General features: G+C 44.3%; 83 protein-coding genes and 3 pseudogenes (1 of these 86 running past the window's edge). 36 read left to right on the top strand and 50 right to left on the bottom strand.

Features of this window, described 5'->3' with window-relative positions; translation table 11 throughout:
* Positions 1–110, top strand: partial view of an energy transducer TonB family protein gene (locus tag LU351_RS09520; protein ID WP_232593838.1) — the final stretch only. The gene continues 940 nt to the left of window position 1, outside the view; 110 of the gene's 1050 nt are visible here — the last part of the coding sequence; its start codon lies beyond the left edge, outside the window; the stop codon is at positions 108–110.
* Positions 111–183: 73 nt separating this feature from the next.
* Here LU351_RS09520 and LU351_RS09515 read toward each other — a convergent pair whose 3' ends face one another.
* From LU351_RS09515 to rlmKL, 4 genes are all read right to left on the bottom strand, one after another.
* A complete protein-coding gene (locus LU351_RS09515; protein WP_232593837.1) occupies positions 184–2949 on the bottom strand; it encodes a di-heme oxidoredictase family protein in 2766 nt (921 codons plus the stop codon).
* A 577-nt stretch (positions 2950–3526) separates the two neighbouring features.
* Positions 3527–4420: a cobalamin-binding protein gene (locus LU351_RS09510; RefSeq protein WP_232593836.1), complete on the bottom strand. Its 894-nt coding sequence runs from the start codon at positions 4418–4420 to the stop codon at positions 3527–3529.
* Positions 4420–6417 (bottom strand): excinuclease ABC subunit UvrB, encoded by a 1998-nt coding sequence (gene uvrB, locus LU351_RS09505; protein WP_232593835.1) that lies wholly within the window; start codon positions 6415–6417, stop codon positions 4420–4422. The genes LU351_RS09510 and uvrB overlap by 1 nt, the downstream gene beginning before the upstream one ends.
* Positions 6418–6431: 14 nt before the next feature.
* Positions 6432–8579 carry a bifunctional 23S rRNA (guanine(2069)-N(7))-methyltransferase RlmK/23S rRNA (guanine(2445)-N(2))-methyltransferase RlmL gene (rlmKL, locus tag LU351_RS09500; protein WP_232593834.1) on the bottom strand — a complete coding sequence of 716 codons (2148 nt, stop codon included), beginning with the start codon at positions 8577–8579 and terminating at the stop codon, positions 6432–6434.
* A gap of 799 nt (positions 8580–9378) precedes the next feature.
* Here rlmKL and rmf point away from each other — a divergent pair.
* Positions 9379–9582: a ribosome modulation factor gene (rmf, locus tag LU351_RS09495; RefSeq protein ID WP_232593833.1), complete on the top strand. Its 204-nt coding sequence runs from the start codon at positions 9379–9381 to the stop codon at positions 9580–9582.
* A gap of 283 nt (positions 9583–9865) precedes the next feature.
* Here rmf and LU351_RS09490 read toward each other — a convergent pair.
* A pseudogene (locus LU351_RS09490) lies at positions 9866–10879 on the bottom strand (quinone-dependent dihydroorotate dehydrogenase); the annotation flags it as partial.
* 270 nt (positions 10880–11149) lie between these two features.
* Here LU351_RS09490 and LU351_RS09485 point away from each other — a divergent pair.
* From LU351_RS09485 to LU351_RS09475, 3 genes are all read left to right on the top strand, one after another.
* A complete protein-coding gene (locus tag LU351_RS09485; protein ID WP_232593832.1) occupies positions 11150–11434 on the top strand; it encodes a hypothetical protein in 285 nt (94 codons plus the stop codon).
* Positions 11435–11513: 79 nt separating this feature from the next.
* The gene (locus tag LU351_RS09480; RefSeq protein ID WP_232593831.1) at positions 11514–12497 is read left to right on the top strand and encodes a D-cysteine desulfhydrase family protein; all 984 of its coding nucleotides are present in this window, start codon (positions 11514–11516) and stop codon (positions 12495–12497) included.
* A 270-nt stretch (positions 12498–12767) separates the two neighbouring features.
* Positions 12768–13238 carry a hypothetical protein gene (locus tag LU351_RS09475; RefSeq protein ID WP_232593830.1) on the top strand — a complete coding sequence of 157 codons (471 nt, stop codon included), beginning with the start codon at positions 12768–12770 and terminating at the stop codon, positions 13236–13238.
* Between the two features lie 91 nt (positions 13239–13329).
* On the opposite strand, the gene LU351_RS09470 is transcribed toward LU351_RS09475, so the two are convergent.
* Complete coding sequence (locus LU351_RS09470) at positions 13330–15612, bottom strand: M12 family metallo-peptidase (RefSeq protein WP_232593829.1); 2283 nt, start codon at positions 15610–15612, stop codon at positions 13330–13332.
* Positions 15613–16134: 522 nt separating this feature from the next.
* On the opposite strand from LU351_RS09470, the gene LU351_RS09465 reads away from it, so the two are divergent.
* Positions 16135–17244, top strand: coding sequence for a hypothetical protein (locus LU351_RS09465; RefSeq protein ID WP_232593828.1), 1110 nt, complete (start codon positions 16135–16137; stop codon positions 17242–17244).
* A gap of 65 nt (positions 17245–17309) precedes the next feature.
* A complete protein-coding gene (locus LU351_RS09460; RefSeq protein ID WP_232593827.1) occupies positions 17310–18653 on the top strand; it encodes a hypothetical protein in 1344 nt (447 codons plus the stop codon).
* Positions 18654–18906: 253 nt separating this feature from the next.
* Here the strand turns inward: LU351_RS09460 and LU351_RS09455 are convergent, their stop codons facing one another.
* The 7 genes from LU351_RS09455 to LU351_RS09425 all read right to left on the bottom strand — a co-directional run bounded on the left by LU351_RS09455 (position 18907) and on the right by LU351_RS09425 (position 27438).
* Positions 18907–19548 (bottom strand): nucleotidyl transferase AbiEii/AbiGii toxin family protein, encoded by a 642-nt coding sequence (locus tag LU351_RS09455; protein WP_232593826.1) that lies wholly within the window; start codon positions 19546–19548, stop codon positions 18907–18909.
* Positions 19545–19994, bottom strand: a complete 450-nt coding sequence (locus LU351_RS09450; RefSeq protein ID WP_232593825.1) for an AbrB/MazE/SpoVT family DNA-binding domain-containing protein — start codon at positions 19992–19994, stop codon at positions 19545–19547. The genes LU351_RS09455 and LU351_RS09450 overlap by 4 nt, the downstream gene beginning before the upstream one ends.
* 237 nt (positions 19995–20231) lie before the next feature.
* The gene (locus LU351_RS09445) at positions 20232–22658 is read right to left on the bottom strand and encodes a TonB-dependent receptor (protein WP_232593824.1); all 2427 of its coding nucleotides are present in this window, start codon (positions 22656–22658) and stop codon (positions 20232–20234) included.
* A gap of 392 nt (positions 22659–23050) precedes the next feature.
* Positions 23051–23461 carry a hypothetical protein gene (locus LU351_RS09440; RefSeq protein ID WP_232593823.1) on the bottom strand — a complete coding sequence of 137 codons (411 nt, stop codon included), beginning with the start codon at positions 23459–23461 and terminating at the stop codon, positions 23051–23053.
* Between the two features lie 296 nt (positions 23462–23757).
* Entirely contained in the window at positions 23758–23958 is a 201-nt protein-coding gene (locus LU351_RS09435) for a PA3496 family putative envelope integrity protein (protein ID WP_232593822.1), read from the bottom strand.
* A gap of 295 nt (positions 23959–24253) precedes the next feature.
* Positions 24254–25975: a sigma-54-dependent transcriptional regulator gene (locus LU351_RS09430; protein WP_269783404.1), complete on the bottom strand. Its 1722-nt coding sequence runs from the start codon at positions 25973–25975 to the stop codon at positions 24254–24256.
* Positions 25972–27438 carry a sensor histidine kinase gene (locus LU351_RS09425; RefSeq protein ID WP_232593821.1) on the bottom strand — a complete coding sequence of 489 codons (1467 nt, stop codon included), beginning with the start codon at positions 27436–27438 and terminating at the stop codon, positions 25972–25974. The genes LU351_RS09430 and LU351_RS09425 overlap by 4 nt, the downstream gene beginning before the upstream one ends.
* A 623-nt stretch (positions 27439–28061) precedes the next feature.
* Between LU351_RS09425 and LU351_RS09420 the strand changes: the two genes are divergently transcribed.
* Both LU351_RS09420 and LU351_RS09415 read left to right on the top strand, forming a co-directional pair.
* A complete protein-coding gene (locus LU351_RS09420; protein WP_232593820.1) occupies positions 28062–29579 on the top strand; it encodes a peptide MFS transporter in 1518 nt (505 codons plus the stop codon).
* Positions 29580–30134: 555 nt separating this feature from the next.
* Positions 30135–33056 (top strand): bifunctional diguanylate cyclase/phosphodiesterase, encoded by a 2922-nt coding sequence (locus LU351_RS09415; RefSeq protein WP_232593819.1) that lies wholly within the window; start codon positions 30135–30137, stop codon positions 33054–33056.
* A 138-nt stretch (positions 33057–33194) separates the two neighbouring features.
* Here the strand turns inward: LU351_RS09415 and LU351_RS09410 are convergent, their stop codons facing one another.
* The 10 genes and pseudogenes from LU351_RS09410 to LU351_RS09365 form a co-directional block, all read right to left on the bottom strand.
* Entirely contained in the window at positions 33195–35930 is a 2736-nt protein-coding gene (locus LU351_RS09410) for a TonB-dependent receptor (protein WP_232593818.1), read from the bottom strand.
* A 76-nt stretch (positions 35931–36006) separates the two neighbouring features.
* Positions 36007–37077: a type 1 periplasmic-binding domain-containing protein gene (locus LU351_RS09405; RefSeq protein WP_232593817.1), complete on the bottom strand. Its 1071-nt coding sequence runs from the start codon at positions 37075–37077 to the stop codon at positions 36007–36009.
* Positions 37062–37763, bottom strand: a complete 702-nt coding sequence (locus LU351_RS09400) for a hypothetical protein (protein ID WP_232593816.1) — start codon at positions 37761–37763, stop codon at positions 37062–37064. Before LU351_RS09400 ends, LU351_RS09405 begins: the two co-directional genes overlap by 16 nt.
* A 77-nt stretch (positions 37764–37840) precedes the next feature.
* A complete protein-coding gene (locus tag LU351_RS09395) occupies positions 37841–40729 on the bottom strand; it encodes a HAMP domain-containing protein (RefSeq protein WP_232593815.1) in 2889 nt (962 codons plus the stop codon).
* Positions 40730–40751: 22 nt separating this feature from the next.
* Entirely contained in the window at positions 40752–41117 is a 366-nt protein-coding gene (locus LU351_RS09390) for a response regulator (RefSeq protein WP_232593814.1), read from the bottom strand.
* A gap of 45 nt (positions 41118–41162) precedes the next feature.
* Positions 41163–42143, bottom strand: coding sequence for a chemotaxis protein CheX (locus LU351_RS20915; RefSeq protein ID WP_232593813.1), 981 nt, complete (start codon positions 42141–42143; stop codon positions 41163–41165).
* Positions 42144–42207: 64 nt separating this feature from the next.
* Positions 42208–42786 (bottom strand): hypothetical protein, encoded by a 579-nt coding sequence (locus LU351_RS09380; RefSeq protein ID WP_232593812.1) that lies wholly within the window; start codon positions 42784–42786, stop codon positions 42208–42210.
* Between the two features lie 195 nt (positions 42787–42981).
* Positions 42982–43239, bottom strand: a pseudogene (locus LU351_RS09375) (methyl-accepting chemotaxis protein); the annotation flags it as partial.
* 848 nt (positions 43240–44087) lie between these two features.
* Positions 44088–46586: a glucan 1,4-alpha-glucosidase gene (locus tag LU351_RS09370; RefSeq protein WP_232593811.1), complete on the bottom strand. Its 2499-nt coding sequence runs from the start codon at positions 46584–46586 to the stop codon at positions 44088–44090.
* 23 nt (positions 46587–46609) lie between these two features.
* Positions 46610–48337, bottom strand: a complete 1728-nt coding sequence (locus LU351_RS09365) for an MFS transporter (protein WP_232593810.1) — start codon at positions 48335–48337, stop codon at positions 46610–46612.
* Between the two features lie 607 nt (positions 48338–48944).
* Here LU351_RS09365 and LU351_RS09360 point away from each other — a divergent pair.
* Together LU351_RS09360 and LU351_RS09355 are read left to right on the top strand one after the other, a co-directional pair.
* Positions 48945–50771, top strand: a complete 1827-nt coding sequence (locus LU351_RS09360) for an alpha-amylase family glycosyl hydrolase (protein ID WP_232593809.1) — start codon at positions 48945–48947, stop codon at positions 50769–50771.
* A gap of 595 nt (positions 50772–51366) precedes the next feature.
* Positions 51367–52698, top strand: a complete 1332-nt coding sequence (locus LU351_RS09355) for an HD-GYP domain-containing protein (RefSeq protein WP_232593808.1) — start codon at positions 51367–51369, stop codon at positions 52696–52698.
* 204 nt (positions 52699–52902) lie between these two features.
* Here the strand turns inward: LU351_RS09355 and LU351_RS09350 are convergent, their stop codons facing one another.
* The 5 genes from LU351_RS09350 to LU351_RS09330 all read right to left on the bottom strand — a co-directional run bounded on the left by LU351_RS09350 (position 52903) and on the right by LU351_RS09330 (position 57433).
* A complete protein-coding gene (locus tag LU351_RS09350) occupies positions 52903–53118 on the bottom strand; it encodes a cold shock domain-containing protein (protein WP_232593807.1) in 216 nt (71 codons plus the stop codon).
* Positions 53119–53930: 812 nt separating this feature from the next.
* Entirely contained in the window at positions 53931–54491 is a 561-nt protein-coding gene (locus tag LU351_RS09345; protein WP_232593806.1) for a hypoxanthine-guanine phosphoribosyltransferase, read from the bottom strand.
* Positions 54484–55545 carry a mechanosensitive ion channel family protein gene (locus tag LU351_RS09340; protein WP_416053948.1) on the bottom strand — a complete coding sequence of 354 codons (1062 nt, stop codon included), beginning with the start codon at positions 55543–55545 and terminating at the stop codon, positions 54484–54486. The genes LU351_RS09345 and LU351_RS09340 overlap by 8 nt, the downstream gene beginning before the upstream one ends.
* 50 nt (positions 55546–55595) lie before the next feature.
* Positions 55596–56639, bottom strand: coding sequence for a beta-N-acetylhexosaminidase (gene nagZ, locus LU351_RS09335; RefSeq protein WP_232593804.1), 1044 nt, complete (start codon positions 56637–56639; stop codon positions 55596–55598).
* A 146-nt stretch (positions 56640–56785) separates the two neighbouring features.
* Entirely contained in the window at positions 56786–57433 is a 648-nt protein-coding gene (locus LU351_RS09330; protein ID WP_232593803.1) for a TetR/AcrR family transcriptional regulator, read from the bottom strand.
* A 424-nt stretch (positions 57434–57857) separates the two neighbouring features.
* On the opposite strand from LU351_RS09330, the gene LU351_RS09325 reads away from it, so the two are divergent.
* Together LU351_RS09325 and lexA are read left to right on the top strand one after the other, a co-directional pair.
* The gene (locus LU351_RS09325; protein ID WP_232593802.1) at positions 57858–58178 is read left to right on the top strand and encodes a DUF6763 family protein; all 321 of its coding nucleotides are present in this window, start codon (positions 57858–57860) and stop codon (positions 58176–58178) included.
* Positions 58179–58524: 346 nt separating this feature from the next.
* Positions 58525–59133, top strand: coding sequence for a transcriptional repressor LexA (gene lexA / locus LU351_RS09320; protein WP_232593801.1), 609 nt, complete (start codon positions 58525–58527; stop codon positions 59131–59133).
* Positions 59134–59199: 66 nt separating this feature from the next.
* On the opposite strand, the gene LU351_RS09315 is transcribed toward lexA, so the two are convergent.
* Both LU351_RS09315 and topA read right to left on the bottom strand, forming a co-directional pair.
* A complete protein-coding gene (locus LU351_RS09315; protein WP_232593800.1) occupies positions 59200–59829 on the bottom strand; it encodes a DUF6586 family protein in 630 nt (209 codons plus the stop codon).
* Between the two features lie 259 nt (positions 59830–60088).
* Complete coding sequence (gene topA, locus LU351_RS09310; protein WP_232593799.1) at positions 60089–62767, bottom strand: type I DNA topoisomerase; 2679 nt, start codon at positions 62765–62767, stop codon at positions 60089–60091.
* A gap of 550 nt (positions 62768–63317) precedes the next feature.
* Between topA and LU351_RS09305 the strand changes: the two genes are divergently transcribed.
* On the top strand, positions 63318–64061 hold the full coding sequence (locus LU351_RS09305) for a hypothetical protein (protein ID WP_232593798.1): 744 nt from the start codon (positions 63318–63320) through the stop codon (positions 64059–64061).
* A gap of 10 nt (positions 64062–64071) precedes the next feature.
* On the opposite strand, the gene LU351_RS09300 is transcribed toward LU351_RS09305, so the two are convergent.
* On the bottom strand, positions 64072–64608 hold the full coding sequence (locus LU351_RS09300) for a hypothetical protein (RefSeq protein WP_232593797.1): 537 nt from the start codon (positions 64606–64608) through the stop codon (positions 64072–64074).
* Between the two features lie 181 nt (positions 64609–64789).
* On the opposite strand from LU351_RS09300, the gene LU351_RS09295 reads away from it, so the two are divergent.
* Positions 64790–65221: a universal stress protein gene (locus tag LU351_RS09295; RefSeq protein WP_232593796.1), complete on the top strand. Its 432-nt coding sequence runs from the start codon at positions 64790–64792 to the stop codon at positions 65219–65221.
* A gap of 26 nt (positions 65222–65247) precedes the next feature.
* Here LU351_RS09295 and LU351_RS09290 read toward each other — a convergent pair whose 3' ends face one another.
* On the bottom strand, positions 65248–67185 hold the full coding sequence (locus LU351_RS09290; RefSeq protein ID WP_232593795.1) for an ATP-binding cassette domain-containing protein: 1938 nt from the start codon (positions 67183–67185) through the stop codon (positions 65248–65250).
* A gap of 329 nt (positions 67186–67514) precedes the next feature.
* Here LU351_RS09290 and LU351_RS09285 point away from each other — a divergent pair, with 329 nt between their 5' ends.
* From LU351_RS09285 to LU351_RS21035, 3 genes and pseudogenes are all read left to right on the top strand, one after another.
* Positions 67515–69647, top strand: coding sequence for a transglycosylase SLT domain-containing protein (locus LU351_RS09285; RefSeq protein ID WP_232593794.1), 2133 nt, complete (start codon positions 67515–67517; stop codon positions 69645–69647).
* 287 nt (positions 69648–69934) lie between these two features.
* Positions 69935–71287, top strand: coding sequence for a hypothetical protein (locus LU351_RS09280; protein ID WP_232593793.1), 1353 nt, complete (start codon positions 69935–69937; stop codon positions 71285–71287).
* Positions 71288–71475: 188 nt separating this feature from the next.
* Positions 71476–71643: pseudogene (locus LU351_RS21035) on the top strand (hypothetical protein); the annotation flags it as partial.
* Here the strand turns inward: LU351_RS21035 and LU351_RS09275 are convergent.
* The gene (locus LU351_RS09275) at positions 71581–71739 is read right to left on the bottom strand and encodes a hypothetical protein (RefSeq protein ID WP_232593792.1); all 159 of its coding nucleotides are present in this window, start codon (positions 71737–71739) and stop codon (positions 71581–71583) included. The pseudogene LU351_RS21035 and the gene LU351_RS09275 sit on opposite strands and share 63 nt — an antisense overlap.
* 420 nt (positions 71740–72159) lie before the next feature.
* Here LU351_RS09275 and LU351_RS20910 point away from each other — a divergent pair, with 420 nt between their 5' ends.
* On the top strand, positions 72160–73269 hold the full coding sequence (locus tag LU351_RS20910; protein ID WP_232593791.1) for a hypothetical protein: 1110 nt from the start codon (positions 72160–72162) through the stop codon (positions 73267–73269).
* 105 nt (positions 73270–73374) lie between these two features.
* On the opposite strand, the gene LU351_RS09265 is transcribed toward LU351_RS20910, so the two are convergent.
* Positions 73375–73908, bottom strand: coding sequence for a hypothetical protein (locus LU351_RS09265; RefSeq protein ID WP_232593790.1), 534 nt, complete (start codon positions 73906–73908; stop codon positions 73375–73377).
* Between the two features lie 625 nt (positions 73909–74533).
* Entirely contained in the window at positions 74534–75802 is a 1269-nt protein-coding gene (locus LU351_RS09260) for an EF-hand domain-containing protein (protein ID WP_232593789.1), read from the bottom strand.
* A gap of 1371 nt (positions 75803–77173) precedes the next feature.
* Here LU351_RS09260 and LU351_RS09255 point away from each other — a divergent pair.
* From LU351_RS09255 to LU351_RS09235, 5 genes are all read left to right on the top strand, one after another.
* A complete protein-coding gene (locus LU351_RS09255) occupies positions 77174–77557 on the top strand; it encodes a hypothetical protein (RefSeq protein WP_232593788.1) in 384 nt (127 codons plus the stop codon).
* 473 nt (positions 77558–78030) lie between these two features.
* Positions 78031–79095 carry a response regulator gene (locus LU351_RS20905; RefSeq protein WP_332840149.1) on the top strand — a complete coding sequence of 355 codons (1065 nt, stop codon included), beginning with the start codon at positions 78031–78033 and terminating at the stop codon, positions 79093–79095.
* Between the two features lie 3 nt (positions 79096–79098).
* The gene (locus LU351_RS09245; protein ID WP_232593787.1) at positions 79099–79695 is read left to right on the top strand and encodes a PAS domain-containing protein; all 597 of its coding nucleotides are present in this window, start codon (positions 79099–79101) and stop codon (positions 79693–79695) included.
* Positions 79611–80066 carry a GGDEF domain-containing protein gene (locus LU351_RS09240; protein ID WP_232593786.1) on the top strand — a complete coding sequence of 152 codons (456 nt, stop codon included), beginning with the start codon at positions 79611–79613 and terminating at the stop codon, positions 80064–80066. The genes LU351_RS09245 and LU351_RS09240 overlap by 85 nt, the downstream gene beginning before the upstream one ends.
* A gap of 361 nt (positions 80067–80427) precedes the next feature.
* Complete coding sequence (locus LU351_RS09235; RefSeq protein ID WP_232593785.1) at positions 80428–80775, top strand: type 1 pili tip component; 348 nt, start codon at positions 80428–80430, stop codon at positions 80773–80775.
* A 176-nt stretch (positions 80776–80951) separates the two neighbouring features.
* On the opposite strand, the gene mazG is transcribed toward LU351_RS09235, so the two are convergent.
* The 4 genes from mazG to cysM form a co-directional block, all read right to left on the bottom strand.
* Positions 80952–81830, bottom strand: a complete 879-nt coding sequence (mazG, locus tag LU351_RS09230) for a nucleoside triphosphate pyrophosphohydrolase (RefSeq protein WP_284285412.1) — start codon at positions 81828–81830, stop codon at positions 80952–80954.
* A gap of 26 nt (positions 81831–81856) precedes the next feature.
* Positions 81857–84100 carry a GTP diphosphokinase gene (gene relA / locus LU351_RS09225; protein ID WP_232593784.1) on the bottom strand — a complete coding sequence of 748 codons (2244 nt, stop codon included), beginning with the start codon at positions 84098–84100 and terminating at the stop codon, positions 81857–81859.
* Positions 84101–84170: 70 nt separating this feature from the next.
* Positions 84171–85661, bottom strand: a complete 1491-nt coding sequence (locus tag LU351_RS20900; protein ID WP_232593783.1) for a methyltransferase domain-containing protein — start codon at positions 85659–85661, stop codon at positions 84171–84173.
* A gap of 164 nt (positions 85662–85825) precedes the next feature.
* Positions 85826–86743: a cysteine synthase CysM gene (cysM, locus tag LU351_RS09215; RefSeq protein ID WP_232593847.1), complete on the bottom strand. Its 918-nt coding sequence runs from the start codon at positions 86741–86743 to the stop codon at positions 85826–85828.
* A 353-nt stretch (positions 86744–87096) separates the two neighbouring features.
* Between cysM and LU351_RS09210 the strand changes: the two genes are divergently transcribed.
* Positions 87097–89982, top strand: a complete 2886-nt coding sequence (locus tag LU351_RS09210; protein WP_232593782.1) for a response regulator — start codon at positions 87097–87099, stop codon at positions 89980–89982.
* Positions 89983–90055: 73 nt separating this feature from the next.
* On the opposite strand, the gene recO is transcribed toward LU351_RS09210, so the two are convergent.
* The 6 genes from recO to lepA form a co-directional block, all read right to left on the bottom strand.
* The gene (gene recO, locus LU351_RS09205) at positions 90056–90922 is read right to left on the bottom strand and encodes a DNA repair protein RecO (protein ID WP_232593781.1); all 867 of its coding nucleotides are present in this window, start codon (positions 90920–90922) and stop codon (positions 90056–90058) included.
* 54 nt (positions 90923–90976) lie between these two features.
* Entirely contained in the window at positions 90977–91909 is a 933-nt protein-coding gene (gene era / locus LU351_RS09200; protein ID WP_232593780.1) for a GTPase Era, read from the bottom strand.
* Positions 91910–91993: 84 nt separating this feature from the next.
* Positions 91994–92695, bottom strand: coding sequence for a ribonuclease III (gene rnc / locus LU351_RS09195; RefSeq protein ID WP_232593779.1), 702 nt, complete (start codon positions 92693–92695; stop codon positions 91994–91996).
* Entirely contained in the window at positions 92688–93065 is a 378-nt protein-coding gene (locus LU351_RS09190; protein ID WP_232593778.1) for a DUF4845 domain-containing protein, read from the bottom strand. The genes rnc and LU351_RS09190 overlap by 8 nt, the downstream gene beginning before the upstream one ends.
* 114 nt (positions 93066–93179) lie before the next feature.
* A complete protein-coding gene (gene lepB / locus LU351_RS09185; RefSeq protein WP_232593777.1) occupies positions 93180–94061 on the bottom strand; it encodes a signal peptidase I in 882 nt (293 codons plus the stop codon).
* Between the two features lie 61 nt (positions 94062–94122).
* Positions 94123–95925 carry a translation elongation factor 4 gene (lepA, locus tag LU351_RS09180; protein ID WP_232593776.1) on the bottom strand — a complete coding sequence of 601 codons (1803 nt, stop codon included), beginning with the start codon at positions 95923–95925 and terminating at the stop codon, positions 94123–94125.
* Between the two features lie 642 nt (positions 95926–96567).
* On the opposite strand from lepA, the gene LU351_RS09175 reads away from it, so the two are divergent.
* Both LU351_RS09175 and LU351_RS09170 read left to right on the top strand, forming a co-directional pair.
* Entirely contained in the window at positions 96568–99009 is a 2442-nt protein-coding gene (locus LU351_RS09175; RefSeq protein WP_232593775.1) for a hypothetical protein, read from the top strand.
* Between the two features lie 216 nt (positions 99010–99225).
* Positions 99226–100356, top strand: coding sequence for a hypothetical protein (locus LU351_RS09170; RefSeq protein WP_232593774.1), 1131 nt, complete (start codon positions 99226–99228; stop codon positions 100354–100356).
* A 67-nt stretch (positions 100357–100423) separates the two neighbouring features.
* Here the strand turns inward: LU351_RS09170 and LU351_RS09165 are convergent, their stop codons facing one another.
* Together LU351_RS09165 and LU351_RS09160 are read right to left on the bottom strand one after the other, a co-directional pair.
* Entirely contained in the window at positions 100424–102778 is a 2355-nt protein-coding gene (locus LU351_RS09165; protein ID WP_232593773.1) for a Calx-beta domain-containing protein, read from the bottom strand.
* A gap of 56 nt (positions 102779–102834) precedes the next feature.
* A complete protein-coding gene (locus tag LU351_RS09160) occupies positions 102835–104478 on the bottom strand; it encodes an autotransporter domain-containing protein (RefSeq protein WP_232593772.1) in 1644 nt (547 codons plus the stop codon).
* A 1004-nt stretch (positions 104479–105482) separates the two neighbouring features.
* Between LU351_RS09160 and LU351_RS09155 the strand changes: the two genes are divergently transcribed.
* Positions 105483–106637 carry a hypothetical protein gene (locus tag LU351_RS09155; RefSeq protein ID WP_232593771.1) on the top strand — a complete coding sequence of 385 codons (1155 nt, stop codon included), beginning with the start codon at positions 105483–105485 and terminating at the stop codon, positions 106635–106637.
* A gap of 123 nt (positions 106638–106760) precedes the next feature.
* Positions 106761–107615, top strand: coding sequence for a lipase family protein (locus LU351_RS09150; protein WP_232593770.1), 855 nt, complete (start codon positions 106761–106763; stop codon positions 107613–107615).
* A gap of 80 nt (positions 107616–107695) precedes the next feature.
* On the opposite strand, the gene LU351_RS09145 is transcribed toward LU351_RS09150, so the two are convergent.
* Together LU351_RS09145 and LU351_RS09140 are read right to left on the bottom strand one after the other, a co-directional pair.
* Positions 107696–108217, bottom strand: a complete 522-nt coding sequence (locus tag LU351_RS09145) for a GNAT family N-acetyltransferase (RefSeq protein ID WP_232593769.1) — start codon at positions 108215–108217, stop codon at positions 107696–107698.
* Positions 108218–108424: 207 nt separating this feature from the next.
* Positions 108425–108715, bottom strand: coding sequence for a DUF6471 domain-containing protein (locus LU351_RS09140; RefSeq protein WP_232593768.1), 291 nt, complete (start codon positions 108713–108715; stop codon positions 108425–108427).
* 156 nt (positions 108716–108871) lie between these two features.
* On the opposite strand from LU351_RS09140, the gene LU351_RS09135 reads away from it, so the two are divergent.
* The 7 genes from LU351_RS09135 to LU351_RS09105 all read left to right on the top strand — a co-directional run bounded on the left by LU351_RS09135 (position 108872) and on the right by LU351_RS09105 (position 114229).
* Positions 108872–109273 carry a DUF2170 family protein gene (locus LU351_RS09135; RefSeq protein WP_232593767.1) on the top strand — a complete coding sequence of 134 codons (402 nt, stop codon included), beginning with the start codon at positions 108872–108874 and terminating at the stop codon, positions 109271–109273.
* Positions 109273–109965, top strand: a complete 693-nt coding sequence (locus tag LU351_RS09130; protein WP_232593766.1) for a PspA/IM30 family protein — start codon at positions 109273–109275, stop codon at positions 109963–109965. Before LU351_RS09135 ends, LU351_RS09130 begins: the two co-directional genes overlap by 1 nt.
* A gap of 9 nt (positions 109966–109974) precedes the next feature.
* Positions 109975–111000, top strand: coding sequence for a potassium channel family protein (locus tag LU351_RS09125; protein WP_232593846.1), 1026 nt, complete (start codon positions 109975–109977; stop codon positions 110998–111000).
* A 76-nt stretch (positions 111001–111076) separates the two neighbouring features.
* Positions 111077–111730: a YjfK family protein gene (locus LU351_RS09120; RefSeq protein ID WP_232593765.1), complete on the top strand. Its 654-nt coding sequence runs from the start codon at positions 111077–111079 to the stop codon at positions 111728–111730.
* Positions 111731–111818: 88 nt separating this feature from the next.
* Positions 111819–112232: a DUF350 domain-containing protein gene (locus LU351_RS09115; protein ID WP_232593764.1), complete on the top strand. Its 414-nt coding sequence runs from the start codon at positions 111819–111821 to the stop codon at positions 112230–112232.
* Between the two features lie 13 nt (positions 112233–112245).
* Positions 112246–112899 carry a DUF1190 domain-containing protein gene (locus tag LU351_RS09110; protein ID WP_232593763.1) on the top strand — a complete coding sequence of 218 codons (654 nt, stop codon included), beginning with the start codon at positions 112246–112248 and terminating at the stop codon, positions 112897–112899.
* A gap of 157 nt (positions 112900–113056) precedes the next feature.
* A complete protein-coding gene (locus tag LU351_RS09105; RefSeq protein WP_232593762.1) occupies positions 113057–114229 on the top strand; it encodes a glutathionylspermidine synthase family protein in 1173 nt (390 codons plus the stop codon).
* A gap of 53 nt (positions 114230–114282) precedes the next feature.
* On the opposite strand, the gene LU351_RS09100 is transcribed toward LU351_RS09105, so the two are convergent.
* Positions 114283–115212, bottom strand: coding sequence for a 2OG-Fe(II) oxygenase (locus LU351_RS09100; RefSeq protein WP_232593761.1), 930 nt, complete (start codon positions 115210–115212; stop codon positions 114283–114285).
* Between the last annotated feature and the right edge of the window lie 131 nt (positions 115213–115343).

Genomic DNA, 115343 nt, shown 5'->3' with positions numbered 1-115343 from the left:
AAGCATTGGAAGCGGTACGAAAAGCTTCACCACTGCCGCCGATACCCGACGATATCGACGGCGATAAATTGCGCTGGAATTTAACGTTAAAATATCCGCAACAGATTTAAAGGTGAAGCATTAATACCGCTTAACATTAATACCACTCAACAACGTTTTAACCAATCGATTGGTTAGGTGAACTTATAAACTTTCAATAAAGGCAGCGATGGCGTTTTTGTCAGATTGACTTAAACGATCGTAGCCTCTTTTGGCGTAAGCACCATCACCATCATGGGCATTAATGGCTTGATGGATACTGGTCGCACTGCCGTCATGGAGGTAACGAACGTCGCGACTTTCTCTACGCAAGACATCAATATTATGCCCTAAGCCCCACAAAGCAGGAGTACGGAATTCCCCGCCATTCATCGTATGCATTTTCATATCGGTGTAAGGGCGAATGGTGATATTACGCAAATGTGTCGGTGCATCAGAACGGGTTTTAGCCACAGGAGTATGACAATCCGCACAACCAATCTCATTGAATAAGATGTCCCCTTCAGCGACTCCTGGACGATCGTATACTCCCGGATCACGAGCCGGTACGGTGAGCACTTCCACATAAGTTGTAATCAAATCCACAACGGGTGCAGGCAAATCATTGGGGTCAACTTTATGATCACTGATCAACGCCTCTCTTACCTGCTCAGCAACCGTGTCTGCTGAACCATCCCAGCCAAACCCGGCCTCACGCCCTTCCATCACTTCCAATAGTTTTACACCATACGTGGGTGGCGGTAAGCGTGGGCCGTCCGCAGTTTGTATCACTTCTGAACCGCGTCCATCACGAATATGACACCCGCCACAAGAGCGTTCACCAATACGATAATTCGGATTATCAAATTCATTACGCTCAGGATCACCTAAGTTTGTACCAGGTTTGATACCGTGGAACAGGTGATGGCCCACAATAAAATCGTCCACCATTTGCTCACTGTGCAAAGTGGTCATTGCTTGAGTAAATACGGCATTTTTTTCGAGGGTAACGTATTGTCCCGCATCCGCCACAATTTGCGTCGTACCGGCGCGACCGGCCATATTCAAACGTGGATCACCGTATTTTCCGCAGAAACCACAACCCACAACATAATGAGAAAAATCATTATACGTTTGTGCAGAGGTTAGACCTGCGGCTTCCACTGAGAACTCAAAACTGATGACTTGCCCATAACTGAAAATGTCATCGAACCCTTCTAAAGCAGACTGTGGAGCATTTCGGTAATCATCACCAAACGGCGCCGCCGTGTTCACAGCAAAAAACGGCTGACCATTAGGGTTACTGTGCGCAGCACGCATAGCTTCATTACGGCGAAAACCCGGTACGACCCCACCCGGTACTATACTTGGGTCCATAAACGATACGTCCATATTAAAATCCACACTGCCGGATTCATCATTCACCCAAATTAAATATCGGTCTAAGTTACGTAAGTTTTCACCGCCATTAGGGCGATCCAAAACAGCGGCGGTAATACCATCGGTGGTAATGGGGTGACGAATACGCGCCCAATTGGCAGAGCCATCTGTGAAGGAATACGCACCCGGTGCATAAGGATCGATTCGACTGCCTGCGGTGGTGAATAAACCGGTCCATACCCACGCCGTTGCTTCATTATTATTAAGCGGTGTGGGATGCAAATATCGGAAAAAATAGGTGTATTCACCCGAACAAGGAATATTGGCCGTGCTATTCGTTACCGATACCCGTTGAAAGGTTTTGTTACCATCGTCTGAGCAGTGCATCTCCAATGAAGAATCACCCGGGCGTTTCACGATACTCGGGCCCCAGCGCCAACTTAGCGTTGAACCATTTATATCGAAAGCAAAACCGAACTGACGTGGCTCCAATCCATTTACTGGCGTTCGCAAGGCATCAATAGGGTCCGGCCTAGGTGCAGGCCCAACCCCTTTTCCTGTCACAAAAGAATTAGCGGTCCAATTTAAATAGCTGTAATCGGTATTATTATCGGGAACCTCTTGCGTACGGAAATTACTCACGGCGGATAGCCCTGAACAACCCGAGCTATTACAAGCCGACACCTGATAAGCATAACTCGTATTGGCAACGAGCCCAGAATCAGTATACGACGTGCTCGTCACCGATTGTTGTAATTGATTATTACGATAAACATCATAACGTGTGGCTTCATTAACACCATTCCATTGAAATTGAATGCTGCTCGAAGTGGTGTTAATTTGGCGTAAACCAGCCGGAACAGAAGGAACTTGTACAGGTGGTTCATCGTCCTCATAAAACTCCATGAGTAATTCAACCGTACTTTGTCCACCTTGGCCATCGGTGGCCGATACTAAGGCCGTTAACGTAGTAGCCTCGTCAGGATAAGGCAATGACCAACGGTAATTATTACCACTGATTGTTGGGGAGAACTGCCCGCCGTTCCAATTTACGGTCGCTTGATTAATACCGTCGGAATCGGTAATTGTGCAAGACAACGCCACTGCCGCATTATCAGGCGCCCCACTTAAATTAAAGCGCGAACCACTGGCTGTATTACACGTAATAACCGGCAATGAATTACTGGTATCACCACACATCATCGGCGTGACAGGGGGGTTCATCTCACCATAGGTGGGCGGTGAATAATAATCAGACACGCCCGGCCCTTCTAGTCGAAATTGTACCTCTCCACCACTGTAAACAATACTGGATTCACATTGGCCAGCACTACAGGATAACTCTCCTGTCCACATCCAATTTCCATTATTAAAACCACCCACCCAGATAGGTTGATCGCCCACAATAGCGTCATCGGAAAATACCAGTGTATTACTTTCACTCACACACACTGAAGCCCCATGTGCACCAAAAGCATACAAGCCACCTAACACAGGCACAATAATACCTGCCAGATACCGGCGCGGTATCGTCACCACGGAAGATTTCATGAGAGTTAACCTCTTGTTTGATTATTGTTATCTATTAACGGTTATTAACTAATGGTTTTACGAACATGCCAAAGAGACTCCGTTAAAAAGCCTTCAGCGATTTCTTCTTATTGTTCTATTTTTCGTAGTGAATGGCGCTACCACAAGTTACTCAATATCTCTGAATAAACAGGTATAGATAATTGTTATTATAATTTGACGACAGCAATAATTAACGATTGTAAAAATCTAATTAACACGCAATATCGGCCTGATACACAAACGACACATGCGAAGAGTTGTGCGCAAAAACACCTTTGCAAAAAATAATTATTTATAGAAACGTATTGTTGAAATTAAATATTATTTTTATTTTATTCATACCAAAAAGAAAAAATACCAGTAAGCCTACCAACAGCCCAACACAGACCATCTAAAAAATAATGTCACCGTATTTAATCTTTAGAAACGAGTGTAATTTCTTATACTAAGAATGAAAAGTAAACGATTACATTTTCTTTTATTTTTTGAACGATTGGCATAAAAACCAACAAAAAAAACAAATAAAGAGTTTAATTATGCCAACAATGGGCGAAACTTACGCCTCAGAACGGGCTTGATGAATAAACTGGCACACTTCATCAGCTCCCAATAAAATTCTTGAGGTATGCCGATGCAACCAATCGGGATTTACCCCATAAATATGATGTTTTGATACCGCAGGGATCGATGTCCATGAGCGCCACATCGTCATCCAAGGCGGAGGTTCGTGCGCTTTTTTGCCTCCTAAAATGACCTGGGGCTCGGCACTAACAACACTTTCAATGGTGACTTGCGGGGCCACCATAGGTGCATCATGAAACACATTCAAACCACCACACAACTCAATCACTGAACTAATTAAAGTTGTACCATTTAACGTCTGTAACGGATCACTCCAAACTTGATAAAAAACCCGAACCGGTTGACGGTGAGCATATTGTTTTTTCAATTGTTCAAAACGCTCCCGAAAATAGTCTGCTGCATTATTTGCCGTTTCTTGATTGCCCACCAATTGTCCTAATCGTATTAATTCATCAGCCACGTGATCTAACGTATTGGGGGAAGAGTAGTAAATGGGATAACCTAACGCCGTTAATTGTGCCACAGCCTCATCATTTCCACCGCCTGCCCAGGCAATAATTAAATCAGGCTTCAATGCAATTACCTGCTCCAAATTAACGTGTCGATACCCTCCTATTCGGGTAATTTTTTTCGCTGCCTCTGGAAAATCGCTGTACTCCACCACCCCAACAATACGCCCACCGGCTCCCACTGCAAATAAGTTTTCAGTCACATGGGGGGCTAAACTGATAATGCGCTTAGCCGGTAAAGGCAATTCAACCCGATGACCACGATCATCCAAAACGCTTACCTTTCCCGGCGTGGTCGCACTCACCGAGGTACATTTTATGGCCAACACCAAAGAAAAAAATAACAATCGAACGTTCATTAGGCTTTTAATTTTAGTTTTTGTATTTCATCTCGCAATGCGGCAGCACGTTCGAATTCCAAATCTTTCGCCGCCTGCATCATGGATTTTTCTAGTTCTGCAATGGTTTGCCAAATATCCCCACCCTGGGCCAATTCTTTCGAAATATCGATTTTTTCTTTACGTCGTTTATTTTTTCCGCCCGCGCCAGGAATATGCACGCCTTCCAAAATATCGGCCACATTTTTACGAATCGTTTGTGGGGTAATACCGTGCTCTTCGTTAAAGGCCATCTGTTTTGCACGCCGACGCTCGGTTTCATCCAATGCCCGTTGCATACTGCCGGTAATTTTATCCGCGTATAAAATGGCTTTACCGTCGGCGTTACGCGCAGCACGGCCGATGGTTTGAATTAATGAACGATCTGAACGTAAAAATCCTTCTTTATCCGCATCAAAAATGGCCACCAATGCCACTTCGGGCATGTCCAAGCCCTCCCGTAATAAATTGATGCCCACCAACACATCAAATTCACCAATACGCAAATCACGAATAATTTCCACCCGCTCAACGGTATCGATATCCGAATGCAAATAACGCACTCGCACGCCATGCTCGGCTAAATACTCTGTTAAATCTTCCGCCATACGCTTGGTTAATACGGTAATTAATACTCGCTTATCACTGGCGACGTAATCGTTGATTTCCGATAAACAATCATCCACCTGTGTTCCCGCTGGCCTTACTTCAATAATAGGGTCTACCAACCCTGTCGGTCGCACGACCTGCTCTACCACCTGCCCGGCATGACGCTTTTCATAGTCACCCGGTGTGGCTGAAACAAAAATCATTTGCGGGGCTAATGCTTCCCACTCTTCAAAACGCAAAGGGCGGTTGTCCAGTGCGGAAGGCAAACGAAAACCATACTCCACCAGTGTTTCTTTACGTGAACGATCCCCTCTGTACATACCGCCAATTTGCGGCACTGTCACATGGGATTCATCGATGACCAATAATGCATCCGGGGGTAAATATTCAAATAAGGTGGGCGGTGGCTGCCCGACATCCCGACCAGATAAATACCGAGAATAATTTTCGATGCCGGTGCAATAGCCCAATTCGTGCATCATTTCCACATCGTATTTGGTCCGTTGCTCAATGCGTTGCAACTCCACCAATTTTTCAACACTGCGCAACTGATCCGTTCGCTCTTTTAATTCCGCTTTAATGTTGTCAATGGCGTCTAAAATACGACTGCGAGGGGTAACATAATGGGACTTTGGATAAATAGTAACACGAGATAATTTCTGTAATTGACCGCCTGTTAACGGATCAAACAGCGTAATGCTATCCACTTCATCATCAAACAGTTCGACTCGTACCGCTTCACCGTCTGAATCCGCAGGGTAAATATCAATCACTTCACCACGTACTCGATAGGTACCACGATGAAAATCCATGTCATTGCGGGTGTACTGCATTTCAGCCAAGCGGCGCAAAATCGCACGCTGATCAATTTGATCACCTCGCACCATGTGCAACAACATTTTTAAATAGGCGTCTGGGTCACCCAAGCCGTAAATGGCAGATACCGTGGCCACAATAATGGCATCTTTCCGCTCCATGAGTGCCTTGGTGGCGGACAGGCGCATTTGCTCGATGTGATCATTCACCGAAGCGTCTTTTTCAATAAACGTATCTGAAGACGGGACATAAGCCTCTGGCTGATAATAATCGTAATAACTGACAAAATATTCCACCGAATTATTGGGAAAAAATTCTTTAAATTCCCCATACAATTGCGCCGCCAAGGTTTTATTGTGAGCCATGACAATCGTAGGCCGCTGTATTTGTTCGATCACGTTGGCAATAGTGAACGTTTTACCAGAGCCGGTAACACCCAATAACGTTTGATGCGCAAGCCCTGCCTGAATACCTTCGACCAAGCTCGCAATGGCGGTAGGTTGATCACCTGCAGGTTGATAATCACTGCTCACCTTAAACATTTTGTCAGTCATAGTGCTTCTCTTTTTTAAAGCCGATGAGAAATTTCCCAACAATGGTGAATTTTGCTATTGCGCTTAAAATCAGCATCAATGGTGTCTGCTGTGATATTGTGAATCTCGTAAGCGTCCAACGCTGATTCATCCAATTTGAAAGTGCGCTGATTATTGGAAAAATACAACACCCCTGTCGGCGTTAACAAATCCATACAACGCTTCACTAATGTTACGTGATCTCGCTGAATATCCAACACTCCCTCCATCCGCTTAGAATTAGAAAAAGTGGGGGGGTCTAGCATAATCACATCAAACCCTTCTCGACATTCCTGCAACCACTGCAAACAATCTTTATGAATAAATCGGTGACGAGAAAGGGAAATATGATTGGCTTCAAAATTTTGCTGCGCCCACTCCAAATAGGTTTTGGATAAATCCACATTCACTGTTTCAGTGGCACCGCCAAGTGCGGCGTGTACACTGGCACTGGCGGTATAACAAAACAAATTTAAGAATTTTTTGCCTTTTGCGCTTTCAGCAATTTTTAATCGCAGGGGTCGATGGTCCAAAAATAATCCGGTATCAAGATAATCCCACAAGTTAATTCGGAATTGCCCTTGGCCTTCACGCACGGTAAATACATCACCGCCATCGCCGCCTAACCGTTCGTACTGTTGCTTACCTCGGTTTCGACGACGCTGCTTGACACTAATTTTTTCTCGATCCGGTTGCAGCACATGTCGAACCGCCTGCTCAATATCCGCAAGGCGTTGTTGCGCTTTTTGCTCATCCACTGATTTCGGCGCTTGGTATTCCTGAATATGCACATGCTCGCCATATAAGTCGATGGCCGCAGCATATTCAGGCATATCGGCATCGTACAAACGAAATGCTTCTACGCCATTAGCCCGCTGCCATTTCGTCAAAGACTTACGATTTTTTTGCAGACGGTTAGCCACCATTTGTGCCCCCTCAGACAATTTTTCAGACGTGTCCGGCGGCGGTGCATTCACAAAACTGTCTTCAGCGATGTCGATAAGTAATAATTCAGACGGAATTTTACCGTTATAAAATTTGTATTTTTTCTGAGCCCGCAGGCCCATGTGTTTTCCTAAATCCGGATTGCCTGTAAAAATACCGGCCTGCCAACCTTGAAAAGAAGCACGGCATTGATCGCCCAATGAGCGATACAAACCTTTTAACGCCTCTTCTTCACCCAATCGCTCACCGTAAGGCGGGTTGGTAAGAATAAGTCCTTTCGACAACGGACGGTGCGTCGGTTTTTTAAATTCCGCAACGGGTTTGTGAATCACACGTACCCACTCCGATAACCCTGCCATACCAATGTTAAACTCGGCGGCATCCAACACACGACGATCTTCATCGTACCCGCGAATTTCCGGTAACGGTTTCGCCAACCCCACTTCACGACGCTCAATGGCTTCTTCTCGCAAGGTCAACCAGAGATCATTTCGGTGGTTTAACCAACGTTCAAAACCAAAGCTTTGACGTTTCATTCCCGGTGCAATGTCGGCCGCCATCATGGCACCTTCAATCAACAAAGTGGCCGAACCACACATTGGGTCTAGCAAGGCGCACTCTTCCTCTAAGTAAGACATCCACCCAGCTCGATACAATAACGCCGCCGCCAGATTCTCCTTTAACGGCGCCGCCCCTTGTTTAAGGCGATAGGCACGGCGGTGTAAGCTTTCCCCAACCAAGTCAATGGCAATGGTCACCCGCCCTTTGTGCAAACGCGCATTCACCAATAAGTCAGGATGATCTTTATCAATACTGGGACGAGCCCCCAAGGTTTCTCGGCAACGATCCACAATGGCGTCTTTCACACGCAGCGCGCCAAATTGCGAGTGCCGAATGGTGCGATTCGTGCCGGAAAAATCCACCAAGAGTTTCCCAGCCGGGTTAATATGATCTTCCCAGGGGATGGCTTTCACAATATCGTACAAATCGTCTGCGCTTTGCATCTCCTTGTGTGCCAAAGGCAGTAAGATTTTGTTGGCCAAACGCGACCACAGGCACAAACGATACGCCTGTTCTTGTGTCGCCTCTCCCCATACGCCACCCACAGTATGGCGTGTTGGTGTGACGCCGATGGTTTCCATTTCCCATTGCAATAATTGTTCGAGGCCCTTCGGACAACTTAAATAATATTCGGTCATAGTGTGCTTCTGTTTGATCTACTTATTGGCCAATATCGCCTGAAACTGCGCAGTTTTGGACGCCCGCTGTTGCGCTACGCCCTAAAACCGACCTTAGCGTTTCTTTTTCTGTGACAATTGATCGATGAAATTAGTTTATTTTTTCATTACCCGACATCATTTTAAAACCCAAAGGCGAATAAAACAGCGTTTTTAAGAATAATGGTCGTGATTCGCGCCATTTTAATAGCCAAAGCCTCAGCATCAATACCGGTTGCCATATCAGGCACTGGGCTTAGAAATAAATGTTCATTCCCAAGCCAACGTATTTTTTGTGTACTGTGAGTATGGGTAACGAATAGCGAAAACGACGAAAGAAAAACGGAAAATGATGCGCCGACTAACTGTTCTCAGCTCCACCTATCAATCAAAGGTTTGCATACGCCGCATTGCAGGGCGAATGGTGCGAACACCACTCACATTTACCCGTCGCACAAAAATGGGCGTTAATGCCTATACCCTGCGACATTCATTGAGTCCTCCAACATAAATACATTCAGCGCGAACGACGCAAACACAACTCAATTAGCGCTCAACCACCATTACGCATTTTCACTTTGGTTGGGGTAATTCTCTGGCCTTTTATAGCAGGCGGCATCGTCATGCCACCACTACAAGGGGATTCAGTGAGATACCACACCGAGCAAGACCGCTGTCGCTACATCATCGCTTGAAAGGTTAAGCAATAGGAAATTTAAACAACATAAGCTTTGAGTAACGCGGCAGATTTTTTCACACCAAATTTAGAGGTGCTGTCTTTATGAAACGACAAAAACGAAACCCATCTGATCGCGCATTTTCTCGTGGATACCGAGCCGGTTTTGAAGGCCGCTCGCGCAGCCAATGCCCTTACGAAACCAGTACCATTCGCTATGAATGGTTACATGGTTGGCGTGAGGGCAGAGAAGATCAATGGAATGGGTTCGACTCCCGCGCCTCTCTGCAACGCCTGAGTAATCGTTAAACCTTATGGGTTAACTGAATACTGAATATTATCGGGCCGTTTATTTTGGCTCGATAATGTTGCTCGATTCGACTCCCTCTGCCCTATTATCTTTTTCAGATTCTTTATCCTTTTCAGGCTCTTTATCTTTTTCAGACTCTTTATCTTTTTCAGACTCTGCCTCACCATCATTGGGTAAAAGAGCATCTTCTGGTGTTTCAGCGTGCCTTTCTGCCACCTCACCGTCAGGTTGAGATTGAGGTTGAGCACCCACCGTATTCAACGAAGCAGACAATTCATGCTGATGCGCTTTAATTGCCTCCGCGACTTCGTGAATCAATCCTGGGCCGCGATAAATAAAGCCCGAATACAATTGCACTAACTTTGCCCCGGCGCGAAGCTTTTCCACCGCCGTATCACCGTTAAAAATTCCCCCCACCCCAATGATGGGCAATTTTTCACCCAGCACACCATAAAGTTCAGCAATAACTTGCGTCGAGCGATCACTCAACGGCGCCCCAGATAAGCCTCCAGCCTCTTCGGCGTTCGGGCAATTTTGTACCGCAGAACGATCTAACGTGGTATTAGTTGCAATTACAGCGTCCATGCCAGCATTAAGCAGAGTATTGGCGACATCCGTTAAATCTTCTTCTGCCATATCTGGTGCGATTTTTACCGCAATGGGTACATAGCGATCCTGTGCTTTCGCCAATGTCTCCTGTCGTGCTTTGACACCATCAAGAAGATGCTTGAGCGCATCACCAAATTGCAAATCACGCAAACCTGGGGTATTAGGTGATGAAATATTCACCGTGACATAATCCGCATGAGGGTAAACGTGTTCTAAACAAGCCACATAATCATCCAACGCCTGATCTTCAGGTGTGACTTTATTTTTACCGATATTAATTCCGAGCTTACCCGGAAAACGTCGTTTTTTGACGCGTTTTACCAAATGCTCTACGCCAAAGTTATTGAACCCCATACGGTTGATAATGGCTTGGCGTTCAGGAATGCGAAACAAACGCGGTTGTGGATTACCCGCCTGGGGGCGAGGTGTCACCGTACCAATCTCGACAAAGCCAAAGCCCAATTGGCCCAATGCATTAAAATAATCGCCGTTTTTATCCAATCCTGCCGCCAAGCCAACGGGGTTTGGAAAGGTGAGCCCCATAACATTCACAGGGTTTTGAGGTGTGGGCTTGGTTAAAAAACCCAATACGTTTAAACGCTCCGCCGCGCCCAGTAAATCCAAAGACAAATCATGCGACCCTTCCGGATCCAGACAAAAAAGACACTTTCTCACCAATTCGTACACAGAACACCCCCACTTTTCTGTTATGCGGCCAACACCATTGAAACGGCGGCAAGGATACTGGAAAGCGTTCTCTGGGTCGAACGCTTATGGGGTTGCGATCGCTCTCGCATCAATCATTAAAAGGGCTCTAATTTAGAAATGAGTAAGACAAAAACGACAAAAGTTTAGCAGCAAATCTAGCCTCTGATCATTTCGCAAGCAACTTGTAAGACCAGAAGCAGTGAGTGTATATTAGCAATATACTTTATTCTTAATCGAGAATTGAACACAATGAAAAAAAGTTTTTTTTTGATTTTAGCTTTTTCCATCACAGCCTGTACAAACACCACTAGCATTTACGGAAGACACGCCAAAGCCAGCCAGCTTCAAGAACAAGCCAGAGCAGAAAGAGAAATTAATAACTATTCTGGCGCCATGGCAATGGAAAGAAAAGCAAAAAGATTAAAGGGACAAAATTCTCTGAAGAAAGACGATGTAGCAGGCTCAATTATGGAAGCCATTTTTAATGCTATTTTTGATAAAGAAGAAAGAAAACCTTATCGGGGTTGGCAGTAGCCCTTTTTCATCAAATAAGACGCTTGCCACTCTTTTCTTTTATTTCCCCCAAATCATTAACAAGGCCGGCCTGCCCCGTATGAATATCAAGTCCTTATCAAAAGTCGACCTTGGATTTTTCCCCACCCCAATTGTCACGCTTTCCAGACTCAGTACCGTCCTGGGTGGGCCTGAGATTCTGATGAAACGAGATGATCTTACGGGATTAGCACTGGGCGGCAACAAAACCCGAAAGCTGGCATTTATCCTCCATGATGCCATCGCGAAAGGGTGTGATACTGTTATTACGGCGGGGGCATCACAATCGAACCACTGCCGTCAAACGGCGGCCGCAGCGGCGCAATTGCAGCTCGAATGCCATCTGGTTCTTGGCGGCCAAGCGCCCGACACCCCCAACGGCAATTTATTGTTGGATACCCTTTTTGAACCCAAAATTCACTGGGCGGGCCAACACCGTAAAGGCGAAGATATCCCTAAAATTACAAAGGCCTTAGCAGCTCAAGGTAAAAAGCCTTATGTAATTCCTTACGGCGGCTCTAGTGAACTTGGTGCGTACAGTTTTGTGAATGCGTTAGAAGAGCTGGAAACGCAAATAGAGACCAACACACTGTCGCACCTTATTTTTGCCTCAAGCTCCGGTGGAACCCACGCAGGATTAATGCTTGGGAAAGCATTATTAAATAAACAGTACGAGTTAATCGGCATTAATATAGACAAAGGCGAAACCGATGCAGTCCCTTTTGATCAATTCATTATCAATTTGGCCAATAAGACCAGCCAGTTCATCAATGCCAATATCACTTTTTCACACGATGATTTAATCTTAAACAGCGATTATGTAGGTGAAGGCTATGGCGTTGTGGGTGAACCCGAAAAAGAAGCCATAGCACTGATGGCAAAGCACGAAGGAATACTGCTCGACCCAGTGTATACCGGACGCGCCATGGCCGGGCTAATCGACATGATTCGCTCTGGGAAATTAACCCAACAAGATAAAGTACTGTTTTGGCACACGGGCGGCGCACCTTCCTTATTTGCTTATGCGGATAAATTTAAGCACTAGCCGTGCTCTTAATGGTTTTAGTGAGCTATTATTGGCTCGGATTAAACCCGAGAAATTCCCCCTATTTATTGGACCAATAGTTATAACAATTGCTTTCTGTATTACCAAGCAACTCTCAGAAAACAATATTACAAAGCAGAAAACTCCATTATTTTTTTGGAAAAAACAAAGTAACAAGCAACTAGAGGTTTTTGAATGTTTAGATGTATCAACATTATCAGTCTGATCACGCTATCCTTTTGGCTTATAGGCTGTGCCGGCTTAGGGAATATGAAAGTGGTAGAATTTCAAACCCAATCAAAACCAGATATGGCTACGGTCAACATTGTTCGAAGAGCCGTTTTTTACGGAGATGGCGTAAAAGTTGAGGCGTGGGATGGTGAAAAATTTATAGGCACGCTAGGCCCTGGAGAACTTTTACAATACCAAGCTGAACCAGGAATGCATACCTTTCTAGCCTCGATGAAACATTCTTGGGCTGTGGCACAAGGCGAATTAGAAGCCGGCAAAACCTATTATCTAAAATTTAATATGTCGGGATGGTCAGCAGTTAATCTGGGCGTTGCCAAACCAACTGACCCAAGAATTCCTGAGTGGAATAGAATGACCACAATAATCATTGATGAATCCGACCCAAAGCCAGTTGCTCAAAAGTATATTAGTAGAGCACAAAGAATATTAAAAAAAGTAGAAGATGGCACAGCAATTATAACGCCAATCACCGACGCCAATGCGATGTAAGTAACGATGTAGCATGGCAATTTAACAAGCCATAATTTAAGCCCCCCAATACGAACGCATTGAGGGGCTTTTTCGATTTTTACTTTACTGTTTAATTCGACAAACGAATATTACTAATAAAGGTTTGGTTATTCCCCCAACCGTAATCTTTATCGTTTACCAAAATCAATCGGAAACCTTCACCGGTGTAGTATTGACCGATGGGGATTTCAAAGCTTTGTGTACCACCGTTATAACGATAATCACGAATGCCGTAAGATTGATAACCGCTTAAATTAAAGATGCGATCTGCACTGGCATCGCCATCTTCATCAAAACCAATACCATGCACTTCCCCTCTGCCATTGGCAGCAAAGTCAAAGCGTAATACGGTATCCGCCGTGATGGTGAACGTCTCATTGGTGGCGCGCCAAATATTGCCACTCAAATTTATATCACACCCACTGGATTCATAATCACCCGTATTCACTCTTGAAAACGGCACAACATCCTCAAGGTTGATGCACCCTTCTGGCCCTGGTGCAGGCGGCTCATCCCCATCTCCGTTGTCGTCTGGGTTAGAAATCACAACATTGGCGACAGTAACGGTATTACCCGAACCATTATCGTTGTCATTTGCAATCACGAAGCCCATATTCATGCCTGTGTAATACTGCCCTACCGGAATAGTCATCTGCTGGAACTGACCATTACCGGTGTAACGAATATCACTGATGCCCCAATCCTGAGTCCCCGTTAATCGGAAGATGCGATCCTCACTGGCACTGCGATCTTCATCGAAGCCCACCCCCATAATTTCGCCCCGGCCACTGGCGCGGAATTGGAACGTAATTTGAGTATTTTCATTAATGTCGTAACCAATATCGGAAATTCTCCAGATATTGTCGGTTAACGTGATAGAGCAACCATTGGGTGCCACATCGTAATCACCGCGATTCGTACCGGAATACGGACTCACACTGTTTAAGTCTAATGCACCTTCGACACAATCCGGTGCCGGAGTCGGTGTTGGTGTCGGCGTTGGTGTCGGCGTTGGCGTCGGTGTCGGCGTTGGCGTTGGCGTTGGCGTTGGCGTTGGCGTTGGCGTCGGTGTTGGTGTCGGTGTTGGTGTCGGTGTTGGTGTCGGCGTTGGCGTTGGCGTCGGCGTCGGCGTCGGTGTTGGTGTTGGTGTCGGCGTTGGTGTTGCATCCACCAAACATGATGCTCGGCTTAAGGTATTGGAAATCTGGGTTAAACTGCAGTCAGAAAATTCATCACTACCATTAAGCGACGGGTTCATCAAGAAACCACCTGGTGTACTGGCACACGCGGATCTTGATTGATTGTCATGGGGCGCGCCAAAATTATGACCAAATTCATGGGCTGCCGTTAACGCTCCCATCGTACCTCGGCCACCCGCCTGGGTTACCCCTACCCCACTACTGCTACAAATAGCGGACATATAGGCAATACCAATCACATTTCCGTCGATATTTTTGCCCGTAAACAAATGCGCTAAGCCGGGATTACGTAAATTGCTGTTCACGTACGAGCGAAATTGGTTGAGTAGTGTCGATGAGTTTGTGGAGGTTAAAGTGCCATTATTCGACAGCGCAATAATGTCTTGAATACCAAACTGTACTCCCACCTGCTCAGAGAAGATACCGTCAACAATGTTCATTTGTGACATCACTTGGCCATTAGTATCACCATTACTGGAAGCGACGTATTGGGTATCGGCTACAATCACCACATTCACTTGGCGATCGGCTGTCATGGCCGCAGTATCAAACGATGCAACGTTCGATTTAATGTCATCCACAAATGACAAATATCGCTGGCGAACACTGGAGACCTCTTCAGATGCACAAGTGGTATTATCTAGAGTATCCGACAAGCGATAAATCACCGACTGCTGCGATGACATGGATTTCATATCACTTTTCACCACCGGCGCCAGTTGTTGTTGAACCTCTTCATACTGATCAATCAACAATAATTCCAAGCCGTTGTAAATGGCTCCAGTGGCAACACCATTCACAAGGCTGATACGTACCCAAGACTCATCGATACCATTAATTTTGCCTTTGTACAATTCAACGTTCGAACCGACCTGATTGGCTAAATTTTGAGTTAAGCGTGTATTTCGCTCTAAGGTGATGTCATAGGTTTCACCATAAGCTTCAATTTGAATTTGCCTAAGGGCATCCAACGCCATAGATTTAGTGACAATGCTACTGGTTTCTAACATAGAAAACGGCTGAGCATCCAAAATCACTCGATCACCTTCACTGGCGGCGTTCACCAATGGGGACAGTGCGGCTGTGGTGATAGTCGTTGCCAAAGCCGTGGCCAAAGCAAGTTTACGTGGGACCCTCACAACAGAGTGTCTCATAAGACCTCCTAGTTATAATTAATGAAATATCATCTAATTCAGATCAATAAAAGAACAAAAAATGGAGTATCTTCACGCGATACCCTCTGCTCGAATCAGATAAAGAGATTAAAACGTGATTGTAATATCCGGTTCCTTGATGAAACTCACAGCCCCTATACCACTTTCTTCACAATGATTTTTTTTGTACTGAAAAGTACCGCTAAATGAAAAATGCATCTTAAAACTTGGTAGAAAAATTACCCAATAATGACAACGTTCATTGCGCAATACCTAGACGCACTAACAGGAGGAAAACATCTTCAGAGGAATGGGGAAAATAAAAATCGCGAACCAATCAAATAAAAAATAGGTTGCCTTTTTATTGTAAAACACACGGCTGCACTGAATAAAGAAAGCCACTTCGCATCGTTTTTAGACAATATAAAAACAATCAAAAAGGGCCCACTTCACACAATCATTACCTGCCTCGAAAAATTTTGATACCCTGAACCAAATAACGCGGTCTTAAGGCATAAATATATGGATGATACAAACTTCGATGTAGACAAGCTAATTCAATCAATGAAAATGAGCCATGGCATACCCAATACACCTTACAAGGAAGGGACAGGTGCCATAACAGAAGCCCTCACTTATTTTGAACCTCAATACATGATGTGGGATTCTATTCAACAAGAGCGTCATCGTCTTTCCCTCTCTCAAGAAGAACAATCCCGCCTACTTCCAATCATTATTGCTCGTTTATTTCACCGAGAGTGCAACGCCGACAACGTCACTGAGGTATACAACACGTTATCCCCCGAGGAAGTCAGCTATTTAAATCAATGCATCGCTTTTGCACTGGGCTATGGCGAGAGCAAAATGGCCCTTTTGAGCCCAGCCTTGCCTGAGAACCAGTCATTGATGGATTTTGAAACCGTCTATGATGCCGACAACGCTATTTTCGAACACGCCGACTCGGAACAGGAGGTGAAAAAGCCATACATCCCCCTTGAACAATCCATCAATACCAATGCCTTCATTCAGGGCAGCATGGATAACACACAATTGTGTACCGCTGCGCGCTATATGGCCGATGTCATTAAATGTCATGGCGACGGTGTTGTTGAAGAACTCATACCGCATCGCCTTGTCACTTTGGAAGGTGATGATTTTCTCAATGTAGACTTAGATAGCGCAGTCGGTAATCCTTTTGTCGCTTTAGAACTTTTTACGGATGCCAAGGGCTTAGAAACGCCTCTTGGAGAACTGCAACGATTTGCCTCAGACTACGCCGAAGAGCGCTTTCACGTATTAAGTAAAACATTCGAAGAGCAATTGCCCGCAGTGCATTTATTTATTTCTGGAGAAGAATACGGCCACCAAAAGGTCACTGTTTTTCGAAATACGGAAAGCCTGAAAAAAGTACGTTGGTATCATTTTATGGAAGATGCCGGCTCTTTAAGCAGCAACCCTGAAGCTTTTTTTGAACACATCAATCAAGAGATTGAACTCGCCACCAGCGTCATTCAAAAAAAGCACAAAGAGGTAATGAAAACATTTTACCGATTACAACGCCGAAACCGTTGGCCCGAACGTTCCATCACCAAACTGGCCAGCGAACCACCAAGCTCAAGCACGCACCACTAATTTCATCACGCGTGCCTAGCATTACGGTAACCCTTAATTGAAAAACGACATTGAGAAATTCCACCATGTCTGAAGAAAAATCACCCGACAACGATACAATAAAAAACCTGACCATCGAAAATGACAATGTGGCAGAGACCCGTTCCAACAAAACCGCTTCCGATCAAACAAACTTGGTCAAAGAAAAAACATTATCTCTCGGTCAACCTAACGACACTCAACCTAACGACTCCCAACCTAACTACACAGTGGAGTACACCATTTCCGGCACCCCAATCAATAAAGAAGACCTGCCCCCCAATGCCCGTCATCAGGTGTTCTACAGCACGGAAGAAGAAGGCATTGCCTACATTGAAGACATCAGCTTTGGCCATTTACGGGCCTTGGAAAACTTCGCCACCTCCAACAAACTGAAAACCGAAGCCACAAAAACCTTAGAAGCCGCCCTTAATAACGGGGTTGAATTCGACGCCCAAAACGGTATTGAAATTAATCTTTACCTACCCCAAACAGAATTTGAATTGGGCTTTGAGTTGGCCGAGCACGAAAACGCCGCCCCACAAACACACTTTTTTGCTTTACCAAACGACGACGGTGAATGGGAAGTCGAGCCGAAATACTACGCTTTCAGTGTCGAAATCATTCGCGACGAGCCCACTATTCAAGTAGTAAAGCGCGCCTTATACGACCAAAATCAACAATTAATGGGCTTTGAATACCCTCTTATGGGTATACCCCCCCACATTAACATTCCCGATCACTTACTCACCTTTATCGAATACACACCAGTAGGAGAACAACAAGAACTGGAACACTTCACTGAAGACGATAAAGCGGATTTACTCAATGGAGACCGATATTTATTACCGGCCAACAGTGACGACCAACTGGCGTTAATGCAACCCTACTTCGCCTACGAACATGTTATGGTCACCGACGCTTTCCTACAGCCCATCCCCGAGCCTGAAATACCCAACCATCCTGATGCTAACGTCCTGAATTTCAACCCAAATACGGAAAGCCTAAAAAGTACCGAGCACATTCTCAGCCACGGCATTGCCTCAACAAACCTGTACAACGTTCCCGTTGAATTACATTGGCACGCCTATCACGCCTACTTACGCGCCATCAGCGAAGAAATGCGCTTAATCAGCTCTGCCCCAAAAGCAGAACACACCGTAAGAGTTTTCTCTAGCGCGTCGAAAGAATCCTTACCGGGCATTGAACTACAACCTAACGAACATCTCCTTCGCTCTAGTGGTTTCCTCTTTACCGGCAAACGGGTTAACTGTGACATTGTTGTATACAATAGCGAGACCAACGCTGCCCTGCGCAGTTATGAGGTAAAAAATCATGAGACGATGGAGATCATTAATGAAACCGTGCTGGAACCAGCAGAGATGGAATAAAAGCTGCGAAGCACGTTACTCAATGCAATTCACTACAAAACCGCAGAAAAAGGAATGCATGTACTATTTATTAGTTAACGATCAAGAGAAATAAAAAACCACCTTAAAAAAGGTGGTTTTTTATTTAACACATCCACTAAACTCAAAGGCCAAATATAAACCGCCAAATTAAGTGAATCTTTTTAAGCAATTAAAAACGCTTACGGTAAGTCACACCAAAGGTGGCAAGTTGGTTGGCTTTCAGCCGCAGTTTTTATAAGCTAACCGCCTTTCCTGCCTTAATATCAGCAACAATAGAGACAAGCTCTTTACCGCCACCTTGGTAAACTAAGTTACCTAGCTTTATTAGAGCATCCTCTTTAATATTTGACTCCGACCTTACGAGTTTTAGCAAATCGGCATTGTCAACTGGCTTGTTTTCATCGCCTCTGTTTGGTGAAATTGATGCCGCAAATTTTAAGGCAATAGCAGCTTCAATGGTAGGAATCTTAATTGTATGTTTATGTGCACTGATTGTGTGGCAGTACTTTATGACTATTTCACGAAAAAGAGGAAACCCATCTCTCACCAAATCAATACGCTCCAAATCTTTTTTCCCAGATTTCTTCGAGTCATAGGTGACATGGTAAATACGATCATTCTGCCTGAATTGCGCATAAGCTTTGTCGATTGCTTTGGTTGCACGAGGAAAGTCCGGCCCACCAATGATAAAATCAACATCAACTGTAGCTCTGGCTGTGCCAGTATAGAACGAGAGCATATGCCCCCCGATTAGAACGTAAGATACGTGCTCTTTTTCAAAGAGAGCTGCCACTTCTAGGGGGTTAACCGCATCCTCAACTTGCTGACTTGATAATTCGTAAGACATTTGTAAGTTTTGAATATTTTCTTTCATAGCGCGATGTAACTTATGTTACCGATACCTACTTGCCTCAGGCTGGAGAGTGACTTTTGAGCTTCTGCAATTGAAGATTGAATGTGTTGCCTTGCGGCTTCTTTGGCGTCAGCCAATGTAGCGAAAGCATTTTCAGTATCTTTAGGTACTTGTCGTATTTCTGGCGAGCATGGGTTGATAGCAATAACGATGTAGGCAACGTCAGCCTCTGCATAAGGATCTTCTACTTGAGCCACCGGCTCAGACTGTTTGTGAATCGAATCAAGAAGAGCATTCTTTACGGTATCTAGATAATCGATAGACTGGTTATTTTTGGTGATTTCAACGCCATTTTCAGTAATATTGACTTCAACCTCATCCCCTGCTTTTACATTGAGATGCTTCATCATAGCAGCAGTAATCCTCACGCCATGACTGTTACCCCACTCTGTTACTTTCAACTTCATGATTGCTCACCCTTTCGGATATACATTGTATATCCTATTGTATCAGGGTTTCAGGAAAAGGTAATTTTATGGCTTCCTTCAAACTAAGAAGAGGAGAAATTGGGTGAAAATTTCCGAGAAAAAATGCCCAAACCAAATAAAAAACCACCTTAAAAAAGGTGGTTTTTTTATTTAACTCATCCATTCAACTCAAAGACGAAATATAAACCGCCAAATTAAGTGAATCTTTTAAAGCAATTAAAAACGTCTACGATAAGTCACACCAAACGTCGCCGGTTGATTGGAACGGTATCCTAAACGGGCGCGTCCACCACGCTCACGGTCAAATGACAACAAGGCATCTTCATCTGTTGCGTTATTGAGATACATCAGAACTTCCCAATCGTCTGCCTCAAAACCAACGTTAAAGTTGACGATATCATAAGACGGCAATTCCAAATCTAACTCGGTCACTTCGCTGCCGTCCAACTCCCCAAAAGCTAAGCCGTGAGCAAAGGTTCCCGCACCAGCCACTTGATCGCCCGGTTGCGTAATGCGATCACCCACGTGCTGGTAAGACAACGTGAAGAAGAGATCACCACTGTTGCCAAACATGTCCATCGGCATGGTATAACTGGCTGTTGCGGCTGCGGAAAATTCCGGTACGGATGCCAAACGATTACCATCTGCAACACCACCTAATACTGCACCGGTGTTATCGGTAACGGTAGAGTCGAATTCCGCTTCTAAAGAGCTGGCAGCTAAACTCAAATCGATACGATCGGTGGGTTGAGCTTTTAATTCTAACTCTATACCGGTACTGTGGGCTTCTTCTACGTTAAACGAAATTCGTGATGAACAGCTGCCCGCATCCAACGTAACCTGTAAATCGTCAATATCCGCATGGAAAATCGCGGCATTTAATTGAACTCCAGGGAAGCGTGCTTTTAATCCAAACTCGATATTCGTCAGCGTTTCATCATCGTAACTTTGAAAACTGCCAAAGGTTGTCAGGTCATCACCCTCACACAGGTTTGCATTCAGCGGATCGTTCACCCCCCCTAATCGGAAGCCTTCTGATACTTGGAAATTAAGCGTCAAATCTTCCGTCGCATCAAAACTTGCCAAAAAGCGGCTGTTAAATCCGTGGGAAGCGGTTTCATCAGATAAGTTCATATTCGAGTTCGAAAATATCCCGCCCGAATTAAAGGTACGGGTTTCTTCGTAATCGTAGTAGCGCGTACCGAAGGTTAATGACCAGCGCTCACCAAGGTGCACACTCACCTCACCGAAGGCAGATAATTGCTCAAGATCGTAAGGGATATCCGCGTTGTAAGGAGAGTTCGCACTATAACCATTGGCAACCGCAGCCGAAGTGCCCTCACCAAGTGCCGCATCGACAAAAGCATCGTAGCCCGGCGTCGGTAAACGTTGCCTATATTGCCTTTCAGTATCCGAATAAAACACCCCTACCACCACATCCATAACCTCCAAACTATTCGTACTCAAACGCAATTCTTGCGTGGTTTGTTCTACATCGGTGGAATCACGTAAATTCGAAGGAATCAAAAATGACACCTCATTTAGTCCAAGAGCATCTAGTGATACACTTGAACTTAAAGCACTCGCATCTCGACTCACTAAAATTTCCCGTTCGGTATAAGACGTAATAGAAGTCACCTCAAAAATATCGGTACTAATGGTAGCGGTTAAATCGGTAATTAACGTGTCGTCTTCAAATCCTTCTTTTAAAAGTAGGAATTGCTCACGATCACCCAGTGTTACACCACTGGCTGACGCTAAGAAATTAAAGGCTTCTGTACGATTGTTACCATCGGTCTCGATATTTTGAAAAATAACGCGCGGAGTAATCGAGAAGTTTTCATTGGGCTGCAAAGTCAGCGCCACACGCCCGCCGGTTCTTGTACCACTATTCACATCATCGCCACCTGCTGGGCCTTTAGCATCGATAAACCCTGCGTATTCCGTGTGGTAAAACACAGCTCGTACCGCGCCTGTGCCTTCTGCAAACGGTAAATTCACCATGCCTTTGGCATGGCCACCGCTTTCACCGTCAGAAATCGCGTTTAAATTTAATTCTAAAGACCCTTCGGTTTCTTCTAAATTCGGCTGGTTGGTAATGTAACGAATGGTGCCACCCACCGAACCGGAGCCAAACAGCGTTCCTTGAGGCCCGCGCAAGGTTTCTACTCGGTTTAAATCATACAGGTCCAAATCCGGCGTAAATAAAGAAAGTGATATGACCGACTCATCCAAATACACCCCAACTTGCTCTTTCACACCCGGTTGATCTCGCACGATTTGCCCCGCAGACACGCCTCGTACCGACACCTGGCTTTGACCTGGCCCAAGGTTTTGAATGGCCAAGCCCGCGACATTTCTGGATAACTCTTCTAGATTGGTAGCACCAGATCGCTCAATGTCTTTTGAGGTCTGAGCATTAATGGAAAAAGGCACATCCTGAATGGTGCTTGCCCTTTTGGTGGCTGTGACAATCACTTCTTCAATATCCGTGTTTTGCGCAACAATCTGTTCTGAGACAACAATAGAAGTAATGGCTGCTGCCAGAAGAAGAGGCCTAACATTGAATGCGCGATTATGAAATACGACTTTGGCCTGATTCTTTGTTTGCAATAGTGTTGTTGTCGATATTATTGTTGTCATTATCCGCTCCTAAGTTTTTGGTTTGAAAATGCTTTCATTTTTATTGTCGATTTTTTTAAATACCTCTTTATATAGCATTTGAAATGCCTTTTTACCTCACCTTTAAGCTGTTTGTATTATAAAAATAATGGATCAATGACGATAAATGGGTGGCAATAGCAGGTAAACTTGAAAGCTTGCCGTCTTTGTCGTGCAGGCTTATCAATCACCCTTGCCAACTAAGATCAAAAACAACTAAGATCAAAAAACTGAACTAAAAAGAGGCCAAAATAAATCGAAGAAAATAAGAAAGCTGTGCCGTTTAACATCGAAAAATAAAGGCGGCACAGATAAACCAAACGCTTACGCTAGAAGAATGTTGGAGACAAGATAGAAAAATAAAAAAGAGTACGTTATTGGGAAAGCTCGGGGGTTGAACGAAAAGAGGTTTGAGAAAGGATCGTATACCAAGGCGCCTGATACCGAAGCCAGACTAAAAACACCCCCTTTACACCGCAAGTGTCAATCCGAACTTTCGCTTCATAATCGTCTGGCAGCACTTCTGCATCCGGCTTTTGTTGGTGTTTGGACTCAGCTAAGGTTGTCACCGACAACACTTCCGTCTTCCCTCCTTGGCAGCCAGTTTTCGCGTTGTAATAAATATCAACCGTTTTTTCGATGGTCTTTTCGTAGGCCTGTGCGCCTAACGCCCAGAATGCCAGTCCACTCATTAGCATCACTTGAGCCAGTCGAACTCGAATAGCTTTATTTTTCGGGCCAACATTATTTTTCGGCACAACATTCATCGTTGTATAAAACATCATCGTTAGTATTACCTTGCAGAAACCAAATCCTGTTTGCAGGTTTTACCAAAGTCAACGGCCACAAGACAAGTGTTCTAGTAAAACAATACTCAGACTTAAAAGTGGTTGGCAGACACGTTGTGATGAAGACAAATCATTAAAGAATGCAGACGTTGGCTCGCCATTACACTGTGCAAGCGTTCGCTCAATTGATTTACTGACAGCCTCCCCTTTTTGTAAGAACCGGCGCTGATATCCGGCATTTTACGGTAAGGGGGGCAATAATTTGAAACGAATAAAATTAGGCAGGGTATACGTTAGTAATAGTCGTCCTCTTCAAAGTCGAAATCAAATTCTTGAATTTCTCGACTCAGACGACGTTGTTCAAGCGCGTCTTCCAAACGACGCCTGGCATCCAAGTGTTGGTTTTTGGCGGTAAATTCCTCGGCGTCGAGTTCTTCACCTAAATTAATAACGGCGTCATCTATTCCATCGTTTTTGAGCAGTTCATCGCGCATACCTATACCCTCACAAATATAAGCACAAAAGTAAGCCTGTAAGACGAAAATCGTCTTAACAAACAACCGCATTGTTACTGCAAATCCCTAATAACGATTCTAGGGTATTTGCGTATCGTCCATGTAACCCTTTGCTGTTAACCGCAAGCCAAACATAACCTTGCTCGTGGTTAATGGTCAAGGCTATTTTTTTAGATAAAAGTGACAAACTGATGAACAAGAGCACAATCTGTTAAGATATTTTTTTACTCAATAACTGCTTTGTATAGTAATTTCAAATAAGCCTTGTTTCTCGCTATAAACATTCGTCCACATGCATACCTGCATCGCGAAATTTAGCAATTTTATACCGCAACGTTCTGGGGCTAATACCCAGTTTTTCCGCAGCCTGTTTACGACTACCATTGGACTCACGAATGGTATTCACAATGACCGCAAACTCTCGCTGCTTTAAATCATTGCCCAGCTCCCCTTTTTGCGGCAAATCACCATGAGCCAATTGCTCTGCAATGAAATTTTCCACTTCGGTGACTTCCATTGACGCATCAGGCGGAACACCATTCTCGTTTTGTTCCCAACCTACGTTATGAACAGCAGAAGAATTAGAAACGCCATTCGAGAACCCACTGACACTTGCATTATGAGGTTGCCCACTGTTGGACTGCCCCCTCAACTCATCAGATGAATCATAAGTAGGCTCAAAAGCCAAATCGAGGGCCAAATCACCGGGCTGGATATACAAACCCTCACTGAGAATCAACGCTCTCTGCATGACGTTATCCAGTTCACGCACATTCCCCGGCCAATAATGGGATACCAACGCGCGCTCTGCGTCTGGTGTTAAAGTAACGCCTCGACGATGCTGTTTGGTCGCATGTTTGGCTAATAACTTCTTCGCTAACGGGACGATATCTTCACGACGCTCACGCAAAGGGTGCCAACATAACGGCAACACACTCAAGCGATAATACAAGTCCTCACGAAAACGCCCTTGTTGTACCGCTTCTTGCATGGATCGGTTAGACGTCGCAATTACTCTCACATCCAACTTAATGACTTTTCTGCCACCCAAGCGCTCTACTTCGCGTTCTTGCAATACTCGCAATAATTTTGCTTGCAAGCTCATATCCATCTCAGAGATCTCATCCAACAGCAAGGTGCCGCCGTTGGCTTGTTCAAATTTTCCGGGCTGCGCACTCAACGCACCGGTGTAGGCGCCCTTTTCGTGCCCGAACAAAATGGATTCCAACATAGACTCAGGAATGGCCGCACAATTGATGGCCACAAAAGGCTTGTTGGCTCTGGGTGAACAGTTATGAATATAACGTGCCAATACTTCTTTACCAGTACCCGATTCACCGAGAATCAGCGCCGTGGAGTCTGACTTCGCAAGGCGCGCGGCAATACGTAAAAGGTGCTGACTGCTCGGTGCAACCGCTACCGGGCTGTCATCAACGGTGATGCTCTGCCCGCCCGTATGACGCTCGACCAACTCAACCAGCCGAGACGCCTCAAACGGCTTCACCAAATAATCTACCGCGCCCGCCTGCATGGCTTTGACGGATTGATCGATGGTGCCATACGCGGTGATCAACAACATGGGAATATGCGCAAACTGCGCCCGCACCTGGCTGAGTAATTCATGACCGTCCATCACCGGCATATTGACATCAGAAACGATCATCGAAAACGGTTGCGCAGCTTTTAACTTCGCCAACGCTTGCGCACCATCTCCAACAGCGGTGACCAAAAACCCTGCCACTAAGAGGCTGTCTTCAATGGCTTCGCGAAGGCCGGGGTCATCTTCAACCAACAAAATATGTCGTGGCAGCTCTTTCGCTGTTGAACAGCCATCAACGGATGCACTGTTTGACGAATGCACGTCTGAATTGTAAGCATAGGCGGCACTCATAGAAGGGTCACTCATCGTGTGGCAGGCAGCTGAGCTGGTCGTAGTATTGGTCATTTGGCTGGCCATAGAAGAATTCATTGGATGGTTCGTCATTGGATAAGTCATCGTGCCGCCTCCTGTAATGTTTCCTCTGCTGGAGAGGCATTGGCATCATGAGGAATCAACATAGCGGCATACACACCAGGGTTCATTGAACGAAGGCGAAACTCGCCGCCATGGGCCTGAGCAACGGTTCTGACAACCGTCAGCCCTAATCCTGTGCCTTGTGCTTTGGTGGTGACAAAAGGGGTATTGAGTTTTTGCATCACATCAGGGGCAATGCCTGGCCCGTAATCTCGTACACCAAGCACAATGCCTTCGGCCGTACTTTCCACAACGACGTCTAATTGACGCTCAATGGTTTTTGCCACTAGGGCTGGACTGTGCGTGGTGTTGCTAGTCTCATCCGCAGACGCACCAGTAATAGACGCACTAGAAAAAGAAGAGCTCGTATACGCCTGCAAACTGTTATTAATGAGGTTAAGTAAGGCATTTATCAGCGCGTCGGCATTGCACCGCAACGTAAACTCCCCTTTCGATACATGCCATTGCACCTTGGCGCCTGCAGAGCGCACCGGCAGCTCCAAGGCCGCTTCCAACTCCTGAATAATTTGTGACTGCGAACGTTCGTCATTAATGGGTAATTCCCCTTTTACGAACAGCAGCATGTCCTGCACTTGCCGCTCCAGGTGCCTTAACCGAGAACATAACTTTTGTGTAAATTCTGTACGCTTTTCTTCGCCCAGCGCCTCAGATTGCAAATGACTGGCGTATAGCATGGCCGCCGATAACGGTGTTCGAACTTGATGGGCCAAGGCAGACACCATTTTTCCCATCGACGACAACCTTTGGTGCTGGCTCAGGGCCGTTTGCAAACGACGCGTTTCGGTTTGATCCGTCAAGAGGACGAGCTGCCCTTCTCGATCTCCGGTTAATGATCGTGTTGACACTCCCAAACGCTTTCCATCCACAGTGGAGATTTCATGTCCATCATCGACTCGTTTTACAAAGCTGGCTTTTAACACTTCTCGCCAAGCACGGTTCAGTAACGGTGCTTTCAGCAATGTCTGCGCAGCTGGGTTGGCGTGAGTCACCATTCCTCTCGCATCCAGCACAATCACGCCGGCGGGTAAGGCATCTAACACATCCTCTACCCCTGCACCGGTACTCTCAGGCCTCGCAGCTTGACGAGACAGCGGGCTTCGCCTTGTTGCTTCGCTCAACGGTTGAGTATATGACTTAGACTCCGGGCCTTGCTGCGCCAATCGCTCTACTTCTTGTTCAGCATATTGACGAGTATCCGCCAAGCGGTGCTCAAGTTCGGCCTGGTCAATCTCAGAATCTGCCTCATCCGCTCGTGATTGCTGATTCGAATGAGTCTGGGAATTTGAATGTCCATGAGCTGACACTTTCTTCGGTGTCATCAAAGACGCACCCGGCTGATCACGTATCAAACGACGGTAATTCCCGAAAATCGACTCCTCTGGTGCCAACTCAGCATCAAAGTGGTTGGCTTTTGGCTTAGGCATAACAAGCTCCCATGCTTTTCGTATCGCCTCTCGTGACGAAAAACAGTCAGTATTTTGAATCTTGCCAGGTATTTAGCAAGGTTAATGCCAAATAAAATTTTCATTAATAAACAATAGGTTACGTCATATTAACTTTAGCAAAACCCAGATAAGTGGAGTTTTTGACACTTTATTATTGGTGTACCGCTCCCCTTCCTCTTGCTTTTAGCTTCACAAAGGAAAGCTATTAAAAGGAAAGAAAGGCCGTTAAAACAGTAAGGCAGATAAGAAGTAAGACAAATGAGAAGTGAAACAAATGAAGTGGGGCTGATAAAGATAACCAATAAGATAAAGGTAACCAATAAGATAAAGGTAACCAATAAAAAGAAACCTAAGGCCACAAACAAACCATACTGGTCTTTTAAGCACCATATTGCCCACCCATTCCACATTCCAATGACAAAAAAAAGGAAGTCATTGAGGAACACGTTTAGTTTGCCGTTATTACCGTTAAGGTGCCGAACTAATACCGTGATGATGTATCTGAAAGTCAGGGTTTGTTCATCAGAACCCGTTTTACAAATACCGATCTGAACAATACGCACCAAAGACCACGATAACGATAAACTTTAACAAGGATTCCCATGTCCACATCCACCTTCTTCGGGCACCCCAAAGGGCTGTCTACTTTGTTTTTCCTCGAAATGTGGGAGCGCGTCAGTTACTACGGTATGCGCGCCCTACTCATACTTTTTATGGTGGCAGCGATAGCCGATGGCGGATTAGCCATTGATGACGCTACCGCCACTGCCATTTATGGCCTTTACACCGCCTCGGTTTATTTACTCAGTATGCCGGGTGGCTGGATAGCAGACCGACTCTTAGGGGCTCAGCGCTCTGTATTCGCAGGTGGCTGTGTGATTGCAGCCGGTCATTTTGTACTGGCTATCCCCGCTACCGAAACGTTCTTTATTGGCTTATTTTTGGTGGCAATGGGCACCGGGCTACTCAAACCCAATGTCAGTACGATTGTAGGGCAGCTCTATTCTGAAGAAGATCAACGGCGAGACAGTGGTTACACCATCTTTTACATGGGCATTAACATTGGGGGTATGCTCGGCCCAATTATTTGCGGCTTTCTTGGCGAAAGCGACTCTTTTGGCTGGCACTGGGGTTTCGGTGTCGCCGGTGTGGGAATGGTTTTGGGCCTAATTCAATATCACTTTGGTCGCAAGCATTTAGGCAGTTCCGGGCTAACCCCAACCCCTGGAGCGCTAAACACCAAAGTCGCTTGGAATTGGGTATTTGGCTTAAGCGGCGCACTAACACTGGTGTTCTTACTGGGGGTCTTTGGGGTTATCGCCGTCAGTGCCGTTAGCCTAGCAGCTTACGGTGCGCAACTCATTGCCTTACTGTTCGTAGTGTATTTTCTCTATCTCATACTACTCGGCGGTCTCACGTCATTGGAAAAGCGACGAGCATGGGTAGTCTTCATCCTCTGCGTCGGATGTGCCATTTTCTGGTCAGGGTTTGAACAAACCGGCTCTTCATTCAACCTCTTTGCCAGCCGCTATACCGACCGTACCCTAGATTTCATCGACTTCGAAATTCCCGCCAGCTGGTTTCAATCCATCAATTCGCTTTTCATCATCTTAACGGCTCCTTTTGTCGCTTGGTTATGGTTTATTCTGGCCAAGCGCAACCTTGACCCTTCCTCCCCAGTCAAATTTGCCTTCGGTTTGCTGCTACTGGCTGCGGGCTTCTTCGTGATGGTTCTGGCGGCAAAACTCGTCAGTGGGGGAGAGAAAGTCCTGCCCTTCTGGTTAGTGTTAACCTACTTTTTACACACGTTAGGTGAACTCTGCTTAAGCCCCGTCGGCATGAGTGCGGTGAGTCGATTGGCGCCCGCACGCTACGCCAGTCAGATGATGGGCATGTGGTTTTTGGCCATCTCCTTCGGGAATATCTTTGCCGGATTATTGGCCGGGCGCTTTGACCCCAACGAGTTAAGCGACATGCCAGGCTTGTATCTGCAAATTGCCCTAATGGGCGTAGGGGCGGCTGTCATTTTACTGGCACTGGCCAAACCTCTATCTCGATGGGAAAAATCCGTACCTGAGAAAGGGGATGACTCTCAAATGGCAAGCAGTTCCGCCTCTTAATAAAATTGAAATTGCGACAAACCACAAGGGCACCTTAAATTAAAATAAGATGCTCTTCACGCCAATGGCCAGTACGACTGTTGTTGAAATGTACGACTGATTGAAATGTACAACTGTACGACATTCATCAATAGGACAGCAAACAAGTACAGTGAGTCCGTATAACGGCCATTGGCTCACTCATTATTTGCGTTTTTATTCATACGCTTCAAATGAATGACCTCCAATTTTTAAGTCAATTTCGACACCTAGCCTGACCAGGGCTTAGAAAACACACCATACCAAGCTAAGTCCTCACAATTAATTTTTAAATACACTGATTCACTTTTTTACCTATTTTTATCAATTGATTAACGCCACTTTATTACAGCGACCATTGATCTCATCAATTAATAAAAAATGCTTCAAAAATCCACATTTACCCCTCTCTTTTTTCATAAAATTCATCAACCTACAAAGGATGTGCTAACTTTTTAAAAAGCTCTGCCCACTTTAATAAATGGGCTTCACCCGTTACAGGCAAAGGATGCTTGTGTCCTATTCAATAATTGGCTCATGATCAATAAAGTCAACCCAAGCCGTTTAGCCACCTATCAAGTGATTGGAACGGTTACACTATTCATTTTACTCAGCGCTGCCATGGGTGGGTATTTCTATCAATCGACGGTAAAACATGCAAATTATCGTCTCTCCCAGCTGGCAGAAGAGATGCTTGCAGAACAAAAACAGCAACTGGGAGCAGAAATTAACAGCCTTCTTCGTCAAGCCAATTACGATATTTCCATTGCCGCCAACTTACTAAAAACCAGTGTCAAACAACATGTTGACGGTGCCCATCAAATTGCGAGCGCACTCTACAATGACCTCAAAAACACCCAACTCCCGGTTAAAGAGCAACAACATGTCATTAAAGAAGCGTTTAGGAATTATCGATTTTTTGAGGGGCGCGGCTATATCTTTATCAGTAGCTTACCTAAAATCAGCATTCTTCTTCCCCCAACGCCAGAAATTGAAGGTCAAAGTGTAGAAGATTTAATTGATGACACTGGGAAAAATGTTACTGAAGCCGCGATTGAGGCCGTCACCAGCCTCAACCACTCTGGCTTTGTCGAATACCGTTGGTATCCGCCAGGACAAAAAGAAGAAATGGAAGATAAAATTTCATATGTAAAATTATTTGAGCCATGGGGATGGATTTTTGGAGCTGGCGACTACGTTTATGAAATGGAAAATACTTTAAAGCGCCAATTTCTAGCCCAAATGCAATCTACCCTATTAACCAATGGCCAGCCCGTTATCATTCTCAATAAAAATGGCGAAGTCCTGCTTAATCACAAACACAGCCTTCCCACAACTATTATCGATATTCCTAACACTCAAAATACATTTCCAAACTTCAATGAGCGAGTAAAAGCAGAGCTTTTTTATCACATTCAAACCTCCATTCGTGATAATGCTTTCTTCTCCTACAAAACCAGCCAGCGTCATACCCGACCCGATACGGACATCATTGCTCTTGCTCAAACTATCCCACACTGGCAATGGATTGTGATTGCCGGGTTAGAGCCCAATGCCACTAATCAATTAATCAAGCAACAATCCGCCTCCATCAAACAGGTATCGGAAAAACAACTCCAAGAAATCTGGCTAACCATCGTGATTGTTGCCTTAATTACACTCATTGCCACTGCTATTTTCAGCCGATGGCTTAAGGGACTACTGCTCAGTTATGAGAATGAAAATCAAGAACAAAATCAACGCTTACTGGAAAACGCTCAAGAATTAGACTTGGCAGCCGGTGTATTTGACAGTGTTACCCAAGGTATTTTAATTACAAACAAAGACAATAAAATCGTAAAGGCTAACTACGCCTTTTTTCAATTTACCGGCTACACCGAAAAAGAACTCTACAACGAAGACCCTGAAAGCTTCTTTGACAAAAACATTCCTGTGTCGTTTAACCGTGATATTTTCCCAAGCTTAGAATCACGTGGATTTTGGCAAGGTGAAATTCTTCAAAAAATTCGCACTAATAATACCACGTTACATTGTGCTATTTCTGTCACTGCCCGAAGAGACGATCATAACCATGTCAAAAACTACATTATCACCATCAAAGACATCAGTGAGCGAAAAAAACATGAAGACCAATTACGGTATCTGGCTGATTATGACTCCTTAACCAACTTACCCAATCGACGTTATTTATTACGCCGAATCGACGCACTCATTGAGTCCAATCATGGCCGCCCGGAGAAATTTGCCTTAGTCTTTGTGGATTTAGATCGCTTTAAAGCCATCAACGACTCCTTAGGACATGCTACCGGCGATGCGGTTTTAATAGAAACCGCTAAACGACTATGCAGTGCAGTACGAGAAAACGATACCGTGGTCCGATTAGGCGGAGATGAATTTATTTTACTTTTCTCACCCTTAAGAAACATACGAGGTATACAAGAATTTTGCGATAGACTAAAAAACATCATTTCACACCCCATCCAGTATAACGAGCATCGCTTCACGCTCACCACCAGCATCGGGCTCTCTATTTACCCTGACGACGGTGATACAGCAGAATCACTATTGCAAAATGCCGACATCGCTCTGTACGAATCCAAAAACAAAGGTAGGAATACGTATACCTTCTTTAACACAGAGTTGGCCGAATACGCTTCCAGTCGTTTAGATACCGAAATCGCGCTGAGAGACGCCCTTAACAACAATGAATTCGAATTATTTTATCAACCACAAATTTGCTTGAAAACTTGCATGGTAGTCGGTGTTGAAGCGTTATTACGCTGGAAAAGAACGGGCGGACAGTTTGTATCACCGGCGGTATTTATACCACTGGCAGAAGAAATCAATATCATTTCAGACATTACCAATTGGGTTATGGATACGGCAGCCAAACAAGCAGTCGCATGGCATGATCGTCTTCATATGTGGGTACCCATCGCTGTTAACTTATCGGGCAAGGACATTCATCGTGATCTGCCTCAACGTTTGAAGAAAGTACAATACGACAATGATATTGATCCCAAAACATTGGTACTCGAAGTCACAGAAGGGAGTATCATTAATAATATTGATGTGGCTATTGAAACATTAGAGGAAGTTCGTGAACAAGGTTACAGCGTCGCTCTGGATGATTTTGGAACCGGGTTTTCAAGCTTACACTACTTGTCTAAATTCCCCATTGATAAGCTCAAAATTGACAAATCGTTTGTTGATAATATTGCTAGCTCACCTAAAAGTGCTGCAGTAACAGCAGCTATTGTTCAAGTTGGCCAGTGTCTTGAGTTGAAAATTGTGGCAGAGGGTGTAGAAGACTTACAACAATTGCAAGTGCTACGGGCAATGGGCTGCAATATTGCACAAGGGTACTATTATTCTAAACCACTCCCCGCTGATGATTGTCTGCAATTTATTGAGCGAGAAAAACTGGCCAATCAACCGCCTTCCTTAGATGCAATGTAACACTTTCTAAAATACCATAAAAAAACAGGCGCTGTTGCGCCTGTTTTTTTAGATATAGACATGAGCGTGTCGATATTTATCAAGGTAGAATCATTCTCTTCAACTCCTTGTCTTCACGCTACAATCTACTTTCTTCCCTTACATGAAGGAGTAAGACAAGCCTAAATTATACGTCGCACCAAATGTTGTGGTCTGATACAAACGCTGAGTTGAGTTGGAGTATTGACGCTCTTCCTCATCGGTTAGGTTAATCCCTTCAAGGGTGATTTTCATACGATCATTGATTTGATAGAAGGCAGAGAAATCAACGTATAGAGTATCTTTAAATCCACGTTCGTCTTCGTCTGCCAAGCCTGGTTCAACAAAGTCAATGTATTCATCCCGATAAGCAAAAGCAACACGTCCACCCCAAGTTTCTTGCTCATAATACAATGTGAAGTTATAGGAAAGCTCAGATAATCCTGGGAAACTCTTAGATTCTTTCTCTCCGCTGTTTTTAACATCCCGATAAGTTGCATCACCTTCAACCGAGGTCAAATTTGCCACCATACCCATACCGTTAAAGGGTTCTGGCAAGAAATCAAATTCTTTTTGGACAGTGACCTCAATACCGGTGATATCGGCCTCCTCCGAATTGACCAAGCGGCTAAACGTATAGATCGTACTAGCATCTTGGTCATCAGGCAGCAAATCCAAAGGCAGGCCTATACTACCATAGGCAACCTCATCCGTTTGCAAGTCAGTAAAACCCGTGATGTCCTTAGTGAAAAACCCTACTGAGATAAAGTCTGCCCCACCAAAATACCACTCAGCCGAGAGCTCAAAATTATCAGACTCAAAAGGATCAAGCTCCGGACTGGCTGGCATCGTTATTACACGATCTCCTGTATCAAATCGATAACGCGGTTGACCTTCTGTTATTCGAGCTTCTTGAATAAATGGCCTACTGATATTTTGGCTAACACTGCCCCGCACAATAAAATCATCAAAGACTTCCACGGCCAAGTTAAATGATGGTAAAACGCCGTCGTAGGAATGATCAAACTCATAGGAACCACTGGCTGCCGTACTGTATGTGGCATCGGTATCATAATAACGCAGACCTGCATCCGCCTTCACCGGTAATCCAGCAACTTCAGTATCCAACGTATATTGGATATACAGGCCCAATGTTTCTTCTTCGACAAAATCCTCATCGAAATCATCACCAAAATCTAAATCCGTATTAACCCCATAAAAACTGGCCACTGCATTCACATTACCAGCAACAGGAAAGCTCTCATCATCAGATTCACTATAAATACTGAAGAATGGAGCAACGTCTCTCACGCCATTATTTAATGGTGCATCTTGTCTGGATCCAAAGTCATTGGCACGTACCGAATCCCCAACGTTTTCATATAGTTTATAATTCAGCCCAAAGGACAACGTAGAAACATCTGTAAATTCGTATTCAAAATCAAATTTTAAATTGGTAAATTCATCCTCAAAATAATCTTCCCGGAGATCAACCTCCTGAACTTCCCAAAAAGACGCATCTGTCAAATCAAATCCATAATCAAATTGTGCGTACTCTCGATTACTGTAGTCAGATGTAAATGTTTGACCTTGAATCGTCCGAAAATACGCCTTATCAGAAACAGGTTGATCAAATTCAGACTTGGAATAACCAAGCATGGCACTGCCCATCCACCCTTCGGCGAACTCCCAATCGACGTCAAAGACAATTTGATTATAGGTGGTATCCGCTTGATCAGTTCTATGCTCGGTACGAATAGGTGCGTTACTAAATGTTCCACTGATCAGTTCAATATCACCACCAATGTTACGAGTTTCTATGGACTCAATAGCACCAAATGCATTAGGGGTACCGTTTCTATCTATACCCAATGCAGTGCTACTAGAACCATTTGTGCTCAAATGATATTCATCTCGGTCATTATTGAGTTCGGCATACAATCCTGTAATACTGAGAGTAAACTCATCTATTGGTTGAAGTTGTAAAGCCAAATTTAAACCAATACGCTCTTGTGTGTTTTCCCAGACGGAATAGCGATTACCACGCGGAAACCAGACATCCCCATTTTCCAGTAATGTCTGAGTCGCCGAATCAATTCCTGAACCAATATCGCCTTCACCACCAGGAGCAACTGTTAAGGTACGTGGTCTATACCGGAAAGTATTCACCCCTTTCTCCTGAGTATCTTTCTCACTGTAGAAGAAAGATGCCAATACACCGCCAATACCAAACTGGGTCGTATAAAACGCATTCAAGCGTGGATTTATTTCTTCCGTAAATTCATTGGTACCCACAGAACCACTCACTACAAATTTAGTTTCATCAAAATCCAAGGGTTTTGCGGTTTCCAGCCCAATCGTTCCACCAATACCGCCTTCGTCTAAATCCGCCGAGACTGATTTGTAAATGTTAATTTGACTGAACATTTCAGAGGCAAACACGTTAAAATCAAAGTACCGGTCACGACGAACAGCACCACGAGAATCCATAGCCGAAGACGTTTTTGCAATTGTTTCCATACCATTGATTTGCACTCGCGTAAACGCTGGGCCTACACCACGCAACGATAATTGCCGCCCTTCGCCTACTTCCCGTGTGATTGTCGCCCCTGGCATCCGCTGCACCGATTCCGCCAGATTTAAATCTGGGAAGTCGGCAATATCTTCTGCAACGACAGTATCTTGAGAACCAATGGCTTGGCGCTTGGCCTCAATCGCCTTAATCAAACTCGCCCTAAAACCGGTGGCCAACAAATCTTCCAAAGAAAAATCACCGCCATCGTCTTGCGCCTGCGATGAAATCGCAAGCGCTAACAAACTTAATGTAAATCCCGTTTTTGCACACAGAGTCTTCATTGCGTTATCCCCGAAGTGATTATTTATAATCGTACTTACCACTTAAAAATGAATATTGACTTCTCTCAAGATCTCATTATTTTTTGATAACCTTATCGAAAGAACTTAAATTATTTTCTTTCACTTTAATCTTATTTTTACTTAACACCTTGGTATTGATGGTTTTCACTACAGAGAGAGGCTCTTGCGCATCCATATCTTCAAATTCCCAGTCGTTATCCCATAATTCCCAAATAATCGATGCAGTTTGCGAGCCCAAACCATAATGATCAGGTGAGAAGGAAAAGGAGCCGAACTTTAAGTCCGTATTCACCAAAGCCTCAATACCCACAACCACTGGTATTTTTTGCTTCTTAAGGCCAGGCAACCAAGACTTTTTAACATTTTCCGAAGTTAACAATACGTTATCATTCAGCACCAACAAGCTATCTACTTTTCTCTTGGATAAATCTTTTAATGATTTCGCAATTAATTTATCCATGTTGTCACTGGCGTTAGGAAGTTCAATACCCACCAAATTGATGCCTTCTCGTTTACAGTAAGTGGCATAACTATCCACTACACCTTTCAGCCTGGAACGATAAAGAACACCTACCGTTTTTACCGGCGATCTCACTACATTACGTACATTCACCAAACTGGTTACTGCCGGCACCTCATAACGAATTGCCGAGGTATTTTTTAACTTTGGCAACATTTGATCCACAAACAAAGCCGCAGTCGCAATAGCTGGGGGATGAGATGCAGAGGCGCCACTGGCTTTTTGATAATCCGTGTAGGTTTGTACAGCACGATTACCCAACAGCACTACCACATTCGGCCTATATTGACTCATCTGTTTACGGATTTTTTGAACATCCAGTGATTTATTGGCATCAACCACAACCAGCCTTAATTCTCCATCAACCTCTTCTTTAATGCCTTTTATTACCTCATCAAAAGCATCACCGCGCGGCTTAAAGGCGAGAACAGTGCCATCCAATGAATATTCATCGGGCGTGGTTTCACCTGCATTGACAATTAAATCTTCATTTTGCGCCAGCTGAAGTATTGTGGAATCCGCTAGCACTTTGAACGGAATACAGATTGTTAACACCAGGGCCAAAACCGCTGGGCACCATTTCCACTCTTTTATAGGGCTTGCCATGCGTCCACCCCCAGCATCTTATTTATATCTTGATCAAATTTTTGAATACATTGCGACACAGAGCCGCTTTTCGCGTCTTCTTTCAGAGCCGCACTGACTAATCCAACACGAACATCAAGGCGTGTGGCCACCAGATTCAACTGCGATTTTTGTTTCATCCCTTCATAAACTGATTCGGATACAAACAAAATGTCAGCGGAGCCAAAAGACAATAGAGGCAACAAGTCTTCCACTTTTGATACACGCTTTAATTTAATGTCTGTCTGCAATAGTTGAGTCACAAACTCACTCATTGGCTTCCGTCCTAACAGATCGACCACTCCAATTTTTTTTCCTGCCACTTGCGTTAGATCAATGGGCTTATCAATCGTCACAAAGACATAACTTTCATCTGTAACACCATCTTTTGCCCCTTTCATTACCGTTTTAAAAACACCGTTATAATCGATAATTGGCAATAGTGTTAAGATGGCTGATGGTGGTTCTGTTTTCATTATTGTTGCAAAGTCTTTTGCCCGCCCGAAAGCAGTCACATCAATTCCACTACACTTCGATTTTATTGTATCTTCAATGACATTTGCCCGTACTTCGCTAGGCACAAAGACATAAAGTGAATCCGCGTGCAGTTCAATTGACATGCTCATTAAAAGACTTGCCGCCAGCAAGCTCCTCAATGACATTAACAAAGCCCCCCTTTTGGGTTATTTAAAAGCTGTAAAAATACATTTATTCAAAGAAATTAAGATAATATTTTGCACTCATGTCATACCATTTGTGCTTCGTCGACAACATTTCTGGATATCGAGTAAAAAGATGCCGGCAAAATCAGCTCGAACTTAAAAGTAGCAAACCCATTACTGCTGGCATTCTTATCATCCAGCACCACTTTAATATCACCACCATTCGATTTGATAAATTCTTGCACCGCCTCCATCCCAACACCTCGACCAGAAATATCGGTTACCTGCTCAGTAGTGGAAACGCCCGACGAAAAAATAAAGTTAGCGATATCTTCAGAAGATAATGCTTTGGCATATTCCTCTCCCTGAATTTGCGCAATCTTTTCTTTAAGTTTGTGCAGTGCCAACCCTGCGCCATCATCATAAATGATCAACGCAACTCGGTTTTCGATATCTTTTCTTGCAATAGTAATACAGCCAGATTCTGGTTTTCCTTTCTCTTTTCTCATCTCTGGTGGTTCAATACCATGATCCAAACTATTACGCAGTAGGTGTGTAAAGATATTTTGAAGAGGCTGCTGACCAGCCTCAGTAATGAACAGTCCTTCAGCTTCAATATTGACCGCCGGATTATTTTTATTTAGATCAATTGCCAACTGCGATAAAGACCCAAGCACTTGACTTAAGGTTTGCTTTAAATTGATCTTAGAAGTCCCTGATAAGAAATCAAAAACATGATGAAGGTAAGAATTCACTTCATTAGGAACACCTTTAGTGTCTAATTGGTTGAATTCATTAATTAATTCATCAATTTGCGATTTTTGCAGTGGCGCAGTGACCGATCCATTAGGGCTCCTACCCAGTTTATCCCGCGCTACAACCTGATAACGTTCTACATCCTGTTTTGCCATCTCCAATTCATCCAGCAATTGCACTTGATTCCAGAGAACATCTTCGTGTTTACGTAATTCATCGTAAGTAGACTCTACTTCATGTACCGAGTCGGTCACATAGGTCAACCCATAAGTTCGCGCATTGCCTTTAACGGTATGCATATTTCGAAATAAAGAAGCAATCACCTCTAAGTCTTTATTCGTGTTGTATTGAATCAAGCGTTCACACTCATCGATAAATTCGAAAGAAGATTGAATAAAGCGATTGAAGTCCGACTCACTGAGATTCAGGATTTGCCCAATAATTTCCAACTCTTGACGTTGCTCTTCCGCTTCTGCCTGTAAGGCCTTCAGAGCAGTTACGTCACGGACTGTAACCATAATTTTATCAATTTCATCACCCAAAATAATGGGATCCCAGTCCAACTCAATAACCTGTTTTTCACCATTGGCTTGGGTTCTACCATATTCTGTCACCAACAAGTGCGAATTAAAGTCCCACATCATTTCATCTTCGCCCACCAAAGCACTGATGGCAGTAGAGATTTGATCTAAGGCATTGGAACCCAAATCACAATCAGTGAATAACAAATCCATGCAATTGCGACCGGCAATTTCTTTTGTCGAGAAAATCTCCTCGCAGTACGCCGCATATTCATGATGGATATTGCCATCTCGCATAATGGTGAACAGCCCCTGATGCATATTCTGCATCATGGATAAAATATCATTGGTTTTCTCTTGCAGAGCCTCTGTCCGCTCTTCCACTTTTTGCTCAAGTGTTCGATTTTGCTCTTCTATCACTTCCCTCATGTTAATATTATTCAAGGTGATCACTAATGAGCGAGCCAGTGTTTGCGCGAATTCACAATCATTTTCAGACACTTCCAACTGATCCTTGTATCCGCTAATGCAAATTAACCCCATCAAGCTTTCTTGTGTTCTAAGAGGCACAATCAAGACACTAATCGTTTGCGAAGAGCGTACCTTCATCCGTGTGGACATATCCTCAATAAAGAAAAGCTCCTGATTTTCTCGTGCATCACTCATCACCCACTTGGCTACATCCGTCGGTTCCTCGGTGCTGGTTACAGAGTCTTTATGATGAGCATCCACCAATGTCCATTCTGTGGTTTCAGTGTTATAGAGCAGAAGCTCTGCACTTTGCGCATTACAATGCACCATCAACGTCTTAATGGCTTCATCATAGGCGATATCTTTATCCGTCGTTTGCGCGAGTTTTTCACCACTTTGATTTAACGTCGCCAAATCTTCTATTTTCTTTTTAATGGTAACGCGCATTGAATCAAAAGCCGTTGCCAGCTGACCTACCTCATCATTCGTTTCAGCCTCGATGACGGAGTCATAATCTCCGCTGGAAATGCCTTTCGCTTTATTGTTCAATGAACCAATCGGATTGGTGATGGTTGTGGCCATACTCCTGACAATTTTCATACAGATGAACAGCGCTACAATATTAATCCCAACCAAAATCAACAACGTTTGAATTAATACCATTCTGGATTTCGCCTTCGCCACTTCTGCCGTTTCTTCCATAGAAGCCGTAGACATGCCGTAGCGAATGAAACCCAACACTTCATCGTCCACAATTACTGGCGAGGCGAACTCTAAGATCGTGATACCATCGATAATGACTTCTTTAAAATCCGGTGATTCCAGTTTCGCGGCCCACACACTCATTGAATCAGACAACTCATCCGCACTCTGAAGCAAACCACTGGGGTTTTCTGCATTGGCATACACCCATGGCTGCAAATCCACATCCATATAAATGCCATAACTGATATCTTTGTCGTTTTTTACTGTACTAGAGACAAGCTCTTGGACCGCAGTAAACGCATTATCTTCTGCCATACCCCGCAGGGCATAACTGTTGTTTGACACTAACGTTTGTGCTTTCGCAATCAAAGACTCACGTATAGTGCCCAAGGTCTCTTCTAAATCTGACTGAGCACCTTGGTAATTAATCCCAGCAACAGCAAGCAAAATAATGGCAAAACTGCCTACCAAGATTTTACTGACATTACTGATAAGTTTGGATTTAATACTCACAAACATAGCTGCAACTCAACCTGGTCAATTAACCTAATAATTTTTTAACCGCTCCGATTACAGCATCACCTTTAAACGGTTTAACAATCCACCCTTTCACACCGGCATCTTTTCCCCGTTGCTTCATGCGTGCATCGCTTTCCGTGGTTAACATGATGATGTTCACCGTGTTATTACCCAGCTCACTACGTACTTTTTCAGCCATGGTCAGGCCATCCATAATCGGCATATTAACGTCTGAAATGATAAGCTTAATCGACGAATCTGCCTTGAGCTTATCCAGTCCATCCTTACCATTTTCTGCAAGCACCGTCGCAATACCGTTATTTTTTAAAAAGGAACCCACTTCGTTTCTTACTGTTGCCGAGTCATCAACCACTAAAACTTTGCTCATTAAATTCGCCTCCTGATAGGTAAAATCAAAATAAATTTCAATCAACTAAAACAATTCAAGCTCACCCGACTCAACCGAATCACTTAAAATTTGCTCTGAGATATTCATGTTTTCTGGCATCCAGCTGAGATTAAAAATTATTTTTTGATTAAGAGTAAACGGTTTATATCTATTTTGCGTATCTTCTACTGTGTAGGTAAAACAAAGTTGCGGCTCTGTTGCACCAAACGAAATAAATTTCTTAGCGTGATTCACTAAAATAGGAACCTGTATCGAACTCCCTCCCACATCAGCATTGTGTTCTTCTGTAAAAAATTGAGATTTAATTCGACCCCAGATGACATTGGTAATCTCATTAAGTAACTGATTGACATCCAAAGATTCATTATTAATCTTTGAAGGCAGACTGGTATTACCTGAACGAATAACATTACTGATATCTTCATCCGTTGTCTGAATCATCATATAGCCTTTACACCAGCTACTTTCCAAGGGGATCATACTGAACACCTCCCCATAGATAATATGATGCTTCACAAGACAGGGGGAGCTTTTGGTAATAATCGAATCTCGAACACTTTCGGATAATGTTTGCTGCGTAATTTCTTGAATACCGTGAACCAAGGGTGTTGGGTAATACCGATTAAATAGGTGATCTTGTAAGAAGGACTTTAAGGGAGACAAATCCTCCAATGTATAGACACCTGCAAACAACGACTGAGCATCTTCAGACAAGCCATCAAACGTCGCCGAGGTTAATCGACGCAAAACCAATGGTAACTCAGGACGAACCTTATGAATCTCAACGGCAAGATCAATACCGCTTTTTCCATCATCGTCTAACGTCTCAGAAAGAAAAACAGCGCCCAAATCAATATTACAATCAAAAACCTTATTGATTTTATTATAGTGCTCCCGAAACCCAACCAGGTTATTCTCATCACAAAAATTTTTAATAACCGACAACGCTGTTGGATCAGCGTCATAAGCAAAGACCTTGCTTACAATCTCAGCTTCACTCTCCACAATCCACCCCTACATGCTGTGTGAATAAAAAATACCAATCATTAGTAACAATTGAATTAACGATTCAAAACAATTCCAACTCGCCTGAATCGGCTAAATCTTCATCGGCAACCGCATTCTTTTCTTCAAGTTGGCCATCAATAGCTTTACTGACTTCGACTAACATAATGGCTTCAAATAGTGTCGTACCATTGACTTTTAAATCAACAAAACTAATGTGATCGTTATTGGACAATTCGAAAAATTGATTACACTCGCGAGATAAACGAACTGGTGTTGACATACCCAAACAGGGGAAAATACCCCCAAGCTTACGTTTAAATTCGCCAGTAAACAGATTGCCATGCTCACTCACAGCATCATAAAAAGCGACATCCGTAAGGGCTTCTTTCGTAATACCCAGCTTCTCAACAACAAAGCCTTCAACCATTTCATTGCGAGTAAAGTAAAGCTGCAAAACAACACGAAAACACATCGAGCTAATGGTCAGCATTAAAAACTCGTCACAAGTGGTCATCACGCCACTCTCACTATTGATGTTTTTTAATGTCACTTCCGATTCACTGCCAATACGGGTAGAACAATCCGACAGAGAGTCTCTTAGATATCGGTCTAGCTCGGAATAAAATTCAAGTCGATCCATTATTCAGCCATCTTTTTAAATATCAAAAAACGACGAGCAATATAATAAGCATCCAAAACACTATGCATCAGAAACAGCATGTATCAAAAAACTATGTATCAGAAACAACATGCATCAGAAACAACATGTATCAGAAACTCGTTCACTTATGATTGCTTTTTACACACTGAGGATACACCGTTACAATACGGTTAATTACGAAACCTGCTGAAGGAGCTTATCCACAACATCCGATGTAGCATGAACCTCCGTCATGATGAGCTTGCCGCCAGCTTGAATATCCTGAAAAGTCGCAGAAGTAATAAGATCGTTTTTGTTTAGATTATCTTTGTAGCTTTCGCTAAGCTTCTGTGAGCGTAGCGCTAGGTTTCTAACTTCGTCAGCCACTACCGCAAACCCTCGCCCTTCTTCACCTGCTCGAGCAGCTTCAATCGCAGCGTTGAGCGCTAAAATAACAATTTGATTCACAATTTTGAAAAATTCAGAATTTTGCGTGTGCATATGCTGGTTGTGACTCATAAGCTTATCAAGCCCACTGTGCCAACGCTCAAATGCCTCGCTTAACAGTGTTAAATCAGCAAGTAAACTTTTTACACTGTCCAATTCTCGACGAAAGGCTTGTTTTTGAGCTGCAAAATCATTTTCCAATTGCTCTTTAAGAGAGGATAGACGCTCCTGCTCAGCTGCCAAGTGTTGATCTTTATTGATAAGCGTCTGATCAAACTTCACTCTTTCTTCTTCAAAGGCAGATTGCTGCTGTTGTAGTTCTTGCTTTTGAAGCGTAACAGAGGCTTTAGTGCTCTCAAGCTCTGTTGAACAACTGTTGTAGTTTGACGATAGGTCATTTAGCTCTTGTTGGATAAGAGCAAATTGATTTTTATATTTAAATACGTAGTAAATACTACCAAGCAAGGAAAAAAATAAAACCAGCAGCCCGATTTGGGATAGTAGAACCACTTATGATTACCCTTAAAAACTTGAGACATGACGTGGACAAACGTTTTAGTTAACGTCTTTGAATTCAGCAACCGCTCAACCTTTAGGGTAGACATACCTTCTAATATCGCAAATTTCTTATGAGAAAAAAATGAATAACACTTTGCTTTTAACGTTAAACAACCAAAATGACTATAAATTCATCTTCTATTAAAATAAAAAGCTATAAAAAAGCCTCAGTAAATCAAATTACTGAGGCTCCAGAATAAGCGTTCGGATACTAATGAAAATAATGATCAAAAAAATTCATTAACATGACAGAAGTATTATAAAAAATTTTCATCATTATGACATTAAGGCGTTATTTAGTAGGAGATCACGACAGAGGCACTATCCTCTCTATTAAGAGCTTCTGTTACTAGAGGATAATGATCCCATACTGCTTGATCGGTAATCGAGCGCAGTAATTTAATATATTCTGCATGAGTCCACGCCAATGGTGTTGCCGAATTGGTCCCCTCTCCTTTTTGATATTTATTACCAGGATTAACGCCGATACCATCCCATACCTGCTCTGGCAACATTAATCCTTCGTTCGCAAACAACTCCATGGCTTGAACATAGTGTTGACGTAAACGCAACAGCTCGGACTTGATGGCCGGGCTTTCTGTATTTGATTCATCGCCATGAAGCTTCAGTATTTTTGCCAATTCGTAATGACCACGCTCACCGGTAAAAAATGGCCACACTCGGCCGCGTTGACCTGGCGTCATGCCATTCTGACCATAATTAGCGCCATTGGTCATATCTTCGCCATAGCCATCATTACCATAACGACGCCACCCTGAAAATACACCATCAACATCCTCAAACGTAAATTCGTACTTCACTTTAAGGTTATCTGGCAGTGTTGTGTCGTCTAATTCCTCAAGGCTGTCTATAATATAAGGGTCATTTGACTCACGCACTCCATACCTGACCAGCTCCAAAAAGCCAGCGTCCAAGATTTCTTTTTCTTTTAATTCTCCACGACCATTTCGGTCCAAAAGCATACCGTTGTCGTTAGGATCTTCATTTTGGGTAATGCGCAAGTAATATTGCCCATTGTGATTATGGACACCTTGAGTAGTAAACATATATTTTTCGATATTGGCCGAATAGGCCTTGGCGTGCTGCAAATATTTCTGAGCAAACTCAGCCTCTCCCGCAAATTCTGCAAAGTCGGCAGCCACAACTAAACCCGCAATCAAGGCTGCGGTGCTGGATGGTGAATAACCCGATTGTTCCTCCCAGCGTTCTTGTTGTGTAATGGGGGGAGTAATGACTTCAGTATTCCAATCTAAATTCAATTGCCCACCGGAAACCAAAAAGTTAGCCGCAGGTTTCAACATAGTGTGATACCAATAGCGTGCCTCTTCCTCATTAAGCACCCCAGCTTTCCATAATTTCCAAGCCAGCATGATGGGCATAGCCGTTTGGTCTAACTGCACCGACCACCATTCAATTTGCCCATCTACATGGGATTTTTGAAGAAACCATCCCCCATCGCCCTTATTCAAAGGAGTGCTTTCAGAAACCTGTACTTGCTTAAGATATTCAAATGCCACTTTGGGCGTTTCAGTATCACCCAATGCCAGCAGCGCCATTGCACATTGGTAAAAATCACGAGGCCATACTGCTTTGTAACCGGTACTCTTCTCCAGTGCCAATACGGTATCGCCCCAAGGGTTAGATAATGAGGCAATCAAAGCGCCAGCATGGGTTTTGTCTTCTTGTGCCTTTAAGACCAAGGCACTGACATGAGCCAGTTTCCCTCCGTCCATCGCCATGTCTTTTATCGCATCGAGCCCACTTAAACCCTTTAAATAGTCTTCCCAACCCATCGCATCACCCACACCATTGTAGTGAGCTAATGTCTTCTCATAGCCTTGCTGTAAGGTTTCACTCGCCATTCGTTGAATATCAGACTCACTGCGCCCAAAAGCCAACACGGTGTCGATAACGGTCTCCTTCCCATTGATTACAGGTGGTAATGCCCCCCCAAGTAAAACATTGCCTTTCTCTTTTCCGGAGGTGGTATAATAAACATCTAAATAACCATCTTTGAGATCAGAAAAAGGGTCAGAGATACCGGCAAAACCCACTGTTTTTTCTGTAAATGGCGCACTGGTGTGAATACCCAGCATTACATTTCCGTCCGCCGCATAAAGGCCGTCGGCGGAAACCCAACCGGAATCATTAATACCGTCATTATTCACATGAGGATCCACAATTAAATAGGGCGTGAAATTTCCCTGGTGTGCCACAAAATGGGTTCGCATGAAAAGCACGGGGCGATCTGGATCAGTGAAGATGTGTTTTTCCAGGGTATACAACCCCTCTTTATCTCGGTTCGTGATTTTATACGCCAGAGAAAGTGGCCGCCCTTCATTATCAGTGTGGAGATATTCAATCGTTGTGTCGGTATCGGTTTCTTCTCGATCTACATAGGTCTTGCCAGAACGATCCTGCCCGACGATGACGTATTGCATGTCTTTGATTTGAGCCTGGTGAATTAATCCCCACATGGTTTCGGTCACGATACCATTGGCAATGGAAAACCAAACTTTAGAAACGGCTCCAGTTTGCGGATTGGATTGATAAGCACCATCAACATAAGCTTCATAAGAAGTCCCGATGCCCGTCTTTCCCGAAAACGCCCACACGGGATCAGCTCCTGGCGCACCCGGTGCAACATTTTCTTTTCCCACACCGCTCCCTTTCGCTTGCTGCTCGATCATTCCATGTTCAACAATCTGTCTATCATTGGCACACCCGCCTATGGAAACCATCAATGCACATATAAATAGTGTATTTTTATTCATTATAATTTCCTCTCATTAAACAACTAAATACTGGCTGGTTTTAAGGTGGGGGCACGCTCTACCCTTAACACCGCTATCGCTGCGAGAACCCAACATAAGCTTCCCAGCAATAATGCATAAATACTTTCTCCATCAAAGCAATAGCGCACCAATATACCTAAGACACTGGCCGCCAATAATTGCGGAATAACGATAAAGAAATTAAAAATACCCATATAGACCCCCATACGATGGGCCGGTATGGCATCGGCTAGCATGGTATAAGGGAGTGACAGAATGGAGGCCCAGGCAAACCCCACCCCGATCATGGAAAACAATAAATACGTAGGGTTTTCAATAAAAAGAAAAGAAGCCAACCCAATGGCACCGAAGAGTAAATTCACTTGATGGCTAATGCCCAACCCTAAGCGCCTCACCATAAAGGGAATGAGCAATGCCGCCAATGCAGCAAATCCATTGTAAGCGGCAAATAAAACTCCCACCCAATCCGCGCCCGCATTGTATTCCACAGACTGAGGGTCACTTGAGCGATAGTGAACAGCCGTTACCGCAGGAGTAGCATAGATCCAGAGAGCGAACATACTGAACCAAGAAAAAAATTGCACCCATGCTAATTGACGCATCCGCTCTGGCATTAATAATAAACTTTTGCAGATTTCATAAAAACCATTACTGGGTTCCTCTGAACTCTCCCTCTTTTTTTGATGAAATGACGATTTTTGATGAACTCCAGAGCGCAAGTTAAACTTTAAAAAAATGCCTTTTTTCATCCCCCATGCGATCAACATGACCGTACCGTAACTGACTGCCGCACCGCATAATACATACAATTCTTTTTCACCTTCTAGCACGACAATCATCATGGCGGAAAGACTGCCTGCGGCTATCCACAACGCGGGCTTTCGTAGACCGAAGGTAACAGAGGGTACTTCTTGAGACCGGCTGTTTTTTCGACTTTCGTCGAATGCGGCCATTTGTTCTGGGCTGTATTCTCGCGAACGAATCACCGTCCACCCCACCGATCCCAATAAAACAAGCGCACCAACATAAAAGGAGTAACGTACAGAGTCGGGTATCACACCTGCCTCTGCTGTACCAGAAACACCCAACCAATTCGAAAAAACCCATGGCATTGCCGAGGCAATCACCGCCCCAATACCAATAAAAAAACTTTGTAATAAATACCCTTGAGACCGCTGTTTTTTTGGTAATACATCCGCAACCATCGCTCTAAAGGGTTCCATAGTGACATTAATTGACGCATCCAATACCCACAACATGCCCGCCGCAAACCATAGTGCTGGTGAATGAGGCATCAATAACAACGCAGCAGACGTCGCCAACGCGCCATACAAAAAATACGGTCGTCGACGACCTAAACGGCACCAAGTTTTGTCACTGAAGTGCCCAACAATCGGTTGAACCAATAAACCCGTTACCGGCCCGGCAATCCACAAAATCGGAATTTGCTCAATAGAGGCACCAAGGGTTTGAAAAATTCGACTGACGTTTGCACTTTGTAAAGCAAAACCAAATTGAATACCCAAAAAACCAAAGCACATGTGCCAAATTTGCAAGAAATGCAATTCGGGTTTTTCTCGAAGTAAAGACGTCGTAGCGGACTGAGAATGGGTAGTAGATTGAGAATGGGTAGTAGATTGAGAATGGGTAGTAGATTGAGAATGGGTAGTAGATTGAGAATGGGCAGTAGATTGAGGGTTGATAACGGCCTGACGTGCATCTGAAGACATACTAGACACCACCTTAAGATATAACGGTTATTTTTTCGCTGTTATTGTTAGTCGCTGTTGTTGTTAAATTTTTATTATTAGGCGCTTTTTTATCAGCGTATTTTCTCTCAGTAATATCACAAAAAATCAGGGTAAAAAAGCGGCTGTATTCCAACAGCCGCTAAACTCAGGACAAGCACGCCTCGTTTTTCTTATTATCAACCAATATCATGGTTTCATATTCAGCAATCAATAATAAACCACGATACTCACACCCCAAGTCGATAATAAGCCAATGTTATGGACACAAAACCCCGTGCCTAAACCCTTCAGAAGCGTGATTTCATCCTAAAAACAGCACTGTATCGAAGCAAGAGCGTGCATACGTATTCATCAAATAAGGAATTTCACGCCAAAGCCGACCTTAGCAATAAAACACAAATACCCAATAAACCACAGCCAATGAATACGTATGTAAGCTATTGCTGGCATTTTGGAATATCGATAGCTTTGTTCATTAATCATTGACAACATTCATCATTGATAAATTGTTGCGGCGTACCCTCGAAAACGTCTTCAAAAAGACCTCCGCACCTATTTTTATCTCATTGACGGAACCAAGACATACATGAACTCAATCGACGTCGTAAACGCCCCAATCACGTCATTAAACGAAGACAAGTTACCGACTTCGCCATTAGAGAGTGAAAGCCGCTCACACGCCTGCGGGCTTTCCAACACCACTCAACACCCCCTCTCTGACACCGAAGAATGGTGGAGAGGTGCGGCTATTTATCAAATTTACCCACGCAGCTTTTTGGATACCAACGGTGATGGCATCGGGGACTTACCTGGTATCACTCAAAAGCTGGATTACATTAAACAACTGGGTGTGGATGCCATTTGGATCTCACCTTTTTTCGCCTCACCCATGAAAGACTTTGGGTATGACGTAAGTGATTATCGAGCCGTCGACCCGATGTTTGGCACGCTAGAAGATTTTGATGCCCTTGTACAAAAAGCCCATGAATGCGGTTTAAAAATCATTATTGATCAAGTATTAAGCCACACATCTTCTGAGCACGCTTGGTTTAAAGAAAGCCGGTCGAGTCGGGACAACTCAAAATTCGATTGGTATGTCTGGGCAGACCCACTGCCCGATGGCAGCCCACCCAATAATTGGCTATCTATTTTTGGGGGTTCAGCGTGGCAGTGGGATTCTCGTCGTTGCCAATATTACTTACATAATTTTCTTTCCTGCCAGCCAGATTTAAATTTTCATTGTGAAGCGGTACAAACTCAAATACTAAAGGAAGTAGAATTTTGGTTGAAACGCGGAGTGGACGGATTCCGATTGGATGCCATTAATTTTTGTTTTCACGATAAACAACTGAGATCAAACCCGCCCAAACCCTTAAACGAGCGGAAAGGTCGAGGATTTTCAAACGATAACCCTTATGCCTCACAATATCACTATTTTGATAATACCCAACCCGAAGCTCTGCTTTTTTTAGAAAAGCTTCGCACATTACTGGATAGCTACGACGCCATCACCACATTAGGCGAAATTAATTCTGAAGATTCCTTAGCGAGTATGGCGGAATACACAGAAGGCAATAAACGTTTACACATGGGCTACAGTTTTGAATTATTGGCAGATGAGTTTTCACCTTCTTACCTAAAAAATACGGTCTCACAATTAGAAGAAAAACTCACTGACGGTTGGCCGTGCTGGGCAATGAACAATCACGATGTCGAACGTGCGGTCACCCGCTGGGGCAATAATGAAAACAGCTCCAATTTTGCCAAGATGTTATTTGGTATTTTAGCTACATTACGAGGCAGCTTCTGCATTTACCAAGGTGAAGAATTAGGCCTTAATGAGGCCATGATTCCTTTTGAACTATTGCAAGACCCCTTTGGTATTGAATTTTGGCCAGAATTTAAAGGACGCGATGGATGTCGTACTCCTATGCCGTGGAATAAAGAAAAATATTCTGGGTTCAGCACGACTTCCCCTTGGCTTCCTATTTCAGAGCAACATACAACACAATCGGTTATCGACCAGTTTGACGACAGCGAATCTGTACTGAGTTTTTATCAAAAATTATTACACTGGCGAAAAACACGTAAAGAATTGATTAAAGGGCAAATTCAATTCCTAGATATTACGACTCAATCACTGTCCAATCAGTCACTCTCCGAAAATGAAGCAATGCTTGCTTACACACGCCATATAAGTTCACAAGAGACCCTCATTGTGGCCAATTTTTCTGCTTCAAACAGACAGCTTTCAGTACAGGCGATACTCAAAGCATTGCAAAGTGCATCACCGGCAGCTCCTCATAAAATACTTATCAAAAAAGAGGCCATTTCTTATAATTCAAATTTCAATGAAGACCTCATTACACTAAAAGGCCACGGTATTTTTATTGCTACCTTAGCAAGAGAATAAAGACAGGCTTTGAAAACACCTTGAAATACTTCAATAAAATTTAGGACGAGAGGTCATTCAAAATAGAGGCTTAGCATTGATTGGACACTGGTTGATGACAAAGCTACAGAGTTCTGATCTAAAAATGACAGTCTAAGAAAGAATACCTAAAACCAATACTCAAAACTGGCATCGAGAACTAAGGACATTTTTTTACATTTTTTTACACTCGTGATCTCACCCATGCCCTCTCCTCTAATGAGAAGCTTTTTATACCCTTCTACGCATTAAAATGGACTATTCTTATCAATAACCACCACAGATAGATTAAATTTCGAACAATTCTATTACCGCACCTTACTATCGAGAATAAAAAAATAGAAATATTTTCAGCGGAGTACAAACATAGAGGCGACTGTGTTTACTACTCATACAAAAATATGATTATACTGGTTAAAACTAAAATAGATTTGTGTCGGCCTTAGGGGTGATAAACGTTAAGGTGATAAACGTTAGACAAGGGTTGAGCAAGACTTACACACAACATTCATAGAGACTACCTCTCAAGTGTTCCTTCCAGCTCGTTAACACATCCATTAAAGATGGTGGAGATACCATGAGTACCCCAGGTAACGGGTTTTATTCCGCGCATTTGGCGCACGTTAATGAAAATAATGCTGTCATTTGTACAGAAGACATACACAATCAACAAGGCGCTCTACTTTTAAAGAAAGGCAGTCGTTTTAATGTCGACAAAGCAAGGATTATTGCACAACACAAGCTGAGTAAACCAATAGAGCAGAGTATCAATATTGAAAATAGCGTAAGCGGTAAAGAGTTGTATCAATTTATGTTACAACTCGCCCCTAGCGCACCAGGACTTGCCCCCATTATCAGCGGGGACGAGAATTACTGTTACGCTCTGAATGAAGCCTGCCAACTTTACGATAAGCACCTTTTACTCCGTCAAAAGCTCACGGTGATGTCTGAGCGCTTTCCAAAGCTGTATCAAAAAGCAATATTTGGCGCACTGACCGCTCTTTCTATAGGTAAAGAACTGTTAAGCACAAAAGTTATTACTTCAGAAGCCTGCCAGGCTGCTGTCATTGCCGCCTTATTCCGGGACGTGGGCTTCCTTCATATTAATCCAGATTTCATAGAAGCACATGAAATCACCCCTGAAATCACTCGACAAAAACAAGCTCACCCTGTCATCGCCAGTAAAATTCTTGAAATGATTCCCAGCCTACCCAAAAGCATTAGTGAGGCCGCCCTGAATCATCATGAAAGCACAGACGGTACTGGCTATCCGAAAGGTAAATTTGGTAGTGAATTAAGTGTTGCAAGCCAAATTGTGGCCATCAGCGATACCATTATTGATTTTTACGCACGATATGCCGAGCACGGCGAGTACACCAATACACTCATTAGCTCTGCATTAATGTTTAATCAAGGGGTACACTTTCAAAAAGTGCACAATGCCGCTGCTCGTTTGGTGAAACGTTTCCCGAATGCACATTGCCATCTTCCTGAAAACTGCCCAACACATCAATATATTACAGAGCGCCACACTCTCTTATACCATCACTTTATTGAGTTAAGAGATTTCACATGGTTCGTCCTCGATGACATTGCCCACTCCAAAAAACGGAATGCCATAGCATCATTGATTGGACGTATGAGTATTTCTATTAATAGCTCAGGCGTTTTACAACCTGAATATCAAGTTTGGCTAGAGAATACCTGCTCATTCAGTAATAGAGAGGATCAGCACCTCATTTGGCGCTCAGAAGTTATTTACGACGAAATCAGTATGCAGCTTGATCAATTAAAGCGGTTACTTGCTGAAGCAGCTCCGATGCAATGGAAAGAAAAATATGAGACTCAGAAAGAAATGAATTTAAAGAAATATCGAGTAAACATGAATAATTCAAATAATGTCGCTTAGTTTCATTAATTGACTACTTTAGAGAAACCCAAATTTAGAGAAAACCCCAAAATATCTCACAAAAAACGATTTAAATTTAAAAGCGTATTTTGTGCTCACAAGGGGCACAAAATACACACACTGAAAAAATCCTAAATACCGGCGCATCCTTTCATTAAAAATTCATAAAAAATCATGAATTTTCAACCACGACGATATCTTAAATTAAACACCTGTGACGTTTTCAGCTTGGAATCCTTTATCCCCCTTGAGTAAATCAAACTCAACGGGCTGTCCTTCTGTTAATGAACGATATCCTTCACCCGAAATGTTTCTGTAGTGAACAAAAACATCGGTAATACTATCGTCTTCCATGGTAATAAACCCATAACCCCTAGCGTTGTTAAACCATTTAACAGTGCCACGCTCACGATCAGCCATAATTAGCTACCTCTTTTTGTGTTGACATGTATGGACAAATAATAAGCAACTTCACCCAAACTACACGATACAATAGGTATACCCATTGACATCGAGCCTGCTAGGCGAGTTTTCTTTTTATTATTCAGGTCACTTACTACCGGCTCTATTTATTGAAACCAGCGTAGAATGATCGTTATTGGATAGACTGCACTTAAGGTGCTGTGAAAACCATTTCAGAGCGTTCGATATGGAGAAGTGAGATTTATATACCACTGCGTTTCACCAAAAGACCCAAGTGTACAAACCTTTCATTCTATTATTTTATTTCCCTCGCTAAATCCCTCATTAAAACGAGTGCTCTCATATGAAAGGTATACTGCTACATCTACCACTATATACTTTTACCACTATATAATATTTTAAAACACCTATCGGCTTTTCAATTGAATCAATTTTTGTAACGACTGAAAATAAATAATAAAAAACTTTTCTGAAAGCAATTAATACTTTCCTATCAGTCAAACAAAAAATAAAAATAGCGATGACAGGCGTACTATTCTATTAGTTTAAGAGGCTAGCACAAGGAATGTTGCTTTCCAGTATTCTGAAAAGAAAGTCGTCAAAATCAACTCATTTATCTCAAATAATGATTAAGAAGACACTCTAATTCTCAGAGCAAATATATATACAGAATACTGGTTGCAATCATTAGAAGCTGGCCAGCCAGACAATGTAGAACAGTGTTATCAAAAGGACTTACATTGTCTATGGCTCGGCACGCCGAATTGATTAATTATGCGCAATGGTTAAATTTATTGGCGCGAAAATTATCAATCTGACACAGCATAGATGGCGGGGATGTTACGAAGAAAACCCTTGTAGTCCATACCAAAACCAAAAACATAACGGTCTGGTACATTTAAACCCACATAGTCAGCTTTAACTCCGGTGATACAGCGGTCATGTTGTTTATGAACGAGCATAACGGTCGAGACACTCTCTGCACCGGCCTCTTTGCAATATTGAATAATGGCCTCAAGGGTTACCCCTTCATCGAGGATGTCATCCACAATGACCACATGACGGCCTTTTAAATCGTAGCGGGGCTCAGCCAGCCACTTCACTTCTTTACCTTCTGTGCTGTCGCGGTAGCGTGTGGCATGGATATAATCCATTTGCAGTGGGAAATGCAGCTTACTCACAAGCGTTGAAAATGTCATCAACCCACCGTTCATGACGCACATTAATACAGGCGTTTGCTCTCCTAATGCGGCCGTCAACTGATCAGCAACCTCATCTAAAGCCGCATCAATTTGTTGATGGTTATACAGCAAATCGGCGCTGTCTAATATGTTTTGAGCCTCAACGGCCAGGGATTCAAAATTACTCACTACGGTTTAACTTCTCGGTTTGTCGTTCTAGGATTGGTGCGGACTCAAGATGTACCGAACGAGTCGGAAAGGCGCACTGAGCACCATGAGCCGCAATGATATTTAACACCGACAACAGCACATCCTGTTTGACTTTATGGTAAGTCACCCAATCAGTGGTCTTGGTATAAGCGTAAACAAAAAAGTTCAATGAAGACTCAGCAAACTCATTAAAATTCACGATGATGACTTCATTGTGGTCAATGTCTTGATGGCTTTCCAGCATTGAGTGAACACTGGTGATGACTTCACCTACCACACTGGCATCATCATAGCGAACACCAATGGTTTCATAGATACGACGGTTAGTCATACGCGACGGGTTTTCTACAGAAATCTGAGTAAAAGTAGCATTGGGAACATATAGAGGACGCTTTTCGAAGGTGCGAATGCGTGTTTGTCGCCAACCTATATCTTCTACCACCCCTTCAATTTCTTTATCTGGGGAGCGTATCCAGTCTCCTACTTTAAAGGGGCGATCCAAATAAATCATTAAGCCACCGAAGAAGTTCGCCAGTAAATCTTTAGCGGCAAAGCCGACAGCAATTCCCCCAATTCCCCCAAAAGCCAGCACGCCCGACACACTGTACCCCAATGACTGAAGCACAATGAGCGCCGAGCTAACAATGACCGAAATACGCAACAATCGGCCAATGGCCATGGCCGAGGTTTTATCCACCCTCTGATCACCACGAGCTTCATACACCAATCGAAACTCAACCTGCTTCACCAAGCGCACAAGAAACCATGACAGTAACAGCACCACCCCGAGTTCACGAATCAAAGGCGCGGCATCCAGGAAGACAGAGTCACTCACTCGACTGTAAGGCTCTGTCGCAAGGGTTAACCCCACCAATAGGATGCCGATGTTCAAAGGCTGTTTAATCGCTAAAATCAGAACATCATCCCAAATAACTTTGGTGGACTCCGCCTTTTGCAATACCCGCTTCAACGCAATTTTCACCACCAACGCCAATGAGAAGGTCATAAGTGTGATGATAAACGTCTCGATCATCCACTGATCAAACTGCGGAAACACCGTCGATAACTCCGCAGCGTATTCGTTTACTGCCGTTTCTTGCATAGTTTCACTACCCACTCTCGAACAAAATTGGCCCTGTCGCTATGCCAGGCAGCCACAGCGACAGATCGGGACTCTGAGGACGTACGCAAATCATCGATACGACCGAGGGACAACTCCGACATTTTATAATCCAATAACGCTGACGCGACTGATCTGGCTGCTTCAGGTTGGTTACACACCAGAATTAAATCACACCCTGCGTCTAACGCTGCATGAGCTCGTTCAACATACCCACCCGCCTTGGCGGCCGCAGCCATACTTAAATCATCACTAAAAATAACGCCATTAAATCCCACTTGTTGGCGAAGAATTTCGCGTAGCCAAAGGGAAGAAAAACCAACGGTTGAGGTATCCACTTCAGGGAAAACAATATGAGCAGGCATCATCGATTGCAGTTGATCTTTTAGCCTCTGAAAAGGCAGTGCATCATGGGCCAGTACGGTAGACAAACTACGTGGGTCTACCGGGCACTCATGATGACTGTCTTCAACCACCCCACCGTGGCCTGGGAAATGTTTACCCGTTGCCGCCATGCCAGCCTGAGACATCCCATCAATAAATGCACTCGCCAATGCAATGACTTCATCTGGGCAGTCTGAGAATGCTCGGTCACCGATTACCTTGGAGCGGTCAATATCCAAGTCCAATACCGGCGCAAACGATAAGTCTATTCCCACGGCCAAAGTCTCTGTCGCCAGTAACCAGCCCACCTCTCTGAGTTTGTCCAAGGTATCATTAGGGGAACGACGAAAAGAGGGCAAAAACGCCCCCATTGCGGGAATGTCTGAAAACCCTTGCCGCAAACGGCGTACACGCCCACCCTCTTGATCCACGCAGATCAGCAGGTTTGGGTTCACTTGACGAATGGATTCACAAAGCGCTGAGACTTGTGCCGGGGATTCAACATTGCGGGAAAATAAAATGATGCCACCCAAACTTGGCATCGTCAGAAACTCGCGCTCTTCATCAGTGATGACGATACCGGCTAAGTCGGCAATCAATGGCCCGCTAACGGCTTTCAGCATACGTCCACCCCACACATACCGATGAACTTCAGCACGCAGACATACTTAGCGCCACTGATAACCGTCTTGCGACTAATTGCCCTATGACTAACTGCCCTACGACGAATAACCCCATTACCGATACTCATTTCAGCCACAGCCTCAACTCAACCTTGGGTGGCAGTATCATCGACCGCAATGAGGCCACGCGCCGCTGGAATAAGCAGTTCTATGGCTTGGTGCAAACTGGTGTCTTTATCAAAGTCTTCTTTCAAAATAGCTTTAATGGATTCAAAACTGGACAAGGTAAACACCGTTGCCCCCAACATAAAGTACAGACGCCAGTAAAAAGCGACCGGGTCCATTTTGGGGGCGGCGATAGAAAGCAGCTCGATAAACCGAGCGTAAAATTGACCGTACTCTTGCATCATGAAACGGCGAAGGTGAGCCTGTGACTGAGTAAAAGCAAGCCCCAACAAGCGCATAAACCGTTGTATTTCACCCTCGCCCGAGGCCTGAATACTCAACAAGCTATGAAAAAGCGAATCCAGTAATTGGCTTAAGGTAATGGACTCACCATGTTGTTCTTGTAACTCCGTTAACGATTGGCCTAAGGCCTCACAAAACGGGGTTAAATAACGGGCAAATACTGCTTGAATCAGTACTTTTTTAGACCCAAAGTGATAATTGACCGCAGCCAAATTCACATCAGCCGTGCTAGTAATCGTGCGTAATGAGGTTTCTGCAAAACCGCGCTCAGAAAACAACACCGCAGCAGCGTCAACAATTCGAGTCACTGTATCTGACTGGGCCATCCGACTTATCCACTCGCTCAATAGAAAGAAAGTTCGAGATCTTACCATTGCCGGTGGTTGTCGTCACATCTAGATAAAATCTGGTTAATTAAAAACCAAAAAGGGCATTGATATAAACACCGAATCAAGTACTAAAATTCAGTCCTTAAATTAAGGTAACACTAGACCGAATGTGCATTACTCACCCATTTTGATAGGTTGTTTCGAGTTAACATTATGGCGTGATTTTATAGCACCGCATAAATATCAATTAAATTTCAATAGGTTATCGACCACCCCCTTGCTTTTCATTTTATCAAACACTTTTCATTACCTAGCACCCTGTCAATCAGTCCCCCTTCCGAAAAAGCCAAGATCGCCGCATACTGGCACTTAAAAGACTATTTTTTAATCAAGTGAACGTAAATAAAACGGGAGGGCAACCATGGGTAAGTTATATCCCATTATAGGAGAATGGTATTGCGACGATACGGACGGAACAGTCTTTGAAGTTGTTGCCTTAGACGAAAGCAACGGCACGGTGGATATTCAATACACAGGTGGTGAAATAGCGGAATGGGATTTAGAAACTTGGGCAACCTTACCTATTACAGCCGCTGCCGCACCAGAAGACTCAACCAGTGGTTACGAAATTGCGTCCGAAGATAAATGGCTCAACGATACCACCCATCAAGAGGTGATGGACTGGGAACGCCAAATGAGTGCCATTGAGCCAGATACCTTTCCAGACTTTGACGATTTGTGAATCCAAGGCGATTGTATTTTTCATTGAACGATTCATTCCCAGATTCATCCCCACGTAACAGTGAAGATCAAATGAGCGGTTCTCACTGGGTATTTATGGGCTGCACTCATTTTAATCCTAGCCATACCGGACGTTTAATCACTCTCAAACCCACCTTTTAAAGGGGGAATGCTTAAAATAGCGCCTCATTGAGTGACTGAAAACTCAAAATTCACTCATTTTTATGACATCGGTTGTAGATAGCGGCCACTTACTGTATAAACTGTCAGTGTACATTAATTCAGTATACAACCGTATCCATATTTTATACATCTCGCGACGTCCCGTGCGCAGATAGAGGCTAATTATGATTAAACTCACTCCTCGTCAAGAACAAGTTCTTAATCTTATTCGCACCTACATAGAGGAAACCGGCTATCCTCCCACTCGCGCAGAACTTGCCAATCGACTTGGATTTCGCTCTGCCAATGCCGCCGAGGAGCATCTGAAAGCTCTGGCCCGCAAAGGTGCCATCGAAATGGTACCCGGTGCCTCTCGTGGTATTCGCTTGCCTGATGACCCCTCTCAATCCGGCTTACCGATTGTAGGACGAGTGGCTGCAGGTAACCCAATATTAGCCGAAGAGCATATTGAAGATTATTGCAACATTGGTGCAGAACTCTTTAACCCTACTGCAGACTTCCTGCTCAGGGTCAATGGCATGAGCATGAAAGACATCGGCATCTTAGACGGCGACTTATTAGCAGTACACCGAACCGAAAGCGTTCGCACCGGCCAAGTAATCGTGGCACGCATCGATGACGAAGTAACCGTTAAACGTTTACGTCGCGGTAAAAAGCGCCATGAAGTTGAATTACTGCCTGAGAACGACGAATTCGACGTCATCAAAGTCGACTTGCGTGAACAGGATTTTGCGATTGAAGGGTTAAGTGTCGGTGTGATCAGACGATCTTAAGCACTATCACCCACTATCACTATAGAAAGGATCAGCAGGCTTTGATCACAAGAGCCTGCTCATTACTCAACATTCATTCTGGGCTTCTCTCTGCTGAGCCACAAAATCACTCAACCATGTGACCATTGCAGATACTCTTTCTGCCGAAACTTCACTCGTTTTATTCATAGGATCGAATGACCCTTGACCTGCCGACGATGAGGTAGCAATGAGGTTGTGATCTTTTTTATTACTGATGACAAAACGACCTAGCCGCTCTCCCAAAACAACACTTTTCGCCTCGATTAATTGAGACAACTCACTGTCGGGATGGCCTGCACTGTTTTTCAGCCATTGAAGCTCTGCTATAGACACTTGAGCGTTCGCCACTAACCGGCAACACACTAAAATCAAGCTATTAGGGGGCAAACTCTCCAAAGACATGACATCCATTTTTTCCTCTGATTCCAACAACGGGTGACCCAACCTACACCTCGCTATTTCCAGCCCCTTCGCCTGCAAGCATTCAGCAATAAACAAACACAATGCCGACCAAGTATGAGACACCGCCGACTCCATCATGGCCGACGCCATAATGGGCGACGCCACAGGCGTCTCACTATGGCGATCTAAAAGCTGCAAACAGACCTTTGCTTGGGATAATTTTTGATTTGTGCGTTTGGCAAGAATGCGCACATCATTATATTGGGAATGCATAAATTTCGACCTAAATTACCCATATCAAAGTATAAATTACCCATATCAAAGTATAAAAAAACCCCGCTCTTTAAAAAGAACAGGGTTTTCAATTGTTTTCACTTAGGAATAAATTCACTCAGTAACCGCTCTTTCTCATCAAAACGGCCAAGTTTCAAAACAATTCAGTTTCAAAACAACTAAGCTTCACAACAACTAAGCTTCAAAACAACTAAGCTTCAAAACAACTAAGCTTCAAAATGGCCGGGCTTCAAAACGGCTAGGCTTTTTCCTTATCCGCTTTTTTTGCCGTCGCTTTTTTCGCTTTGGTGGCTTTTTCAGTAATCACCCATTTACCACCTTCGTAAAAAGCCTTCCAACCTGTCGCTTTACCCTCTACTTCCGTTTGCACGTACTGCTCTTTGGTTTTACGGCTAAAACGCACCAACGTTCGATTACCATCGCCATCCTTTATGGGCGCACGACATAAAAAGTGGTACTTCGGATCAATTTCATCCTTATGGGGAATTAACTCATCCACAAATGGGGCTCGTGTTTCACGATTTTTGGGGAATTGGCTCGCCGCCAAGAAAATACCCGATGCACCGTCTCGAAGAATATAGGTATCCTCCACATTTTGGCACTGCAACTCCGGCATAGGGACTGGATCCATTTTAGGCGGTGCCGCTTCGCCACTTTTCAGTAACTTGCGGGTATTTTTACAGGACTCATTGGTACAACCAAAATACTTACCAAAACGGCCCGTTTTAAGCTGCATTTCACTGCCGCATTTATCGCACTCAATGGTCGGCCCATCGTAGCCTTTGATTTTAAAACTACCCAATTCCACTTCATAACCCGGGCAGTCCGGATTGCGACCACAGATATGCACTTTTCGGGTTTCATCCATTAAATAACTATCCATCGCAGAATTACACAATGGACAACGACGCTTGGACCGCAGCTGCTTAGATTCCGCTTCTTCGTCCTCTTCAATATTCACTGCCTCATCACCAGGAACGAGGTTTTTAGTCGTTTTACAGCGCTCTTTAGGCGGTAGAGCATAACCGGAACATCCCAAAAATACCCCAGTACCTGCTGTACGAATTTGCATGTGCCGTCCGCAAGTTTCACACTCAATATCGGTGTCAGTTGGGGAGTTTGCACGCATTCCATTGTCTGGATTCTGGGCCTCTGTGAGCTTGGAGGAAAAATCCGCATAGAAGCGATCTAACAAATCCAGCCAGCGCTCATCACCCGCTGCCACAGAGTCCAAGGACTCTTCCATGTTGGCAGTAAAACTGTAATCCATTAAATCCGTAAAAGACTCCTGCAAACGCTCGGTGACAATATCGCCCATTTTTTCCGCGAAAAAACGACGATTTTCCAAACGCACATAACCACGATCTTGAATCGTGGAAATAATAGACGCATAAGTTGACGGGCGACCAATACCGCGTTTTTCCAACTCTTTTACCAAACTGGCTTCACTGTAGCGCGCAGTGGGTTTCGTAAAATGCTGGTTGGGGTCGAGTTTTTCCAACGACAAAATTTCGCCAACAGACACATCCGGCAAGACTTGATCTTCGTCTTTCTTCGCAACTGCGGGTAAGACTTTTAAGAAACCATCAAAACGAATCACCCGACCGCGTGTTTTCAGTTCATAATCAGCCGCTTTCACCGTCACACTGGTGCTGGTGAACTGCGCAGGCGTCATTTGGCAGGCGACAAATTGCTTCCAAATCAGTGTGTACAAACGCTCGGCATCTCGCTCCATGCCTTTCAATTGATCTGGCAGCGTATTCACACTTGAGGGACGAATGGCTTCGTGCGCTTCCTGAGCCCCTTCTTTACTGGAATAGCTATTCGGGGCCTCAGGTAGATACTTTTTACCGAAATTATCGAGAATATAGTCACGACAACTTTCTACCGCTTCTTTACTTAGATTGGTGGAGTCCGTACGCATATAAGTGATGTAACCGGCTTCGTATAAGCGCTGGGCCATCATCATGGTTTTTTTCACACTAAAACTCAGGCGGGTACTGGCTGCCTGTTGCAACGTAGAGGTAATAAACGGAGCACTGGGCTTCGATTGCGTCGGCTTGTCTTCACGTTGAGCGACTTCGTAGACAGCGCCCTCTAACGCCTTCACAGCCGTCATGGCTTGGGTTTCGTTCACCGGTTTAAAGGCGTTGCCTTCAAACTTCTTCACTTCAAAACGCAACGCTTCAGACTGAGTATTTTTCGTGTCGGCAAATAACGTCCAATACTCTTCTGGAACAAATGCCCGAATTTCATTTTCACGTTCGACAATTAAGCGTACCGCTACTGACTGAACTCGACCGGCAGACAACCCTCTAGCCACCTTCTCCCATAGCAAAGGCGAAACCATAAAGCCGACCACTCGATCCAAAAAACGGCGGGCTTGCTGAGCATTCACTCGATTAATATCAATGGGGCCAGGGCTTTCAAAAGCTTCTTTAATAGCTGACTTGGTAATTTCATTAAAGACCACACGACGATAACGCTCTGGCTCACCCCCAATGGCTTCCTGCAAGTGCCAAGCAATGGCCTCTCCTTCTCTATCCAAGTCCGTTGCGAGATAAATGGTATCGGCGTCATTTGCTAGTTTTTGTAACTCTGACACCACTTTTTCTTTATTGGGCAGAATTTCGTAATGGGCTTCCCAATTATTTTCAGGATCAATCCCCATACGTTTGATTAACTGCTCCTTAGCCTTGCGCTGCTTATGAAGCACTTTTTCTTCCGGGGATAGCTTACGCGTAATGGCGGCTTGCCTCGCGCGCTCTTTTGGGTCAACCGCAGAACCTGAGCTGCCTCCGGTAGGCAAATCTCGAATATGACCAACACTGGATTTCACCACGAAGTCATTACCGAGGTATTTATTGATGGTCTTAGCCTTCGCTGGAGACTCCACTATGACAAGAGATTTACCCATACTGTCCTTCTAAACACCTATTTGTGTATTGTTTGATCATTCTCATTATCCGGCGCAGTTTTCTGCCCTTTTGGGGGCATATATAAGTGCTGAAAACCCATGGGTCAAGCTGAGACCTAAAAAAAGTCACCTCAATGATCCTCAACAAGACACATTTCGAGCCTTTATTGCCTACCCGTCCCTCAGCGCGATGGCAAAGTTAAGAATGCATCTACAGCGATGTTTTTATTGACTTTTCTCCCAAAAGCCATCCAAGAAAAAATGCAAAAGCATTAACAATATCAATAAAAAATCAAGCCACTGTGTTTATTCCACTCTAAAGAAAATCCATTCGGTGACGACTCTTTTTTAGGAAGAGGAACCGTTACAATAGAGACAATATGACCATACCAAAAGACGCAATAAAAACTTGGAAAAACCAGATACACCAATGCAAGACCTCTATCAGCTAACACTAACAACTAACAACTAACACTAAACGGTTACGTCTAAACATGACGACTAAACAAAAGCGCCCCCTTTGCTTTACCCAATCAACATACGGTTAATTATGAGCTCTTTTATCGCCCTAGTTCTTTTCGCCTTCATTGCTGTTAGTGCCTTACTGGTGGTCAGCTGGGCGAACCATCGGGAAACACGACGCCGCATCATTGACTCGAAGCTTCGACAACTCAAGCGTAAATACGAAGAAATTCAAGATGCCATCACCAATGTAGACCAACTCATTGAACTGAGAGCGGTATCGGTTGCATTGAACGAAGAGGTGATTTCCATATTGCAATCAATGCAACAACTGAAACCCGATGAGGGGTATGTGGTTGCCGCCCTTAATAATGCAGAGGCATTACATGAAGAGCTTCAAAAAGAAACAGCCCATAATCGTGTTTATCGTATTCGCGAAAGTGATTCGAAAATTCTGCGGGCCCAACGACACTTAGACTTCGCCGCTCGTGTGCTGTCTTCACAGCAAGCTCTGGGCAAGATTAGCCAGGACGAACTCAATACCTTCCGTGAAGCCCTTGCTTGGGCTCACCTTCAAGTGGGTGTAATTTCTGTGGTGGCACAAGGTCACCAAGCGACCAACCGAGGGGATATCTTAACGGCAGCCGCCTATTACAAGAAAGCAAAAACCTTATTGATGCAATCCGGCCACCCAGACCCAAGGCGGCTGGTGATGATTCGCGAAATGAGCGATATTCTCCATAACAAGCGTACTGCGCTTTCAGATAATCTCATGCATGAAGTGGATTACAACCCCGATAACGAAGTGGAAGACCCCGCTGATATCATTTAGGCGGGCGGCCTCACTCCTCCTCCCTCTGGTGTTCTTCTTTTGCGCCTAACCGAACCCGCATTGACTCCAGCATGGCCAGTAATTTAGAAAGCGACCATTGCGAGGACTCGGTCCAGTCTACATAGACGCCGGCACGACTCAGACCAATAGCGCATACCGATGCTGGAATGGCCGCTTCTTTCACCCATGTTTCTAACAGGCTGGACTGATCTGGCTGTTCAGGTTGCTGAACCCATTGCCAGATCCCATTCACATGAAGCTCGTGGGTATAAGAAGATCGAATTAATAAAGCCGGTTTGATCTCTGTCGAAGGACTCTGCCAAGGTAACAGGTAACGTATGGCTCCATCAGGTGCTTTCACAGGCGCTAACTGGGTATGAGCTTTTGGCCACTTAGGAAGATGGACGGTCAGCCCCAGCTGTGCCGCCTCTGTACGCAACTTAGCTAAACGCGCCTGACGCGGGCTTGGCCGCATCATCATGACCGGGCCCACGGCCAGTGCAATTGCCATCACCACCATCACAACCGGGAACCATTGTGCAGTCATTCGTCATGCGCCTCGTTCAAAAAACGTTAATCTATGGTGTCTGCAGCGAAATACATTCGCTACGTTTGCTAAACATGTTAAAAAATAGATGTGTGGAAAATAGTGGTTTATGGTGATTCACTCATACTTTTGATCAATAGACTTCAACCTTTACACTCACTCACCCGTCAGGAGAGCAGTTATGAGTTCATACACGCACATTTTGGCAGGGCTGGATTTGTCAGAAGAGTCATCACAAGTCCTCAGCAAAGCTCATGCCATTGCCCATGCCTTTGAAGCAAAACTCTCATTAGCCCATATCATTGAGCCACTGACCTTTACCTATGGTGGCGACATTCCCATGGACATGACCGCAGTACAAGACCAGATACAACAGCAAGCCACCGAAGAACTCAATCGTGTGGCCAATCTTCACGATATTCCCTTAGAGCAACAATTCATTGCCATTGGGCAACCCGCCAATGAACTTCAACACTTGGCCAAAGAAAACAATGCCGACTTAATTGTCGTCGGCAGTCACGGTCGCCACGGCCTGTCCTTGATCTTGGGCTCGACGTGTAACTCCGTACTTCACGGCTGTGGCTGTGACGTTCTGGCCGTTCGAGTCAAGTAATCAGCACGTTTAAAGACATCACCCACTTACATAGCATCTAACTCTTCCCAACGCTCGTAAGCCACTTGCAATTGCTGTTGGGTTTGATCAACCAATTTCAAACGATCACTCACATGAGCGGCGTCTTGGGTGTAAAAATTAGGATCGGAAATTTCTTGCTCCAATTCTGATACTTGCTGTTCCAGTTGCTCGATGGTATCAGGGAGCTGATCCAGTTCCCGCTGGAGCTTGTAGCTGAGTTTTTTCTTCGCCGCCACCGGTTGACTCTGAGCGGTCGTCAAATCCATGCCCTCTTTTTTCGACGACGATTCGCTCACTGAAGATGGGCTGGAAACTGCCGGTTGCGTAGCGTTGTCGTCTATCCAGCGTCCGCCTTGACTGATCCAATCTTCATAACCGCCAACGTATTCACGCACACACCCTTGCCCTTCAAAGGCGATGGAGCTGGTGACGACATTGTCCAAGAAACGACGATCATGGCTCACCAGCAATACCGTTCCCTGATATTGAGCCAACACTTCCTCAAGTAATTCGAGGGTTTCCACATCCAAATCATTGGTGGGTTCGTCCAACACCAACAAATTACTGGGTTTGCTGAATAACTTAGCCAACAGAACTCGGTTGCGCTCCCCTCCCGATAACGCTTTCAATGGCGTACGTGCCCGTTCACCACTAAAGAGAAAGTCGTTTAAGTAGCTGATAATGTGCTTTTGCTTACCGCCCACCTCAATAAACTCACGACCATCGGCAATGTTATCCACCGGCGATTGTTCCAGATCCAGCTGCTGGCGTAGCTGATCAAAATACGCCACCTCTAAATTGGTGCCTAGCTTTACCTGTCCTTCAGTTGGAGTGAGTTGACCCAAAATAATTTTGAGTAAGGTACTTTTTCCAGAACCATTGGGGCCGATCAGCCCCACACGATCCCCTCGCATAAGCCTAAGCGATAGCTGCTGAATAATGTGCTTTTCGCCAAAGCGCTGTTTTACATCCGTCAACTCCGCCACTAACTTACCTGAGCGCTCAGACTCCGTCAGTTGTAAATTCGCAGAACCCATAGCCTGTTTGCGCTCAGAACGCTCTACACGCATGGCCTTCAGGGCCCGCACACGGCCTTCATTTCGGGTTCTTCGAGCTTTAATGCCCTGGCGAATCCACTTTTCCTCTTCCGCCAAACGCTTATCAAACAGTTCGTTATGACGAGCCTCTTCGGCAAGTAACGCTTCCTTATATTCCAGAAAACGATCAAGATTACCTTGAAACTGCAACAGTCGCCCACGATCCAGCTCCACAATGCGTGTGGCCAAGTTATTCAAAAACGCCCGATCATGGGTGATAAACACAATGGCGCCATTAAAGCTCAACAGTTGTTTTTCCAACCATTCGATGGTGGCCACATCCAAATGGTTAGTGGGCTCATCCAGTAACAATAAATCCGGTTCGTTCACCAAGGCACGAGCCAAGGCCACACGTCGGCGCCAACCACCGGATAAACCGGCCATAACTGCATTGGGATCGAGGCCCAACCGATCAATGGTGGTATCCACTTTTTGCCCCATTAACCAACCATCAACCGCTTCGATACGAGTTTGCAACCGAGCCAATGCTTTCAGGCTTTCCTCACTCGAACCCGCATCGGTCGACTGTTCTGTCAGATGACGATATTGAGTCAAGAGTTCGCCCACTTCCGCCAGCCCTTGAGCAACGGCGTCATAAACCGACACATCATCGGCCTCTGGCAAATCCTGCTCTAGACGAGAAATAACCAAGTTAGCGGTTCGCCAAACCGATCCACCATCCAACTCAACCTCACCGGCCAGCACTTTCATCAGGGTGCTTTTTCCGGCACCATTGCGACCAATTAAACACAAGCGATCACCGGCTTGAACATCTAAAGTTTGCTCTTCTAAAAGCACCGTCAAACCAAAATGAAGAGAACCATTCTCAATACGAATCAGAGACATAAATACCGACTTAACCATCAGAGAAAATCGTGTAGCACACGGAAAAGGCTGCGCAAAACAGGAAGTTTCACAAACAGCACTGCGATAACGCGTTGCATTATAACCAGATTCTGAAGAATCCGACGCGCCTACTTAAAAATGCATTTAAAACCAGTCAGTTAAGCGTTGGATTTTATGTAAAAAATCAGCAAGAATAGTCTTAAGGAAGGACAGTGGATACGTTATCTGTGCCATTGACGCCGAATTAATCAGTTTTTTTAGGAAATCTTATTAAAGGTAAGTTGTCTTATACCTCAACGTCCAAACCACAACCAAATAGCCAAGACGCCATGCACAAGAGTAACAAAACGCCTTTGTACGCAAGACGCCCTGTCTCTTTAGCTTTATCTACAAAAGCTTTATCTACAAAATTGGCCTCATCGACCGCACTCATCAGTGTTATTCTTTTTAGCCTCTTTACTCACAATGCCATTAGCATAGAGGCCGAAGCACTAAACAACGACGGCATCACTGCTGATTCTGCACAGGCCGGGCTAAATAAAATACTCGTCAATGATACGCCAGCCAATACCACAACGACGGCAACCAACTCTGCTCAAAAGCTCAATGAGCAACGCGCACTGTACCTAGAAGTGCGAAAAAAGTTGAAGCAAAAAAAACTGACCTATGATCAAGTCCCTTATGACCAACTGGAAGACTACCCGTTGGTGCCTTACCTTCATTACTCAGATTTAATTTCACAACTGAACAAACGCCCTTATAAAAAAGTTGAACAATTCTTGGAAGAGAATGAAGACTCTTGGTTATCGCACCGCTTACGTAAAGCGTGGTTGAAAAAACTGGCAAGCTCGAACCGCTGGCATGAGTTTCAAAGCTACTATGACGAGTCTATTAAAGATGAAGGTTTGTATTGCCAATATTTGATGGCTCGATTTAATCATGGCGAACCCAAGGCTTTGGAGTCTGTCGCCCCTATTTGGAATCAAGGTAAATCACTGCCCAAAGCCTGTGACCCCCTCTTTAAAGAATGGATGCAGAGCGAATACTTTTCATCAGAAATCGCTTGGGAAAGACACTTTAAAGCCGTAGAAGCTCGCAAGCTCAGCTTGGCAAAATACATCAGTAAAAAAATTGACCCTGCCTTACAGCCTCTTGCCAAACAGATGCGCGATTTGTACCACTACCCTTCGCGCTTATCTCGCCTGAAAGACTACACCACCTACCCAGAGGCCGAATTGCAATCGGTTATGCTGTATGGCGTGCGCCGATTAGCTCGAACCAACCCGAAACAAGCCTTAAGAATCTGGGAACAATTTGACTCCAGCGTCTTTTTTGAACAAGACGAACGTAGCCAAACCATAGAACATCTTGCTTATCGACTACTGCAAAAAAAGCATCCGAAAACCGCCACTCAAATTCTCGACAGTAACAATGTCGTCAGTGATCGAGTCATGGAGCGATTAATTCGTGTTGCTCTTAAGGAAAACCGTTGGCAAGACGTTAGCCTGTACATTGGCAGACTCAGCGATGAAGAGCAGCACACCCATCGCTGGCGCTACTGGCAAGCACGCGCAAACGAACACCTAGCAAAGAGTGAGGCTGAACGAGAAACCATTACGACAATCTACCAAGAATTAGCCCAAGACCGCGACTTTTACGGATTTCTTGCTGCCGACCGATTAGGCTCCCAATACAGCTTAGATCATACGGATGTCACCCCCTCCCCCATGATGATTGAGCAAGTGGCTCAACGCCCGGCACTGGCTCGCTCTAAAGAGCTTTACGAAATTGGCCATATCAACCAGGCTCGCATGGAATGGCGTTACGGCACCCAAGACTTAAGCAAAGACGAGCTGTTATCGGCCGCCAAGCTTGCCAATCAATGGGGCTGGCACCGAAAAACCATTGAATCCATGAGCCAAGCCCGCTTCTGGGATGATTTAAACCTACGCTTCCCACTGGTGTATCAAAATGAAGTGAATGAAGCGGCCAAATCGACGTCATTGGCGCCTCAGTATTTATTGGCCATTGCCCGCCAAGAAAGTGCATTTGCCCCTGATGCAAAATCCCCCGCCGGCGCCATGGGGCTAATGCAATTAATGCCAGCAACCGCCAGAGAAACCGCCAAAAAAATCGGCATTACCACACACAGAAAAAACGATTTATTAACGCCGCAATACAACATCACCATTGGCAGTAATTATTTAAGTCAAATGGTGGAACGCTTCAACGGCAATCGGATTTTAGCAACAGCCGCTTACAACGCCGGCCCGCATCGAGTGGTAAAATGGCTAAACCCTTCTGGCAAAGAAGTCCCGTACGATATCTGGATTGAAACCATTCCTTTCCATGAAACACGAGGTTATGTACAAAACGTCTTGTCTTACTCATTGATTTACAGTTTACGCATGGGAAAAGACGCTCGTTTATTAGAGCCTAAAGAAGTGAAGCAGGATTTGTAACACAGTACGTTAGTAGCACATTCACTGCTGTGCATATTGTGCCATTTAAAATAAAGATTTTTTTTAAGTGGCACAATATGCAAACACCCGCCTTTCAAAAATCAAAATAATACTTCCTCAATGTAAGCGAATATTGACTTCGACAAGTCATTATAAATCACTCTTTAAATCGGCACCCAAAACCTCTCTGCATCTCTCCATTCTTCTATAACCAAAACACCACTCAAAAAATTGAGTGTTCTAACCTTCTCTGAGTTTTCACTCACCTTCCTCATTAAGGGGTGCTCATGTTTTATCAAAATATGAATAAAGCGGCGATACCTTTTTGTTTGAGTCTTTTTTCCAGTGCGATCAGTTCAGCGAACGCCTTATTAATTGAAACACCGGACGTTACAAATACGTCGTGCCAAATTGCTGTTTTTTCCGAAGACGCCGATAAAGATGGCGTCGGAATAGTGTCAGAACTTTTATACGGCACCAACCCATGCCAAGAAGACACGGATGGCGATTTCATCAATGATGCCGAAGACCCCTTCCCTCTCCATGTTAATTTTACTTCAGACCATGATTTGGATGGATTACCGGATGAATGGGAAAGAGAGCATAATATCGACGACCCTTATGCGGATGAAGACAACGACTTTGTTAGTAATGCGCTCGAATTTCAATTAGGCACCAACCCAATCCAAGTGGATAGCGATTTAGACGGGCAGAAAGACAACACCGATAAATACCCTCTCAATGCTTTGTATTATCTGGACAATGACAACGACGGACTCCCGGATGAGTGGGAAGCCATTCATCGCCTTGATCCATTAGTGAATGACGCCGCTGACGACGCCGATTTTGATGGCCTCACCAATTTGCAGGAATTTCAGCGAGGTACAGAACCGCGCAATAACGACACCGATAACGACCGCATTTACGATGGCCAAGACTGTTTTCCGTTGGATCGCCGTTATCGTAAAGACAGTGATAAAGATGGTTTGCCCGATCGCTTCGAAAATAATTTTGCCAATGCCTTCATTCCTTTAGATCCGCTTAACCCCAATGACGCTCTTGCTGATATGGATCGAGATCAAGTCAGTAACTTGGACGAATTTTTATCTGGCACACTGTTAACTGAAGCCAATTCCGACTGGGATTTAGGTTTTATCGATTTTATTATTTTTGAGGAATTCGAATACGACCAACAAGATGTTGAACCATTAAATCGCCTTTACACCGTCGATGTCGATCAAGACGGGATGCCTCGTCGCTGGGAAATTCGCTTTGGTTTAAATGATGACGACTCTTCAGACGCTACCGTCGATATCGACGGTGATGCGTTCACCAATTTACAAGAATACAAAAAAGGGATGGATCCCACCTTGTTCGATACTGACGCCGATGGTATTGATGATGGGTTGGACGCGTTTCCCACCAATCCACTCTACCAGTTCGATGACGATTCCGATGGGATACCCAATGCCTATGAAGATGATCCAACGTTAGGCCTGAGTTCTTTTTATGCGGGAGATGCTTCTGAGGATTTTGATAACGATGGGTTAAATAATTTACGTGAGTTTCAGGCGGGCACGGACATTTATAATGCCGACAGTGATTACGATCGCCAATCAGGGCTCCCTAGTAATAATTGATCAATTCTTAAGGTTAAAGCTTGATCCATATGAACCTTTATTAATCAAAAGAAAGATTCATAAGAGAAAAATTTCATCAGGCAAATTGCCTGAGACCCCAAATATATCTTTTTGAATTTAAAATTAGGTCAAACAATGATCATTTGGGTTGGATCTGGATCATTTTGATTGTTTATTACTAGGGAGCCCTGGATCGCCAATTAGATGGCCGTGATATTGACCCTACCAATCGGCAATACCGAACGGATTTTGATCACGATGGTATCCCCGACGAGTGGGAGCGAGAACACCAATTATCCGCCCAGGAATTTTCTTTTTACACTGACACCGATGGCGACCACATACCCGACGGCTGGGAATGGCAACGAGGCACCAACCCCCAAGCGTGGGATACTGACCATGATGGCCGTGACGACAATACCGACCCCTTCCCAACGGACGCTCGCTACCAAGAAGATAATGATTTTGACGGCATACCTAAACGCTGGGAAGAGAAGTTCTCTCTTCCAGACGACGATTTTTACCATTCGATTTTAGATGAAGATGGCGATTTTCTCAGTACTTATGACGAGTTTCTTCTCGGTACTAATCCAACTTCCGACGACACCGATAATGATGGCTACTTTGATGATCAGGATGCCTTTCCATTACATCGCCAGTACACGCTAGATGATGATGGTGATCAGCTACCTAACGAATGGGAAGATTATTATCGATTCGATAATCTTGTTAAAGAAGGCGCGATTGACTCTGATTTTGATGGACTCACCAACCGAGAAGAGTTTCTTCTCGGCACCAACCCTCGCGATAATGACTCGGATAATGATCGCTTTTACGACGGGCGCGATGCCTTTCCGCTAGATCGGCGATACGTGCGTGACAGTGACAACGACGGCATGCCGGATCGATTTGAAACCGGCAATAATACGTATTTTTATACATTCGATACACTTAATGCCGACGACGCTTGGGACGATGCCGACGGGGATGGGCTTACTAATTTAGAAGAATTTCATGCGGGCACGCTGCCTTTAGAACCCAACTCAGATTGGGACAGTGGTTACGCCAATTTCATTCCTTTTTATGGTTATGAAATAGACAGTCAAGACTTCGCCCCTCTCGACCGACGCTATGCCGTAGACCAAGACAATGACGGCATGCCTCAACGCTGGGAAATACGATATGGCCTGAGTGACACCACGGATTTTGATGCAATGGATGACCCCGATGGCGATTTTCTACCCAATAAATACGAATACCTTCAAGGCACAGAACCCTACATACCGGATACAGACTTGGATGGGGTGAATGATTTTAGTGATGTCTTCCCATTAAACCCGGCCTACTCCTACGATGACGACTTCGATGGACTGCCCAATGCGTTGGAGGACGATCCAAACAATGGCCTTAGCTCGTTTTTTAGTGGTGACGCGTCCGAGGACTTTGATAATGATGGACTCAATAACATAGAGGAATTTCGAGCAGGCACAGATTTTAATAACCCTGATACCGATGGGGATCGCCAACGAGACGGATTTGATATCGTCCCCACTGATGCCCGCTATCAGAAAGATAACGACTTTGATGGCATACCCGATGAATGGGAAATAAATAATGGCTTATCAACCACGGAATTTTCTTGGTTTTCCGACCCCGACTTCGATCACTTACCCAATGGAATGGAATGGCAAGCAGGTACAGACCCCAATGACTGGGACTCCGATGCCGATGGCCGTGACGATAATGAAGACCCCTTTCCCACCGATGACCGTTATCAAGACGATCAAGATTTCGATTCTTTACCAAGAACATGGGAAGCACAATTCTTCTTTTCGGATTTAGATTTATTGGATGCGTTTATGGATAACGACGGTGACGGCTTAACCAACACCGAAGAATTTTTACTGGGAACCGACCCGACCAATCCAGATACAGATGGCGATGGACTTTTTGATGGGGATGATCCCTTTCCTTTAAATTAATGGAAGAGACTCTAACAGCCTAGGAATGATGTACTTAGGAGTTAAATCTAGTTATTAACGGCGATAGGGTGCTCAAAATAGTATTTTGAGCACCCTAACTTAAAATTATTCTAATTCTAAAGCCACTAAATTTGTTACAAATGGCTTCACGCTAAATTCACCCGTTACGAAACGATTCATTCCACTATCCCAATTGTATGCTTTAATGTAATACTCTCCAGCAGCCAATGTCACTTCCGAATGATTTAAATCATCAAAGGTAATTAACTCCTCTTTTAACCACCCCTGCTCGGTAACCTCATACAGATAACCCCCACATTTTATGGAGCCAATCCGAGGATGCGTACAAGAATCAAGTCTCAGCTTTGTTTGGTTTTTAGGATTCTTTTCCGTTTTTATCACTGTAATTTTACCAAAATCTTTCTTTGTTTTTTTTGCATCAGTAATGACCACTTTTTCACTTTCTACTGAATACGAACCAGAAGTGGCGTTCACAGATTCAGACGTGCCTGTGCCTCCTAACACGCCATCAATCGCTCCGGACATGGCATCGTTAGCCACTCTCGTAAACTCAGTCGAACTACAGCCTTGAAGCAAGGCCATTGTAGACAAAGCGACTAAATAGATAATTTTTTTCATCTTCAGCACCCTTTAAAATATTTTTATACAATGAATTTAAAAATAGAAAAAATGAAACCTGTAAAGCTATACTCTTATATAGAGCCAGTAAAATTACGTATACGACTGAATGGAATGGACAATGTGCGTTACTTGAACGCAGAGAGCACAAACTAAGGACCTACGTGAGCGCTTAGTGAGATAATTGAAATGAGAAGAAAAAATAAAAAGATTTTGAGCATCCATGTCTGACTCCTAACCGCTTACCTATCCATCTGCGGAACTAACAAATTATTTATAGGGCCAACTAAGCATCAGTAAAACATATCATTTAAAATGATTTTTTCTTAGCAGCGTCGGCACAATGAAAAAAATTGATTGGAAAGTCTGGTCGAGTAATACGAAGTTTCTTAAAAACGCTGTAAATTCTAATTTCAAAAAGAACAAAATTCAACCAGAAAAGGATGAATTCATAATATTGTCACCAAAAACACCCATATTGGCACAATAAAAATTAATTAGATTAAAAAAGAGTTGTGATTTCATAGAACTACACCACACAGTACTTATAGAAACTGTGTGGTGTAGTTGCTTATTATTCGATGAATAATTGATAAGCTCACTAAAAAGAACTTCTGAGTGCCTATTACAAACAATAATTATTCATTTGCTGCTCAGTAAAACACTGGCCTCGACTGGCACACCAATAAGGGTGTGAATCTCCGCAATTATCACTTGGGATTAAATCATCTGGCTCATCCGAAGGCGGAGTATCATCAACTGGAGGCATTACCGGGTCGGTAGACGGCGCCGTCGGAACAGAACAGTAGTTATTCATTTGCTCTTCCGTAAAACAAGCTCTATTTGACGGACAACGGTATGGGTGTGAACTGCCACAGGATGAATCCAAATAATCACTCAAATTCGAACCTGGATTACCGGTATTAGAATCATCCGACCCTGGGTCGTCCGTTCCTGGATTACCTGTATTTGCCCCATCTCTCATTGAATTGTACAACGCTTTGTAAGGACCGTTATAGCCCGCCTCACAAACTCGTCGAGTGGTTCCCGTATAAGCAGGATCGTAAAACGCCTTAACGCCCGAGGCCGAACCTGCTATGGTGCGACCATTATCTTTCCAATAGCTTGGCTGCCAAGTGCGTGTGTATTCCAGTAGTTTTTCCTTAATTTTATCTTCGCCCTCAAGATCCCCTGCGTATTTATCGATCATGGGTTCACCCAAATACAACCCGATGTACGATAAAATATCATCCGTTGCTAACCCAGAGCTGAACCCCGTAGACAATAATTGGCATTGATCACTGCCTTTAACTTGTCCTGCTTCATTCCGAGTAATAGTGCCATCACCGTTAGAATCCAGTTCATTGGCCAACTGCCACCCTCTCTCACTGGCTAAAGTCACTTCCGCACCATCAATAACGTTATTACCGTTGCTGTCTACCGAAAACAACGTGGCGAAGTAAAACGCCGCATCGGCGGAAGACATTTCATAATCGGTGCCGGGAATTCGACTCTGTCCTGCTGGAACGTTTCTATCGCCGTAATCGGCCTCTCGAATAAACCGATCATCAATATCAATACACAAGTTGTACTCAATATCTTTTATAGACTCAACAGACTGTGAACTGTCGTGACAGAAACCAGAAGTGCCCACCACGCCCCCGGCCGCATTGGCACATGCTGTTCCGTTCGCCAATACCGTAACACACACAGAATCACACCAAGGCTGTGTGTGCTCAGTACGCATATCTTTACCCACCTGTGCAGGGTGTTTTTCCCCTAATTGAATCGGTGGGCACTGCTGCGCCATAGCCATAGTACCTGAAAGCAATAGAGCCACTCCCAATGCACCTGCTGTTGCTTTTTTTAATGGATTAAAATAATTAATTGTCATGCAAAATCTCCAGTATTGAACATTATTTTTATTGTGAAACTTTCGATATTGTGGAACTTTCGATTTACTCGTCATTAAAAGTAAAAAATTACGCATTTACTTTTACTTCAAAGTTTGTTTTTAGAGGTAACGTTCGATGCGTATTATTCGATGCATTAATCGTATTAATAATTAATACAAAGCACACTTAATACGCTACAAATGCCATCAAATAAGCGTCAACAACCACTTTGAGGAACCAGACAAAAAGCTCGATCAGACAGAAAACCGAAAAACAACGAGAATTTTGCACATAACAGATTTATTTAACACAAACGACGTTCACAATAAGTGTGCTCACGACTCACAAAAAAGACACTCGTAACAACAGATGAAAATCAACACTTTTTGCCAGACTTATATTATTTTTTTAATTCTGTCTTTTATTGAACATCCAACCAATCGTTATCACCACAACGTATACCTCTGTCACCCCCTATTTAAAACAGCTTCAAATTTAATAAATAACCTCAACCTCTCACCCCGAAACATACCGCCATATCGATAAAAAGCGAGACAACAGAATGAAATCGATTACATTTCACCATGACTCAGAAAAAAATCCAACTCTTTTTGCTTACCTTTAAAGCAATATTTCAAAAAGAAACAATATTGAATAGCAGGAAAAACAAGAACACAGCATTGCGCTAGGCGATTGATAAAACAAAAGAAAAGATACTCATTATTTCTAAATAAATGGGTTTACCTCAGATATAACTCGTCCATTAACAATCACTCCCCTTTTATTTCGTATCAAAGTGTCACAGATAGTAACAACATCAACTTTTTTGTTATCCATATAAGTTACTCCATCATTTAAAAAAACATGGATATTTACTATCACACAGCGATCGACGAAAAGCGGCAATACGCCCAACCAAGTAATTGAACAATTCGAGAATAAACCATCGAGAGAAGCTATTGTTCACCTGTCTTTGTTCACCTACCTATCTTTGCTCACCGACCAATGGAGATAATTTCTATTTCTCTTTCCTAAGTTATACAAAATGGTGAAGTTATATATGACCAATAACCCTCATTTTTCTGAATACCTTCATACTCGTTTCATTTGCTACTTTTTAGTTTCAATCAATACCCAATTCATTCGCATTAGGAGATTTGAGAAGTAGAAAAAGGCGTCTTTAAGGCTATCCAACCAACATTGGAATAAATATTGATAATTTTGTGAAATTATTCCTATAATTATTCAGCTAAAGCCAGTATGGCATTGCTTGGGGCTGTCATGAGTAATATCATATTAATTACACCATGATTGGTATATTTAGGACGATAAGACAAATACTGATATTTAGGGTAACGGACGTGCTCAACATGACTTTGCGATTGGTCAGTAATGATCAGTACATCGAATTTTCCGCCAATAGCAGCTGCCTTCGCTCCCGATTAAACCAAGCGTTTATTGACTTACAATTATCCGGGGGTGGGAAAAGCGCTCGTTTAGAGATGCTGCATCACATTCATGGTTGGGAGTTGGTTTGCTATAACGACGCCTACATGCGCATCAACTCGCCCCTGACCATCAACTACATGCGCCTTCTCGGTGGCATTTATCAAACTTTCTTTCACCTAGAGCGCCTACCTACGGATGCAGAACGCAGCGAGAAACGCCGCCAACGCCAGGCAAAACGCAGACATCAAACAGCCCTTGAGCGCAGACAACGCTTCAAGCTGATCGTAAGCCCTCAAGCCTGTTAACACAAATACATAAGAAAGCGCTCTACCTCCCCCAGCTTGGGTACCCAGCTCTCTGAATCTCGCCACCCAACGCTTTCATTACAAGGTGATTCGATTACAAACGTATTCAATATCAAGCCATTCTGTAAGAAATACATAGTAAGAAATACACAGTAAGAAGTGCATCGCCCAAAAAACAACCATCACTTAAATATGATTAATATTTCACCATAACAGGCTGGCTTTTTACCCCTTTCTTTCTCATCTTAAGTAAATCCACGCAATTGCCGTGTAAACCCGGGTTTTTCAACTACTTTTAAGAATAAGCCCTGTTTGATTTAGTGCCGAATGACAATTTTCTGCCCAAGCAAGGTAAAGATGGAACCCATCAGCTAAGCTTATGCTGCTTTGTAAACACTGGGTTTAAAGAAAAGGTTTGCAGTGCCAGTATCTCTAATGCTGGAACTGAGGATGAAGAGCGACGATAAAAGCGAATGACGACTCCGATCGTAATATGTGATGACTCGGGCATGGCGCGAAAGCAGATTGCGCGATCACTTCCCCCTAATTGGCCAGTCACAATTACCTTTGCAGGCAATGGTCAAGAAGCCCTAGAGGCACTTCAAGCCGGGCACGGCGAAGTGATGTTTTTAGATTTGACTATGCCCGTTATGGATGGCTTTGAAACCCTAGAAAACATCCGCAAGTTAGACTTGCCCACGATGGTTGTTGTGGTCTCCGGCGATATTCAAGAAAAGGCCAGAGCACGCGTACTCTCTCTCGGGGCACTGGATTTTATTAAAAAGCCTGCGGAGCCAGACACCGTTCTTGAAGTGTTAACCCGCTTTGGCCTCTATACTCCAAGCTCTGACGAGACACTTACTGCTGCACCTCAAGCCACGAAATCTGTATCCGATACTCAATCGGAAACAACTCAATCTGACCTTTCCTCTAGGCAGAGTAGCAGCCAATTTGAGGTATCGAGCTTTGATTGCTATCAGGAAATTACCAACGTTGCCATGGGACGAGCCGGTGACTTACTCGCCAAACTGACCGGGGAATTCGTGCAGCTGCCTGTACCTAAGGTCAACATGCTCGAACCCAGTGAATTACACATGGCACTTAATTTTGCAGCAGAGGAATCAATCTCTGCGGTCTGCCAAGGCTTCATCGGGCCGGGCATATCGGGGGAGGCTTTGTTACTGTTTGAAGACACTTCGATCAACAGCATGGCACGCCTTCTCCATTACAGCAAAATTACACCAGATACCGAAGTTGAAGTACTTACCGACCTTTCCGGAGCTTTATTAGGCGCGATTTTAAATGGACTTGGGGAACAGCTGAATATCACGTTCAGCCAAAGTTACCCCAACGTACTAGGGCGGCATTCCCCGGTCAGCCAATTGATCGATGCCAACGTCAAACGCTGGAATACCACTCTGACCATTGAGGTCACCTATCAAATCGAAAACTTTGATATCGTCTGCGACGTTCTATTGTTATTTACGGCGGACTCCGTGCGCTCCATTGACGCCCGCCTGGAATATCTGTTGGGGTAACTCATGCAACTTGAAATCAGTAACATGCATTGGATGATGTACATCCTGCAAACCATTGACGTGGGTATTGTGGTGGTTGATAAAAACTACAAGATCTGTGTGTGGAATGGATTTATGGAAAATCACTCTGGCATGTCTGCCGAACATGCCCATCAAAAAGACATTTTCACAGTCTACCCCGACGTCTCTAAAGAGTGGCTAAAACACAAAATTGATTCGGTTTTTTTATTGGATAATCGCGCCTATACCATTTGGGAAGAGCGCCCCTACGTATTCAAATTTAAAAACTATCGGCCCATCACCGGGACAGCCGATTTTATGTATCAATACACCACGCTCATTCCACTCAAATCCATCAAAGGAGACATCTCTCATGTCGGTATTATTGTTTATGATGTTACCGACATTGCCGTAAACCGTTTGGCGTTAAAAGAAGCAAACGATATTCTGGCTCTCAACAGCATTACAGATCAAATGACCCCCAGCTTTTTAATCGGGGGCACTGGGAAACGCGTTTGCAACAGGAATATCAACGTTTTGTTCGCTCTGGCAATACCGTATCCCTCATTATGTTTGATATCGATCACTTTAAAAAAGTGAACGATACCTATGGCCACCAACCCGGTGACGACGTGATTAAATCAGTTGCCAGCTTAGTGTTAGAAACAAAACGAGACATTGACATTGCCGGGCGATACGGCGGTGAAGAATTCGGTATTATCCTAGCCAATACCTGTGCAGATAGCGCCAAGGTTTTTGCTGAACGATTACGACAACGTGTGGAACAAACTGTGGTGGATACCGGCGAACACAAAATTCAATTCACCATTAGCTTGGGCATCTCAGAAGCTTCTTCTGATATCGATAATTACAAAGCGTGGCTAAAACAAGCAGACGCCGCACTCTACGCGTCAAAACGCGGTGGCCGTAATCAGTCTTCTGTTTACAAAGAAGGAATGGAAATGGAGTAAGTCTTCGAATACATACTCATCAAGAGCGGTGCCTGCACCGCTGATCTATAAGAGAATTATCTCACTAAACTGTGTTTTTTTGTGCATTGTTCAGAATCCATCCAGCTTTCATCAACTATAAATACTCTCGTACGTATCCTAATCATAAACACACCGAAACGACTACAAACGTTCTTGTATTGAAACTCGGCGCATACAAAAAACGCCACAGTCATTGAATGGTCAACCAGGGCTGGGTACCATTACCGCCCGACCTAGCAATAACATAGCAACAAGAATGATGAACGATACTGATAGACAGAGGGCGACACGATAAGCCCTTACCTATTGGATATCGGATGCACACACACTGAGGTTGGAAATGAAACTGAACGAATTAGCCCAATTATGGGAATCAACGGCATCTGGTCAAATGACAGAGTCAGAGTATCATCTTAAGTTGCCCGTAGAGGATGCTGCCAAACTGGAAGCCCTCTGCGAGCTTTACCCCAAACGCACCAAAGAACAATTATTGACAGATCTTCTCTCTGCCGCACTGGAAGATGTGGAAAAAAGCCTACCTTATGTGCCCGGTAAAACCGTCGTAGCAACCGACGAAATGGGCGATCCACTCTATGAAGATGTGGGCCCTACCCCCAAATATCTGTCGCTGAGTAAAAAGCATTTACAACGTTTACGCAGCACGTTGAAGCCTTCAACAAATCATTAACTCTTCATCGCGCTTTTCGTGAGCGCTCTTCATGAATGCCCCGATAACATCTGCATCCGGGCACTCATGAAGACAACAATGAATCTTTACGCTTCTTACTTAACTCTTATTTTTAATTGAAAGTTTTAATTGGGAATTTTAATTGAGAGTCTTAATTCCCACCCTATTGTACTTTTCTACTCTTTTTCACATTCGTTTTGTTTTGCACTTTCCCATAGCGCATCTAACTGCGATAAGCTGAGAGAGTTCAGCGATTGCCCAGCCTCTTGGGCAGAAGCCTCCATATAACGTATTCGATTCTCGAACTTCCGATTCGCACTCCGCAGTGCCGCTTCAGAGTCAACCTTAAGATGGCGGGCAACATTGACCAATGAAAAGAACGTATCGCCTAGTTCCTCTTTAATACTATCGCGAATACTATCGTGAACTTCGATATGACTATTACAGTACTCATTATGATGATCTTGCTGTGCCTTAACCGCCGCTTTCAGTTCAGCCACCTCTTCTTCCAGTTTTTCTATCATGGCCTGCACACCTTCACCATCAAAACCAATACTGGCCGCGCGCTTTTGCAATTTTGCGGCACGAGTGATGGCCGGCAATGAAACAGGCACATCATCAAGCAGCCCTTTTGCCCCTTTAGATTCGCGCTCTTCAGCTTTAATTGCTTCCCAGCGCTGCTTTATCTCGGCATCCTGCTCTGGGCTCATTTGGCTTGCTTGATCCGACTTCACGCTTTCCAAAGTGCCATCTGGAAAGACGTGTGGATGCCGACGCACCAACTTTGCCACTAATGAATGCACAACCTTGTCGAAGGTAAACCACCCCTGCTCTTTGCCCAACTGCGCGTAAAAAATCACTTGGAACAGTAAGTCACCCAACTCTTCTGGCAAATGCTCAAAGTCCTCCGACTCAATAGCATCAGCCACCTCGTAAGCTTCTTCGATGGTAAAAGGCACAATGGTCGAAAACGTTTGTTTCGTATCCCATGGACAGCCAGTATCTGGGTCGCGCAAGCGCGCCATTAAGGTTTGCAAGTCTTCGATGGTGTACACGATATTGTCCAGAATAAGCGTACGCTTTAACGGCGACGGCGAGCTGAAGCCACATTGGGCAGTTGATTCATAATGGCCAGTACCCTTGAAAGCTCTTCAAAGCTTCGAATTTCGACCGTAAAAACCATATCTACGGTATTTTTTCCCTTATCCGATAGCGTTTGCATGGCACTGACATTAATGCGATGAGTATCGAGCAAAGTTGTAATGTCTTTTAATAAACCGTAACGATCAAAGGCTTCGATAATGACATCAACACTGTACATCTGTTGTGGCGCGGAACCCCAATCCACTTTGATAATTCGCTCTGGCTCATCTTCGCCTAACTGCAATATATTGGTGCAATCTTGACGATGAACCGACACTCCTCTTCCTAAGGTAATGTAACCCACAATGGCATCACCGGGGACAGGGTTACAGCACCCGGCGATGTGAGTGAGCATGTTACCCACCCCTTCGATAAAGATATCGTTGGCACCATCGGCTTTGACCTTGCTTTTTGACAGCGGCACCACCGGATCTTTAACGTCGTTAAAATCCAACAAACGCTGTGCAGCATTTAAGACCTGATGAACCCCTAAATCACTGGCGCCGACGGCGGCGTACAAATCGTCTAGGGATTTAAGGTTCATGGAATTGGCCAATCCATCGAAATCCAAATCCAATAGGCCCAGACGCTTAAATTCCCGATCCATCAAAGCACGGCCATCTTCGATGTTTTTATCTCGGGCCTGCATTTTAAACCAGTGCTGCACCTTGGCCCTGGCCCGAGATGTCATTAAATAGCCAAGCCCTGGGGCTAACCAATCTCGGCTGGGGGCTTCGCGCTTGCCGGTAAGAATTTCAACTTGATCAGACGTTTTCAGGGGGTGATTTAACGGCACAATACGACCATTCACTTTCGCCCCACGGCAACAGTGGCCAACGTCGGTATGAATACGATAGGCAAAGTCCAATGGGGTAGCAGACTGAGGCAAATCAATAATGTGCCCTTCCGGGGTGAACACATAAATGCGATCTTGCTCAACACCGGTCACCAAGTCATCTTGCAGAGGGTCACCCCCACCAATTTCATCGTGCCACTCTAAGACTTGCCTCAACCATTCGATTTTTTGTTCGTAACTGTCTTGAACCCCTTCTGAATCGGTGCCTTTGTAGCGCCAATGGGCACACACACCAAATTCCGCTTCTTCATGCATGGACTTCGTCCGAATCTGCACTTCCAAAACTTTCTGCTGAGGGCCAATCACCGCTGTATGCAAAGAGCGATACCCATTCTCTTTAGGGGAAGCGATATAATCATCGAACTCATTGGGAATATTGCGCCAAAGACTGTGGGCAATACCTAATACGCTGTAACAATCTCGAACGGTCGGCACCAAAATTCGTACCGCACGAATGTCATAAACTTGGGAAAAGCCAATGTCTTTACGCTGCATTTTCCGCCAAATGCTGTAAATATGCTTAGCCCGCCCCATTACGCTGCCATCGATATTGGCCTTGGCAAGCTCGGTATTGAGCGTGTTAATCACCTCGTCAATAAAGTGTTGTCGATCCAGCCGCTTTTCATCCAATAAACGCGCAATCTGTTTGTATTCATCCGCCTGCAAATAACGGAATGCCAAATCTTCCAGTTCCCATTTAATGTGCCCAATCCCCAAACGATGCGCTAAAGGCGCATAGATATCAGACACCTCCTTGGCCACCCGTTGACGCTTGTCATTAGGCGCATTTTTTACCGCACGAATCGCGCAAGTTCGCTCAGCCAGTTTAATGAGCGCAACACGCACATCGTCCACCATGGACACCAGCATCTTACGCACATTTTCGGTTTGCTCTGCGGACTCACGACCAAACACCGACTCTGGCGAATCATTGCGCATGTTGGTAATGATCGCCATCCCTTGCACACCACGAATCAACTTCGCGACAGCCGCCCCGAATTGAGACTCAAGATCATCCACGGATAAACGCTGTTCTCTTACTGCACGATACAAGACGGCGGCAATTAAGGTTTCGTGATCCAAATGCAGATCGGCCAAGATCTCGACCATCTCGAGACCCCAGCTGAGGCAATCAATATCAACAATACTGACCGACGCGGCAGGAACGTTCTCCTGCACGTTTTGCGTGAGCAGCGCAGCACGCACCAACGCACTCTTTTCTTTGTCGTTCAGCGTATTATTAAGAGTGTCCAGGCGATCGCACCATACTTGGATATCGATTCTGCCTTCCGCATCCAGCGGATGATCTTCACGTACTTTTACCATTGATCATCTTCTTATCTTGTCAGCGCATTCAACGCTGCGCTTTACAGTACAGTAACTCAAATATCGATCGTCATGCTTTGACAAACAACGCCATGGACTCCACATGTTTCGTGTGCGGAAACATATCCATCACGCCGATACGACGCAAATCGTAACCGAGCGCCCCCAATGCCTTTGCATCACGTACCAGCGTCGCTGGATTGCAAGAGACATAGACAATGCATTGCACCCCAAGTTTCGACAGCACCGGAAGGACTTCTAAGGCGCCCGCTCGAGGGGGATCCAATACCACAGCGTCCATTTTTAGTGGATCACTCTGGTTTAGTGGGTCACTCTGGTTTAGTGAGTCATTCTGAGACACATTCAACGCCCGACGAATATTGCCCAACCACCGAGTATCTAGAGGGTTGGATACCTCCACAGCCGTCAGATCCGCCGCAACAAAACACGCATTATCTATGCCATTGAGCATGGCATTGTGCTGGGCCTTCTGAGTCATGGAAGCAATTGCCTCAACCCCAATGACTTGCCCAACTTCTTTCGCTAACGGTAGGGAGAAGTTGCCTACACCACAAAACAAATCCAACACTCGCAAAGATTTGGGGTTGGTAAACTCTGAACACAACCAATTCACCGCTTGCCGAACCATGGCTTGGTTCACGTCGAAATTCACCTGAGTAAAGTCGATAGGTGAAAAGTTCAAACGCACATCCCATGATGGATGCCTCACAGAATAGACGGGCGCCTCTTTAGGCTCCATTTGAGGCCCCACTACAGACTCCATTTGAGGCCCCACTGCCTTACCCTTGTCACCCGGCGCCATATAAACGAGATTCTGGTCATCGCCTAAATACCAAACATCAACACTTTGCCCCGACAGTGCATCGGTTAAACAAGATTGGAGTTCATACCCGTTGTCGTGGCCGAATGATCTATTCGACTTCCCCATTGAGCAACGCACAACCACCGCGATACGCTCACCATCAAAAAGCAATTCAATGTGCTTGACGGGAAGTTGCTTGAGGGTGTGCTTTAATGACTGCCTCGTTAATGACTGTCGCGCTGTCTTTGCAGCGTCCGCACTGACTCGGTTTAACCATTGACGCAAAGGGTCAATAAGTAACGAAAGCGGCGCCACCAACACCGGACACTCTTGAATGGCGACAACCGTTTTACCACTTTGCTCACGAAAGCCCAGTGTCACCTGCCCATGCTTATCGTGCCAAATTGAGAGGCGAGCCCGGTATCGGTAACCTTCTGAGCTCGACAAAAGCGGTGGCGCCACCTCTTGCGGCCGAACTTTAGCGTGACGTTGGAGCTGATCCAACAACAAAGATTGCTTCACCTCAATTTGTCGATCGCTGCGTAAATGCTGCCAATGACAACCACCACATTGACCATAGTGAGGGCAACAAGGGGCAACACGATCGTGACTAGCCACTTGAACATCCACCAACCGCGCCTGGGAAAACGACTTTTCTTCTTGGATGATTTCGGCAGTGACGGTTTCCCCTTCTAAGGCTCCCTCCACAAAAATGGGTTTTTTCTGATCACGGGACACGCCCCTTGTGTCGTGAGAGTAACCAGAAATATTCAAAGTGACAGGTGTACATTTTTGAGAATCACCAGCACCGCAAGAACGTTTAGATCTTCCTACACTTGAATGTGGCTTTTTGGGGCGCTGGGGCTTGAAAAGTCGAGCCAATGGGAATTCCTAAATCTAAATCAAACATAAATACCCGATGACAGGTAACGATCACCTCTATCACAGATGATGGCCACAATCACGGCGTTCTCAACAGTTTTACTCAGGCGAAGAGCACCGGCAACGCTTCCCCCAGATGAAACACCACAGAAAATACCTTCTTGCTTGGCCAAAGCCCGCATGGTCTCTTCGGCTTCCACTTGTGCCATATTGATAATTTGGTCAACTCGGGTTTCATCAAAAATAGACGGCAAATAGGCTTTCGGCCAGCGACGAATACCCGGGATACTCGCTCCCTCTTCCGGTTGCAGCCCTACGATTTGAATATCAGGATTTTTTTCTTTCAAAAAACGAGAGGTTCCCATAATGGTGCCTGTCGTCCCCATAGAGCTGACAAAATGGGTAATAGTGCCATGGGTTTGCTGCCAAATTTCCGGCCCAGTGGTTTCATAATGAGCCAACGGGTTATCAGGGTTAGAAAACTGATCAAGCACTTTCCCTTTGCCTTCTTGTTCCATGGCCTTGGCCAAGTCACGAGCCCCTTCCATGCTGGATTCCTTATCTACCAAAATAAGCTCAGCACCGTAGGCTGCCATCGCCGCTTTACGTTCTGCCGTCATGTTATCGGGCATAATTAAGATCATACGATAGCCTTTCATGGCCGCCGCCATGGCCAGCGCAATTCCCGTATTGCCACTGGTCGCCTCAATTAACGTATCCCCTGGCGCGATTTCCCCTCGTTGTTCAGCACGGGAAATCATCGATAACGCCGGACGATCTTTCACAGAACCCGCTGGGTTATTGCCTTCCAACTTCAATAAAATGGTATTAGAGGAATGTGGATTCAATCGTTGCAAACGAACCAAAGGCGTCTGACCGACAACGCTTTCAATGGTCGGAAACTCTACAGAGTCCGAACTCGCGTCATTGGCGTTCATCCTATGGGGAGTTGACGAGGAATTCGTATCATTCATTCAAAATCATCCAAAATCTTGCGTGTATTTCAACCAGTCATCGACGGTGGTCAGGGGTAAGTCTTGTCTTGCCGGCATTTTAACGATGAAAACGGAGGGATTAAACCAATCACCCCGTTTTATTTTTCGCTCAACGCTTGTTTCTGCACAGCCATAAAACAATAATGAAGAGCGATAACCCTAATATCCGTATTGTTTAAACACACGGTTTCATATTGTGCGTTAAACATGCGGTTTAAAAATAATCAAAATTTTCACGTCGTGGAGAATTTGAGTATTCTCTTTAACGACCTTGAGTGGCAACAAGGCGATTTATCATGCACTTCCAGATACTTCAAAGCCTCATTCGTAAAATGGCGCTTTTGCCTTTTTCTCTCACCATTGCCATCTTGGCATTGCTGCTGACGGCCATTTACTACCGGGAAATGAACATCATTACCCGGTCGCAAACACAAAATACCGCCTCCGGTATCGCTCACCTCGCCAGCAATTATTTATATCAAAGAGATTACGACGCCACACAAAAAATTCTTAACGCCTACATGCAAAAAAATCACGTTCGCAGTGTGCGCGTATTAGATGCCAATGAACAAATTTTTACCCATATTGGGCCTCGTTATTCGAAAAAATCACCCAAAGCCAATTGGTTCAGCAACCAAGCTCAGGTATCTGGCACCACCATCGAAAATCAATACAGAATGAGTTATCCCATTGTGTCAGACGTCAATGGTGAGGTGATCGGCTGGGTAGACATCGTGGTGGATCAAACCCCCATGCGGCTCATTTATTTTGAATTTGTCCTGGCCATTTTTTGCTTATGCTTTGCCGTACCAGTGATCTCCGCGATTGCTCTGCAATTGTGGTTAAAACGCTTCAAACCCGCCATTAAAGAAATCGAAGAAAGCCTACGTGCCGTCGGTGCGGGCAACTATAAATACCGTATTCGATTAGACAGTAACAGCGAGTTAAAACCCTTGGCGGACGATGTGAATTGGATGGCGCGCTCTATTGAGCAGGCACAAGTGGAACTGCAATCCAATGTTGAGCAGTCGATGAACGATCTTCGAGAGACCATGGAAACCATCGAAATTCAAAATATTGAGCTTGACCTTGCCCGTAAAAAAGCATTAGAAGCCAGCCGAATTAAATCCGAATTTCTTGCCAATACTAGCCATGAAATTCGTACCCCATTAAACGGAATTATCGGGTTTTCTCAACTGCTACTCAAAAGCGATGTCAACGAACAACAAACCGAGTATTTACGAACCATTGAAACCTCGTCTCAGGGATTATTGACCATTATTAACGATATTTTGGATTTTTCCCAAATCGAATCCGGGCAAGTTCACCTCGACTACGCCCCAATGAATTTACGCACCGTATTAGAAGAAACCGTGCAGATTCTGGCTCCAGAAGCCATTAAAAAACAACTGGAAGTCATCACCCTGACCGCACCCGACATTCCCATGCAATTGGTAGGAGACCCTTTACGATTAAAACAAATCCTCACCAACCTACTCAGCAACGCCATTAAATATTCAGAAAAAGGCAATGTTATTTTACGGGTTAAAAAAGATGAGTCGATTACGACGTTAAAAAATGAGAATCAAAAATCCAACCCCTTATTATTTTCGGTCGAAGACAGCGGCATTGGTATTGATACCGACAAAAATCAACTCTTTGAAGCCTTCTCCAAAGTCGACAACAAAGACAACCGACGCGTCGGTGGAACAGGCTTAGGCCTGGCCATTTCCAAAGGACTCGTTACCGCCATGGGTGGCAATATTGGTGTACACAGCGTGCCGGGTGAAGGGTCGACATTTTGGTTTTCTCTGAAGCTCGACAGCGGAGCAAAGCCAAAAGACAACCAATATGCCGCCTTAATGGGCATATCCATTATGGTCTGCAGCGCCAACGCCCTTCTCAGGGAGCAACTGCAACAAACGCTCTCTTTGTGGAAAGTACACGTCGAGCTCATTGACTCTCCCGATAACATACTGAAGACGGCAGGAAAGCTCACTAACGAAAATAAACCTCAACAGTTGCTCCTTCTTGATGTCAATGAATTTGAGTCCATTGCGGAAGAAGCGAATTTCATTGACCAACTGAGTTATCAGTTAAATTTAGACTTCCACTGCAAAACCGTATTATTAACTACCCCCTACCGCCAACGTGACTTGCAATTGGAACACATTAACAAATCGGTGGCTTATGCCAATAAGCCTGCTGTACAAGATCGACTTTATCGCACTATTTGCACACACCTCAATTTAAATAAACAAATTAAAGAAGCCAAAAACACCAAATCCATTACCGTAGAAGGGCGCCCCCCCAAAATACTGGCCGTTGATGACAACCCTGCCAATTTGATGCTAGTGAAGGAATTTTTAATTAATTTAGGCGCAGAAACTCACACCGCCACCAATGGGGAAGAAGCCATCAAAATTTGCCAAACTGACGCCTTTGATTTAATTTTTATGGATATTCAAATGCCGGGCATTGATGGAATGGAGGCCACAAAAACCATTCGACAACAAACCCCCAGCAACCAACCTCGCACTCCGATTGTAGCTCTCACCGCTCATGCAGTTAATGAAAAAAAATCGCAACTGTTACTGGCCGGCATGGACGATTATTTAAGTAAGCCGATTACTGAGGATCAGCTCATTCATATTATTCAACGCTGGTGTAATGCCACAACCAGTAATGCGTTTGCGAAATCCCCAATGACCGAAAAGGTCATGAATATCCATACGCTTCATCCTAAAAAAGAGGCGCAACAAACACCTCAACCTGCCGCCGCTCAACACCAAACCGGCAATGCAGTAAAAGTCACATCAGCCCCAGCAGAAAAGGTGGTGGACATCGGGCTATGCTTACAGCTGAGCAACCAAAAGAGTCGTCTTGCCCACGATATGCTAGCGATGCTAGTCGATAACCTTCCCAAAGACCTTGAAAAAATTCGGCAATATTACGAGACAAAAACTTTTTCAGAGCTGGAGCATACTGTACACAAGCTGCATGGTGGAGCCAGTTACACCGGCGTGCCAAAGCTAAAAGAAGCAGCCTCAGCTTTAGACAAACTCTTGCAAAACAAACATTACGATAATTTAGATTCCCCTATAAACGCCTTAACCGAATCCATAGAAGAGTTATTAGTGTGGTCTTCTGAAATGGATTTGGCAGTGCTGTTTGAGGAATAAAGTGGGTATTTGTAAATAAGCATTTTTTGAGAAACAAAATGCTTATTTACAGATCCGCTTGAAAGCGATGACACTAAGAAGAGTCTTTAAAAGTGTGCCAAACCTTGCGAAGCAAAGCTTGACTTTTCAAGGGGCGATCACCCAATCGGGCCATAATTGCCAGATGGGCAATGCGTTTCGCACAATGGCGTGCAGGAGCTGACAAGTGAGTAAGGTAAGCCTCTTTATTTCCTTTTGAGGGGACTATCATTTCATTTTGATTTTGCAAAAAATCACCGATCTGAAGCAATTGCTCGCCCAAAAAAATGTCTCTACCCTGAACAATCTTATAATGCTCACTGGCACTTTTCGATAAAATCGCTTCTGTTTTTACCGATGTTGCTTCGACAAAACCATTTTCAACATCAAACCAGTAATAAAGATTAGGTTGAATACTGATTCCAGTGAGAGGCTGACAATGGAAATTCACCCCCACACCCAAAACATTCAATAATAGAAACTCCAATCGCCTTAATTGCTCTGTAAACCATGCTAATTGTTGCGATGCAAGATCCGTTGCAGAAGCCAATATAACAAAATGGTTGTACGCCATGAATAATGACGAAAGCACTTCTTCTTTTGGCACCAAACGTAACAGCAACTCATTCACATACATAACACAGTAATAACCCAAGCCCATTGACACGGTACGATATTGAGCCACCTCCACGTCACGTAACGATTTTAATTCCCCACGACCTGACCACGTAATGTGAATGGGTAGCAGAGGAGTAAGTAATGAGACCTGAGAAGATTTTTTTCGCTTAGCGCCTTTGGCCACAAGGGAGATGCGACCAAAGTTTGCCGTAAAACAATCGACGATTAAACTGGTTTCTCGATAAGGCCGTGTATGCAATACGTAAGCAGGTTGAAAATCAATGGCGGGGTTCAACACATTCATTTCACCCCACATTGAGAAAAGAAAAGCACATTATAGAAAGGAAGTTAAAAAACGTTATTGCGGATCATCATACCCCAAACTCCGCAATGCACGCTCATCATCAGACCAACCCGCTTTAACTTTCACCCACAAATTTAACATGACTTTTTCTTCGAAAAGATTCTCCATATCCAGCCGCGCCTGCTGACCAATCTTTTTAATACGATCGCCTTTATCTCCAATTAAAATACGCTTTTGACCTTTGCGCTCCACCAAAATTAACGCGCTAATGTGAATAATGCTGCCTTCGTGCCGAAATTCTTCAATTTCCACCGCCATTTGGTAAGGTAATTCGTCCCCCAACTGGCGCGTGATTTTTTCGCGAATAATTTCCGCCGCCATAAAACGGCTACTGCGATCGGTAATTTGATCTTCCGGGAAAAAATGCTCACCTTCTGGTAGATGACGATCAATAATCGCTTCCAATTGTTCCAAGTTGGTCTTTTGTAATGCAGAGACCGGTATCACCTCTTCACAATTAATGGCTTCTGTGAGCGCCTGTAGGTGTGGTAATAAAGCGGCTTTATCTTCGACTCGATCCACTTTATTCACCGCGAGTACAATCGGGCATTCACAATTTGCTAAGCGCTCGGCCACCAATTGATCTTCTTCCGTCCACACAGTTCGATCAACAACGAAAATCACCAAATCCACGTCTTTAACAGCAGTATTAGCAGAGCGATTCATAAAGCGATTAATGGCCTTGGTTTGCCCGAGATGCATTCCGGGGGTGTCTACAAAGATGGCCTGAGTCCCACCTTCCGTTTTAATCCCCAACATGTTGTTTCGCGTGGTTTGCGGTTTCCGCGAAGTAATACTGATCTTCTGACCCAACAAATGATTTAATAGCGTGGATTTACCCACATTGGGTCTACCCACAATCGCCACATAACCACAGCGTTTAATGGATGCTACCTCTGTTGAGGAAGGGGTAAGGTCGTCGCTCATGAATCTACTCTTCTTTATTTTTCACTACTTTATTTTTCACTACTTTATTTTTCACTACTTTACTTATACTGCTTTTAATTTGTACTACTTATTTTTAAATCCTGCCGCATACAAAGCACTCAGCACTTGCTTTGCGGCGGCTTTCTCTGCCTGCTTGCGGTTCTTCCCCGTCGCCTCAAACGCCTCTTCCAGCAGAGATACGCGGCACTGAACGGTAATTAATTGATCGTGCACCTCACCAGACGTCGCAACAACCTCATAGTCTGGTAGCGGTTGATGCTTCGCCTGCAATAGCTCTTGCAACTGAGTTTTAGGGTCTTTATGGGGCTTATCCGGCGACACTGACTGCATACGGTCCCCATACCAATTTAAGACGATTTTCCGGCAATTAGAAAAGTCAGAGTCGGTATAGATAGCGCCAATAATCGCCTCAACTGTATCCGCTAATATAGAGGAACGACGAAAGCCACCGCTTTTCATTTCCCCCTCACCGAGAATCAAGCAATCGCCTAATTGAAATTCACGGGCAATCTCCGCCAGTGTCTCGCCTTTTACCAACGTCGAACGTATTCGGGTAAGCGCCCCTTCGCTGGCATTGGAGAATTGTTGGTACAACGCTTCGCCGATAATAAAGCCCAGAATGGAATCACCTAAAAATTCCAAGCGTTCGTTATTTTTCACGCCAAAACTACGGTGGGTTAATGCTTGATCAAGAAGTGAAAGATCTTTAAAGGTATAACCGATGCGCCGTTGCAACGCATCGATCAAAATAGGATTACTACTCATTAATGGGGGTACAACACTGTCCAGGGAATTTACTGTTCAATTGATTATTAAACGTTAAAACAACATCAATATTGGCAAACATCGGAACGCGAATTTCATAGTCAATATTCACCAAAACCACTTCGCCGTTACGCTGAACTTTGATGTTTTTGGCTTCTTCGTTTCTGACATTATTGATGGAGAAAAACTGCATCAGCTCTTTCTTAATTTGCCCATTACTCAGGGTTTCCACCCCTTCTGGGTGACGCCCCAAATCTTTCAAGCCAGAGGCAATAAACGAGTTGTCGATATAAACGGGGCCCAATTTAAACGCCACGGTGAAAAAGAAGCCTGCCACCATTAAAACCAATACCCAGCCATAAAGGGACATACCACGCTGCTTATAAGGCAAATTCACCATCAAGCTCCTTAGCTTTTTACAGTTACAAGATACAAGTGTTACTAAACATAAGCATACAACACTATACCGTTTTTACAGTTAGCTTTATTCAATCACCCCAACGGTACTGAAATTGGGGATGCTAAAGAAAGACTCCCAATGCATCCAAACCGCAAAAGCCTTACCCACAATATTCTCTTCTGGCACCACACCCCAGGCACGGCTATCAGAGCTGTTATCTCGGTTATCGCCCATCATAAAGTAATGACCTTCAGGAACCTCCCAAACACCATGAACACTTAATGGTCCAGGCTGAATGGATTTTTTCATGGTGTGTTCGCGCCCATCCAATGTTTCAGTGGTTAACTGAAACATTGGCCGAGCCGCCGGTAAGGAAGCCACTAACGATTGAGGTTGTTTTTCGCCGTTGATATAAAGCACATTGTTTGTGTATTGAATTTTGTCACCGGGCAAACCGATAACACGCTTAATATAATACTGCTTTTTATGTGGCGGAAAAAAAACCATAACATCACCACGCTTTGGAGTATTGATATCAAAGACTTTCGTTCGAACCACAGGTAAACGAATACCATAAGTGAATTTATTCACCAAAATAAAATCACCGATCTCTAAGGTAGGCTCCATTGAAGAGGATGGAATCTGGAAAGGCTCTACCAAGAACGAACGCAACACCAATACCACAAATAGCACTGGGAAAAAGGATTTAGCGTACTCCACAGCCGCCGGCTCTTTTTTTGCTGCGACTAAGGCCGTTGCATACGCTTTTTGCTCTGGGGCCAATGAGGCGTCGTTCGACTCCAGTAACACTAACTCATCACCCGGTAGGTTCACACCAGAAAACTGATTTTCGACCGCACTCACCGCCGCACGACGTTTACCAGAGAGAAACAATGCATCAAATAACCAAATAAAACCGCTGGCAAACACCAGCAAAACCATGATTAGCGGAAAATTAATATCCATTCAAGCAAAATCCAACGTTAATAAGGAGCCAATATTTCAACAAATGCAAAACACTATTTTCTTAACTATCGACTTTCAATACGGCAAGAAACGCTTCTTGTGGAATATCCACACTACCCACTTGCTTCATACGCTTTTTACCGGCTTTTTGTTTTTCCAATAGTTTTTTCTTACGAGTCACATCACCACCGTAACATTTCGCAGTCACATTCTTGCGCAATGCTTTCACAGTGGTACGAGCAACGACCTGACCACCAATCGCCGCTTGAATGGCCACATCAAACATTTGTCGCGGAATGAGTTCTTTCATTTTTTCCGCCAAGGCACGGCCTTTAAAGTGTGCATTATCTTTGTGAACGATGAGCGCCAATGCATCCACTTTATCGCCGTTAATTAAGACATCAAGGCGCACCAAATTGGCTTTTTGGAAATGGCTAAAACTGTAATCGAGCGAGGCAAATCCACGACTAACAGATTTGATACGATCAAAAAAGTCCATCACCACTTCATTCATAGGCAGCTCATAGCTCACCGAAACCTGCCCACCCACAAACTGCATGTCTTTCTGAACGCCGCGCTTTTCAACACAAAGGGTGATGACATTCCCCAAATGCTCTTTCGGAACCAAAATATTGGCCTCGCAGATCGGCTCGCGCATCTCTTCGATAATGCCACTGTCTGGCAATTTAGAGGGGTTGTCCACGTAGACGGTTTCACCGTCTTTTTGAACCACCTCAAAAATCACCGTTGGCGCCGTGGTGATCAAATCAAGATCATATTCACGCTCTAAACGCTCCTGAATAATTTCCATGTGAAGCATACCCAAGAAGCCACAACGGAAACCAAAACCCAGAGCATCGGAGGTTTCTGGCTCATAGAATAATGATGCATCATTCAAGACGAGCTTGCCCAAGGCATCTCGGAAACTTTCATAATCATCAGACGAGACCGGGAATAAACCCGCATAAACTTGGGGCTTCACTTTTTGAAACCCAGGCAACGCTTCGGTATCTTGTGTATTCGCGTGGGTTAAGGTATCCCCCACTGGCGCGCCATGAATGTCTTTGATGCCCGCCACCACAAAGCCCACTTCACCGGCTTTTAGTACTTTGGTTTCTACACGCTTGGGTGTGAAAATACCCACACTATCGACCACATGAGCCTTGCCAATGGATTTGGCAATGATTTTGTCTTTGACCGTTAAGGTGCCCTGAGTGACTCGTACCAGAGAGACGACCCCTAAATAGTTATCGAACCAAGAGTCAATAATCAACGCCTGCAAAGGGGCATCAACATCCCCTTCCGGTGGAGGTACGAGCGTGACCAGCTGCTCTAGAACGTCTTCCATACCCAGACCAGACTTGGCACTGCACGGCACAGCAGAAGACGCATCAATACCAATAATGTCTTCAATCTCTTGTGCCACACGATCTGGCTCGGCCTGAGGCAGATCCATTTTGTTGAGAACAGGAATCACTTCAAGCCCCTGTTCAACGGCGGTATAACAGTTGGCAACCGATTGCGCCTCAACACCTTGGGCGGCATCGACCACCAACAGCGCCCCTTCACAGGCCGCTAGCGAACGAGACACTTCGTAGGAAAAGTCCACATGCCCAGGAGTATCAATGAAGTTCAATTGATAGGTTTCACCGTTGCGGGCTTTATAATCGAGAGTGACACTCTGTGCCTTGATCGTAATACCACGCTCCCGCTCGATATCCATGGAATCAAGAACCTGGGCGGCCATTTCACGGTCAGATAAGCCGCCGCAAAGTTGAATAAATCGATCGGCAATGGTCGATTTACCGTGGTCAATGTGGGCAATGATGGAGAAGTTGCGTATGTTGTTGATATTATGGGACATTTACGGTTTATAACACTCTCATTTCTTCGTCTCATGTACACAGACTTGTACACAAATTCAAATTTCACCTCTACGGTACACACAGTACACGATAAGGATTTAATGGTGAGGATTATAAGAGGTTAGACATGAAAACACTAAGAGAATTTCTTATCGATGGCACCCACTGAACAACATTCAACCTTAAAGGTTAACTTACAACCAACTCAAACCCGATAGCACGCCTTATGCGACTATAAAGAAACTGTTCGATAACTGGCCTGAAGTAAACCCCTGATTAAGGCATAGCACAGACTTTATTTTCGCAAAGCAGAAAAAGGAGCACCTGAAAAGCAACCTAAACAGAAGCCTCAAATTACTGTATATAAATACAAAAAATAATTACAAAAATATCACCAAGGTTTTATTAGCTGTGATATAATTATCACTCTTTTAGTGAACACATTTAAAAATGTGTTCACCCTCTAGTCAATACCACACTATTCATAGTTAAAACACAAGAACAAACGATTTTTGTTTTTCGTTATGGATTGGTGTTTTCACTATTAAATCGTGCAGATAAATACAACAACATAAATCCATCAAAAAACCATTAATAGCAACGGGGCTGCCCCCAGGAAACATTTTTCAACAAGGAAATCTATGCCTATTACATCTAATCAAACTCTGTCTAATAGAAACACATTAAGTAGAAGCACCTTTAAAAAAGCAATCTTAGTCAGCGCTATGGGTGTGGCGCTGTCAACGGTCGGTTGCGGCGGAGGCTCGTCAAGCTCCAATAGCGACAACGACACCAGCGCACAACCAAATTCCTCTGTGGAGACACAAGTACAATTATCGGGTACGGCCGTTAAGGGGTTAATCGTCGGCGGTGAAGTGACCGTTTACCCCATTACCAATGGCGAAATTGATGTTAATTCACCACTCGGATCAGGCACCACCGATACGCTTGGGCAATTTTCAAACATTACGCTGACAGATTATTCCGGCGGGCCTGTCGCGGTGACCCTCACACCGGCACGCAATGGTTCAACGTTAATGAAATGCGATGTGTCGTTCGGCTGTGAAAACGGTATTCATTTCGGAGACACTTACGAAATGAACGATGAGGCCTTTACCTTACAAGCGTTGCTGCCCTCGGCGGATGAATCGCAACCCATTACCCTATCGGCCCTTTCTACCGTAGCCAGTCAATTGGCAAAAACAGAAATGAATACCAATAATGATGCGGCAGCGGTTATTCATTCAGCCAATCACAGTGTGGCAGACCGTTTTAATATTGAGGGCGATGTTACCCGTATAAATATTATTGACATCACAAACTCAGACTCTGTGTCGTTGGCAGACGACAATAGCTTGCGCTACAGCGTTTTAAATTCCGCCATTATTGAGGCCACCCTAAAAGATCACTCAGAGCCACGCCTGAGTCTCGCCCAAGCACTTAATACCTTTGCAGAGCAGTACGCACTGAATGGCGGAATTGCAGATACGGGTGATAGCGGCGTCACCTACGAAGACATTTTATCATCCAACTATTTAATCGATATCATGCAAAATGCGGCCGTAGCCGATGGCGTAACCACAACACTGTTTGAGTTAGAAAATAATTTCACTATTGATGGATTAACCGCCCATAACGGATCACGCACCCCTATTCGTGGCAGCTTTCCTATTACTGCTGACAACGAATTCGATACCGTAAAAGCCATGGTGCAAGACATTCGTGATATTGCTAATGCCGCGCTCTATACCGACTCATTTGAGTTTACCCAAGAGCAAACCATGACCGAGTCTTTTATTGATGAAGATGTAAGTGCTGGGTTTGATGCCTTGGGCCGAGTCGGCCAGGCCATTGGTCATGCTCACGCTTATTTTGCTGACAACGAATATTCTTCAATCTATTTTGACGACGATACCAACTTATACGTCAATAAAAGTACCTATTATGTGAATGACGATGACACACCGTATTTTAATTACACTTTAAACGGCTATCTTTATGGTGAAGACCAACCCACTTATGTGGACATCACTGCAACCGATCGTAACTCACAAATTACGGTAGGGGTTAACGGCAATACGGGTTTAACGTCTTATGAGTCAGACATCCAAGCCAGCATTGCCGCCAATGTGAATGTGGACTTGGTGGTGTCAGGGGAAGTTCGTATTGAAGACCAACTTCAAATTTCTCTTGCGCCAGAAAGCAGCTTGTTTATGCAGTTTGCTCTCAATGCCTCAGCAGGGCTGGACGAATTACACAGTTACGATTACACCGCTAGCGATTTGGATGTATTAATTCGAGCCTTTTTTGATGTGGACGTTACCGTAGAACAATTAAATCGAGAAAACGGCGTAACCTTTACGGGCCGCACTCATATCGGTTTAGATACGGCTGCCACAGCGGATCTCAATTTCAACGGCACACTCATTCCGTCTGAACATCGTTATTCGAATTTGTACGCCTATTTTTACCCAACCCTGACCACAGGTCAGTTGTCGATTGTACTTGATGGCTCTCTGACCAATGCTTTGGGGGATGAATTAAATACACGTTTTGCCATTCGCACCGATAGCTCAAATTTTCGCCCACGTTGTAGTAGCCGATTTTACGATAACAATATTGATTATGGTAACAACCGCTATTGGTGGAGAAGCTATTACACAGATACCTACCCCAGCCCCACTCTACGCTACTACAACTGCCCGAACGAAAACGATTATGCCTTTGTGGACATTGCCACCACATTGGAATTCGGTGCGTTTATTAATGCCCTGAATGAGCGCTTTTCCGTTCAAGTGCAAGCCACTCGAACCGGGGTGGATACCTATGAATCCAGCGTCTCTCTTAAAAACAGTAGCGGGATGTTAATGGAAATTGTGTATGAAGGAGACGACTCTTCGGATATTGACAACATCACCATTGAAAATGAAAACAATGTTGAGCTATCGCTTTTTAGTGTTGATGAAGATCGCGACGTTATTCAAGGTCGATTGACCTTAAATGGCACTGAGTACGGCAGCATCAGCGACGAATCTGGTACGTTGGTGATTCGCTACCGTGATGGTTCGTTTGAATCGCTATAAACACTTTATTTCTGTGCTAACACCTTTTCACTTTTATTTAACACTTACATTTAGCACTCTCATTAAAACGGTTTTCTTTACTCCATTAAAGTAAACCAACAAGGATGCACTCATTCAACAAGGATGTTGATAATAGGTGATTAATAGATCGATACTGGCAAAGTGCAAGCCTCGATAATGCCTTTGCCTTTTACCCACTCTCAATATCCTCTTACTATGAATCGAACATCCCGCTTTTGCACGTGGTGCGCCATCGGCTTTTCTACCGGTTTATTCTGTACCACAAAAAATACGTACGCCGACATTTCCCTCTTGCCCTCAAAACACAGCATTTCTTTAGAATTAAACAGTCAAAATTACAGCGATGCGATGCCCATTCACCAATTGGTAAATAATTTAGAAGGGCCACCACCGGATGAAGGGGATTTTGCGTTTTCTCATTCCCGTATGGAAATGACTTATGCCACACCTTCATTCCGTCTTCATGCCTTTGAGCGGTTAGATTATTTTGTTGAGTACACACCCAACACGATTGACTTTATTCATCGAGATCAAAATGACACTCCACTAGAAAACAATACCGTCTACAACATTGATTTATCGGTCAGTCATCTTCGTGCTTCGGGCATAGGTGTTTCCTTCCCGCTTTTAGAAAAAGACAATTATTCTTTTTCTTTAAGAACCAATTATTGGTATGGAAAGGACATTATCGATGGGCGAATTCACGGCAGTATCGCTGGAGACAACAGCGACATTACCAATTACAACGGTGATTTAACGTTAAACTACACCTACACAGAAGATCATTTATTGGATCGCGCTAGAGAAGAATTTAATGGCCACGGTTTTGGTATTGATATTATGGCCAGCGGTAAACTCTTTCAGTCCACTTATTGGCAGCTCAATATTGAAGATTTTCTGACTCGTACTCTCTGGTCTCAAGCCACCTATACCCGTGCGAACGCCAATACCAATAGCATCAGGTTTGATGAAGATGGCCGACTGTCGTCGGTGGCGGTGGTGTCAGGCTTTGAAGGCAATAAACGCCACACCCAACGTTTACCGATTCGAACCCAAGGAAGTATCACCCACGCCATACAATCACAGTGGAATGCGGCCTTCGGTTTTAACAGCATCGGTTTCAATACCAAGAGCCAACATGTTATCGCTAATGTCGGACTTCAATACCAAAGAGAAGCGTTTTCTCTGGGCGGATTTTATGAACCCGACACCGACAGCCTTCGCTTGTCTCTTAATAGTCGCTTTCTAGGTATCGATATTAATATGGACTCACTGGATGAAAAAGAAGCACGCCGATTGGGTGTGAATTTACGCATGACATTCTGAAATAAAAAGCCGAGTAAAAACTCGGCTTTTTATGGCTCTCACTACAAACTAAATTAATTTTTATTCATTACTCTGCACCAACATCAATAGTAATCGTCATCCCCAAACGCGAACTACCAGAACCGTTAGTGGCAATCACCACAACATCCTCTGCGCCCTGCACAGTCGTCGGTTCTCCAGAGAATACACACGTAGTTCTATCTGCAGAAACGGTCAACTCAATACCCTCTGGTAAAGGGTCCACTGTGGTACATTCCGTTAACTCACCACCACCATTGTTCACAAATACCCATGGGGAAGGATCAAATAGGCTAAGAGAAACAGGAACAAAAGTGAAAAAAGTGATATCTGGCCCCAGCCTCGCTTCCGCTAGAATCGGAAAATTCAGCTCAGGAATAGGCAATGCTGCCTCAACCGTTACATTGACGGTAAACTCTGACTGTCCTGCATTATTAATTGCCGTAATTAATATTGGGGCAGAAGCCTGCGGCTCTAATGGGGTACCTGAAATCACACACGTACCACCATCTGCTCTGACATTCACTGTTACCCCTGGGGGCTCCCCCTCTGACACACACCTCGTTAATTGCCCACCACCAAAATTCGGAATTTGTTCTACTGGATTAATTTGTACCCCTTCCGTTAAGGGAAGATTCGATACATTCACGCCACTGAAGTCTTGCAGTAATGGTGGTTGTAATTGCGCTTCCACAACAACAGGAAGCAACACCTCTGACTCACCTACCGCATTTACAGCCGTAATGGTTACCTCGGCCTCATCCACGGCAGAAGGAGTGCCGCTGATTTCACAGGTATTGCCAGTGGCGTTAACAGCCACCTCAAGCCCGGCCACTAAATTCACCGCTGTACAGTCTGTCAATTCACCCCCACCGTTATTGGTAAAGACAATAGGGTCTATGGCAGCACCTTCAATGAACGTTTGAACGCCAACCGGCGCCTCTAATTCTGGGGCGACAAGATCGGTTAATACTTCAATATCAATACTGGCCACCGAATCACCGCCGGCATTCGTTGCCGTGATATTTACCGTTATAATGGGCTCAATGGTCAGTGGTGTGCCCGATAACTCACAAGAATTACCGTCTTCAGTAATATTGATACTCAACCCTTCAAAAAGAGGGTCTGCCGAACAAGTTTGCAGAGTTCCTGCTCCCACATTGACAAACTCCACTGGTGCCATAGCGGTATTTACCGTGAGCGATATCGGTGTATCTTCCGACAATAATGCCGGTGGCGCTTCTGCTTCCACTACATTGACAACGTAAGTCGTAACGCTAAAGGGATACACTGCATCAGCCTGCTTTGTCGCCATGACTTCTGCACTACCAGTGGCAATCGCCGTAACAAAACCCGCTTCGTCCACCGTCGCAATGGCTTCATCTGAACTCGTATAGGCTAATAAACCCGAGCCCGGCGCAGAAGCATCGGTAATGATATTTTGGGCGATTTCACCCACAGTTAAGGTAATAGGGCCCGCGTCGGTAAACGCAATATTTTGTTCATCAGGAATAAGACTGGGTGTATTTTGAATTAATGCCACACCCGCGTTGGCCGCATACACATCACCAATAAACGCTGACACGTGCAAACTAAAATGTTCGCTTAATTCTTCTGGGTCATTATTTAACACCGGTACGCTCAGGGATTTTTCAGTTTCCCCGGCGCTGAAGGTTAAATCGCCCATCATGTTCAGAAAATCAATGTCTGCATCAGCGCTGCCTGCACGAGTTTCATAACTGACTACAACATCGAATTCTTGTGCGGCAGCTAATTCAACCGTAAAAATGACTTCGCTAGCCGATTCTGCAACGGCATCACCCACTACTTTTAACAACGCATTATTCGGTTGCACCACCACGGAGGTTGTCGCCGAATTTACTCGGAGTTGATCATCCTGGGCGACCAATTGAAAAATTAATTCTTCTTCAACATTCAAGTCGGGTACGACTATTTGATTTTCCAATGCAAACGGATCAGGAATTAACACCGAAGTACCACTGAGTTGTCGCCAAGCCACATCCGTAATCGTGGCACCTTCAGCGGCAGTTATCTCTCCAGATAAGGTAACCAACACATTCGTGTCTGCAAACTGGCGTTCTGCCATTACGATATTGGGCAGAAGACCTGCTTGCGCATCACTTACTGGGTCTGACCCTGGATCAGATACGGTAACGTCACCATCTTGATTAATGCCATTAGCAGCGGTTGATTCAATGGTTTCGTCTTCAAAACTCGACACATCACCACCACCACAACCTCCCGCAATCATGGCAACAAGAAGCACTAAAGTAGACAGTTTTATTTTTTGAAAAAAGGCGGTTGAATAACCCTGCTCTAGGGACGCTTGCGCGCCACCAGAGTTAGATGCAAATAAATTATTGACGTTGATTTGAGTAGCCATGATGCGTCCCTACGCTAAATCTCAGATTAAATAAAAAAGGTAATTGAATCGATCAATTAAAATTCGTATCGCAGACCAAATTGATATTGAGCAATATCCATGAACTCATAGCCGTAATACGCCACATATTGACCGAACACATTGAAGCCATGAGGTAAGACTGCGGTTGCGCCCACCGACACCTCATAAAAATCGGTATCGACGCCATCGCTGGTTAATTCAAAGGCTCGATCTGTTTCTGCGTCTGCAGCAAATCGAGCGGTTAACGCTTCACGATCAGAATGGGCTTCGCTCATATAAGCGATGCTTAAGGTGGGTAAAAAGACCCCCCAACTTGGCGTAAAGGTATAAGACGCTTGTGCACCGGCGGCGACAGTGAGCTGTTCCAAATATTGGCGACTCATTTCCATCGCCGCACCACCATAGCCCTGCTCTCCAAAGGCCTCGATATCATTTTGAACATAATCGGCTCGCAAAAAGGGCATAAGGGTGAGCTGCTGTTTCTGCCACTCATAATCGGCACGCAAGTTAAAAAAGCGTTGTTCACCCGTAGTGGAACTGATTAAGGTTTCATCTAACGCCAACGTTTGATCGGCTAAATTTTCACCCCAACGCACTCGCCGACTGGAATCGTATTCGATATCCCCCAGCCCTGCTTGAGCGTACAAACTAAATGCATTATTAAAATAAGCGCCGAATAAACTGAATGTCGTTAACTGAGATTCAAAATCACCGTCACTATTACGATATTCGACTTCATAATCACTGCCACTGAATGAGGTACCAATCAAAAAGGAAGAGTTAATAAAGTAGTCGACTCCGACCGTAAACCCGTTAGAGGTGCTTTCGTACCCACCTTCCAATTCGGTTTTTTCACGTTCAGAATCGGTCACCGTAAAATTGGCAAAAAAGCCCAATTTCGACCAAAGACTATCGTCCTCAATAGCCGAAGTATCCGCACTGGCTCCCGCACCTAGGGGCGCGTCTGACTGCCACACCGTATCATTAAGAACCCAACTATTGCCGTGCTCACCATAACCTCGCGCCACCACTTTTAACTGCTGAACACGATTGGTGACCGCGCGAATTTGACGACGGTTTGAGTCGGAAGCTACGCGTATCTGCGCAATGGTTTCTTCCGGGGCCAATTGATCCAGTGCTTGGGTTAGTACATCAGAATCCTCACCCACACTGGCAGTTAACCGACTCAACCGCTGACACTGTTCTAATAATTGGCCCTGTGCAGCACCTAACTCACTGTCGGATTGACCATCCAATTGGTCACACACCGCACTAAACACGGAAGCCAAGCCGGTCTCATTACGCCCACGGGCAAACGGCGCCAATTCACCACTTACAACGGAAATGGTCACCGTACCCACACTGGTTAACCCTTCATCAGAATCATCGCCGAGGGTGTAGGTAAAAGTGTCTTCACCGGAAAAACCTCGATTGGCGGTATAACGCACACTACCATCCGCATTTAAAATAACGGAGCCAGATTGAGGTTGTGTCACATCTCGCACAACAAGTCCGTCGCCATCAGCATCAAAATCATTGGCGCTGACATTCACGGTAATACTGCTATTAAGTGGAATGGATCGAGCATCATCGACCGCTTGTGGTGCCACCGCTAATGTTGAGGCACTGAGTGTTGAGAATATGGCAAGCGCTAATGGCTGAAAACGGGTGTTCTTCATTGAACAATTCTCCTATTGAGCAAGACTTAAAAAGTGAATATGAAGTGTTAAGCTGGCGGTTATAATAGTCATTAAAAAAATCACAACTCTGATGTAAACAGTAATCACCATCGAAAGACTCAACGGCAAATGTGTGGTTTGATGCAAAAGCAGAGACGCCATAACAGCACTAAAAGAAAATTGTTTTACAGGTTTATTCACAATAATCCGCTTTTGATCCGTTCTTTTTATCTTTATTGGAACTGGTTATTCTTTATTCGGGCTACTTATTCGGGCTACTTATTATTGGTACTCGTTATTGGTGCTCGTCATTTCAACTTAGTTATAATATAACCAAAAAGCATTATTTAATTTAAATATCAAACTTAAACGTCTAAGCTGTCAACAATATCAAATCCAACCATACCGATACAACACACAAATAAACTTCCCCATCACACTTATTCGTGATTGACACCCGGCAAAGATGGTTTTCATTCAAAAGTTTTGAGGCTTTAAAACCAAAGCAATAAACCGTCTTTGGGCTTAATTAGGTCGTTGAATAAAAAGACTGCTTCCTTTTTCTTTTTATAGTCACAACATATTCGCAATCACAACACATTCGTAATCACAACATGGCCTCAACACTGTATCGCTTCAGCTCTGAATTTGGCGCGAATATCAACGAAATCAGCGGCGAATATTTTTACGATCTGAATCCGTTTTTAACATGCTCTGATATTTTTTACTCCGCATTATTTGGCATTTTTCTTCTTTTGAAAAATTAAGTTTTTAACATTAACGCCACTGCGATAGTTTTTCCTTGCACAGACCAAAATGCTCAATAAAACTACTGATTCGATAAAGTACTTGTACCTATCTATACCCTTCGGCTGTCAATATTGAATTTTTCCGAGTCGGGTAATTGTAAATACCGATTTCAGACGTGAAACAATGGTTTTTTTTATTTTTTTGTGATTAAAATCATAAAATTTCATCATTAACGACGACTTGGGATACTTTTCATGGACGCAAATAGTTCAACAACCCATCACTCCACGGCTCGTGCCACAACATTAAAAGCCACTCCATCAACACTCACCCAAAGCACACCTTCAGCCAAAAACCACTCTAAGGCGAATGTTTTGCACACTTTGAACATCAATCACACAATGAGCTTGCGCCAACAATTACTGTTTGAGTGCGATGCAATGGCGAACTATTTATTAAACAACGGGATGGACACCAATATTGATGCCATTGAACAATTGGATATCATCAAAACGATTGTCCGTACGGACGACGATGAATTTCCCAACTTGTCAGCACTGAGCAGTGAGAATGTCAACACGTTGGCAAAAATTCATCACACCCTATCTCGATCTGTGGCACCAGCCAGTCCAAGAGCGTTGGTATTACTTCGTTACGAAAGAGAGCGTCGCCCCTTATTGTATTTTTTAGGGCCGGTTCCTTTAGTCCGATATTTATCCATGACAGCGCTGTTTTTTTTAATTGCACTCATCTCCACCGGGCTGAGCCCAATGGTGAGTTATACCGGTATGCAAGAGGGGTTTTTAAGTGCATTTGGCGTCAACTTGTTGATGAACCAATTGTTTTTATTAACCTGCGCAGGAGTGGGGGCTTCATTCGCCAACTTATTTCAGGCGGCAAAATACGTCTCTCAGAAAACGTACGACCCACAATTTGATGCCAGCTATTGGAGCCGTATTATTTTAGGGTTAATCTCTGGATTAATCATGGTGGAGTTACTTCCGCAGTCACTCTGGAGCGACACATTGTCAAACACCGAGGGCACCAGCGCTGTCTCATCAGTGAAGGATTTCGGCAAGCCCGCATTGGCTATGTTAGGTGGCTTTTCAGCCGGCTTGGTTTACCGCATTTTGGCTCGTATTGTCGAAGCCATTGAGTCAGTTTTTGCCTCTCCTAGCGACGTGAGAGAATCTGAAAGAGCCACCAATTCGGCACGTCTTGCCGAAGCTTCCACACAATTAAAAAGTGATCTCGCCAGCAACTTACTTGAATTACAAAGCGCATTGGATAAATCCTCTTCTCCAGAAGAACAGCGTGAGTTGTTAAAAACTCACCTTCAGAAACTCTTAGGGGATGGCGACATACACCCAAAAACTTCGGGAAATACCCAACAAGACCTTAGACACTAAAATTATTAGGCCACTATAAATTAACGCTGCTACCAACTCGATAAACCCAATACGTTAATTAACCTAATACTTTTTTATCCATCATTTTTATCCACCTTAAATAACAACGTGGTAGACCATAACATGCCCAGCAGCCCTATGTATTTTCCCCCTGCACCTTTCGATATCACCATGGCAACACTCGCCGTCACAATGGTGGATGATGCTTACGACCAATACCGACAATGGAAAGTTGCCGACGAACCTAAGGCCAAACATTTTCAATGGAGCACACCCAGTGCATCCAATTCATCGAACGACATACACACATCACTTTCATACAGCCCCACCCTCTGGGGAACATCGGGTTCATTTCTATGGACATCCACGGAACCGTTTGGCTATGTCGCTCACGACAAAGAGCGGGTTTATCTCGTTATTCGAGGTACACAATCGGGTACGGACTGGCTCTCAAACTTGGATAGTGACCTTACAGAATTCAAGATTAACACAGTGCCTCAAAAGCAAAATACCGGGAAGGTTCATGAAGGTTTTTTTGAAATCTATGAAACTTTACGAGATCAAATATTCACACAGATAAAAAACGCAATAGACAAGATTGACTCACCAGAACCGACACTGTACGTCTTTGGCCACAGTTTAGGCAGTGCACTGGCCACCATGGCAGCGGGGGACATCGCAGTAAACCTGGGAATTAACGCGGCTCAACAATTGCACCTTTATACGTTGGCAAGCCCAAGGGTAGGAGATAATACATTTGCCGACTTTTTTCTCGCCACTCAAACGCATTGCTATCGTATCGCCAACAGTTCAGATATGGTAACGAATGTGCCGTTTGCTGTGATGGGAAAAAAGTGCTTTCAACATGTTGGAATTACTGTTCCATTTACCGCAAATTACGATTCAGCGGCTAAAAACCACAGTACAACCCACTCTTATGAGTATGCGTTATTCCACCCCGACGCTCCAATGAAGTGATGCACTTGGGTGAACCCTACGGGGTTAAATCTAGGCATTGAAAATTGATTAAAACCCTGCCAGGGTTGCCTCAAATAAAACTAATGTCGAACGTGGCTTAATGGCTTATAGAAAAACGTTGTGGAATCGTAACAACCATTGGAACTCAGAGCGTAACCCGGCACCGAACCCGCTTCAATGAATCCCAACTTTCGATATAAATCATTAGCCACATCACCGGTACGTGAATCCAACATCAATAGTTGATGATTTAATTGAAGTGCCAGTACTTCAATGGTCTGCATCAATGCTCGGCCCACACCATAACCTCGATGACTCAATGCAACCATCAACTTTTCAACACCCGCACGGTGAACCCCGTTTCGGTTATGACACATGCTCAGCTGTACTCCACCGATGAGGGTGTTTTTCTCAAAAGCTACCAATAAATGACGCTCACCATTAGCAATACTTTTTTCAACCTCTCGCCAATAATGAGCCGCCTCACCCATGCGAAGAGGATGTAAAAATCCTAATGAGGCGCCTTCTGCAACACAATCCTCAAGCAGTGTACTCAAGTCGCCTAAAATTTCAGAAAGTGATGTAACCCGTTTTATATTCACAATGACATCCAGTTGTGCCGTGAAGAGTCATAAGATCAAAATAGCAATGAGAAGGGTAATACTATTGAACAGTAATGCTGTTGAACAGTAATACTACTATGGCTAAGTAGAGATGTGCGTAATTTTTTATAGTGTAAATAAAACGCTTAAATCACAGTTTTGTAAAAAAATTCAAATGAGAAGAAAATCTACGGCTCGCTCCGACGTTTAATCACTATTTTGTTGTTCTCGCACTAATTTCAACACCTCTTCACACGCGCTGTCTCCCACTTCCATCACATCCAGCAACGCCAGAAATAAATCCGCTGAAAAAATTCCTTTACTTACCTTGCTTCTAAGATTATCGGGTGACAGGCTTATGCCACGGGTCTCTAACGCGGTAGCCAAATCATCGTAGCGGAGATTGCGCAGTACCATCGAAGCGCGCACATAGCGAGCGATGGCAGTCTTATAAGGCGCCAGGGCCTCTTTGTTTTGTACGCTTTGATCTTGTTTCATAAAAGTTATCCGGTGCTCACTAATGTGGAATATATTACACTTTAGATACTAATGAGCAACATTTCATTCTAAAATAACGCTTGACTCTTGAGATATATCGGTTACATTTGTGGCATATATTCCACACAAGAGTCGATTTAAACAAGGAACACTACTATGGCTTGGACTCAAACCTCATTAAAAGAACTGATTGAACAACAACCAAACTGGGTCGTCGAAGACGAAGGCAACTGTATCAGCATTTCCAACGATGAGGGAGTTGATGCATTTGTGTACGCCGGCGAGACACAAATCATCGTCGAAGCAATCCTGTTCCCCGCAAAAAATGTCGGTAACAAAGCGGGGCTGAATGATCTTGTGTTGCGAACCCATCAATTAGTCCCCCTAACGACCATTGGTATCACCACTATTGACCGAGAAGATTACTATGTTGCTTTTGGCGCCCTCTCTGCCGATAGCAAAGATTCTGTGGTCATTGAAGAGATAGAGACCCTTTTTACCAACGTTGATGAATTTCTTGAACTGTACAGCGACCACTTGCTGAAGGAGACCGCGTAATGAGCTTAAAAAAACTATGGACTGCTTTAAAAGGGGGTGTCAATGAGGCCGCCGAAGCGGTTGCCGACACTCAAACCATTCGAATTCTGGACCAGGAAATGCGTGAAGCCAAACAAGAGCTTATTGCATGCGACCAAAGCCTGACTAAAATTATGGCTAAACGCAAACTGAGCGAAGGAAAAGTCAAATCACTGCAAGGCGATATTGATACTTACACCAACCATGCCGTTTCTGCCGCAGAAGGTGGCAATGAAGCATTGGCCATTGAGTGTGCAGAAAAAGTCTCTGAATTGGAAGCCAGCCTCGCCACTGAAGAAGGTATTTTAGAAGGCTTCAAGAAATCAGAAACCACACTGAAGCAAAACATTGCCAAAGCGAAAACCAATGTTCGTCGCATGGAGCAACAAATTGAACAAATTAAGGCCACAGAATCGGTTCAAAAAGCACAAGTAGCCGTTTCTTCACGCCACATGGGCGCTAACAGTAAAGTAAAGACGGCGCTAGACAGCCTTGACCGTATCAAAGCCAAACAAGCTGAGCGTTCAGCGGAATTAGAGGCCGCCGAAGAATTGGCCTCGGCTGAATCCGGCTCGGATCTTGATCAAAAATTAAAAGCTGCCGGTATTACCCCTGGCGGAAGTGGCAACGGAAAAGATAAACTGGCGCAATTAATGGCAGCCAAAAAAGGATAAGCACTTGTGATGATCACAAAATTGCGCCGCCTATTGGCGGCGCTTTTTTTTAAAGCCAATACCACAACGATATTGTCAGCTGGATTACTTTATGGCGTCATCAGTTATTGGCTGATGCTCATTGCTGGCGAACAAGACCTTCAGTCCTTTTCTAATTTCCTCTATTGGCTTGTCGTCACAGGTTCTACTGTCGGCTACGGTGATTACTCCCCCACTACACCACTGGGCAAACTCTTTGTGAGTATTTGGGTTATTCCCGTCGGGCTGAGTATTTTCGCCCTAGTCATTGGCCGTGCTGGGTTATTCTTTTCTGAAATTATTTCACGAGGTAAACGGGGGCTCACGGTGCTTAACCACACAAATCATACCATTCTTATTGGCTGGAACGGTCAACGAACCATTCGCTTAATTGAATTATTGCTGGCCAAAAGTAGCCGTCAAAATGATCGCCTTGTCCTCGTTGTGGCCAAAGAAATCGAGAACCCACTACCGGGAAAAATTGATTTTGTAAAAGCCGAACACTTTTCCCATGATGACACTATGAGCCGTGCCAATATCGCGGCCGCCGGAAGAATCATCATCGATACCCCTCTGGACGACGTCACACTGACCACTGCCCTCTACTGTGACAAAGTCAACCCCGGTTGCCATACTACCGCGTATTTTCAAGAAGAAGCCACCGGAGAGTTACTGAGACGATATTGCCCAACCGTTGAATGCATACCATCGGTTGCATTAGAAATGCTTGCAAAGTCAACGGTCGACCCAGGCTCAAGCATGCTTCATAAACAATTACTGGACGGCACCTACGGCATGACACAGTACAGTGTGATCTATGATGGCAATACACCTCAATCTGTGGAGCCCGTCTTCATGCGATTAAAAACCGAACTTAACGCAACCCTCATTGGAATTCGTAAAAAAGATTCAGATCATATCGACTTAAACCCAAGCTTTAAAAACACCGTTGCAAGCGGCGATACGGTTTACTACATTGCCGAACGAAGACTCAACGCCAATGAATGTTTTGAATAATCAATGCTCTAAACCGTCACAACTTTCAGCATACTAACCGAGATTTAAAAACTACCGATAGACAATAGGGTGAATTATGTTCAGTAAACTGTTTGGTAAATCTTCTAACGAAAAACCCAAAATGCCTACTACCCCTTCCATTTTGGGATTACGTATTGGGTGCAGTTTTGAATTGGATAGTTTATTTGTCAAACTGTTGTCCAGTGAACTAACGACCGAAAATATTTCGTCTACCTACATCATTCACTCAGCGGGTATTGTGGATTTAGGTGGAAGCTGGATTTTTCGCTTTTACACCGATGACGACGCCTTTTTACAAGTGGTTACCGAAGGCGGAAAAGAAGAAGAACATGTGGTCGATGTAAAATTGTTCCACTATTACGATACACTGGACGTCAGTAATCAACACAACTGGGATGAGTTGTTAAATCAGAAAATCGGCACAGAAACCTACACTCTTAATGACCAGTTGTACTATCGCGTGTGGCAAACTGCAGGGGCATACCATCAACCGGTTGCCATGACAGAGAAAACCTATGACGGTGAAGGTGATTCCTCATCGACAGATCAATTCACAATGCTATTTGAGCGTGATATTGGCAATGACAACACTGAGACATTATTTTTATCCGCTGAAGAAATTATGGATGAGCAAGGGCAGCTTAGCCGATGCTTTGTGAGAAGCACCGGCATGACATTAACACCTGCGCAAATTACGATTCATGGATAAGCCGATTACAATAAATTGATTATAATCGACTGTTTACAACAGACTCATCACCACCTCCAAAATAACCACATTAATAAGGAAACCTACTATGCTGGATTACCCCATCGTCAACAGTTTAATGATGTTCAGCGCGTATTTTTTAGGCGCCATCGTTGCACTGATTGTCTTTAAATTTATCTACAGTTTATTGACTCCACAGGATGAGTGGTTATTAATTAAAAATGATCGTAATACCGCCGCCGCCATTGGTTTTGGCGGCACTATCGTCGGTTTTGCCATCGCCTTAAGTGGTGCCATTAGCAATTCTATTTCGCTGATTGATTTTACAATATGGGCCGTGGTTGCCCTGATAGCGCAAGTACTCGCGTTCGCCATTTTACGTTTTGCCTTCATGCCCATGATTGTTAAACGCATCGAAGACAATGAAATCAGTGCTGGCATTATGTTAGCAGCGGTGAGTATCGCTGTAGGTCTCTTAAATGCCGCTTGTATGACTTACTAATAAGGGGGCCACTATGAAACGCTCTCAATCGATTCAACAAGAATTCATGCGTAAACGGCGCTGGCAATTTGTCGTCAAACCCATGACCGTTGCCATTGCCGCGATTGCCGCCGGATGTAGCAGTAACCGCGAAGAAGCCACGTTTGTGCAATCGGTCAGTGATTGTGTTGACCGCACGGCAATGAATGTCGAGCAATGCACCTACGCTTATGAGCAAGCACTCAGCGAAGCCAGGCGAACGGGACCCAAGTATCAACACAAATCCCATTGCGAAACCGACTTTGGTATTGAGCAATGTTACCAAGCCCCCAATAACATCTGGACACCGCTGATCAGTGGCTTTTTAGTGGGTTACATCGCCAATCAAGCCTTGAATAGTAATCGCGAAATTGATATTGATTTCTACGGCGGTGGATACAAAAAACGGCGCTACAACCCCGTTTATCGTTATGACAGCTACGTCGGTGGCAATTACAATAAACTCATGACGGCAGATGGCACCATCATTGGCAAGCACGGACAAAGTACTTACAAAGTTCCGAAAAAAACCTTAACGCAGAAAATGCCATCTTCTAAAAAGACCATTTCACGAGGTGGGTTTGGTTCTGTTGCTTCTGCTAAATCCAGTTGGGGCGGAGGCAAATCATCTAGGAGTTGGGGTGGCTAGCACCACACTTTTTACGCCTCCCTCCTTCAAAAATGACTGAATAAAAGTGCCTGCAAAGTGTTTTATTTTTCAGGTACTTTTATTTGTGTTCACATAACGCCAATACATCAATACCGTCTTCAATCCTCACTCATTATCTCAGGAGAAATAAAATAGGATGTTACGAATTCCCATTAATGAACGTGAAAATTGGCAAGAAATGGCCACCGACTACGGCTTTCATTTTCATACCATGTACGGAGAACGCTACTGGGATGAGCGCGCCTATTATCAATTCACCCTTGAGCAAATTGAGCGAGATTTAGAAGACCCAACCGAAGAAATACAACAGATGTGCCTATCGGTCGTTGAACGGGTTATTCACGACGATGAATACCTGCACCGATTTTGCATTCCTGAAGCTCATTGGGATCTCGTAAGGCAGTCTTGGTTAAACGGTGACCCGAGCCTCTACTCACGACTGGACTTTAGCTACGACGGAAAAAGCCCCGCCAAACTCTATGAGAATAATGCCGACACCCCCACCAGTATTTATGAGACTGGCTTTTGGCAATGGTTATGGCTAGAAGATCAAGTGCAAGCGGGGAAATTACCTAAACAGGCTGACCAATTTAATTCTGTTCAAGAAAAACTCATTCAACGATTTTCGGAGTTGGAATACTTAACACCAAGCCGAGCTTTGCATTTCTCTTGCTGTAAAGACACCCCTGAAGACCGAGGCACCGTTCAATATTTAGAAGACTGCGCAAAATACGCCGGACTCTCAACAGACTTCGTTTTCATCGAAGACATTGGCCACAATGAATTGGGCGAGTTTACGGATATGGACGACGCCATGATTACCTGGATGTTTAAGCTTTATCCTTGGGAATTTATGCTGCGTGAACCCTATGCGGAGTGGTTGCAAAAAAATAATGTACGTTTTATTGAGCCTCCTTGGAAAAGCCTATTGTCCAATAAAGCACTATTACCGATGCTGTGGAAATTATTTCCTAATCATCCGAATTTATTACCCGCTTATTTTGAGGACGAACTCAACCAAGCAAACCCAACCCAAACACTGGTTAAAAAACCCATTTTTTCCCGCGAGGGGGCCAATGTCAGTATTATTGAAGCTGGCACACACACCCCTATAGTCGGCTCAGAAGGGCCCTATGGAGAAGAAGGGTTTATTTATCAAGCTCATCACCCCTTACCCCGCTTTGGAGAGAGCTACTCTCTTATTGGCAGCTGGTTAGTGGGTGATGAAGCGGCGGGAATTTCAATTCGTGAAGACGAAGGCCCTATCACCCAAGACATGAGCCGTTTTTTGCCACACGTCATTGTGTAATAGAAGTCACGAAGTCATTGTCACCTCACACCGTATTCGTACCTCAAAACACCTCAAGAAAAATCTTGGGGTGGCAAGTAAGACGTCGGTTTAAAGTGGCAAAAAATATTCGCAAATTCATCCCCATTAAAGGCATCGGGGCGGCCATGGCGTAAACGCCCGCCTTCATAAAAAACCATTTCACCCGGTTCTAAATACACACGATGTTCCCGATAATCATGATCATCAATCACCAATGCCCATGGCTGATCCACAGTTTGATCAACATTAATAATGGCACTGATAATGTGTGTTTCGATTCGGTCACGATGACACTTTAAATACGCACCTCGTAAATAGGTACGGATTCCATACACATAGGTTGGCTCAAGCTCCTGACCGCACCATTGGGATAACAGTGGCTTCATATAATCGTGAATTTTGTCGCGTAACGCGGAGGACAAATCAACCAGTACGCTACTCTTTTCTTTTTTCGTTTCATTGGCAATAAAATCACCGGGCACATGCTCATCTTGGCTGAGCTCTCGACGAGCGTGATAAAACGTTTGAATCTCCTGAAATAATTCAGGCGCCATTTTCGCTTTTTGAAAACCTTGACGAGTAAACGTAGGAATGTACTCATTATGCTCTTTTACGAACATGGGCGGAGCGGGTGTGATACGACTGCTTGAACGAAACCATTTCGTAATGACCGCCTTGTAGCCTTTTTTTACCGGGTGCGCATGATGCAAACTGTTAATATTAGGGGCACCGTCCGAGTAGAGGCTACTCCAAATCACCGCTGTACCACACTTGGGAGCAAATTTGGCGTTTAATCGTGGAAACTCTGTTTCGCCCCCCTCTTCCACTGTATTTAAATAGATCATCACCGTAAACGTACGCTGTCCCATAACGGCACCGTGCTGATCAATTTCATGCTCTTCAAAAAAGTCGGTATGGGGTTTAAATTCTTGGCCCACTTCATAATACTGGCCTTGAATCACTTCTGGGAACCTCTATAAATTCGTTTTTTTAGCGCGATAATTTTCTAATTTTTTCTACCGGAACATTTACCGAAAATAATTATCATTACGCATTTATTTACAAAAATATTGGATAAAAATTCGTTCTTTTG

The sequence above is a fragment of the Marinibactrum halimedae genome, from assembly GCF_021234875.1.
GTDB lineage: Bacteria > Pseudomonadota > Gammaproteobacteria > Pseudomonadales > Cellvibrionaceae > Marinibactrum > Marinibactrum halimedae.
The sequence above is the reverse complement of the archived record's forward strand: the minus strand, read 5'-3'. Positions and strand labels throughout refer to the sequence as shown.

Excerpts from the sequence above, each read along its gene's own strand:
- LU351_RS09445 (WP_232593824.1), bottom strand. The coding sequence starts at position 22,658 with ATGACAACAATAATATCGACAACAACACTATTGCAAACAAAGAATCAG.
- LU351_RS09405 (WP_232593817.1), bottom strand. The coding sequence starts at position 37,077 with ATGGCAAGCCCTATAAAAGAGTGGAAATGGTGCCCAGCGGTTTTGGCC.
- LU351_RS09380 (WP_232593812.1), bottom strand. The coding sequence starts at position 42,786 with ATGGATCGACTTGAATTTTATTCCGAGCTAGACCGATATCTAAGAGAC.
- LU351_RS09350 (WP_232593807.1), bottom strand. The coding sequence starts at position 53,118 with ATGGCTGATCGTGAGCGTGGCACTGTTAAATGGTTTAACAACGCTAGG.
- topA (WP_232593799.1), bottom strand. The coding sequence starts at position 62,767 with ATGGGTAAATCTCTTGTCATAGTGGAGTCTCCAGCGAAGGCTAAGACC.
- LU351_RS09430 (WP_269783404.1), bottom strand. The coding sequence starts at position 25,975 with ATGACTTATCCAATGACGAACCATCCAATGAATTCTTCTATGGCCAGC.
- LU351_RS09460 (WP_232593827.1), top strand. The coding sequence starts at position 17,310 with ATGTCTGAAGAAAAATCACCCGACAACGATACAATAAAAAACCTGACC.
- recO (WP_232593781.1), bottom strand. The coding sequence starts at position 90,922 with ATGAATGTGTTGAACCCCGCCATTGATTTTCAACCTGCTTACGTATTG.
- relA (WP_232593784.1), bottom strand. The coding sequence starts at position 84,100 with ATGGTAAAAGTACGTGAAGATCATCCGCTGGATGCGGAAGGCAGAATC.
- LU351_RS09480 (WP_232593831.1), top strand. The coding sequence starts at position 11,514 with ATGAATATCAAGTCCTTATCAAAAGTCGACCTTGGATTTTTCCCCACC.
- LU351_RS09160 (WP_232593772.1), bottom strand. The coding sequence starts at position 104,478 with ATGAAGAACACCCGTTTTCAGCCATTAGCGCTTGCCATATTCTCAACA.
- era (WP_232593780.1), bottom strand. The coding sequence starts at position 91,909 with ATGAGCGACGACCTTACCCCTTCCTCAACAGAGGTAGCATCCATTAAA.
- LU351_RS09105 (WP_232593762.1), top strand. The coding sequence starts at position 113,057 with ATGTTACGAATTCCCATTAATGAACGTGAAAATTGGCAAGAAATGGCC.
- uvrB (WP_232593835.1), bottom strand. The coding sequence starts at position 6,417 with ATGACTGACAAAATGTTTAAGGTGAGCAGTGATTATCAACCTGCAGGT.
- LU351_RS09235 (WP_232593785.1), top strand. The coding sequence starts at position 80,428 with ATGAAACTGAACGAATTAGCCCAATTATGGGAATCAACGGCATCTGGT.
- LU351_RS09295 (WP_232593796.1), top strand. The coding sequence starts at position 64,790 with ATGAGTTCATACACGCACATTTTGGCAGGGCTGGATTTGTCAGAAGAG.
- LU351_RS09165 (WP_232593773.1), bottom strand. The coding sequence starts at position 102,778 with ATGGCTACTCAAATCAACGTCAATAATTTATTTGCATCTAACTCTGGT.
- LU351_RS09370 (WP_232593811.1), bottom strand. The coding sequence starts at position 46,586 with ATGAATAAAAATACACTATTTATATGTGCATTGATGGTTTCCATAGGC.
- LU351_RS09415 (WP_232593819.1), top strand. The coding sequence starts at position 30,135 with ATGATCAATAAAGTCAACCCAAGCCGTTTAGCCACCTATCAAGTGATT.
- LU351_RS09440 (WP_232593823.1), bottom strand. The coding sequence starts at position 23,461 with ATGATGTTTTATACAACGATGAATGTTGTGCCGAAAAATAATGTTGGC.
- LU351_RS09325 (WP_232593802.1), top strand. The coding sequence starts at position 57,858 with ATGGGTAAGTTATATCCCATTATAGGAGAATGGTATTGCGACGATACG.
- LU351_RS09170 (WP_232593774.1), top strand. The coding sequence starts at position 99,226 with ATGAATCGAACATCCCGCTTTTGCACGTGGTGCGCCATCGGCTTTTCT.
- LU351_RS09435 (WP_232593822.1), bottom strand. The coding sequence starts at position 23,958 with ATGCGCGATGAACTGCTCAAAAACGATGGAATAGATGACGCCGTTATT.
- LU351_RS09210 (WP_232593782.1), top strand. The coding sequence starts at position 87,097 with ATGCACTTCCAGATACTTCAAAGCCTCATTCGTAAAATGGCGCTTTTG.
- LU351_RS09140 (WP_232593768.1), bottom strand. The coding sequence starts at position 108,715 with ATGAAACAAGATCAAAGCGTACAAAACAAAGAGGCCCTGGCGCCTTAT.
- LU351_RS09410 (WP_232593818.1), bottom strand. The coding sequence starts at position 35,930 with ATGAAGACTCTGTGTGCAAAAACGGGATTTACATTAAGTTTGTTAGCG.
- lepB (WP_232593777.1), bottom strand. The coding sequence starts at position 94,061 with ATGGATATTAATTTTCCGCTAATCATGGTTTTGCTGGTGTTTGCCAGC.
- LU351_RS09340 (WP_416053948.1), bottom strand. The coding sequence starts at position 55,545 with ATGATCGAGACGTTTATCATCACACTTATGACCTTCTCATTGGCGTTG.
- LU351_RS09150 (WP_232593770.1), top strand. The coding sequence starts at position 106,761 with ATGCCCAGCAGCCCTATGTATTTTCCCCCTGCACCTTTCGATATCACC.
- LU351_RS09255 (WP_232593788.1), top strand. The coding sequence starts at position 77,174 with ATGACTTTGCGATTGGTCAGTAATGATCAGTACATCGAATTTTCCGCC.
- rnc (WP_232593779.1), bottom strand. The coding sequence starts at position 92,695 with ATGAGTAGTAATCCTATTTTGATCGATGCGTTGCAACGGCGCATCGGT.
- LU351_RS09260 (WP_232593789.1), bottom strand. The coding sequence starts at position 75,802 with ATGACAATTAATTATTTTAATCCATTAAAAAAAGCAACAGCAGGTGCA.
- LU351_RS09175 (WP_232593775.1), top strand. The coding sequence starts at position 96,568 with ATGCCTATTACATCTAATCAAACTCTGTCTAATAGAAACACATTAAGT.
- lepA (WP_232593776.1), bottom strand. The coding sequence starts at position 95,925 with ATGTCCCATAATATCAACAACATACGCAACTTCTCCATCATTGCCCAC.
- LU351_RS09465 (WP_232593828.1), top strand. The coding sequence starts at position 16,135 with ATGGATGATACAAACTTCGATGTAGACAAGCTAATTCAATCAATGAAA.
- LU351_RS09290 (WP_232593795.1), bottom strand. The coding sequence starts at position 67,185 with ATGTCTCTGATTCGTATTGAGAATGGTTCTCTTCATTTTGGTTTGACG.
- LU351_RS09425 (WP_232593821.1), bottom strand. The coding sequence starts at position 27,438 with ATGCCTAAGCCAAAAGCCAACCACTTTGATGCTGAGTTGGCACCAGAG.
- LU351_RS09485 (WP_232593832.1), top strand. The coding sequence starts at position 11,150 with ATGAAAAAAAGTTTTTTTTTGATTTTAGCTTTTTCCATCACAGCCTGT.
- lexA (WP_232593801.1), top strand. The coding sequence starts at position 58,525 with ATGATTAAACTCACTCCTCGTCAAGAACAAGTTCTTAATCTTATTCGC.
- LU351_RS09455 (WP_232593826.1), bottom strand. The coding sequence starts at position 19,548 with ATGAAAGAAAATATTCAAAACTTACAAATGTCTTACGAATTATCAAGT.
- LU351_RS09305 (WP_232593798.1), top strand. The coding sequence starts at position 63,318 with ATGAGCTCTTTTATCGCCCTAGTTCTTTTCGCCTTCATTGCTGTTAGT.
- LU351_RS09300 (WP_232593797.1), bottom strand. The coding sequence starts at position 64,608 with ATGACTGCACAATGGTTCCCGGTTGTGATGGTGGTGATGGCAATTGCA.
- LU351_RS09155 (WP_232593771.1), top strand. The coding sequence starts at position 105,483 with ATGGACGCAAATAGTTCAACAACCCATCACTCCACGGCTCGTGCCACA.
- LU351_RS09265 (WP_232593790.1), bottom strand. The coding sequence starts at position 73,908 with ATGAAAAAAATTATCTATTTAGTCGCTTTGTCTACAATGGCCTTGCTT.
- rmf (WP_232593833.1), top strand. The coding sequence starts at position 9,379 with ATGAAACGACAAAAACGAAACCCATCTGATCGCGCATTTTCTCGTGGA.
- LU351_RS09125 (WP_232593846.1), top strand. The coding sequence starts at position 109,975 with ATGATCACAAAATTGCGCCGCCTATTGGCGGCGCTTTTTTTTAAAGCC.
- LU351_RS09475 (WP_232593830.1), top strand. The coding sequence starts at position 12,768 with ATGAAAGTGGTAGAATTTCAAACCCAATCAAAACCAGATATGGCTACG.
- LU351_RS09115 (WP_232593764.1), top strand. The coding sequence starts at position 111,819 with ATGCTGGATTACCCCATCGTCAACAGTTTAATGATGTTCAGCGCGTAT.
- LU351_RS09190 (WP_232593778.1), bottom strand. The coding sequence starts at position 93,065 with ATGTCCCTTTATGGCTGGGTATTGGTTTTAATGGTGGCAGGCTTCTTT.
- LU351_RS09110 (WP_232593763.1), top strand. The coding sequence starts at position 112,246 with ATGAAACGCTCTCAATCGATTCAACAAGAATTCATGCGTAAACGGCGC.
- LU351_RS09420 (WP_232593820.1), top strand. The coding sequence starts at position 28,062 with ATGTCCACATCCACCTTCTTCGGGCACCCCAAAGGGCTGTCTACTTTG.
- LU351_RS09510 (WP_232593836.1), bottom strand. The coding sequence starts at position 4,420 with ATGAACGTTCGATTGTTATTTTTTTCTTTGGTGTTGGCCATAAAATGT.
- LU351_RS09330 (WP_232593803.1), bottom strand. The coding sequence starts at position 57,433 with ATGGCCCAGTCAGATACAGTGACTCGAATTGTTGACGCTGCTGCGGTG.
- LU351_RS09280 (WP_232593793.1), top strand. The coding sequence starts at position 69,935 with ATGTTTTATCAAAATATGAATAAAGCGGCGATACCTTTTTGTTTGAGT.
- LU351_RS09360 (WP_232593809.1), top strand. The coding sequence starts at position 48,945 with ATGAACTCAATCGACGTCGTAAACGCCCCAATCACGTCATTAAACGAA.
- LU351_RS09450 (WP_232593825.1), bottom strand. The coding sequence starts at position 19,994 with ATGAAGTTGAAAGTAACAGAGTGGGGTAACAGTCATGGCGTGAGGATT.
- LU351_RS09245 (WP_232593787.1), top strand. The coding sequence starts at position 79,099 with ATGCAACTTGAAATCAGTAACATGCATTGGATGATGTACATCCTGCAA.
- LU351_RS09365 (WP_232593810.1), bottom strand. The coding sequence starts at position 48,337 with ATGTCTTCAGATGCACGTCAGGCCGTTATCAACCCTCAATCTACTGCC.
- rlmKL (WP_232593834.1), bottom strand. The coding sequence starts at position 8,579 with ATGACCGAATATTATTTAAGTTGTCCGAAGGGCCTCGAACAATTATTG.
- LU351_RS09120 (WP_232593765.1), top strand. The coding sequence starts at position 111,077 with ATGTTCAGTAAACTGTTTGGTAAATCTTCTAACGAAAAACCCAAAATG.
- LU351_RS09395 (WP_232593815.1), bottom strand. The coding sequence starts at position 40,729 with ATGTTTGTGAGTATTAAATCCAAACTTATCAGTAATGTCAGTAAAATC.
- LU351_RS09130 (WP_232593766.1), top strand. The coding sequence starts at position 109,273 with ATGAGCTTAAAAAAACTATGGACTGCTTTAAAAGGGGGTGTCAATGAG.
- LU351_RS09315 (WP_232593800.1), bottom strand. The coding sequence starts at position 59,829 with ATGCATTCCCAATATAATGATGTGCGCATTCTTGCCAAACGCACAAAT.
- LU351_RS09355 (WP_232593808.1), top strand. The coding sequence starts at position 51,367 with ATGAGTACCCCAGGTAACGGGTTTTATTCCGCGCATTTGGCGCACGTT.
- LU351_RS20905 (WP_332840149.1), top strand. The coding sequence starts at position 78,031 with ATGACGACTCCGATCGTAATATGTGATGACTCGGGCATGGCGCGAAAG.
- LU351_RS09135 (WP_232593767.1), top strand. The coding sequence starts at position 108,872 with ATGGCTTGGACTCAAACCTCATTAAAAGAACTGATTGAACAACAACCA.
- LU351_RS09285 (WP_232593794.1), top strand. The coding sequence starts at position 67,515 with ATGCACAAGAGTAACAAAACGCCTTTGTACGCAAGACGCCCTGTCTCT.
- LU351_RS09470 (WP_232593829.1), bottom strand. The coding sequence starts at position 15,612 with ATGAGACACTCTGTTGTGAGGGTCCCACGTAAACTTGCTTTGGCCACG.
- cysM (WP_232593847.1), bottom strand. The coding sequence starts at position 86,743 with ATGAACGCCAATGACGCGAGTTCGGACTCTGTAGAGTTTCCGACCATT.
- nagZ (WP_232593804.1), bottom strand. The coding sequence starts at position 56,639 with ATGCTGAAAGCCGTTAGCGGGCCATTGATTGCCGACTTAGCCGGTATC.
- LU351_RS09390 (WP_232593814.1), bottom strand. The coding sequence starts at position 41,117 with ATGAGCAAAGTTTTAGTGGTTGATGACTCGGCAACAGTAAGAAACGAA.
- LU351_RS09515 (WP_232593837.1), bottom strand. The coding sequence starts at position 2,949 with ATGAAATCTTCCGTGGTGACGATACCGCGCCGGTATCTGGCAGGTATT.